Origin of the sequence: Providencia sp. PROV109, assembly GCF_033681625.1 — a bacterium.
GTDB lineage: Bacteria > Pseudomonadota > Gammaproteobacteria > Enterobacterales > Enterobacteriaceae > Providencia > Providencia hangzhouensis.
This window is the reverse complement of record NZ_CP096320.1, coordinates 1903160-2018502: the sequence shown is the minus strand read 5'-3', so window position 1 is coordinate 2018502 and position 115343 is coordinate 1903160. Positions and strand designations below refer to the sequence as shown.

Annotated in this window: 106 protein-coding genes, 4 tRNA genes, 1 pseudogene and 1 riboswitch (2 of these 112 running past the window's edge); of the genes and pseudogenes, 43 read left to right on the top strand and 68 right to left on the bottom strand. The window is 38.8% G+C overall.

Annotated elements, in window-relative coordinates; genetic code table 11:
• A protein-coding gene (locus M1F25_RS09235) for a tyrosine-type recombinase/integrase (RefSeq protein ID WP_140170641.1) crosses the window boundary here: on the bottom strand, positions 1-303 show its 5' end (the start). It extends 906 nt beyond the left edge of the window; only the first 303 of its 1209 coding nucleotides appear in the window; the start codon lies at positions 301-303; the stop codon falls past the left edge of the window.
• 182 nt (positions 304-485) lie between these two features.
• On the opposite strand from M1F25_RS09235, the gene M1F25_RS09230 reads away from it, so the two are divergent.
• Positions 486-674 carry a YegP family protein gene (locus M1F25_RS09230; protein WP_094961253.1) on the top strand — a complete coding sequence of 63 codons (189 nt, stop codon included), beginning with the start codon at positions 486-488 and terminating at the stop codon, positions 672-674.
• A gap of 144 nt (positions 675-818) precedes the next feature.
• Here M1F25_RS09230 and M1F25_RS09225 read toward each other — a convergent pair whose 3' ends face one another.
• Positions 819-1136, bottom strand: a complete 318-nt coding sequence (locus M1F25_RS09225) for an AzlD domain-containing protein (protein WP_004263608.1) — start codon at positions 1134-1136, stop codon at positions 819-821.
• Positions 1137-1138: 2 nt separating this feature from the next.
• Positions 1139-1804 carry an AzlC family ABC transporter permease gene (locus tag M1F25_RS09220; protein ID WP_094961251.1) on the bottom strand — a complete coding sequence of 222 codons (666 nt, stop codon included), beginning with the start codon at positions 1802-1804 and terminating at the stop codon, positions 1139-1141.
• 82 nt (positions 1805-1886) lie between these two features.
• Here M1F25_RS09220 and M1F25_RS09215 point away from each other — a divergent pair, with 82 nt between their 5' ends.
• Together M1F25_RS09215 and M1F25_RS09210 are read left to right on the top strand one after the other, a co-directional pair.
• Positions 1887-2447, top strand: a complete 561-nt coding sequence (locus tag M1F25_RS09215) for a helix-turn-helix domain-containing protein (protein ID WP_144140111.1) — start codon at positions 1887-1889, stop codon at positions 2445-2447.
• Positions 2448-2514: 67 nt separating this feature from the next.
• Positions 2515-2691, top strand: a complete 177-nt coding sequence (locus M1F25_RS09210) for a DUF2526 family protein (protein ID WP_180311999.1) — start codon at positions 2515-2517, stop codon at positions 2689-2691.
• A gap of 127 nt (positions 2692-2818) precedes the next feature.
• Here M1F25_RS09210 and M1F25_RS09205 read toward each other — a convergent pair whose 3' ends face one another.
• The 6 genes from M1F25_RS09205 to dalD all read right to left on the bottom strand — a co-directional run bounded on the left by M1F25_RS09205 (position 2819) and on the right by dalD (position 11415).
• Entirely contained in the window at positions 2819-4003 is a 1185-nt protein-coding gene (locus M1F25_RS09205; RefSeq protein WP_004263593.1) for an amidohydrolase, read from the bottom strand.
• Between the two features lie 56 nt (positions 4004-4059).
• A complete protein-coding gene (locus tag M1F25_RS09200) occupies positions 4060-5295 on the bottom strand; it encodes a Zn-dependent hydrolase (RefSeq protein WP_004263588.1) in 1236 nt (411 codons plus the stop codon).
• Positions 5296-5301: 6 nt separating this feature from the next.
• The gene (locus tag M1F25_RS09195; RefSeq protein ID WP_004263585.1) at positions 5302-6525 is read right to left on the bottom strand and encodes a hypothetical protein; all 1224 of its coding nucleotides are present in this window, start codon (positions 6523-6525) and stop codon (positions 5302-5304) included.
• 640 nt (positions 6526-7165) lie between these two features.
• Entirely contained in the window at positions 7166-8455 is a 1290-nt protein-coding gene (locus M1F25_RS09190; RefSeq protein ID WP_004263579.1) for an MFS transporter, read from the bottom strand.
• 90 nt (positions 8456-8545) lie between these two features.
• A complete protein-coding gene (xylB, locus tag M1F25_RS09185; RefSeq protein WP_004263576.1) occupies positions 8546-10015 on the bottom strand; it encodes a xylulokinase in 1470 nt (489 codons plus the stop codon).
• An 11-nt stretch (positions 10016-10026) separates the two neighbouring features.
• A complete protein-coding gene (dalD, locus tag M1F25_RS09180) occupies positions 10027-11415 on the bottom strand; it encodes a D-arabinitol 4-dehydrogenase (RefSeq protein WP_094961246.1) in 1389 nt (462 codons plus the stop codon).
• A gap of 177 nt (positions 11416-11592) precedes the next feature.
• On the opposite strand from dalD, the gene M1F25_RS09175 reads away from it, so the two are divergent.
• Complete coding sequence (locus M1F25_RS09175; RefSeq protein ID WP_036958650.1) at positions 11593-12543, top strand: sugar-binding transcriptional regulator; 951 nt, start codon at positions 11593-11595, stop codon at positions 12541-12543.
• 1 nt (position 12544) lies between these two features.
• Here the strand turns inward: M1F25_RS09175 and crcB are convergent, their stop codons facing one another.
• The 6 genes from crcB to M1F25_RS09145 form a co-directional block, all read right to left on the bottom strand.
• Positions 12545-12925 carry a fluoride efflux transporter CrcB gene (crcB, locus tag M1F25_RS09170; RefSeq protein ID WP_181489600.1) on the bottom strand — a complete coding sequence of 127 codons (381 nt, stop codon included), beginning with the start codon at positions 12923-12925 and terminating at the stop codon, positions 12545-12547.
• 236 nt (positions 12926-13161) lie between these two features.
• Positions 13162-13231: riboswitch (Fluoride riboswitch) on the bottom strand.
• Between the two features lie 389 nt (positions 13232-13620).
• Positions 13621-14583, bottom strand: a complete 963-nt coding sequence (locus M1F25_RS09165; RefSeq protein ID WP_004263559.1) for a sugar-binding transcriptional regulator — start codon at positions 14581-14583, stop codon at positions 13621-13623.
• A gap of 159 nt (positions 14584-14742) precedes the next feature.
• Positions 14743-15396: a dihydroxyacetone kinase subunit DhaL gene (gene dhaL, locus M1F25_RS09160; protein ID WP_181489599.1), complete on the bottom strand. Its 654-nt coding sequence runs from the start codon at positions 15394-15396 to the stop codon at positions 14743-14745.
• 10 nt (positions 15397-15406) lie between these two features.
• On the bottom strand, positions 15407-16408 hold the full coding sequence (locus tag M1F25_RS09155) for a dihydroxyacetone kinase subunit DhaK (protein WP_094961242.1): 1002 nt from the start codon (positions 16406-16408) through the stop codon (positions 15407-15409).
• A gap of 11 nt (positions 16409-16419) precedes the next feature.
• Entirely contained in the window at positions 16420-17691 is a 1272-nt protein-coding gene (locus tag M1F25_RS09150) for an MFS transporter (RefSeq protein WP_004263544.1), read from the bottom strand.
• Between the two features lie 129 nt (positions 17692-17820).
• Positions 17821-18933 carry an MDR/zinc-dependent alcohol dehydrogenase-like family protein gene (locus tag M1F25_RS09145; RefSeq protein ID WP_036958649.1) on the bottom strand — a complete coding sequence of 371 codons (1113 nt, stop codon included), beginning with the start codon at positions 18931-18933 and terminating at the stop codon, positions 17821-17823.
• Positions 18934-19256: 323 nt separating this feature from the next.
• On the opposite strand from M1F25_RS09145, the gene rpiB reads away from it, so the two are divergent.
• Together rpiB and tkt are read left to right on the top strand one after the other, a co-directional pair.
• The gene (gene rpiB / locus M1F25_RS09140) at positions 19257-19709 is read left to right on the top strand and encodes a ribose 5-phosphate isomerase B (RefSeq protein ID WP_004263541.1); all 453 of its coding nucleotides are present in this window, start codon (positions 19257-19259) and stop codon (positions 19707-19709) included.
• Between the two features lie 36 nt (positions 19710-19745).
• Positions 19746-21755 (top strand): transketolase, encoded by a 2010-nt coding sequence (gene tkt / locus M1F25_RS09135; protein WP_181489598.1) that lies wholly within the window; start codon positions 19746-19748, stop codon positions 21753-21755.
• A 165-nt stretch (positions 21756-21920) separates the two neighbouring features.
• Here the strand turns inward: tkt and M1F25_RS09130 are convergent, their stop codons facing one another.
• A complete protein-coding gene (locus M1F25_RS09130; protein ID WP_004263532.1) occupies positions 21921-22682 on the bottom strand; it encodes an SDR family oxidoreductase in 762 nt (253 codons plus the stop codon).
• Between the two features lie 466 nt (positions 22683-23148).
• On the opposite strand from M1F25_RS09130, the gene fetA reads away from it, so the two are divergent.
• Positions 23149-23799: an iron efflux ABC transporter ATP-binding subunit FetA gene (gene fetA, locus M1F25_RS09125; protein ID WP_004263526.1), complete on the top strand. Its 651-nt coding sequence runs from the start codon at positions 23149-23151 to the stop codon at positions 23797-23799.
• A 12-nt stretch (positions 23800-23811) separates the two neighbouring features.
• Positions 23812-24591 (top strand): iron efflux ABC transporter permease subunit FetB, encoded by a 780-nt coding sequence (gene fetB, locus M1F25_RS09120; protein WP_094961238.1) that lies wholly within the window; start codon positions 23812-23814, stop codon positions 24589-24591.
• A 48-nt stretch (positions 24592-24639) separates the two neighbouring features.
• Here fetB and M1F25_RS09115 read toward each other — a convergent pair whose 3' ends face one another.
• Positions 24640-25674 (bottom strand): substrate-binding domain-containing protein, encoded by a 1035-nt coding sequence (locus M1F25_RS09115; protein ID WP_094961237.1) that lies wholly within the window; start codon positions 25672-25674, stop codon positions 24640-24642.
• 234 nt (positions 25675-25908) lie between these two features.
• Here M1F25_RS09115 and M1F25_RS09110 point away from each other — a divergent pair, with 234 nt between their 5' ends.
• Positions 25909-26637: an SDR family oxidoreductase gene (locus tag M1F25_RS09110; protein WP_014657463.1), complete on the top strand. Its 729-nt coding sequence runs from the start codon at positions 25909-25911 to the stop codon at positions 26635-26637.
• Between the two features lie 44 nt (positions 26638-26681).
• Positions 26682-28310, top strand: a complete 1629-nt coding sequence (locus tag M1F25_RS09105) for an FGGY-family carbohydrate kinase (protein WP_094961236.1) — start codon at positions 26682-26684, stop codon at positions 28308-28310.
• Between the two features lie 124 nt (positions 28311-28434).
• Here the strand turns inward: M1F25_RS09105 and M1F25_RS09100 are convergent, their stop codons facing one another.
• Positions 28435-28824: a hypothetical protein gene (locus M1F25_RS09100; protein WP_004263505.1), complete on the bottom strand. Its 390-nt coding sequence runs from the start codon at positions 28822-28824 to the stop codon at positions 28435-28437.
• 1057 nt (positions 28825-29881) lie between these two features.
• Between M1F25_RS09100 and M1F25_RS09095 the strand changes: the two genes are divergently transcribed.
• The gene (locus M1F25_RS09095; RefSeq protein ID WP_094961235.1) at positions 29882-30169 is read left to right on the top strand and encodes a hypothetical protein; all 288 of its coding nucleotides are present in this window, start codon (positions 29882-29884) and stop codon (positions 30167-30169) included.
• A 69-nt stretch (positions 30170-30238) separates the two neighbouring features.
• Here the strand turns inward: M1F25_RS09095 and M1F25_RS09090 are convergent.
• Positions 30239-30844: pseudogene (locus M1F25_RS09090) on the bottom strand (endonuclease/exonuclease/phosphatase family protein); the annotation flags it as partial.
• 85 nt (positions 30845-30929) lie between these two features.
• Here M1F25_RS09090 and M1F25_RS09085 point away from each other — a divergent pair.
• Complete coding sequence (locus tag M1F25_RS09085; RefSeq protein ID WP_135536280.1) at positions 30930-32183, top strand: IS256 family transposase; 1254 nt, start codon at positions 30930-30932, stop codon at positions 32181-32183.
• Here the strand turns inward: M1F25_RS09085 and M1F25_RS09080 are convergent.
• A complete protein-coding gene (locus tag M1F25_RS09080; RefSeq protein ID WP_232368734.1) occupies positions 32163-32519 on the bottom strand; it encodes an endonuclease/exonuclease/phosphatase family protein in 357 nt (118 codons plus the stop codon). The genes M1F25_RS09085 and M1F25_RS09080 overlap by 21 nt on opposite strands.
• A gap of 260 nt (positions 32520-32779) precedes the next feature.
• Positions 32780-33814, bottom strand: a complete 1035-nt coding sequence (locus M1F25_RS09075) for a LacI family DNA-binding transcriptional regulator (protein ID WP_004263493.1) — start codon at positions 33812-33814, stop codon at positions 32780-32782.
• A 371-nt stretch (positions 33815-34185) separates the two neighbouring features.
• Between M1F25_RS09075 and M1F25_RS09070 the strand changes: the two genes are divergently transcribed.
• From M1F25_RS09070 to M1F25_RS09060, 3 genes are read left to right on the top strand one after another with little or no spacing between them, the layout of a single operon-like run.
• Complete coding sequence (locus M1F25_RS09070; RefSeq protein WP_004263485.1) at positions 34186-34632, top strand: PTS sugar transporter subunit IIA; 447 nt, start codon at positions 34186-34188, stop codon at positions 34630-34632.
• A 22-nt stretch (positions 34633-34654) separates the two neighbouring features.
• Positions 34655-34942: a PTS sugar transporter subunit IIB gene (locus M1F25_RS09065; RefSeq protein ID WP_004263481.1), complete on the top strand. Its 288-nt coding sequence runs from the start codon at positions 34655-34657 to the stop codon at positions 34940-34942.
• 11 nt (positions 34943-34953) lie between these two features.
• Positions 34954-36210 (top strand): PTS ascorbate transporter subunit IIC, encoded by a 1257-nt coding sequence (locus M1F25_RS09060; protein ID WP_036958647.1) that lies wholly within the window; start codon positions 34954-34956, stop codon positions 36208-36210.
• 52 nt (positions 36211-36262) lie between these two features.
• Here M1F25_RS09060 and M1F25_RS09055 read toward each other — a convergent pair whose 3' ends face one another.
• Together M1F25_RS09055 and M1F25_RS09050 are read right to left on the bottom strand one after the other, a co-directional pair.
• Positions 36263-37069 (bottom strand): DUF4239 domain-containing protein, encoded by an 807-nt coding sequence (locus M1F25_RS09055; RefSeq protein WP_004263474.1) that lies wholly within the window; start codon positions 37067-37069, stop codon positions 36263-36265.
• Between the two features lie 211 nt (positions 37070-37280).
• Positions 37281-37763 carry a DUF523 domain-containing protein gene (locus tag M1F25_RS09050; RefSeq protein WP_004263471.1) on the bottom strand — a complete coding sequence of 161 codons (483 nt, stop codon included), beginning with the start codon at positions 37761-37763 and terminating at the stop codon, positions 37281-37283.
• Positions 37764-38011: 248 nt separating this feature from the next.
• On the opposite strand from M1F25_RS09050, the gene M1F25_RS09045 reads away from it, so the two are divergent.
• From M1F25_RS09045 to M1F25_RS09035, 3 genes are all read left to right on the top strand, one after another.
• Entirely contained in the window at positions 38012-38554 is a 543-nt protein-coding gene (locus tag M1F25_RS09045; protein WP_004263467.1) for an RrF2 family transcriptional regulator, read from the top strand.
• Positions 38555-38682: 128 nt separating this feature from the next.
• Complete coding sequence (locus tag M1F25_RS09040) at positions 38683-39891, top strand: NAD(P)/FAD-dependent oxidoreductase (protein WP_094961231.1); 1209 nt, start codon at positions 38683-38685, stop codon at positions 39889-39891.
• A 133-nt stretch (positions 39892-40024) separates the two neighbouring features.
• Entirely contained in the window at positions 40025-40768 is a 744-nt protein-coding gene (locus tag M1F25_RS09035; RefSeq protein WP_172412226.1) for an ankyrin repeat domain-containing protein, read from the top strand.
• Positions 40769-41078: 310 nt separating this feature from the next.
• On the opposite strand, the gene M1F25_RS09030 is transcribed toward M1F25_RS09035, so the two are convergent.
• A complete protein-coding gene (locus M1F25_RS09030; RefSeq protein ID WP_094961230.1) occupies positions 41079-42023 on the bottom strand; it encodes an SPFH domain-containing protein in 945 nt (314 codons plus the stop codon).
• 429 nt (positions 42024-42452) lie between these two features.
• Here M1F25_RS09030 and M1F25_RS09025 point away from each other — a divergent pair, with 429 nt between their 5' ends.
• The 5 genes from M1F25_RS09025 to M1F25_RS09005 all read left to right on the top strand — a co-directional run bounded on the left by M1F25_RS09025 (position 42453) and on the right by M1F25_RS09005 (position 46981).
• Positions 42453-43406, top strand: a complete 954-nt coding sequence (locus tag M1F25_RS09025) for a 2-keto-3-deoxygluconate permease 1 (protein WP_094961229.1) — start codon at positions 42453-42455, stop codon at positions 43404-43406.
• 10 nt (positions 43407-43416) lie between these two features.
• Entirely contained in the window at positions 43417-44691 is a 1275-nt protein-coding gene (gene dtnK, locus M1F25_RS09020) for a D-threonate kinase (protein WP_094961228.1), read from the top strand.
• Between the two features lie 16 nt (positions 44692-44707).
• Positions 44708-45664: a D-threonate 4-phosphate dehydrogenase gene (locus M1F25_RS09015; protein ID WP_036958696.1), complete on the top strand. Its 957-nt coding sequence runs from the start codon at positions 44708-44710 to the stop codon at positions 45662-45664.
• Positions 45665-45667: 3 nt separating this feature from the next.
• Positions 45668-46444, top strand: coding sequence for a DeoR/GlpR family DNA-binding transcription regulator (locus M1F25_RS09010; RefSeq protein ID WP_036958646.1), 777 nt, complete (start codon positions 45668-45670; stop codon positions 46442-46444).
• Positions 46445-46549: 105 nt separating this feature from the next.
• Entirely contained in the window at positions 46550-46981 is a 432-nt protein-coding gene (locus tag M1F25_RS09005) for a carboxymuconolactone decarboxylase family protein (protein WP_094961227.1), read from the top strand.
• Positions 46982-47047: 66 nt separating this feature from the next.
• Here the strand turns inward: M1F25_RS09005 and map are convergent, their stop codons facing one another.
• Positions 47048-47818, bottom strand: a complete 771-nt coding sequence (gene map, locus M1F25_RS09000) for a type I methionyl aminopeptidase (protein ID WP_004263445.1) — start codon at positions 47816-47818, stop codon at positions 47048-47050.
• Positions 47811-48017 carry a ParD-like family protein gene (locus M1F25_RS08995; protein ID WP_036958645.1) on the bottom strand — a complete coding sequence of 69 codons (207 nt, stop codon included), beginning with the start codon at positions 48015-48017 and terminating at the stop codon, positions 47811-47813. The genes map and M1F25_RS08995 overlap by 8 nt, the downstream gene beginning before the upstream one ends.
• Before the next feature lie 325 nt (positions 48018-48342).
• Between M1F25_RS08995 and M1F25_RS08990 the strand changes: the two genes are divergently transcribed.
• Positions 48343-48768, top strand: coding sequence for a universal stress protein (locus tag M1F25_RS08990; RefSeq protein ID WP_004263436.1), 426 nt, complete (start codon positions 48343-48345; stop codon positions 48766-48768).
• A 132-nt stretch (positions 48769-48900) separates the two neighbouring features.
• Positions 48901-49332: a hypothetical protein gene (locus M1F25_RS08985; RefSeq protein WP_094961226.1), complete on the top strand. Its 432-nt coding sequence runs from the start codon at positions 48901-48903 to the stop codon at positions 49330-49332.
• A gap of 5 nt (positions 49333-49337) precedes the next feature.
• Here M1F25_RS08985 and M1F25_RS08980 read toward each other — a convergent pair whose 3' ends face one another.
• Together M1F25_RS08980 and M1F25_RS08975 are read right to left on the bottom strand one after the other, a co-directional pair.
• The gene (locus M1F25_RS08980; protein ID WP_181489597.1) at positions 49338-50111 is read right to left on the bottom strand and encodes a nucleotidyltransferase domain-containing protein; all 774 of its coding nucleotides are present in this window, start codon (positions 50109-50111) and stop codon (positions 49338-49340) included.
• Positions 50112-50117: 6 nt separating this feature from the next.
• Positions 50118-51323 (bottom strand): nicotinamide mononucleotide deamidase-related protein YfaY, encoded by a 1206-nt coding sequence (locus tag M1F25_RS08975; protein WP_136134999.1) that lies wholly within the window; start codon positions 51321-51323, stop codon positions 50118-50120.
• A 222-nt stretch (positions 51324-51545) separates the two neighbouring features.
• Here M1F25_RS08975 and M1F25_RS08970 point away from each other — a divergent pair, with 222 nt between their 5' ends.
• On the top strand, positions 51546-52103 hold the full coding sequence (locus M1F25_RS08970) for a toxin-antitoxin system YwqK family antitoxin (RefSeq protein ID WP_094961278.1): 558 nt from the start codon (positions 51546-51548) through the stop codon (positions 52101-52103).
• Positions 52104-52209: 106 nt separating this feature from the next.
• On the opposite strand, the gene fabV is transcribed toward M1F25_RS08970, so the two are convergent.
• The 17 genes from fabV to M1F25_RS08885 all read right to left on the bottom strand — a co-directional run bounded on the left by fabV (position 52210) and on the right by M1F25_RS08885 (position 67945).
• Positions 52210-53409, bottom strand: a complete 1200-nt coding sequence (gene fabV, locus M1F25_RS08965) for an enoyl-ACP reductase FabV (RefSeq protein ID WP_094961223.1) — start codon at positions 53407-53409, stop codon at positions 52210-52212.
• 476 nt (positions 53410-53885) lie between these two features.
• Positions 53886-54446, bottom strand: coding sequence for a hypothetical protein (locus M1F25_RS08960; RefSeq protein WP_094961222.1), 561 nt, complete (start codon positions 54444-54446; stop codon positions 53886-53888).
• A 124-nt stretch (positions 54447-54570) separates the two neighbouring features.
• A complete protein-coding gene (locus M1F25_RS08955) occupies positions 54571-54723 on the bottom strand; it encodes a hypothetical protein (protein ID WP_036958643.1) in 153 nt (50 codons plus the stop codon).
• A gap of 270 nt (positions 54724-54993) precedes the next feature.
• Positions 54994-55080 (bottom strand) — tRNA-Leu (locus M1F25_RS08950).
• Positions 55081-55206: 126 nt separating this feature from the next.
• Positions 55207-55293, bottom strand: a tRNA-Leu gene (locus M1F25_RS08945).
• 7 nt (positions 55294-55300) lie between these two features.
• A tRNA-Cys gene (locus tag M1F25_RS08940) sits at positions 55301-55374 on the bottom strand.
• A 23-nt stretch (positions 55375-55397) separates the two neighbouring features.
• A tRNA-Gly gene (locus M1F25_RS08935) sits at positions 55398-55473 on the bottom strand.
• Between the two features lie 166 nt (positions 55474-55639).
• Complete coding sequence (gene pgsA / locus M1F25_RS08930; protein WP_004263394.1) at positions 55640-56188, bottom strand: CDP-diacylglycerol--glycerol-3-phosphate 3-phosphatidyltransferase; 549 nt, start codon at positions 56186-56188, stop codon at positions 55640-55642.
• A 57-nt stretch (positions 56189-56245) separates the two neighbouring features.
• Positions 56246-58078: an excinuclease ABC subunit UvrC gene (gene uvrC, locus M1F25_RS08925; protein ID WP_004263390.1), complete on the bottom strand. Its 1833-nt coding sequence runs from the start codon at positions 58076-58078 to the stop codon at positions 56246-56248.
• Entirely contained in the window at positions 58045-58731 is a 687-nt protein-coding gene (locus tag M1F25_RS08920; protein WP_110591578.1) for a LuxR C-terminal-related transcriptional regulator, read from the bottom strand. Before M1F25_RS08920 ends, uvrC begins: the two co-directional genes overlap by 34 nt.
• A 195-nt stretch (positions 58732-58926) precedes the next feature.
• Complete coding sequence (gene pepT, locus M1F25_RS08915) at positions 58927-60159, bottom strand: peptidase T (RefSeq protein ID WP_112307465.1); 1233 nt, start codon at positions 60157-60159, stop codon at positions 58927-58929.
• 63 nt (positions 60160-60222) lie between these two features.
• Positions 60223-61776, bottom strand: a complete 1554-nt coding sequence (locus M1F25_RS08910; protein ID WP_004263378.1) for an AbgT family transporter — start codon at positions 61774-61776, stop codon at positions 60223-60225.
• A gap of 294 nt (positions 61777-62070) precedes the next feature.
• Positions 62071-62478 carry a phosphate-starvation-inducible protein PsiE gene (psiE, locus tag M1F25_RS08905; protein ID WP_172412229.1) on the bottom strand — a complete coding sequence of 136 codons (408 nt, stop codon included), beginning with the start codon at positions 62476-62478 and terminating at the stop codon, positions 62071-62073.
• Between the two features lie 184 nt (positions 62479-62662).
• Positions 62663-63076, bottom strand: a complete 414-nt coding sequence (locus M1F25_RS08900; protein ID WP_094961219.1) for a GFA family protein — start codon at positions 63074-63076, stop codon at positions 62663-62665.
• 74 nt (positions 63077-63150) lie between these two features.
• A complete protein-coding gene (locus M1F25_RS08895; RefSeq protein ID WP_148699127.1) occupies positions 63151-63423 on the bottom strand; it encodes a hypothetical protein in 273 nt (90 codons plus the stop codon).
• 164 nt (positions 63424-63587) lie between these two features.
• Positions 63588-65075, bottom strand: coding sequence for a DUF3999 family protein (locus tag M1F25_RS08890; RefSeq protein WP_164455750.1), 1488 nt, complete (start codon positions 65073-65075; stop codon positions 63588-63590).
• On the bottom strand, positions 65072-67945 hold the full coding sequence (locus M1F25_RS08885; RefSeq protein ID WP_094961217.1) for a DUF2339 domain-containing protein: 2874 nt from the start codon (positions 67943-67945) through the stop codon (positions 65072-65074). The genes M1F25_RS08890 and M1F25_RS08885 overlap by 4 nt, the downstream gene beginning before the upstream one ends.
• Before the next feature lie 585 nt (positions 67946-68530).
• Here M1F25_RS08885 and M1F25_RS08880 point away from each other — a divergent pair.
• A complete protein-coding gene (locus tag M1F25_RS08880) occupies positions 68531-69454 on the top strand; it encodes an AEC family transporter (protein WP_004263353.1) in 924 nt (307 codons plus the stop codon).
• A gap of 162 nt (positions 69455-69616) precedes the next feature.
• Complete coding sequence (gene glpX, locus M1F25_RS08875; RefSeq protein WP_377145956.1) at positions 69617-70594, top strand: class II fructose-bisphosphatase; 978 nt, start codon at positions 69617-69619, stop codon at positions 70592-70594.
• A 75-nt stretch (positions 70595-70669) separates the two neighbouring features.
• On the opposite strand, the gene dtpA is transcribed toward glpX, so the two are convergent.
• A complete protein-coding gene (dtpA, locus tag M1F25_RS08870; RefSeq protein WP_164455752.1) occupies positions 70670-72136 on the bottom strand; it encodes a dipeptide/tripeptide permease DtpA in 1467 nt (488 codons plus the stop codon).
• A gap of 947 nt (positions 72137-73083) precedes the next feature.
• Here dtpA and M1F25_RS08865 point away from each other — a divergent pair.
• Positions 73084-74112 carry a tetratricopeptide repeat protein gene (locus M1F25_RS08865; protein ID WP_181489596.1) on the top strand — a complete coding sequence of 343 codons (1029 nt, stop codon included), beginning with the start codon at positions 73084-73086 and terminating at the stop codon, positions 74110-74112.
• Between the two features lie 113 nt (positions 74113-74225).
• On the opposite strand, the gene dpiA is transcribed toward M1F25_RS08865, so the two are convergent.
• Together dpiA and dpiB are read right to left on the bottom strand one after the other, a co-directional pair.
• Positions 74226-74906 (bottom strand): two-component response regulator DpiA, encoded by a 681-nt coding sequence (dpiA, locus tag M1F25_RS08860; protein WP_004263346.1) that lies wholly within the window; start codon positions 74904-74906, stop codon positions 74226-74228.
• Between the two features lies 1 nt (position 74907).
• Positions 74908-76536, bottom strand: a complete 1629-nt coding sequence (gene dpiB, locus M1F25_RS08855) for a sensor histidine kinase DpiB (RefSeq protein ID WP_094961213.1) — start codon at positions 76534-76536, stop codon at positions 74908-74910.
• 368 nt (positions 76537-76904) lie between these two features.
• On the opposite strand from dpiB, the gene citC reads away from it, so the two are divergent.
• From citC to M1F25_RS08815, 8 genes are all read left to right on the top strand, one after another.
• Positions 76905-77981, top strand: a complete 1077-nt coding sequence (citC, locus tag M1F25_RS08850; RefSeq protein WP_164560979.1) for a [citrate (pro-3S)-lyase] ligase — start codon at positions 76905-76907, stop codon at positions 77979-77981.
• Positions 77978-78274 carry a citrate lyase acyl carrier protein gene (gene citD / locus M1F25_RS08845; RefSeq protein WP_004255457.1) on the top strand — a complete coding sequence of 99 codons (297 nt, stop codon included), beginning with the start codon at positions 77978-77980 and terminating at the stop codon, positions 78272-78274. Before citC ends, citD begins: the two co-directional genes overlap by 4 nt.
• Positions 78274-79170: a citrate (pro-3S)-lyase subunit beta gene (gene citE, locus M1F25_RS08840; RefSeq protein WP_004255459.1), complete on the top strand. Its 897-nt coding sequence runs from the start codon at positions 78274-78276 to the stop codon at positions 79168-79170. The genes citD and citE overlap by 1 nt, the downstream gene beginning before the upstream one ends.
• Before the next feature lie 10 nt (positions 79171-79180).
• A complete protein-coding gene (citF, locus tag M1F25_RS08835) occupies positions 79181-80707 on the top strand; it encodes a citrate lyase subunit alpha (protein ID WP_096865105.1) in 1527 nt (508 codons plus the stop codon).
• A gap of 2 nt (positions 80708-80709) precedes the next feature.
• Positions 80710-81249 carry a citrate lyase holo-[acyl-carrier protein] synthase gene (gene citX / locus M1F25_RS08830; RefSeq protein WP_004255463.1) on the top strand — a complete coding sequence of 180 codons (540 nt, stop codon included), beginning with the start codon at positions 80710-80712 and terminating at the stop codon, positions 81247-81249.
• Positions 81236-82117, top strand: coding sequence for a triphosphoribosyl-dephospho-CoA synthase CitG (gene citG / locus M1F25_RS08825; protein ID WP_110591570.1), 882 nt, complete (start codon positions 81236-81238; stop codon positions 82115-82117). Before citX ends, citG begins: the two co-directional genes overlap by 14 nt.
• Before the next feature lie 257 nt (positions 82118-82374).
• Positions 82375-83808 (top strand): anion permease, encoded by a 1434-nt coding sequence (locus tag M1F25_RS08820; protein WP_094961208.1) that lies wholly within the window; start codon positions 82375-82377, stop codon positions 83806-83808.
• Between the two features lie 374 nt (positions 83809-84182).
• Positions 84183-85235: a 4-oxalomesaconate tautomerase gene (locus M1F25_RS08815; RefSeq protein ID WP_036957831.1), complete on the top strand. Its 1053-nt coding sequence runs from the start codon at positions 84183-84185 to the stop codon at positions 85233-85235.
• 46 nt (positions 85236-85281) lie between these two features.
• Here the strand turns inward: M1F25_RS08815 and M1F25_RS08810 are convergent, their stop codons facing one another.
• The 4 genes from M1F25_RS08810 to M1F25_RS08795 all read right to left on the bottom strand — a co-directional run bounded on the left by M1F25_RS08810 (position 85282) and on the right by M1F25_RS08795 (position 89743).
• The gene (locus M1F25_RS08810) at positions 85282-86421 is read right to left on the bottom strand and encodes an AAA family ATPase (RefSeq protein WP_004255475.1); all 1140 of its coding nucleotides are present in this window, start codon (positions 86419-86421) and stop codon (positions 85282-85284) included.
• Positions 86418-87128 carry an RNA ligase family protein gene (locus M1F25_RS08805; RefSeq protein ID WP_036958146.1) on the bottom strand — a complete coding sequence of 237 codons (711 nt, stop codon included), beginning with the start codon at positions 87126-87128 and terminating at the stop codon, positions 86418-86420. The genes M1F25_RS08810 and M1F25_RS08805 overlap by 4 nt, the downstream gene beginning before the upstream one ends.
• Before the next feature lie 226 nt (positions 87129-87354).
• Complete coding sequence (locus M1F25_RS08800; RefSeq protein ID WP_004255480.1) at positions 87355-88209, bottom strand: VanW family protein; 855 nt, start codon at positions 88207-88209, stop codon at positions 87355-87357.
• Positions 88210-88426: 217 nt separating this feature from the next.
• The gene (locus M1F25_RS08795) at positions 88427-89743 is read right to left on the bottom strand and encodes a CitMHS family transporter (protein WP_036957833.1); all 1317 of its coding nucleotides are present in this window, start codon (positions 89741-89743) and stop codon (positions 88427-88429) included.
• A 542-nt stretch (positions 89744-90285) separates the two neighbouring features.
• Between M1F25_RS08795 and M1F25_RS08790 the strand changes: the two genes are divergently transcribed.
• Entirely contained in the window at positions 90286-91377 is a 1092-nt protein-coding gene (locus M1F25_RS08790) for an NADH:flavin oxidoreductase/NADH oxidase (protein WP_112308154.1), read from the top strand.
• A gap of 58 nt (positions 91378-91435) precedes the next feature.
• Here M1F25_RS08790 and M1F25_RS08785 read toward each other — a convergent pair whose 3' ends face one another.
• Positions 91436-91756, bottom strand: coding sequence for a hypothetical protein (locus M1F25_RS08785; RefSeq protein WP_004255491.1), 321 nt, complete (start codon positions 91754-91756; stop codon positions 91436-91438).
• Positions 91757-91986: 230 nt separating this feature from the next.
• Positions 91987-92859 (bottom strand): DMT family transporter, encoded by an 873-nt coding sequence (locus M1F25_RS08780; protein ID WP_036957835.1) that lies wholly within the window; start codon positions 92857-92859, stop codon positions 91987-91989.
• A gap of 331 nt (positions 92860-93190) precedes the next feature.
• Here M1F25_RS08780 and M1F25_RS08775 point away from each other — a divergent pair, with 331 nt between their 5' ends.
• The gene (locus tag M1F25_RS08775) at positions 93191-93397 is read left to right on the top strand and encodes a 3-oxoacyl-ACP synthase (protein ID WP_226617192.1); all 207 of its coding nucleotides are present in this window, start codon (positions 93191-93193) and stop codon (positions 93395-93397) included.
• 90 nt (positions 93398-93487) lie between these two features.
• Here the strand turns inward: M1F25_RS08775 and M1F25_RS08770 are convergent, their stop codons facing one another.
• A complete protein-coding gene (locus tag M1F25_RS08770) occupies positions 93488-94960 on the bottom strand; it encodes an anion permease (protein WP_036957836.1) in 1473 nt (490 codons plus the stop codon).
• Between the two features lie 636 nt (positions 94961-95596).
• Between M1F25_RS08770 and cutA the strand changes: the two genes are divergently transcribed.
• Positions 95597-95944: a divalent-cation tolerance protein CutA gene (gene cutA / locus M1F25_RS08765; protein WP_094961204.1), complete on the top strand. Its 348-nt coding sequence runs from the start codon at positions 95597-95599 to the stop codon at positions 95942-95944.
• Between the two features lie 337 nt (positions 95945-96281).
• Here cutA and betA read toward each other — a convergent pair whose 3' ends face one another.
• Genes betA through betI form a run of 3 tightly spaced genes read right to left on the bottom strand, consistent with a single transcriptional unit; the run spans position 96282 to position 100104 of the window.
• Positions 96282-97961, bottom strand: coding sequence for a choline dehydrogenase (betA, locus tag M1F25_RS08760; RefSeq protein WP_096865099.1), 1680 nt, complete (start codon positions 97959-97961; stop codon positions 96282-96284).
• Between the two features lie 39 nt (positions 97962-98000).
• Positions 98001-99479, bottom strand: coding sequence for a betaine-aldehyde dehydrogenase (gene betB / locus M1F25_RS08755; RefSeq protein WP_164565350.1), 1479 nt, complete (start codon positions 99477-99479; stop codon positions 98001-98003).
• Between the two features lie 22 nt (positions 99480-99501).
• Positions 99502-100104 (bottom strand): transcriptional regulator BetI, encoded by a 603-nt coding sequence (gene betI, locus M1F25_RS08750; protein WP_112308222.1) that lies wholly within the window; start codon positions 100102-100104, stop codon positions 99502-99504.
• Between the two features lie 209 nt (positions 100105-100313).
• Between betI and M1F25_RS08745 the strand changes: the two genes are divergently transcribed.
• Positions 100314-102356 (top strand): choline transporter, encoded by a 2043-nt coding sequence (locus M1F25_RS08745; RefSeq protein WP_004255510.1) that lies wholly within the window; start codon positions 100314-100316, stop codon positions 102354-102356.
• A gap of 52 nt (positions 102357-102408) precedes the next feature.
• On the opposite strand, the gene M1F25_RS08740 is transcribed toward M1F25_RS08745, so the two are convergent.
• Both M1F25_RS08740 and kdgR read right to left on the bottom strand, forming a co-directional pair.
• Positions 102409-102768, bottom strand: a complete 360-nt coding sequence (locus M1F25_RS08740; protein WP_164455762.1) for a hypothetical protein — start codon at positions 102766-102768, stop codon at positions 102409-102411.
• A gap of 176 nt (positions 102769-102944) precedes the next feature.
• A complete protein-coding gene (gene kdgR, locus M1F25_RS08735) occupies positions 102945-103727 on the bottom strand; it encodes a DNA-binding transcriptional regulator KdgR (protein WP_004255519.1) in 783 nt (260 codons plus the stop codon).
• A gap of 202 nt (positions 103728-103929) precedes the next feature.
• Here kdgR and M1F25_RS08730 point away from each other — a divergent pair, with 202 nt between their 5' ends.
• Positions 103930-104889 (top strand): sugar kinase, encoded by a 960-nt coding sequence (locus M1F25_RS08730; protein ID WP_112308156.1) that lies wholly within the window; start codon positions 103930-103932, stop codon positions 104887-104889.
• Positions 104890-104901: 12 nt separating this feature from the next.
• Positions 104902-105519, top strand: coding sequence for a bifunctional 4-hydroxy-2-oxoglutarate aldolase/2-dehydro-3-deoxy-phosphogluconate aldolase (locus M1F25_RS08725; RefSeq protein WP_181489595.1), 618 nt, complete (start codon positions 104902-104904; stop codon positions 105517-105519).
• A gap of 298 nt (positions 105520-105817) precedes the next feature.
• On the opposite strand, the gene M1F25_RS08720 is transcribed toward M1F25_RS08725, so the two are convergent.
• The 8 genes from M1F25_RS08720 to cbpA form a co-directional block, all read right to left on the bottom strand.
• Positions 105818-106324 carry a contact-dependent growth inhibition system immunity protein gene (locus M1F25_RS08720; RefSeq protein WP_125890846.1) on the bottom strand — a complete coding sequence of 169 codons (507 nt, stop codon included), beginning with the start codon at positions 106322-106324 and terminating at the stop codon, positions 105818-105820.
• Positions 106325-106765: a hypothetical protein gene (locus tag M1F25_RS08715; protein WP_250690670.1), complete on the bottom strand. Its 441-nt coding sequence runs from the start codon at positions 106763-106765 to the stop codon at positions 106325-106327.
• Positions 106744-107250, bottom strand: a complete 507-nt coding sequence (locus M1F25_RS08710) for a contact-dependent growth inhibition system immunity protein (RefSeq protein ID WP_181489593.1) — start codon at positions 107248-107250, stop codon at positions 106744-106746. Before M1F25_RS08710 ends, M1F25_RS08715 begins: the two co-directional genes overlap by 22 nt.
• Positions 107251-107332: 82 nt before the next feature.
• Positions 107333-107695: a hypothetical protein gene (locus tag M1F25_RS08705; protein WP_181489592.1), complete on the bottom strand. Its 363-nt coding sequence runs from the start codon at positions 107693-107695 to the stop codon at positions 107333-107335.
• Positions 107674-108180 carry a contact-dependent growth inhibition system immunity protein gene (locus M1F25_RS08700; protein ID WP_181489591.1) on the bottom strand — a complete coding sequence of 169 codons (507 nt, stop codon included), beginning with the start codon at positions 108178-108180 and terminating at the stop codon, positions 107674-107676. The genes M1F25_RS08705 and M1F25_RS08700 overlap by 22 nt, the downstream gene beginning before the upstream one ends.
• Positions 108181-108189: 9 nt before the next feature.
• Positions 108190-113841 (bottom strand): DUF637 domain-containing protein, encoded by a 5652-nt coding sequence (locus tag M1F25_RS08695; RefSeq protein ID WP_181489590.1) that lies wholly within the window; start codon positions 113839-113841, stop codon positions 108190-108192.
• Between the two features lie 554 nt (positions 113842-114395).
• Complete coding sequence (locus M1F25_RS08690; RefSeq protein WP_004255543.1) at positions 114396-114689, bottom strand: chaperone modulator CbpM; 294 nt, start codon at positions 114687-114689, stop codon at positions 114396-114398.
• A protein-coding gene (gene cbpA, locus M1F25_RS08685) for a curved DNA-binding protein (protein ID WP_181489693.1) crosses the window boundary here: on the bottom strand, positions 114689-115343 show its 3' portion. Its footprint extends 284 nt past the window's final position; 655 of the gene's 939 nt are visible here — the last part of the coding sequence; its start codon lies off the right edge, out of view; it ends in the stop codon at positions 114689-114691. The genes M1F25_RS08690 and cbpA overlap by 1 nt, the downstream gene beginning before the upstream one ends.

Sequence of the window (115343 nt, the reverse complement as noted above, 5' to 3'; positions counted from 1 at the left end):
TCTCACTGTGTGAGCGGTTATTGCATCGCTTTTTTTTATTGCTTTGACTACTCTTGGGTTTCTATTTTGTTCAAGCTCCCCTTTATAAATTAACGCAGACTCTCTTGCGTCTTTTAGCGATGTGGCCGGATAACTTCCTATATCAATTCTCTGCCCTTTCCCGTCCCATCGATAGCGAAACTGGAAGATAATTTTACCTTTTGGCGTTACTCTTACTGATAGCCCGTCACGATCAGATTTTGTCATCATTTTTTCTTGTGGCTTCCCGTTTGTCGATCTGAGCCATGAATCTGTTAGCGCCATTATATTTCCTTAAATGTAATACCCCACAAATTATGTACACGATTATGTACATAATTTTTATGATTGCAAGTGACTACTTATGACAGTCGCTGATATGAAAACACAAGAAACCAGAAATAACATAATGATTATTAAAGATAAAAATATCAACCAGTGACTAAGAGTGATACTTAGTGACTACTATGTATTATTATGAATTAAAAAAATCCACTAAAGACGTTGCTCAGCCTTACTATTTCGTTTTAAAAGCAGCAAATCACGAAGTGATTGCAAAAAGTGAAATGTATGCATCTAAGCAATCTGCGCTTAAAGGGATTGCCTCTGTCCAAAAAAATGGCTCTTCTGAAACAATTAAAGATCTAACTGAGTAAGTTTCTGTGGCCCCAGTCTTCTGCGAATCGGGGCCACTTTTTTATCTGTTGGCTTATATAACTTACATAAATACACGCTATTGCAAGTAACACAATTTAAATTAATTGCTATTCAATTTAAGCACTAAGTAAATTAGCCACTAATCAAATGAACCTAAGTAACGCAGTAACAAGCGCTGCTGACAACACAATGATAATAAATGGTTTTTTAAACCAAGTCAGTACACCTGCCACGAATACCCCTACAATTTTAGGCCAATCCGAAACTTCATCACCTGAAAATAACGTAGACGTTGCCGCAACTGAAAATAAAATAACAATGGCTGCTGCTGAAAATAATACTTTGCTATTCTCCGAAAGGACTACTCGACCGCGTAGCAAAGCCCCTGATGCTCGCATTAAATAAGTACCAACCGCCAACAACAGTATTCCGCTAATAATTAACCACGGGTTATTTGTCACTATTATTTCCTTATATAAACAACCAAGCTCAATAATGCCAGTAATACAGGGATCCCCGCTGGTAGTATCGGTGTCGTTGCAACAGCGATAACTGCACCGATAACGGCGGTTAACCGCAGGCGTTTATCCGATAACGCGGGCAATGAAAGCGCTAAAATAATCGCAGGGAACATCGCATCCATACCATATATATGAGTATCATTAATAAAGCTGCCCAATACCTCACCTATCACAACACCAATTGGCCAACACAATAGAATACCTATCCCACACAACCAAAAAGCCGCACGTTTTTCTGATTCAGTTTCTTGAGCTAAGCCAAACACAACACTCTCATCGTTCATAATATGATAGCCCAGTAGCGACTTTGCTCCCTTCCCCGTTAAATCACTAGTCGCAAAACTAAAGGGGATATGTCGTGAATTGACTAATAGCCCCGCGAGTGCAGCAGAAAACGGGCTTCCACCAGCAAAAATCACGCCGATAAACAAAAACTCGGACGCCCCTGCGAGCACTAAAATAGATAAAGTCACTGGTATCCACCAGTCAAATCCCTGAGAAAGCGCCAATGCACCATAAGAAATGCCAACAATTAAGTCAGCAAAACAGACAAGAGCTATATTTTTCACTGTGCTATGATTTAGCTTTGAGCTTATTGAAGTTAGCATCCCTAGACCGTTCGATATATAATACGTTTGTTCATTATGTCGATAGATAGTATAAAGTGCAATCTAAATAGGAAAATTAAAATTGAATCTACCTTCACCTCCCATTGAGTTGATTTCAAAAGCCCTTGTTCGTGAAAGACAAAAAAGCGGGCTATCCCTATCAGAGCTATCTCGCAAAGCGGGTATCGCTAAATCTACACTTTCTCAATTGGAATCGGGTAGTGGTAACCCAAGTATTGAAACCTTATGGGCACTTTGTGTAGCGTTAGATATTCCTTTCGCACGATTAATTGAAGAAAAGCAAGAAGCTGTCACTGTGATCCGCCATGGGGAGGCGATACCGGTCAGTGCCGAACACGCGAATTATTTGGCCTTTTTACTCTCATCAGCCCCCGCAGATTCGCGACGTGATATTTATACTGTGGTTGCCCAGCCCGGTCGTGATCGTATTTCAGAACCTCATATGCATGGCGTCAGCGAGCACATCATTATTATGTCTGGCAGAGCGTTAGTCGGCCCATTGGATAACCCTGTTGAGCTACAAGTTGGGGACTATATCCACTACCCCGGAGATGAGCCACATATAATGCGAGCCTTAGAACCGAATACAATGGCAGTTATGGTGATCGATAAACAAAATTAATCGCCTATCCAGCCCAATAGATTTTGCGTTATTATAGTTTTAGTGAATATTAATTGGAGCCTGTGTTATGCCCTACTATGATGAAATTGTTGAAAAAGTAAGCCAATTGATTGATGAAAATTCAGTTCATAAGATGAATGAAATGCTGATGCAGCTATCCCATGACCCGCAAATCAACCAAGAACAACGTTTTGAACAACAACAGCGCTTAAGAGAAGCTATTTTTATTCATCACAACGAATAGCAGCCAAATATGTGGCCGCTACTCGCACTCTTAACTTATCTTAATAACCAAAATAAATAGGCAGTAGGGTTAGTGGTAATCCCGGTATTGGTAAAATAACTAGCCCTAATAGCATTAACATGCTCAATTAAAACTCCTGTTGCTGTAAATAACTCCACGCATATTGGGCATGAAGTTCAGCACCTGTTGCCATCGTGTCTTCATCAATATTAAAGCAACCATGATGATGCGCCCATTGAGTGTCCTTTTCGGCATTTCCTGTGCCTAACAGAGCAAAACACCCCGGGATGTTTTCAATGTAGAAGCTGAAATCTTCACCACCCGGTGTTGGTCTTTCGTTAATCAGAGCTTGCTCACCAAAAGCTTGTGAAATGACTGATTGAGCCAGCAGCGCACTGCGCTCCTCATTGATAACCGGTAATGTCCCATAGATATAATCAACCTGCGCAGTCGCCCCATAAATAGCCGCAGTGTGCTCGGCATAACGGCGGATCGCAGCTTCGATGCGGTTACGAGTTTCGATATCAAAACAACGTACCGTACCATCCAATACTGCATTTTCTGCAATAACATTGAAGCGTGTCCCGACATCCATTTTACCTATCGTGACCACGGCTGAGTCTAAAGATGAGGTTTCTCGGGACACAATCGCTTGTAAATTCATGACAAATGCAGAAGCAACAACTGCTGCATCAATAGTTGCTTCTGGCATAGAACCATGACCACCACGGCCTTTAAAAGTGACTTTCAGTAAATCAGCAGAAGCAAAAGACCCACCCACATTACAAGATACTTTTCCTGATGGTGTGGTTGTCCAAATATGCATACCAAAAACGTTATCCACATTTTCGATTGCGCCTTGTTTGATCATGGCTAATGCGCCTTGAGCAATCTCTTCTGCAGGTTGGAAAATTAAACGCACATTGCCGGCTAATTCTTCTCGCACCTCATACAATGCTTTGGCTGCCGTTAATAACATTGCCGTATGTGCATCATGACCACAAGCGTGCATTTTGCCTTCAATAGTCGATTTATATTCTAATGAATCATTCAACTCCAAAACGGGTAATGCGTCTATATCTGCACGCAGAGCAACTGTTTTACCTGGCTTACCGCCGTTAATTTCCGCAATAACACCGGTAGGCTCGGTTAGCCGATACTCGATTCCGATTTTGTCTAATTCTTCAGCAATACGTTGCGTGGTGCGTACTTCTTCAAACGGTAGTTCAGGGTGAGCGTGTAGATCACGACGAAAAGCAATCATTTCAGGTGTATATTTTTTGATTGCGGCTGTAATTGTTTTATTAATCATTTTTCTACCTTTTACCCTATTGCTCAACCAGATACTGTATCTGGCTCACTTATTAATTAACATTCTATTAATGACTTAACGGTAGCAAACATCACATCTGCTCCTCGCGCGATTTGTGCATAATCCGTCCATTCATCTGGATGATGGCTTAACCCATTACGACTTGGCACAAATATCAGTCCCGTTTGAGTTATACCTGCAAAAATCATAGTGTCATGCCCCGCGCCACTGACCATTGAACGAAAACGTAAGTTTTGGTCGCTGGCATGTTGTTGCATTAGTTGATGAATATCACTATTGAGCTCCGTTGGCTGAACATATAACGGCTGAACAATATCGCTTGAAATCGCTAACGAATTGCTAACCTGTTCTGTTAATTCGATTATTTGTTCAATCACTTTACGTAACGCAACGTCATTTTTAGAGCGAATATCGACGCTAAAAGTGACTTCGCTTGGGATGACATTCGCCCCATTAGGTAATACTGATAACCGGCCTACGGTCGCAACCGTATTATCCCCTGCCGCCTTTGCTAGTTCAGGAATATGACTAATAATTTGGCTTGCACACACTAATGCATCGGCTCGCATATTCATCGGCGTAGTACCTGCATGGCCTGCTTTACCTGTCAGTTTAATCTCTAACTGACTGATACCTACGATAGTTTCTACGATCCCTATATCTTCATTTGCCTGTTCTAACACCGGGCCTTGTTCGATGTGTAATTCTAAAAATGCTTTGACCTTTTTAGGGTCGAGCACAGCTTGTGATGCATGATCAGCATTGAACCCTGCCTCTACCATACGCTGCGCCGCACTTACACCCTGCCTATCTTTGAGTTGGTATAATTCTTTTGTACCAATCAAACCCGTTATCACACTTGAAGCCATCAATCCCCGGCCAAAACTGGTCCCTTCCTCTTCAACCAAGGCAATGACTTCTAAGGGATATTTCGGAGTTAAGTTTTGTTCGCGAATACGCGCTACGACATCCAAACCTGTAACAATCCCTGCCGGGCCATCAAATGCCCCGCCATGAGGAACAGAGTCAAAATGAGAACCCACAATCACCACAGGCAAATCAGGTTGCTGGCCTTCTAAGCGCCCATAAATATTACCAATAGCATCTTCTCGAACTTGTAATCCTAAAGCGCGCATTTCTTGTTTTAAGTAATCACGCGCTTGTTTATCTTGTTCGCTATAGCTCATCCGAGTAGTGCCCTGCCCCGGTGTTGCGGTGTATTCTGCTAACTGTTCTAAATGACGCTGAATTCTTGAAGTACTTGTTTCCATTATTTTTTACCCTGCAATTGGAACAATATAAGCCACCATAATACCTGCTAATACAACAGAAACCATGGTCACAGAAATAAAGCCACCAACTAGCATCGGCCCTAACATATGGCTAGTTAATACTTGGCGTTCTTTTTCATCTTTCGTTAATGCGTTGATCGCTTCGTTAGTAATGATGTAGTCAGCAGGGAAACCATATAAAGCCGTTAGAGCAACAGCAAACGCCATTTCTTTGGTAACGCCTAATATTTTACCAACCACCCATGATGCAAGGTACATTCCAATAACCGCTGCACTAATTAACACCACCATCGGATAAACTAGACGCAATAACATATCAGGAGTCGCATGGTTTAATGTATCGAAGATAAATAACATTAAGGCCATAATGGCGAACCCAAAACCATTGGCTTTTTGTAATGGTTGTCTTTCTAAGAAACCTAACGAAGAGGCAATAACACCAAATAATAAACACAACACAAATGGGCTAATACTCACATAAGGGGCTGCAAAAGATGAGGCTAAATAAGCCAAATACCCTACCGCAGCTAAGCGTAAGAATTTAAAATAGCTGGTGTTATAGTGATTAGGGATTTTCTTGAACATACGTGGCATTTCATCTTCAGATACCACTGCTTTAACTTCAACATCTTTTGCGCCATCAACAGATAATGTTTCTTGCCATTGGCCATTGCGATATTTTTCTAGAACTCGACGCCCTTCTTTTTTTAACATCACGGCAGTGAGTGGATAACCTGCAAACCCCTGCATAACGTAAATTAAAATAGCGAAAACCGAAAGGTCAACTAAACCTGCCTCAGCAGCACCTTTTGACATAATTAGCGAAGAAACGATTCCACCAACTAACGGAGGAACTGCAACTAATACAGTATTTAAATCAAATAAGGCAATACCGACAATAAAGGTCAAGAAAATAATGCCTAAAATCCCAGCTAAGGAGATAAGAATAGTTTTCCATTGGCGCAACAATTCTTTTAACGATAATAAGGTTCCCATATTTGTAATTAACAAATACATTAAGGTAACCGCAACTACTTGAGGAATACCGGCAATACTCACAATATCTTTCGGGAAAATAGTCCAATAACCTAAAAGAAAGAGCACTGCGCATACAAATACGGAGGGGATCCAAGCCTTAGTTCTAACGGCTATAGCATCCCCAATATATAATATCCCCACTATCAGAAACAGAGCTAACATCTGTGACATAACTTTTTCCCCGCACTTATCTTTTTTTATTAGATTATTTTTTGGTATTGAAAACTATTAATTTCAATTAAGGTTAGATTATAAATTTTATTTGGCGCAACAAAACACCAATATAGAGAGTATTTCGCTACAAACACACGAAATTGCAACAAAATTCATCATAACACCGAAAATTCAGATGTATAGAGAGCTAAACAGGATTTAAACAGCTTGGAATAAAGGTATGCAGTGAACTAAATAGTCAGATATAACATTGAAAGGGGTCAAGCACCTTAATATTCTCTAAATGCAGGTTTATAAGCTAATATTTTATGTCATTTAACTTATTATTTACAAACAAATCAACTATAGTTTATTTTTTAATCTATGAAATTATATTCTATTGTCCATGGCTGTATTTTCAATAAATATCGTAATAAGATGAAAAATCACCTTATAAATATGACCAATATTTCTATTTATAGGAAATATTCTACTTTATTTTATTTTTAAACCGTTTCTCTTTATATTGCTGTTGAAAAGGATGATATCCCTTCATCTCCAATTTAGTTTGTTTTGACAATAAAGTTTATTTAAACAAAGAAAAACCCCATAGATAATTCACTACCTACAGGGTTTAATGAGTAATAGATAAAGTAATTTAATGACTAGTTTGTTGTTCAGCCGCTACCTTAGCTGGTTTTATTTTGCGATTATTTTCAAAGCCGGGTTGTGGAACTTTAATAAAGAATGTCAGTATTCCTGCAAAGATATACAAACCTGTATATGCCCAAACAACACCCACAATATCAAAGAAAGGTAATACTAAACTGGCTATTGCCGGTGCAGCAAAATTACTCAGCCCCGCTGAAAGGTTATAAATTGAGACCGCAGCACCTTTATGGTGTGGCTCAATACTTGGGAATACAGCCGTCATTGGAACAAATGCAGCCACAAAAATACCTAATAAAATGGCGGGTATTAATGCGATGGCAAAATTATGACCAAAATAAACCGGTAAGTAATAAAACATTAAGCTGGATATTGCCATACCTAGGCACCCAAACCACCTGACTTGGCGGATCCAACCAATATGTTCACCAACAATTCCCCAAAAAATATTCGTAAAAATAGTGACAAAGAAGAAAACCGCCCAAATCTGTAACCATTCAGAGATGGTGAACCCTAAGCGGTCAACAAAGAGTAATGGCATGATGATTGCAAAACCAAACAACGAAATAGTGTTGATAATGCGGATTAAACTTGCCATAAAGATGTCTTTGTTGGTAAATAAAATGGTGGCAGCCCGCGACAATTCAGCCATTTTATCTTTCATGGGTAAATTAACTTTGGAGCGATCAACTGGAATGTTACGTAGGCTAAAATAAGCAATTGCGCCACCAATAGCGACCCAACCGATGGCCATCCATAATGTTCCTGTTTCACCCATCATTGGGATTGAAAAACTAGGCAGATAACTGCCGATAACACCAATGCCTACCGAGTACATCGCCCAGAACCAACCCGTAGCCGCAGCAAGATGCGCTCGAGGGATGACTTGCACCAGCATCATCATAAATGAATAAATAAACAATGGATAAGCCAGCCCACGAATACCATAGAATAACAGCATCAAGGTATAGCTTTTCATACCGAGACCAAATGCCATAAATAAGGCATGCATGACAATCCAGAGAATAAACCCGATCATCATGGCTTTTAGGGGGGTGATAATTTCAGCCACAACACCAGATGCCCACGCCGCAACGGCTGCCATTAAACCATAGACAGTAAATACCATCGCGGATTGCGCCGGTGTAAACCCTAAATCAGTAATATGTTTTGATAAAAAAGCCATTTCAAAGCCATCACCACTCATAAAGATAGCGATGGCAATAAAACCCCAGAACAAATGCTTAGGTAGACCAAGCCAATACTGCTTCTGTTCCATTGCAGTTTCCTCATTTTAATTTTGTTATTTTAATCAATCGCGAAGAGATAACCGTGGCGGTGATATGTAGGGAAACACCGCCACACTCGCCTACTGCGGCAATAATTCCCTTGCTTGTTTTTGCTGTTGGTATAATAAACGGAAAACATCAAGCCGTTGATTTAACCAAGTTTGGCACTGTTTTTGTGGTAAATAGGTACTCAGCACTTCTGGTTTTTGGCACACGGTTTCTGTATTACCGCCGTCCGCCAGCCATGCCAAACGAGCCGCACCTAAAGCCCCCGACGAACTCGCCGGGTGAGTCACAATCGGTATATCGATAACATCAGCAATAAGCTGCGCCCAAACAGGACTTCGTGCTCCTCCCCCTGTTAAGCTACACTGGCTAATTTGCGTTCCCGTTTGCGTTAAAACCTGCATGCCATCCGCCAGAGCGAAGGTCACTCCTTCAATCACCGCATAACCAAGCTGAGCACGCGTTGTTTCATTTTTTAACGCAAAGAATGAGCCCATTGCGTAAGGGTCATTATGGGGTGTTCTTTCCCCTGATAGGTAAGGCAAAAATACTGGCGCTTGCTTCTTCTCGTCATCGGTCAATTGCCCCACTTCATCCATTAGCTGGTTTTCCGTTGTGGAAAGAAGCTGGCAAAGCCAACGCAAACAGTTGGCAGCACTTAACATCACACTCATTTGGTGCCAACGATTTGGCAATGCATGAGCAAATGCATGGACGCCTTGGTGTGGTGCTGCTTGTAGCTGATTATTAACCACAAAAATGACGCCAGAGGTGCCCAAAGAAATTAGAGCATCACCGTCATTAACCGCACCAACACCAACAGCAGAAGCCGCATTATCACCGCCTCCACCAGCGATAATTACATCGGCGCTAAGCCCCCATTGGGAAGCTAAATCCGCCCGTAACACACCGCTTTTTTCAGCGCCTTCAACTAAAGAAGGCATTTGTTCACGAGTTAAATTAGTTGCAGCCAATAGTTCATCAGACCAATCACGCTTAGCCACATCTAGCCATAATGTGCCCGACGCATCAGACATATCACTGGTAAATTGACCAGTCATTTTCCAACGTAAATAATCTTTAGGAAGCAATACCTTAGCAACTTGTTTGAATATTTCTGGTTCATGGCGTGCGACCCACAATAACTTGGGCGCCGTGAAACCTGGCATCACTAAATTAGCACCAATCGTTAGAAACTCAGGGTGATTTGCCATTAACCATTCACATTCCTTCGCACTGCGGGTGTCATTCCATAAGATACAGTCACGAAGTACTTGGTGCTCGCTGTTTAATAATACTGCGCCGTGCATTTGGCCCGATAAACCAATCGCTTTCACCGCTGCCCATGCTTCTGGGGCTTTTTGGCGCAAGGTAGCCGCAACCGCGTTAGTGGCTTCCCACCAACTATCTGGTGATTGTTCTGCCCACTGAGAATGTGGCCTTTGTACTGTTAATGCCATGTGACTTGAGGCAACAATTTCGCCCTGAGCATTAATTAATACGGCCTTAAGTTCTGAAGTGCCTAGGTCAATTCCGAGGTACATCGCCTTTCTCCTTACAGAGGTTGTTGAGGTGACTTGAGCCAATTTTCAACTTTTTCAACCGTGTTGCTCATCAATTCGTGGAATTCCGTAGAATGAGCGAGTGAGCCGAACAACATTTCACTTGAGACAAATTGCGACAATGCGTCACTGCTATTCATCATTTTTTGATATAGTGCCACATCCAACACACCATCCTGATATTCATAAGGTAATTCACCACGAGCCCAGCGCTGTAAAAATACGAAAAATAAAGCGGGCAGCACAGCCGTCGCAGCCGGAGTCTGCTGACGCTGATAGCATTCTTGGAGTGTTGGCGTAATAAAACCAGGTATTTTTGATAAGCCATCTGCGGCTACACGTTGGTTAGTATCCTGAATATAAGGATTACTAAAGCGTGCGAGTACCACATCACGGTATTGTTCTAAATCGAGAGGACTCGGCGATAATGACGGGATCACATCTTGTGTCACATAATTCCATGCCATTTGTTTGATAGCAGATTGGCGGGTGCTTTCATCAATAAAGCTCAAACCGATTAAGGTGCCTGCCCAAGCAATGCAACTGTGGCTTGCATTCAGAATACGAATCTTCGCTTCTTCCCAAGGTAAAACGGACTCAACCATTTCTACATCGACATTTTCTAATGCAGGACGTCCATTAATAAAGTCATCTTCAATCACCCACTGAATGAATGCCTCTCCCATAACAGGTGCTTTATCATCCCAACCAGTATGCTGTTTTACACGTTCAGCCACATCTGGGGTTGGGCGAGGCGTGATCCTATCAACCATGGTATTCGGCGAACGCGTATTTTCTTTCACCCATTGGTACAGCTCAGTTTCACCTTTTAATTGTAAAAACGATAAAAAGCCGTGTCTAAAGCGTTCGCCATTGTGGCGCAAATTATCACAATTTAACAAGGTCACAGGTTCACCATGAGCTGCTAAACGTGCACGTAAAATTTGTGTTAATGCACCATATATCGTGCTCATTTTGCCCGTTAAATCTGCTTTAATGTCTGGCTGTTCTGCATCTAACTCATGCTGTGGGGTTAAATAATAGCCCGCTTCTGTGACTGTAAAAGCAATAACACGTGTTGCTTTATCACAACCTTGTTCCACTAACTGGCTTAAATTCTCATCCCAATGCAATACTTTGCGCACTGAAGTAATTTTTTCATAATGACGCTCACCTTCAGGTGAAACTGTTTCAAGGGTATATTCCCCATTTTGCTTGGTTAAGTTATCAAGCAATGCATTCGCATCATTGCGAATATTCCCTAAGGCAATTGACCAACTATCATCCCCTTGTTGACACAAGCGGTGCAAATACCACGCTTGGTGAGCACGATGAAATGACCCAGCACCGATGTGCATCCACACTGATTTCTGCTTTAGCATTGTGACTCCTTACCCTAAAATTAAATAATTGCTATTTTTTTGGGCATATGCCCGTTTGTTATATTTTAGTTTCAATCTGATCACAATTACTGCGATAATGCTCACAGTATTGACTTTTGCCCTTTTAATAAACAATTGCCCAGAATTACAATAAGCGAAACCAGCAGGAGAATGTTCATGCAGAAAGAATTAAAAAAAATGGAACAAGCTGCACGTGCGGCATGGCTATATTTTGTGGCAGGCAAAACACAACAGGAAATTGCGCATGAACTTGGGCTATCAAGACAAGTCGCCCAACGCCTTATTTCATTAGCAAAAGAACAAGGTATGGTTCAGGTGCAAATCACGCACCCGATTACGGAGTGTTTAAGACTCGCTAATGAAATCCAGCAAAAGTATCACCTAACACATTGCTTTGTCATCCCGTCAGGGCAACTAGATACAGAAGCGACACTCGACATGATTTCAGTGGCAGGTGCTGAGCTCATGGAGCAATTAATCGAACCCGATAAACCTCAAGTTATTGGTATCGGTTCAGGCAGAACATTACGCAGTATTATTGACGCTCTTCCTTACCTAGAAACCTCTCAGCACCAATGTGTTTCATTAATAGGCGCTATTGCCCGTGATAGCTCAGCAACACGCTATGATATTCCATTACGCTTTGCAGAAAAATTACAATGCCGACACTATATTCTACCTGCACCTCTTTATGCTGATAGCCCAGAAGATAAAGCAATGTGGTGCCAACATCGCGTGTATAAGGAAGTCACGGAAAAAGCCCTGAATGCAGATATTACCTTTATTGGTATTGGCGAAGTCGGCAAAGGATGCCCACTCAATTCTGAAGGTTTCGTCACGGATGAACAATTGGAAATGTTGTTAGAAAAAGGTGTCGCCGCAGAGCTATTGGGGCATTTTATTCAAGCTAACGGTGAGCGACTTTCTACGGCTTTGGATGACACACACACCAGTGTTCCGCTGTTTCCCTCCCCAAATAAGCCTGTGATCGCATTTGCGGGTGGCGCACACAAAACAAAAGCCATTCAAGCCGTTATGAATGGCGGTTGGGTAACAGGTTTAGTGACCGATGAAGCCACTGCGCATCATTTATTAGCGAATAAATAAATTATCCCTGTGTCAGCCAATGATGGCATAACATACCAAGCAAGGTAAATATTAAGGCACCAATTACGTGGATAGCAATGGTGCTAATAGCGAAACCCAATTTACCTTCTTGGATTAGCACCAACACTTCGAGTGAAAAGGTCGAAAAGGTGGTAAATGCGCCGCAGAAGCCAGTCACAATGAATAATTTATAGGCAGGGCTAATATTTGCATTGGCAAAGTACGAAATGGCAAAACCAATGACAAAGCCGCCAACCAAATTGACCACAACGGTACCTAGAGGAATATTTGGGTAAAGGTGATTGAGTCTTAGGCTAACAAACCATCTTAGCCATCCGCCAAGCACTGAACCAATCGCAATTGCAAATAATGAGGCATACATAGAAACTTCCTTTAATGTCTGGCGGGATAAATGAAAGGAAAGTCTCCCAGTTATACTCTAAATAATTCGAGTTACATGAAGGCGACAAACGAAGATAGTCCGATGAGCATACACAAGTATGTAATTCGGCTAGCGCAATGCAGTCAACACCCATGTAACTTGAAGTATGACGAGTATAGATCATTTATGCCCTAAATTAGGGCACATAATACCTACGTACCCCATCAAATGAAAAGGTTAACGTAGGCATCATCAGCCCTCTACGGGCGGTTTTATATAAGGAGGAATGCCATCTCCCAAAGGTTTACATAAAAATAATAAGGCAACTAATTAGGTGATGCAAACCTATTTTATAATAGATACCCTAAATAGTTAGGGGTCATAACTAAGCAGAAAACGAATAAGTGAGTGTCGTCAACAACGCTACAGCTTGAAGTATGACAAATAATAGCTCTAAATAATTCAAGTTGTAGCTAGGCGACAAGTAAATGAGTCATTAGGAGCATACACAAGTATGTGACTAATGCGAATGAACGTAGTCAACAACGCTACAGCTTGAAGTATGACAAATAATAGCTCTAAATAATTCAAGTTGTAGCTAGGCGACAAGTGAACGAGTCGTTAGGAGCATACACAAGTATGTGACTAATGCGAATGAACGTAGTCAACAACGCTACAGCTTGGAGTATGACGAGCTATTGGGACATCTTCAAAATCGTCCGCACATTACTCGCACTCGTTGCAATAATATCAATCGCCCCCGTACGCAGCGCCCCCATGATAGCCATGGCCTTGGAGGATTCGGAAGCAATCGCTATTACGCAAGGAATTTTCTTGAGTTCTTCTATGCTTAGGCCAATTACTCGGTCATTCATCACCGTATCAACATGTTGCCCTTGCGCATTAAAAAAATCATAACCCGCGATATCGCCAATCACCCCTTGATTCAAACTCGCATCAACAATTTCACGCGGTGTAAACCAGCCTAGTTTGACCATATAGCTATCTTCATTCATATCGCCAATACCAATTAAGGCAATATCCGCTTTACGGGCGCGATCTAAGGTTTCCTTAATGGTCCCATTTTTCATAAAAGATTGCTTTAATTCGTTATTTTCAACATAAGCAGGGGCGTATAGGGTTTCACTGGTTCCGCCAAATTTCTTCGCTAAGCGACGGCTGATATGGTCCGCATTGATAGAGTCGCCAGGCCGGTGTGTTCCGCCGATTCCGCAAATAAAACGGCAATCTTTTTCAGGAACGGCCCCGCCGCTATCGGCTACCACCGCGACATTTCGCCCCTGACCGACGGTGACTATCATATTGTCACGTAATGTTGTCGATAAATAATTAGCGACAAGTGTGCCAACTTGATAGCGTTGTTCTTCTTCATCGGGATGATCGAGGGCAATCAACGCACGGGAAATCGGAAAACGAGAAAGTAGCTGTTGCTCTAGCTGAGTGCTAAAAATAGGATGATAGCGAACATTGATCTCAACAATACCTTCTTCTTTTGCTCGCTTAAGTAAGCGCCCCACCTTAATTCGCGATATACCAAACTTATTGGCGATCTCTTCCTGAGTAATTTCATCGCGATAATAAGCTATCGCAATTTCAGTCAGTAGCTCGATTTCGGAAGATGTTTGTGATCTATCCATAAGATAGTGGTTTCCTCTTTATTGGTGTTAATCGCAACAAGGATGATAAGGTTTTAGTATAGCGTTTCTAGTGGCAATTAATAAGTGAGTTATAAAAGAGAATGGATATATAGCAATGGTTTTTGACTATATATCCACGAAAAGAGTTATATAAAACAATTATGCATTGGTTAATGCGCTCTGTTTTTCAACACTTTGCGCTAATTGGCATAATAATAAACAACAAGAAGTCGCGCCTGCATCTAATACGCCTCTTGAACGCTCACCAAGGCGGCTTGCACGGCCAATTTTAGCCACTAAATCTACCGTGGAATCACGGCCTGCAACTGCAGCGGCCTGCATCGCATCAAGCGCTTGTTTAAAGTGTTTTCCTGCTTTTGTTGCCTCTTCAAAGGCATTAACCGCAGGGATCAATGTATCCATTAGGCACTTGTCACCCACTGTTGCACTGCTGATGTCTTGCAGTTCGGATAGCCCATTTTTCAACATAGCAAGAAAATCTTGTTGCGATAACTCATTTTTCCCTGAAATGCTGTCTGACATTCCCATAAAGAAACTGCCATAAAGTGGCCCCATTGAACCGCCAATACCTTCCATCAAGGCATCAGAAATCTCTTCAAAGCCTTCACTGAGTGATAATTCACGGTCTACGATTGCTTTAGCGCATAGATTAAAACCTTTTGCCATATTGATGCCATGGTCTCCATCCCCTATTGCTCCATCAATTTCGCTGAGGTATTCACGGTTAGAAACAATAATGTTCACTAAATCAAGGGTAATTTCCTTGCCGTTGCCCGTTGAAATAACTTGCATAGTTGTCTCCTTATTTGACCTGTGTTAGACCCAATGAATATGCAGGGACATCCATCAATGCTTTCAATTCATCATCCACTTTCATTAATGTCAGCGTTACCCCCATCATTTCTAATGACGTAAAATAGTTACCAACATAGTTACGAACAATACGCACGCCTTTTTCGCTGAGTTGTTTTTCAACCTCTGCATAATAGATATACAATTCCATTACGGGTGTGGCACCTAACCCTGAAACCAATACGACGACTTCATCACCTTGTTTTGCCTGCATATCATCTAAGATTGGCGTTAACATAGTTTGTGCCATTTGCGCTGCAGACTGGATTGGCATGATTTCAATGCCTGGCTCACCATGGTGGCCAATACCGAGCTCCATCATCCCATCTTCAATATGAAAATTTGGATGACCCACCGCTGGAATGGTACAAGACGTTAGCCCAACACCAATAGAATGGCAGTTATTAATCGCTTTTTGTGCCGCATTAATCACGCCGTCTAAATCATAGCCTTTACTTGCTGCGGCAGAACCCACTTTCCACATGAGTATTTCACCCGCGACACCACGGCGCTTTTCTTTCTCGCTCGCAGGGGCTGAAGCGACGTCATCGGTAGCAACCACGGTTTTAACTTTCATACCCGCTTTTTCAGCTTTTTTCATCGCCATTTTGACGTTCATGTTATCGCCTGCATAATTACCATATAAACAAGCAACGCCCGCCCCACTGTCTGCGGCTTTGAACGCATCTAAAAATGCCCCAGCGGTTGGCGAGGAGAAAATTTCACCAATTGCCACCGCATCTAACATGTTTTCGCCCACATAGCCTAAAAATGCAGGTTCATGGCCGGAGCCACCACCAGTAACAATGCCCACTTTCCCTTGTATTGGTGCTTTTGGGTATTTTAATACGCGCGCATTATCAGTCTGCGCAAAATATTCAGGGTGCGCTTTCAAATAGCCTTGAATGGCATCTTCAACAACAAGATCAGGTTCATTAATGATTCTGTTCATAATTCCCTCATTTACTTATTTTCTGGTGTTAGCTGCATCTCTGCCGACTTTTCAAGTAATTCCGCCGGCACAGTAATAAATTTCATCAATATCGCACTAAATAAATAGAGCCCCGAGAAAATCCAAATCACGCCAAAAGCACCTACACTACTAATAAAGAGCCCAACTAATGCAGGACCGACAAAAGTGCTTAACCCTGCCCCTAAATTAAGGACTGACATTGCTGCACCTTTATTTTCAGGCGCTAAACTCGGCATGATGGCTGAAAGTGGTACGTATCCAGCGAGGCATGCACCAAATAAGCCAGCGGCTATCATCATCAGGGTATAATTGTGCCCAAAATAATAAGGCACGTAATAAAACATTAAGGTACAAACCATACAGCCGACACAACCAAACCAAATCACAATATTGCGCCAACCGATACGGTCACTGACAACGCCAAAGATCAGATTAAAAGCGATGTTTACTGTCCAAAGTGCTGCGTAGATATGTAACCATTCTGTGCGGGAAAAACCAAAGTCGGCAAGAAACATTGGCATGAAGATCACAAAACCATACGCTGCAGAGGTATTAATAGTACGAACAATGCCACCTAAACCAATTTTTGGGTTTTCAAACGCAATCGTGATCCCTTTAAACACATAGCTAAGTGAAACTTTTTCTTTCGGTGAGTCCGGTGTATCTCCCGCTTTGTTGCGGTTAAGCGCGATAGCAATAAATGCCCCGATAGTGACAAAAATTAGTCCACTCCATAACGTTGCCATTTCACCTAAAATTGGCAGCGCATAACTCGAATACATCACCCCTAAAACACCGAGTCCGCCACTATAAACAAACCAGAAGATCCCAACAGCAGAGCCCAATTTTTTAATTGGCGCCTCATAGGCCACCCAAACTAAGAAGCCGTAGGCAAACATTGGATAACCAAAACCACGCAACGCATAGGTTGGGATCATGATAGACAGGCTGTTACTCGGTAAACCAACAGATAAGAAAATAACCGAGCCAATCACAAACATCACAAAACCAAAAATCATCACACGACGAGCAGTATAAATTTCAGCCAATACACCGGATAACCACGCGGCGACAGCAGCAAAAAAACCATACACACTAAACAGTAATGAAGACTCTTCAATACTCATTCCACGGCTAATAATAAAAGGCGACAACCAGCCTTGTTCAAGCCCTTCCCCCATCATAAAGATCAGGACGCCAAAATAGCCAAGTAGTAACTTTGGTGAAAACCCCGTTACTTTAGACAGTTTATTGATTATCATATTGTTGACCTCAGTGCTTGTTCGCTGGGTTAGGACCTGAATAACAAGCCTTGGTAGGGTGACATTTATTCAGGTCCAATTTTTATCGTTATATTTTTAATTTCGTATTTTTTTCAACCCACTACAGCACTACAGGTTTGGGTCGAGAACCACTTTAATGTGCGGGTCACCTTTCGCCATCATCGAAAAACCTTCCGCAAATTTATCTAAAGGTAAGATATCCGTCACCACCCCTTTAGTTGGGAAATCACCATTACCAATGCCTTCAATCACTAACGGGTAGCAATATGGGCCAAGGTGAGAACCTAATAAATCCAGTTCTTTGCGGTCACTGATAATGCTCCAATCCACGGTCACAGGGTCTTTAAATACAGAAAACTCAACAAAAGTACCTAATTTACGGATCATCTTAAGACCTTGCTCTACCGATTTAGGGGCCCCAGTCGCTTCAATGTAAATGTCACAGCCATAACCTTCAGTCATCTCTTTGACAATTTTGTCTACATCATCACGTTTAGGGTTTAATACGATATCAGCACCAAATTCTTTTGCTAATTCAAGACGTTTATCAAATAAATCTAGAACGACTAACTTGCCTGCACCGGATTTTTTAATTGCTCCAATCATGCCTAGGCCTAATGTTCCCGCCCCCGAAAGCACGACGACATCACCCAATTTGACATTGGCACGCTGCACCGCATGTAAAGAACAGGCGTAAGGTTCAATTAAAATAGCGTCTTCAATTGGCATCTCAACAGGTACATGGTAGTTAATGGCCTCTTTGGTGAACTTCATATATTGCGCCATACCGCCGTTCACGTTGTTTTGGAAACCATATAAGTCATGCTTCTCACACATCCAGTATTCACCGCGTTTACAGAAACGGCATTCCCAGCAAGGTACGATTTGCTCAGAAATAACACGGTCACCTAATGCAAAACCTTCAACTTTTGAACCAAAGCCTACGACATGGCCAATAAATTCATGCCCTGGGATCATCGGTGCCTTGATATAAGCGGGCTGCTCTGCATCCCCCCAAAAGCTTGGCGCACCTTCAAAAGCCTTCACATCACCCGCGCAGATACCACAAGCTTCTACGCGAACCAAAATTTCTTCTTCACTAATTTTAGGGACATCGACAGTTTCTAAACGGTAGTCTTTTGGTGCATAAGCAACCACGGCTTTCATTTTTTCTGGAATGCTTTCGCTCATCGTTGCTTTTGAATCACAGTGTTCACACATAGTTCTATCCTCGGCGGTTTGTAAAATGAACATAAGTTCAATGAAGATACAAATTAACCATACCTTCTTTTCTTCATCCTTGCCCATAGTCAGATTGTCAAAGTGTGATTCAGTGCAAAAATTCTTATAAAATCGCCTTGAAACGCCTATTTTTTACATTTTTGGCAAAAAAAATTAAATTTGAAGCTGTAGATCACAGAATTCATCATCACAAAAATAAAAACATATGTTCACCTATTGATTATTTGTTCATAAGATCCTATTTTCTAAATAGTACATTTGATTGATTAATGAACTTTTGTTCAACAATAAGGATCTCTATCATGCTATCTATTGCTATTGGTGCAGATGACGCTGCATTTGAAATGAAAGATTTGATTAAGGCTCACTTAGCAGAATTAAACATTGAAGTGACTGATTACTGCTTAAATACTGGGGTTGCAGATGAAATGTATCCTGATGTTGCCCACGCTGTTGCAACTGCAATCGTACAAGGTAAACACCAGCGCGGTATTTTAATTTGTGGTACCGGAATTGGTATGTCCATTGTTGCCAATAAAGTCACAGGCATTCGAGCAGCACTGTGCCATGACACATACTCCGCTGAACGAGCACAAAAAAGTAATGATGCACAAATTATTACCTTTGGTGCCCGTGTGATTGGCCCTGAACTGGCTAAAACCATTGTCGACACATGGCTGGCTTCCCATTATGAAGGGGGACGGTCAGCGCCGAAAGTGGCTCGAATCAGTGAGTATGAAAATGGGGAACGTTAGTTTTACTTTAGGCGCTTTTACTTTGGGAGCTTTGTAATGTCCACTCAACCACAAAATAAATTAGCCAATGCCATTCGATTTCTTTCAATAGATGCCGTACAACAAGCCAACTCAGGCCACCCCGGCGCCCCAATGGGAATGGCTGATATTGCCGAAGTCCTATGGCGAGATTACTTACAGCACAACCCTGCTGACCCGAGTTGGCCTAATCGTGACCGCTTCGTCTTATCAAACGGCCATGCATCGATGCTGCTCTATAGCTTGCTCCATTTAACGGGCTATGATTTATCTATCGATGATTTAAAACAGTTCCGCCAGCTCCATTCCAAAACACCGGGTCATCCTGAATTAGGCTATACTCCTGGCATTGAAACCACGACAGGCCCGCTGGGACAAGGCATCGCCAATGCGGTTGGTATGGCAATAGCAGAAAAAACCCTAGCAGCTACGTTTAATCGCTCTGGTTTCCCCGTTGTCGACCACTATACCTACACATTTTTAGGTGATGGCTGCTTAATGGAGGGGATCTCTCATGAGGTGTGTTCATTAGCAGGGACGCTAAAACTCAATAAACTTATTGCCTTTTATGATGATAACCGTATTTCTATTGATGGTAATACTCAAGGTTGGTTTACTGATAATACCGCAAAGCGTTTTGAAGCTTATGGCTGGCATGTTATTCGCCAAGTCGATGGACATTCTCGGCCTGCAATCAAAGCGGCCATTGAACAAGCTCGCCAACAAACCTCGAAACCAACCCTCATTATTTGCAGAACCACTATTGGTTATGGGTCTCCCAATAAAGCCGGGACAGCCGATTCTCATGGTGCTCCATTAGGGCAAGACGAAATAGCGCTGACTCGTCAACAACTCGGCTGGGAATACCCTCCTTTTGTTATTCCTGATGAAATATACCAGCCTTGGAATGCCCTAGAACATGGTGCTGAACAGCAATTACGTTGGGAGCAAGCACTACGAGAATATGCCAAACAATACCCAGAACTTGCCGAGCAGCTAACGCAGCGATTATCCAATCAACTTCCTGAAAAATTTACAGATATCATTGATAACTTCATTCAACAATTAAATGAAAACCCTGCAACGATAGCTACACGTAAAGCGTCACAAAATACACTCAATATTATTGGCCCTGTTTTATCTGAATTAATCGGTGGTTCCGCAGACTTAGCCCCAAGCAACCTCACCTATTGGTCTGGGTCACTGCCAATTAATGAACAGCCTTCAGGCAACTATATTCACTATGGCGTCAGAGAGTTTGGTATGACCGCCATTGCTAATGGAATTGCATTACACGGCGGTTTTCGCCCTTACACAGCAACTTTTTTGATGTTCTCTGAATATGCGCAAAATGCCGTGAGAATGGCCGCATTAATGAAATTGCCCCAAATACTCATTTATACTCACGATTCCATTGGATTAGGTGAAGATGGCCCAACGCACCAACCTGTTGAGCAACTTGTTTCACTACGTGCAACACCTAATTTGTCAGTCTGGCGCCCTTGTTGCCAAGTAGAAACAGCGGTGGCTTGGCAACAAGCTATCTTAGCGAAACATACGCCAACCGCCTTGATATTATCGCGGCAAAACCTAATACAATATTCGCGAACAACTGAACAACTCGCCAATATTGCATATGGTGGATATATTTTGCGCAGTAATAGTGAAAACCCTGAATTACTATTAATTGCCACAGGCTCTGAAGTCACATTAGCGGTTGAAGCTTGGAAACAACTGACTGAACAAGGGTTTAATGTGAATGTTATTTCGATGCCTTCAACAGATACCTTTGACCAACAACCCTTAGAGTACCAACAGCGCGTTTTACCCAATCACGTTCGGCACCGTATTGCTATCGAAGCCAGTATCAGTGATTACTGGCGTAAATATGTAGGAATTGATGGATTGGTCATGGGAATGAATAGCTTTGGGGGGTCAGCTCCTGCAAACCAATTATTTGAATATTTTGGTTTCACCGTAGAAAAGCTTATTACTATGTCGCTTTCATTATTAAAACCTAATGATTAATTGATATAGCAATAATTAATATCTGTTATCCTACTTTGTAATTTTCTATTACAAGCCAAATAATACCTATGTTATTTGGCTTATTTTTTATTTAAATAAAATCATCAATAATAAATAAAGCGAGTAGCTACTCATACTCACTTTATTCATTATTATTAAATATCACTATTGGATACTGTAGCCACCATCAATAACCAAATTATGTCCGGTGATCATATCGGATGCATCACTGGCCAAAAATAATGCACATGCGGCAATTTCGGACGGTTCCGCAAAACGCCTTGCAGGAATTTTTTCTTTCATTTCATCACCTTTTTCACCTTCCCACGCTTTTTTGCCCAGTTCTGTCATCACAATAGTTGGTGAAATGGCGTTGGTTTGTATCCCTTTAGGGCTCCATTCAAGTGCTAATACTTGGGTTAAACCAATAATCGCTGCTTTACTCGCACAATAGGCGGCATGTTGGTCTAAGGCAATCACGCCTGCTTGTGACGCCATATTAATAATTTTCCCTTTTCCATTATTAATCATGACATTACCTGCAGATTGGCAAACCAAAAAAGTCCCTTTTAAATTCACGTTCATGGTTAAATCCCAGTCTGACTCACTTAAATTTTCAGCGGGAGCAAGCGCTACAATTCCAGCACTATTGACGACAATATCTAATGTACCATAATGCTCAACAACCTGTTTTACCATCTGAGAAACCGCCTCAGAATTTGTTATATCACATTGAATACCAATTGAATTTTTTAATTTCTCCGCAATTTTCACTACTTTATCTGACTTATCAATTAAGGCAATTTTAGCCCCTTTTTCAACAAACAGTTGAGCAATCGCCAACCCAATGCCTGCAGCTCCCCCTGTAATTAAAGCGACCTTGCCATCAAGTGAAAAGTTGGTGTTATAGCCACTAAATTTTTTCATTTTAATTCCTTAATGTCATGATGTGATATTTAATATATAGATGAAATAAATATAGTGTTGCCTTAGAGAGACAACAAAATATTAAGTGCAGATTAGATTACTTGGTATTATTAATATAATATTATCACTAGTTAAACTCTATATTATTTATGTAAAAAAAAGAGATATCTCTCAAATTAAATACCATCCTAAATTCTGAATGCACATATGTTCAAAATAATAATTTGAATGAATATTTGTGCTTTATTTTCAACTGTACAAATCTTTCCTAGAACTCATCTACGTTGTCCTACTTCATTAGAAGTGTATTTTTTCTTCCCCTATAATTTTTCAATTAATTGGCGCATAATATTAGTTATATCTAAATTGATATTGAACAATATCAGCACTGTATTATTGAGTAAGATATTGAATGAATATCATTTACACTAAATGCTGCGCACTTAATTTATAGGTCATTGATAATATGGAACAAAGCAACTTGCTATTACAACTTAGTAACATTGGCTATAGCATTGAGCAAAAAACAATTCTTGATAATGTGCAGATTAACTTACAGGCAGGCGACTTTAAACTGATTACGGGTCCTTCCGGCTGCGGTAAAAGTACCTTATTAAAAATAGTGGCCTCGTTAATTTCACCCACTCAAGGAACGATTAAGTTTCAAGGGAAAGATATCAATACCATCCTCCCAGAAACTTATCGTCAGCAGGTTTCTTACTGTACTCAAACGCCCACTTTATTTGGGCAAGCTGTGTATGACAACCTCGTTTTTCCCTATCAAATTCGAAAGTTGCCATTTAATAAAGACAAAGTCATCAGTGATTTGCACCAATTTTCTCTACATGAATCTATTTTGGATAAAGGGATCAATGAACTCTCTGGAGGAGAAAAACAGCGTATTTCTCTTATTAGAAACTTACAATTTCTTCCGCAAGTCTTGCTATTAGATGAAATCACCAGTGCCCTTGATGAAGAAAACAAAATTATAGTGAATGAATTTATCCATCATTTAACGAGTGACAAAAAAATAGGCGTGCTATGGGTAACTCATGACCAAGATGAAATCGCTCATACTAATGAAGTTATCACCCTTCCTGTTCATCACAACGAATAATAGGATATCACTGTGCATCAACCAACTATTTCCAATGAATCCTTAACCTTTTCAATCCTGTTAGTCTTAGTGGCTATTTTTATTAGCCATAAAGAAAAACTATCCCTTGAAAAAGATATTATCTGGAGTACTTGCCGAGCGATTATTCAACTATTGATCGCTGGCTACATTCTAAAATATATTTTTAATGTTGATCACGAATTGCTCACGATTGCATTGGTGATGTTTATTTGTGTCAATGCTGCGTGGAACGCTAAGAAAAGAAGCAAATATATTGATAAAATTTATGTTACTGCATTAATTGCCATTACCTCTGGCACATTTCTTACATTGTTAATTCTGATATTAACCAATGCCATCGCATTTACGCCTATGCAGGTAATTCCTATTACTGGAATGATTGCGGGTAACGCCATGATTGCGGTAGGGTTATGCTTTAATAACCTTGGTCAACGGTTTTCAAGCCAGCAACAACAAATTCAAGAAATGCTTAGTTTAGGGGCAACGCCCAAAGTTGCTTCCGCTGCTATTATTCGTGACAGTATCCGAGCATCATTGATCCCAACGGTAGATTCTGCCAAAACAGTGGGAATTGTCAGCTTACCGGGCATGATGTCTGGGTTGATTTTCGCTGGAGTTGACCCATTACAAGCTGTTAAGTACCAGATTATGGTGACTTTTATGTTGTTAGGTACAGCAAGCCTTTCAACCATACTGGCTGGGTATATGACCTATACAAAATTCTATAACCAACGCCACCAATTATTGGTTACAACTCTGAATAAACAATAACCTTCCGCCGCTTATTGGTCACCAACGATAAGCGGCACTTTCTTAATATCACTCTTTAACCACCCCCACAGGTAACACTTCAATTAATTGTGCTTTGCTATTTTCATTATCTATCAACTTAAAAATATGATTTAACATCGTTGGCACATCCTGTTTGACCATTTCGATGTCATTACCTAAAAGAGCAACAAAAGGATCCCAGTCAAAACAGCCTAAGTGGGGTTGCTGTGAACCGATATAGCCCTTTTTACCTAACCAATCAATAACCCCTTCTAATGAAATAGTTGAATTAATAAACAAACCGCATTTCACTATTTTCTGTGGATCATCATTATTCTGTTCAAAAAACTGTGAGAGTGATTTTTCAGCTTTTTCGGGGGCATAACCACAAGCCAAAATATTTTCTTGTGGAACCGTGATACCTTTTTCATTATGCGCATCAATAAACCCACGAATACGTTCACGTGTATTGTGGTCATGTTCACGACCACCAATAAAAATTAAAGCTTCATTTATTGATGTTTGAGACTTATTTTTGCTTAAAATACGTTGGGTTAAATTTTTTGCACCAAGATAGTTATTTGAAATAACCGAAGGCGCCAACGAGCCCGGTAAGTCTAAATTTAAGGTCGAAACCCCCGAGGCTTGGCAAATTTCAGTAATTTTATCCGGGTTCGTTGCCCCTGTTGAAATCAACCAATCAACCTGATAAGAAATCATTGCGCGTGCAGCTTCTATTTCTAACTTTGGGTCACGCCGCGTACAAGTAATAATAGGAAACAGCCCCCTTTCACGCGCCATTTCTTCAAAATGCTCGACAATAGAGCCAAAATAGCGGTTGTCATACTTCGGAACCAACATACCAATTATTTTGGATTTATTACTGCGCAATAAGCTGGCTTGCTTGTTAACTGCATAATTTTGTTCTTCGGCGATGCGGATCACTTTTTCCGCAAGTTGTGCGCTAATTCGCCTTTTTTGCCAATTACCGTTGAGTATTGCACTCACTGCACTCGCTGAAACCCCGGCTAATTCGGCAAGGTCATAGATCGTTGTTTTCTTATTTTGTCTGATCTTTGTCACAGATTCTTATCTCCATTTTTTACTAGCTTGACACCAAAGTCGAAAAGTCGCAATACTGCTACATCGATTGAGCAAAATTGAAATTGATGATGCATGAGTTGATAAACTGCAAAATAAATACTATCAATCCATCGCATGTAGCCACCTATCCATTGTTGTGACTCATTGCTGTTTCATTAATTTCAGACGCTTTTCATTCTTACATTTCGCTAAAATATCCGATTGGAGTAAATTATGGCTATTTCTATTGAGAACAAAGTCGCAGCAATTACCGGAGCTGCCTCAGGTATCGGGCTTGAATGCGCACGTACACTGATCAAGGCGGGTGCAAAAGTCGTTCTAATTGACCGTGCTGAAGAGCGATTAAACCAACTTGTTGAGGAACTAGGTGAAAATGCGATTCCATTAGTAGTCGATTTAATGAAGCCAGAACAAGTTGATGGAATGCTAGATGCCATCTTACAAAAAGCAGGCGGCTTAGATATTTTCCATGCTAATGCCGGTGCTTATATTGGCGGCCCTGTTGCTGAGGGTGACCCAGATGTATGGGATAAAGTTTTAAACTTAAACATTAATGCGGCCTTCCGTTGTGTTCGCGCAGTGCTACCTCATTTTATTGCCCAAAAATCAGGTGATGTATTATTCACCAGCTCAATTGCAGGTGTGGTTCCAGTAATCTGGGAGCCGATTTACACTGCATCAAAATTTGCTGTCCAAGCCTTCGTCCATTCAACTCGCCGCCAAGTTTCTGAACATGGTGTCCGTGTTGGTGCGGTATTACCTGGCCCTGTAGTGACAGCCTTACTCGATGATTGGCCGAAAGAAAAAATGGAAGAAGCTCTGGCAAATGGTAGCTTAATGCAACCGATTGAAGTCGCTGAAGCCGTATTATTTATGCTAACTCGCCCACGCAATGTCACTATTCGTGACCTTGTTATTGTGCCAAACAGTGTTGATCTCTAACTTGTCACCTCGCAATTCATTGCAGTTAGCACCTTGGAGGGAAAATGAATAATTCACATGCACGATTAAAAGATAACGATAAAGTCGTTATTGGTATCGATGTTGGCACAGGCAGTGCACGCGCCGGGGTCTTTGATATGTCCGGCAATATGTTAGCATCTGCCAAACGCGATATTACGCTCTTCCGTGATAACGCCAATTTCGCTGAGCAATCAAGTAACGAAATTTGGGAAGCGGTTTGTTATTGTGTCAAGCAAGCGATAGCATCATCAACAGTAAAACCACAACAAGTTGCAGGTATTGGCTTTGATGCAACCTGCTCACTGGTTGTCATTGGTTCAGATAAACATCCTATTACGGTTAGCCCATCGAATGACCCTGAGCGCAATATTATTGTTTGGATGGATCACCGTGCAACAGAACAAGCTGAGCGCATTAATCAATTAAAGCACCCTGTTCTAAACTATGTTGGCGGTAAGATTTCGCCCGAAATGGAAACGCCTAAGATTTTATGGCTAAAAGAAAATTTACGTCAATCCTATGATAACGCATGGCAATTTTTTGATTTAGCCGATTTTTTAACTTGGAAATCAACTAGCTCCTTAGCTCGCTCAACCTGTACTGTCACCTGTAAGTGGACATATCTTGCCCATGAAAAACGTTGGGATGCAGGCTACTTTCAACAGATTGGTCTATCTGAACTTGCCGATGAAAATTTCGCACGTATTGGTCAGCTTATTGTAGAACCAGGAACGCCTTGTGGTGAAGGCTTAACGGAAACCGCAGCCCAACAAATGGGATTACTAGCAGGGACACCTGTCGCTGCAGGCATGATAGATGCTCATGCAGGCGGTATTGGTACCGTTGGCGTAAATGGTGATGCAACCGCTAATATGGCATACGTATTTGGCACATCTTCATGCACGATGACAACGACTAAAGAACCCGTATTTATACCGGGTGTATGGGGTCCGTATTTCAGTGCAATGGTACCGGGCATGTGGCTAAATGAAGGAGGCCAAAGTGCGGCTGGTGCTGCAATTGACCAGTTACTATCCTTACATCCCGCTTCAGTACAAGCAAAACTTACGGCAAAAGAGCAAGGTAAACCCTTGCCTGTGATGTTAGCGGATTTAGTATTAGAAAAATCATCGTCACCATCACAGTCTGTTGAACTAGCTGAAAAAATACATGTGGTTCCTGAATTTTTAGGGAATCGAGCACCTTTTGCTGACCCTCATGCCAGAGCTGTCATTGCTGGATTAACCATGGATAACAGCATGGAAAATTTACTTTCTTTCTATGTTGCTGGTCTGTGTGGAATTGGCTATGGATTACGACAAATCATTGAAGCACAAGCAAAATCTGGTGCTGCTATTGAAAATATTGTTGTTAGTGGCGGTGCAGGACAGCACCCGTTGATCCGCCAGCTACTTGCTGATGCTTGTGGCGTTCCTGTGATTTCAACACAAGCCAGTGAACCAGTATTGCTAGGTTCTGCTATCCTTGGTGCCGTTGCAGGGAAAGTCTGTGAAGATGTCTCGCAAGCTATGGACCAATTTAGTGCTATCGACTTAACCTACCAAACCAATGAAGCATATAAAAACCGCCATGATACAAGATTCGCCTCTTTCTTGCATTTGCAACAATGTGCTAGAGAATTAAAAGGTTAATCACGTTGATATGACACTCAAGTAATATTTGGACTAAAGAAAGCCGTAAACCGGCTTTCTTTAATAGAATTCGTTTTGCTTATCGAGCTTAATTTAATAGAAAAACCTGCGCTATAGCTCACTTTTAGAAGCAATATCTTGTCCATAACGAATCGACCATTTCCTTTGGTACCAAATCGTAATCTCCCTCGACCATTGGAATAGACAAGGAGACCTTCCCTTGTTTATCACTGTAAGCTTTCACAATGAATTTTTTATAGCCTTCTAGCCTTGCATTCTTAACTCGAAACACTTCGCCACATACATAACCTAAATCCCCTTTATCCGCAGTTTGGCGAATAAAATTATATTTCACATTTTTAAATGAAGCAGATTCTGGATAAGATAAATAGTCTTCAACGCTACTCTTAGCCATTTTCACAAGATCAGGTGTAGGGGTATAGTTCAATGTCACACCTAAGATAAAAGAGCCCCCAGTTAACAATAAAATTGTGAGCAACTTTATGATATTCATATTACTAAGCTCTCATTTATTCAATAACAAGCCAATTGACCAAAATGACCTAATAATTTCGCCCCAAAATATACTTAAGCAGTTATCTTCAGCCAATTGTAAATAAATAATAATTATTTTAATAACAACCAACCTTATCTATATAAGAATACCTTATTAGATAACTTGTTTTTCTAATTATTACCCCAGATAACTGCTACCAACAAAGCGAATAAGTACAATTAGATTGATATGGGCTATTCGTATTTATACTTTATTTTACACACCTAATGAGTAAGTATACCAGTATTAAACTAAGAATATAAATAGTACTCGAAACATTAACTGTTTCAATTTGTATTTTTTTAACTAAAATAGTTTCAATTACCCAAAAACAGAAACAATAATAAGCCTTAACTGTTTATCATAACTTAACAAAAATAAACAAAAATATGTAATAAAACAATTCAATTCAATAATAGTCATGTCTAAATGTTAATTAACCCACTTAATGAGTATTTTCACTCAATATAAGCGTAAAATAGAATTAATTAATAATAAATCCGTTATTTTCAATTAAAATTCATCTAGCTTATTTAGATATTATAAAAACAAAAAATACCTAAAATTCAATTCACTACGAAATAACATATTAATTTGCATCATCTCTTAGCTTAATTTTTAGCATATCGTTAACGAGTATCTTTATTTCAGGCTAAATTAGCAATTTTATAGTACCCGTTAAAATGCAACGCAACCTAATCAATTGATTAATAAAACAAAAATAACAAATAAATTGATTAAAACGACGTTAACCATATGATAAAAAATAGTTAAAATCATCAACCCACCTTAAGAAACATAAGAATATTTAACTATATGCATATTGTAATTTACCATTGAATGCCTCTATATCTCTTCTTTTGCACAATTTTTGATATATCTGACCAATCAAAATTACAGAATATTCCTAGGATAATTGATGCATTTAACCAATACATAAAATTATCCGGCTAAATTTGACAAAATATTTTTTTTATCTCATGTAGCATTGCTTTCCAAAGAAAAAGGGTTAACCATGACAAATACTCAATTACTATTACTTGCAACTAATAACATCAGAAATAACGTAGATCTAAGCCACTCTCAGGAATCTTATGTATACCAGTTTTACTATGCTAACGTCGTAGGTCACTTCGACAGCATTCAAAATTTTCTTACTGTATTTAAACAGCAGACGAGCGCAATATTAGATGCATCACAACAATTAGCAGAACAGCGGCAGCAGATATACTCAACAGTTGAGTATTATTTAGAAATAGCTGAAAAACGCTATATTGAAAGGAAAAAAATACTAGGCAATTAACTTAGCATTACAGTTGGAAAGGCCTACAAACCAAATGAGGCCTTTTATCGAAAATTTCTCTGTAAGTGTTTATTGCTCTTGTAGCTCTAATTCAGCAATTATAGGTAGGTGGTCGCTAACACTTGACCATTGAAACTCTTTACTATCCGTTGGAATTTCCATTTTTTTCACATCCCAAACTTGCCCTTTAAATGTAAAAATATGGTCGATGTCTATGGCTGGGTTTACCGCTGGCCAACTACGATAATCAACACCTTTAAACTCAACTGGGTTCCACATATAACGAATTTCTTGGATAGGCTGTTCATTAGCTGTTGAATTGAAATCTCCCGCTAATATTTTTATTGAGGCCGCAATATTATCAAACCCCGTATCTGTATCCCCAATACTCGCATCTAAAATATGGCGCACTTGCCCAATGCGAATGGTTGGATCTTTCTGCCAATCCAGATGTGTTCCCATCACAATAATTGGTGCATCAAAACCTGGCTTTGATATTTGAGATATTAATACAACCCGTTGTTCTGCATCACCAGAAGGTAAATTAATTACTTTAGATTTATCAATTTTATATTTTGATAAAATTCCTACACCGTACTCTCCACCATCAAAATCTAATGCCTTACCAAAAGCAAAATCCATCTTATTGGCTTTAGCTATTTCTGAGCTATAGTCATTTGTGGTGTATGAGGGGAAAAGAGGGTGGCGTATCCTGTTGATTGTTTCCTCCAAGAAATAATTAACAGTAGAGCGATACGCCATGACAAATATTACCCTGAATGTTCTTTCACAACCAGATGAAACTGGCACTGATGTGCTAACTGCTTTATTGCGTAATGGTGCTCGTCAGCTCATTGCGCAAGCAGTTGAAGTAGAGCTGCAGCAACTGCTGCAAGCTCATGAAGAACTGCGTTTACCCGATGGCCGCAAAGCTGTGGTGCGTAACGGCTATTTGCCTGAGCGCAGCATCCAAACGGGCATTGGCGATGTTGATATCAAGGTGCCAAAAGTGCGTGATCGTAGCGGCTCTGGTATTCGTTTTACCAGCGCACTGCTACCGCCATACCTCAAGCGTGCCCGCAGCGTTGAAGAGTTATTACCGTGGCTGTATCTCAAAGGTATTTCCACTGGAGACTACCAAGAAGCCCTTGCAGCCTTGCTGGGTGAGAATGCCAAAGGTCTGTCAGCTAACACCATTTCCAGGCTCAAGGAACGCTGGATTGATGAGCACCGAGAGTGGCGACAGCGCGATTTGAGTGACAAGCGCTACGCGTACCTTTGGGTTGACGGTATTTACAGCAACGTCCGCCTCGATGACCGTTTGTGCTTGCTGGTGGTGATGGGCGTGACAGAGCATGGCCGCAAGGAACTGATTGCTGTTGAAGAAGGCTATCGCGAGTCCGAAGCCAGCTGGCTTGAGCTGCTGAATGGCCTGGTTGCGCGTGGGCTTACGACCTGCCCAAAGCTGGCAACAGCTGACGGCGCTCTGGGCTTCTGGAAGGCTCTGAGCAAAGTATACCCGCAGACCAAACAGCAACGTTGCTGGGTGCATAAGACGGCCAATGTGCTCAACAAACTGCCCAAGGCAGTGCAACCCAAAGTAAAAGAAGCACTGCATGATATCTGGATGGCAGAGACGCGTGAGAAGGCTCATAAAGCCTTTGATATAGCGCTGGAAAGGTTTACTGCTAAGTACCCACGCGCAATGGAATGCTTAGCTAAAGACCGTGAGAGCATGTTGGCTTTCTACGATTTTCCAGCAGAACATTGGGTGAGTATACGCACCACCAACCCAATTGAATCTGCCTTCGCTACAGTACGTTTAAGAACCAGCAAAACCCGCAACTGCGGTTCAAGAAACACAACCCTAGCAATGGTTTATAAATTGCTGCAATCAGCGCAGAAGCGCTGGAACCGCCTGAAAGGATTTCAACTGCTAACCCTCGTGGTCAATAACGTTAAATTCCAAGACGGCGAACAAGTAATGGAGCAGTCAGACAGGAAAACCGCCTGATGCTCGTACACCAGATTTGACCATAACTCCTATTTCTTCTAGCTGGTGAACTTTTTTACTGCGAGCGGTTTTATTATCAATTTCAGTTAAAACAATCACGTCAGCATCTATTTTCGCAATCGCCTTATTTAGCTCATCAAGATTACTGACATCTGGTGACAACTCATTTTTACCAATGTTATACGTTGCGACTTTAATGGTCGGCTTGTTCGAAGTGTAAACTTTATTCGGAGTTCCTCCATCCTGTACTTTCAGAATTTCGGAACCCGACATTGTTGCCATCGCACCACAAGAAACTAGAATTGTGGTGGAAATAACTGTTTTTAGTAATTTCATTGTTTTCCCCTGTTAATGACTAATACAACAGAATAGTGCAAGTATTTAATAAAATTCTCGCGGAGCTAACCCCCGTTAACTTGCAGTTTTCATACATTAACAGAGAATAAAAAAGATATAGTGACCCAGTCTACAATCTTATTTCGAGAGAAAAAAAAACATCTTTTTGACCGTCAAAATAGAGAGCTATCGCACTCCTATTCACTTAAGGATAAGCAAGAAATTCAAGAAAACGTGATCAACATACGATAAATTATATTTCACGCACTTTGTCTTGCTTCAAATTTATATGGGAAAACAACCCCTTCTTTACGTTCAACAAAGTCACAATCGACATCTGCAAGCCATTTTTGTAGCCTTTTCGCTGTTTCTCGTGCCATTTTACTGTAATCAATTCGCACAGATGTCAGTGACGGATGGATATGATCACAATTTGAAGTACCTTCAACACAAGCAATTGCTAACATTTTTGGTATCTGAATTAAACGTCTTTGGCACTCAAAAATGACACCAAGTGCAATCATTTCATGACTGCAAATCACAGCTTCAAGCTCAGGTTGGCGGGTCAACATCTCACTAATTGCCTGACGACCAAAATCCATCGTTGCGACATACGGAGTTGTAATACTTTGATCTGCACTTTGGTTATACGCCAGCATCGCTCGGTTCCAGCCACTTAATTGCTGACTTTGCATTTTACTGTCCATTTGAGCACCAATATAACCTATCTTCTTATACCCTTTTTGTAACATATAGTTGGTTAAAAAATTAACCGCATCTCCAACGTTACTTTTTATGTTCAACGTGACTGGATGATTAGATTCCCCCGCAACACTGACTACAGGGATATCTAAATTCTTCAAATAATTTGAAACGCTTTCTGAGTTTATCGCCCCAAAAACAATCAAAGCTGCGGGGTTACTCTGCAATAATGTCGATAAAACCTCAGACTCTTTTTTTTGCTGGTAATCATGGCTACCAATAACAACTTGATAACTATTTTTGTTCAGTGCTTCTTGTAAAGATTGCAGAAAAACTGAACTGGCATTATCACGCAAAGACGGAATTAAAACAGCAACGGTACGGCTTTGGCCTGACGCTAAAATACCTGCCGCGGAATTAGGTATATAACCAAGTTCTTCAACAGCAGCATTAATTTTTTCACGTAACTTATCAGACACTAATTCGGGTGTACGCAAAGCCCTAGATACCGTCATGGACCCAACGCCTGCGAATTTTGCGACGTCCTGCAACGTGACTCGCCCTGTATTTTTTCTTTTTCGTATTTTTTGCATGTAATACTTTTACTTAGCCTAAACTGATTATTAACCCTAAGGTTATTGATCTTTGATGGTCAATTTTCATTCGAATCAAGCATGTTTTTTGCTTTTTCTCATGTTCTAGATTAAATGCGCTAAAAATAGCCAATATGGTTCTATTAAATCTAAAGAAACAGTCAATATCACCAGTCCTAGTTAACTTACCACAGGTTGAATTTGTTAATCAGCTGAGAAGTGTGTTCATTTCATATTTGCTCGCTATATTTTTTTAAAATGATAGCGCTATCACGAAAATGAAAGATTCAACTAGATAGCGCTACCATAGAACACTACTATTCATTCAACCATTACAAAGATAATAATTTCACTCTACCAGGAGCAACCCGATGCTAACGACATTACTGACCCCTAACGTCATTCAAGTCGTCGACAGTGCCAATAATTGGCAAGAAGCGATAAAAATCGCCTGTAATCCATTAATTAATAATAAGTTCATCGAGCCAAGATATATTGATGCAATAATTCAATCACACGAAAAAATCGGCCCTTACTATGTATTAGGCCCAGGTATTGCCATGCCGCATGCACGTCCAGAAGACGGAGTAAACCAATTATCTCTTGGGTTAACCGTTATCAAACAAGGTGTTGAATTTGGCTCCGATGGCAATGACCCAATCAAATTATTAATTGTACTAGCAGCCACTGATAGCAATAGCCATATTGGTGCTATCGCGAAACTCGCAGAACTATTTGATAATCAAGACGATGTAGATAACATCATGCAATCAGAAAACGTAGATGACATTCTAAAAATCATCGCTAAATACGAATAAGCTAAATATTAAGGTAAACATTATGAAAATTACTGTTGTTTGTGGAAATGGTTTAGGTACTAGTTTGATGATGGAAATGAGCATCAAAAATATCTTAAAAGATTTGCAAGTTAATGCAGATGTTGACCATGTTGATCTAGGCTCAGCAAAAGGCACTGTGAGTGATATCTTTGTTGGTACAAGCGATATTGCTGAACAATTAGTCGCTCAACAAGTTGGTGGCGAAATCGTTGCTCTCGAAAATATGATTGATAAAGTTGCAATGAAAGAACGTCTCACCATTGCTTTACAAAAACTCGGCGCGATGTAAGCGGAGGCACTATGTCATTTTTTCGTTTTCTGATGCAGGATGTTTTATCTGAACCAGCCATTCTTGTTGGTCTAATCGCACTTATTGGTTTGATCGCACAGAAAAAACCCGTCACTGAATGCATTAAAGGCACCATTAAAACCATAATGGGTTTTGTGATCTTAGGCGCTGGTGCTGGCTTAGTTGTCAGCTCTTTAGGTGATTTTTCCGCTATTTTCCAACATGCTTTTGGTATTAATGGTGTGGTACCAAATAACGAAGCTATTGTTTCTATTGCACAAAAAAGCTTCGGTCGTGAAATGGCAATGATTATGTTCTTTGCGATGCTAATCAATATCTTGATTGCTCGCTTAACACCATGGAAATTTATATTCCTCACTGGGCATCATACGTTATTCATGTCCATGATGATAGCAGTTATCTTAGCTACCGCTGGAATGGAAGGAACTCTATTAGTCACTGTTGGCTCACTGATTGTTGGCTTTTGTATGGTATTTTTCCCAGCAATTGCCCACCCTTACATGAAAAAAGTGACAGGTTCAGATGATGTTGCGATTGGGCATTTTTCAACGATTTCTTATGTCCTAGCAGGGTTCATTGGAAGCAAATTCGGTAATAAAGAACATTCAACAGAAGACATGAATGTCCCGAAAAGCTTACTATTTTTAAGAGATACACCTGTCGCTATCTCTTTCACCATGTTCATTATTTTTATCATTACATGCTTATTCGCAGGCGGTGATTTCGTTCGCGAAGTCAGTGGTGGTAAGAATTGGTTCATGTTCTCATTAATGCAATCCATTACATTTGCTGCAGGCGTATACATTATTCTGCAAGGTGTACGTATGGTTATTGCAGAAATCGTCCCTGCGTTTAAAGGTATCTCAGACAAATTAGTCCCTAATGCGAAGCCTGCTTTAGACTGCCCAGTGGTATTCCCATATGCACCAAACGCCGTATTAGTCGGATTTTTAAGTAGTTTCGCTGCCGGTGTTTTGGGAATGTTCGTTCTGTATGCATTAAATATGACGGTTATTATTCCAGGCGTTGTACCGCATTTCTTCGTAGGTGCTGCTGCCGGTGTTTTTGGTAATGCAACAGGCGGTCGTCGTGGAGCTATCTTGGGTGCATTTGCTCAAGGGCTGCTTATTACCTTCCTACCAGTATTCCTATTACCTGTTCTTGGGGATATTGGTATTGCTAATACTACATTCAGTGACGCTGACTTTGGCGCAATCGGAATTTTATTAGGCATTATCGTCCGCTAAAACAGAACTCCCCATGGCAAATTTGCTAGTGGGGAGTTTTTTTACAACGCCCCTACTTTCCCAACCAAGCACCATCCCTAAATAAGAATTCCTGTAATAAAATTAAATCATCAGGTGTTACGTGGATCATACCTTCACCAGGAACATCAATTTCTGCAATCATAAATAGAGCCAACGTGGTTAATGACGGCAATATGAGTATCAACCAATTTTTCCCTTTTGTCCCGCGTATATTGTAACCAATAAGAATATTTGAACAGATAGCAAAAAAGATCAGTAAAAACCAAGTTGCATTTGGAATTTGGTGTCGCCAACTTGCCATCGTTTTTTGTTGAGAAAGATAAAGGTCGCTAAATGCACTGAGTACAGAAGCCACAATAGGGTTTGGTGTTTGACTTGCTTCTTTTACCGCGATTTCCCATAATTGACTCTGCTTTTCCAAAGAAGTCATCCGCCATTGGTTATTTTCGTCACTGATACCTGACTTAAAAAACTCAATCCGAGCTTCCAAGTATTGTTGAATAAGCTGAGAGGCTTTTCCTCTATCATCAGTGCTCAATAACTGTGCTCTCTGATATGCCGTACCAATAGCAATAGCTTCATTTTCTTCTGTTTGCTGACGGTTGTTATAGCCATTAATCGAAATTGATAAAACAAACCCTATCAATAAACCCAATAAAGATAAAATCGCCCCTAAAATAATTTTAGCTTCATCATCCGTCGCTTCTTCGTGGGCTGATTTACGCTTAAAAATATATTTACCAACGTAGGCAGAAATAACTAACAAGATAAATGTGATAACAAATAAAAGAATGGAATCGATTGGAGAATCATTGATCAACTCAGAAATATTAAACATCGTATAAACTCATGAAATTTATTTCCTGATGATATAACACAACTGCAATACAATTATCTAGACAGTACTATTTTTTTGCTAAATTTCAGATAATAACAACAATCAGGCATCATAATACGACATCCAATTAGCTAACAATAAAGCACAACCCCCCTAATACAGAATTCACTCACTATATTTACCTTAAGTTGATTATCAAAATATATTTTCATTACATTTTTTCGAAATAACCCCTAATTTTCATGATTAAATCAGGTGAGTTCTCATCCAATATATCAATATGGTGCCGTTTAAATAGTGCAGCACAGACACCCATACCGACTTTTAAAGTGCCATCAAACTGACCATTATAGATATGCTGACTACCGCACGAGGGGCTATTACTTTTGAGTACAACTAATCTCACATTCATTAATTGAATTTTTTCTAAAGCAATATACGCACCACGAATAAATTCTTGAGTGACATCGATATTATCGCTTCCGACCACACTAGCTCGCCCAGCGAGTACATCATCACCATTTCCCCCCATTATTTCTGCAGATGCTCTCGGTGTTGGTAACCCGCCAAAAACTTCAGGACAAATACTGATGACCAGACCATCCTCATAGAGTTTTTTCAAAGGAGTATATAGTTGATGCTTCCCATCATACCTTACACAATACCCTAACAAACAAGCGCTTACTGCAATCATAACTAATCCTATTAATAGACCTGACTTTTTAAGGTATTTTTCATGGTTATATTAGACAATAAGTTTACAAAATACTTCGCGCTAATAGTGCTCGTAGAACAAATAAAAACGCTTACAGCTTCATAGATCTGTAACTTGTGGCTGTTTACACCCATAACGCGGACTAAACTTATCTTAGTTTATTGACAATTAAAACGGAGACCTGTATTGTCCTTGTTTATAAATAGATGCTTAGGAAATTTAAATAAATGGCACACATTACTGTCAGTGTTGAATATGGTATCCATTGTCTACTTTGGTTTGTTGATAATCCCGAACGCTCTCTTAGCAGTAGAGAACTTGCAGAGCTACAAGGCATCTCTCCAAGTTTTCTAGCAAAAATTTTACCTCGGTTAGAAAAAGCAGGGATCGTGAGTTCGAATGAGGGAATTAGAGGTGGATATCGATTAGCATTACCCCCTGAAAAAATCACATTTCTATCTATAATTGATGCTATAGAAGGTTATAAACCGCTTTTCGAGTGCCAGGAAATACGACGCCGCTGTGCTGTTTTCGAAGAAAATGGTCTACCACAATGGGCCATTTCAGGTACCTGCTCCGTACATAAAGTCATTCTTCAAGCCGAAAATGCCATGAGAGATGTATTAGCTAACCAAACCCTCGCTGATGTGGCGCAGCGTCTATGTCAAATCGCCCCTAATAGTTTTTATAGAGATGTAAACTCATGGATGGATCAAAAAATTGAAGCTAGAACAGTGCGTTCGAGCAAAGGAGGTCGTGGTAAAACATAACATATAATCCGATAACCATAAATTATATCGTTTGTACCTAATTTTAATAACATCTTCACTGGTGCGGTTTTTTATTATTTAAAATTTGCAACTGAGCATTTAAAGTTAAACTCCAAAGGAATTCAATAATGACAGCTAAAATTGTTATTGCAGGATCTGGTTTTGCTGGCTTCTGGGCAGCTATTTCAGCAATGCGGGTAATTTCACAAGAAAATAAAGAAAATAGCATCAAAGTTATTTTAATTTCACCAAGACCGAATCTCACTATACGGCCGCGTTTATATGAAGCAAAGCTGGATAATATATCCCCTGATATTTCAAAGCAGCTAGCTGCCGTCGGTGTTGAATATATTGCAGGTGAAATCCAGAATATCGATACAGATGCAAAGTTATTAACCGTTAATCTAGCTAATGGCAACCAAACTACGTTAGTCTATGAGCGCTTTATTCTGGCAACTGGTAGCCAATTAAATGTACCTCCCGTTCCTGGATTTGATAGGTATGGCTTTGATGTTGATTCATTAGAAACTGCACATCGTCTTGAAACACATTTACAAGCACTAAAGAACAAACCGGAAACTTTAGCTAGAAATACCGTTGTTGTCGTCGGTGGAGGATTAACAGGCTTAGAAAGTGCTGCTGAAATGCCAGCCCGACTAAAAGCAATTCTTGGTGAAACAACAGAGGGCCGAGTATTTATAATTGACTCAGAATCCACTGTGGGAGCAGGAATGGGAGCCGAAATTTCACCTGTAATTCAACAAGCTCTAACTGAATGCGGCGTTGAATTGCGTGCAGGATTACGCGTCAAAGCAATAAGTCATGATGGAGTTACTCTGTCAAATGGTGAATACATAGAGTCAAATACTGTCGTATTGGCGACAGGAGTAAAAGCGAGTTTTCTAACAGAACAGATTCGTGGTGAACGTGACGCTAGTAATAGGATTATCTCGGATAATTATTTACACGCACAAGCTGTCTCAAATGTTTTTGTAGCAGGAGATACTGTCAAAGCTCCCACAGATAATCAAGGAAATCATAATTTAATGACTTGCCAACATGCTCTAAGTTTAGGTCGTGTTGCAGGGTATAATGCAGCAGCTGAGCTATTAGGTCTTCCATTACACCCTTATAGTCAACCTAAATATGTAACTTGCCTTGATTTAGGGGCTTGGGGTGCTCTTTATACCGAAGGTTGGCATAGGAAAATACATCATATTAAACAGGAAGGAAAAAAGATAAAGCAAGAAATTAATACCAAGTGGATATATCCACCTGAGTTAGAAAAAAATGAGTTATTTGCTATCGCTGCTCCGGATTATGTCATCGTTCCTTGAGATAAAGATAAAAATTAATATATTCAAATAAATCAGAGTAACCACATAAAAATACAATGAGTATGATTTGTATTGCTTTGTATCGTTTATTTTTTAATACTAATACATAACTAAATATTAATAAGGTTTCAATATGCATATTAAAAAAGTTATATTTGCTTTTTCATTAATTACTTTTGGGGCTGTATCTCAGGCCCAAGTTATTAATAATAATAATCCTTTAAAATATAGGCATTTTAAAACAGATTATACTACTATGCTCGAACTAGCGAATAAAGAACGCTTACCTTGGAGAGTCTTCTATGAAAGTCCTAGCGAGGGCGCCAATGCCGAATGGTTTGATGCCGTAAAGCAGGGAGATTTAGATAAAGTAAAACAGATGGTTACTGAGGGGCAAGATATAGAAGCCAAAGACACTGGTAGCTTAGACCAAACGGCTCTTGGATGGGCGGCCTTTATTGGCGATGAAGCAATGGTTGATTATCTTATCTCGCAGAATGCTAATCTTTGGGCAACCGATACAGGTGACGTATATAATGTACTAAAATCAGCGGTGCTTGGTAATAATGTCAATGTTGTAAAAAAAATTCATCATCTAATGAAAAATGAAGTAGATTTGAATAATCAACAAATTGAAAGTGATGGTGAAACATTAGTCATGATAGCCGCGAGTAATAATAGAATGGAAACGGTTAAATATTTATTATCGCAAGGAGCAGATATTAACCGGAGCACAACGACTGATGATGTAACCATGTTTTCTTATGACCAAAGTGCATTAACTTATGCATGTAAGAATAATCTTCCAGAAATGCAAAAATTCCTTATTGATAATGGAGCTCTAAATCATCGTACTGGTAAACCATCTTGTGATTGATTTATAGAAATATAGGGTAATAACAGAAAATTTTGCGTCAATCATGTAAAAATTATTTTCAGTAGCTCAAGAAAAGTATGTATTGTTAACATTCCTATGCATTTAAGTGAATATTCTAAAAAAGATATTGTATCACTTAGCATAATAAAAAGAGAGTATTGAGCGTACCCTTCCATAAATTGAATGGCCTGATTCCGGTTCAATATCGAAATCAGGCCTTATAACCCGTTGACTAAAAGTGCATAACCTTATGTGGTCACCTCAAGCTTAATAGAACGAGCTTTAACTGCGGTAATTCTTTTAATTAATATTACTGGCTATTACGCATATCCATAATCATTTTACCATCGTAATCTGCACCAACAACAATATTAGGTACCTCACCTTTATATTTATGAGCTTTAATCTGCTCAATCTCTAACTGTTTCCAATTGATCATTTCATGGGTAATAGTACGTTGCAATATCGCATTCGCTTCAGCTTCTTTCTGAGCAGCATACAATTTTGCATCTGCTTCTTGGCGCATCGCAAATGAACTTGCTTGTGCGTTACGTTCTCTGGCGATGGCTTGTTGTTCAGCAGACTCTCTTTCCGCTTCAGCAATAACAACCTTTTTCTGAGCTAATTCACGCTCTTTTTCTGCCTCTGCTTTTGCTTGGTTGATTTGCTCTTGGCGCATTTTGGTATTAACCACTTGCTCTTGTACAACCTCAGGCAAAGTAATATCTTGGATCATGATTTCTTTTATTGTATAGCCATAAGGAGAAGCATACCCTTGAATAGCATCACGAATAGATTCTTGTAATTTTCTTTGTGTATCTGCAGTATAAAGATCTTGTGCATTAGCAACATCTTTACCAAATTCTAAAATCGTTGAGATCAGCTTTTGGCGTACATATTTATCTAAAGCTTCGCTTTCTGTACCACCATTAATACGTAATACAGGAGCTTTCGCACCATCAAATTGAAGCATTACCGTAATATCAACAATAGATTTTAATTTATCTTGCGAAGGTACTCTTAGCTCTTTTAGTGATACTCGAATATCTTTTGTTGAGTACGTATCAAATGTTGTAAACGGATTAATTGGAAAATGTAAACCTGCATCATAAGCAACTGGGTCGACTTTTCCTAAAAATGTCCCCACCTTAACCGAGCCATCTTGTACAATAGTATATGAATTGATCCCTACGAGACCAATAACTAGAAGTAATGCAGCACCGACAACCAATTTAATCATTGATTTAAATTGCATGAGTTAATCCCTATCAAATTAATAATTATAATAAAGCGCCTTATTGTCACCACTTATTTTCTAACTACAAGTCTAATAATCCTAAATTTAAAAGCACTAAATCTGCTGTTTCTATTTTGGTAAAAATGAATCGCTGAGCCATTACAGATAATTTTGTTATAAACCTAGTTTTATCCTTTTAAATTATTAGTGCTTATTTTCAATCATAAAACACAGGTATGATTATTTATAATCACTCTCTCGATCAGTTTAAATAACATTCACTCCATCAAAAAGCCAAATTTGTATTATTTTAAGCCAATATAATGATAAAAATTAGAACATAGTTTCAATTAATGGTAAATGGAATTATTGCGATCTTGATCACTGTTGTTTTTAATTGATTAAATATAATCATAATGACTAAAATAAATCATGGCGGAGAAAACCATGCAAATAAAAAAATCGATTGAACGTATACCTGGTGGCATGATGGTTGTGCCATTAGTACTCGGTGCCCTAATCAACACCTTTGCTCCTCAAGCCCTCGAAATCGGTGGCTTTACAACATCACTGTTTAAAAATGGTGCCCCTGCTCTTATTGGTGCATTCTTGCTTTGTATGGGTGCAGGAATTAGTTTTAAAGCGGCGCCACAAGCTTTATTACAAGGAGGTACAATTACCTTAACAAAACTAGTCGTTGCGATTGCTCTTGGTCTAGGCGTCGATTATCTCTTTGGAATGGAAGGGATTTTTGGTTTAACTGGTGTTGCAATTATTGCAGCAATGAGCAATTCAAATGGTGGCTTATATGCCGCTTTAGTTGGGGAGTTTGGTAATAAACGAGACGTTGGTGCTATCTCAATTTTATCTCTTAATGATGGGCCTTTCTTTACCATGATTGCGCTAGGCGCAGCTGGTATGGCAAATATCCCTTTAATGGCATTAGTTGCAGTTCTTGTTCCGTTAATTGTTGGCATGATCTTAGGAAATCTAGACCCACATATGCGCGATTTTCTAACAAAAGGTGGGCCAATATTAATTCCTTTCTTCGCTTTTGCACTAGGCGCAGGGATCAACTTAGAAATGCTATTACAAGGTGGACTCGCAGGTATCTTGCTCGGTGTGCTGACTACGTTTGTTGGCGGCTGGTTTAATATTCGAGCAGACCGTCTAGTAGGAGGCTCAGGTATCGCAGGCGCTGCTGCCTCAAGTACCGCAGGAAATGCTGTAGCAACACCACTCGCTATCGCACAAGCCGACCCATCCTTAGAGGCTATCGCGCTTTCTGCTGCTCCTTTGATTGCTGCATCCGTGATCACCACCGCTATTCTAACCCCTATCCTGACCTCTTGGGTTGCTAAACGCCAACAAGCAAGACAACCCCAACAAACTGAAGAGTAAGGAGTTATTTATGAAACTATTAGTTATTGCGGATGACTTTACAGGGGCAAATGATACCGGTGTTCAATTTGCTAAAAAGCATGCGCGCACAGAGATACTTCTTGATAATACACAAAAACATTCTTGGTTTGCTGATGTCGTTGTGCTTAATACAGAAAGTCGTGCATTAAATGCACAAGTTGCTTCAGAAAACCTACGAAATAGCCTGAAACCTTTTTTATCTCAGAAGGATAAACCTGTCATTTATAAAAAAATTGACTCAACATTTCGCGGTAATATCGGGGCAGAAATAGAGACAATTATGTCAGAAACAGGCTTAAAACTTGCTATTGTTGCCGCAGCTATTCCTGCGGCAGGACGTGTAACGTTAAATGGTGAATGTCTCGTTCATGGAAAAGCACTTATTGAAACTGAATTTGCTTCTGACCCTAAAACACCAATAGTTTCATCACGTATCCAAACTATTCTCCATCAGCAGACTACCCTGCCCGTTATTGAAGTGAATCTAGACCAAATACGTTCAGGGCGATTCGCAACATGGTTACAAGCACAAGCGCCAACGCAAGGCAGTATCATCGTCACGGACGCTGAAAATGATGAAGATTTAGCACTAATTGCTGAAGCCGTATTTTCAATAGATCGACCTTGCCTACTCGTTGGAGCTGCGGGCTTTGCAAATGCATTGCCTGAGAATATTTTCATGGATAAAAAGCAAGGGCTACCGTTATTTATTGTCGCTGGCTCAATGAGCAGCGCAACAATTGAACAGGTAAACTATGCACAAACACATTGTGATGCCAGTGTCATTGATGTTGATGTCACACAAGTACTTGCAGCCACTACACAAGATAACTACATGGCTGCGCTCATCAAAGAAATTAGTCAAACATTAAACCAACAAAAACACACCATCATACGAACCAGCCGAGATGTGCAAGATAGGCATCATATTGATGACCTATGCAATACCTACGGTATGACTCGTAATGAATTGGGGAAAAATATCAGCGACTTTATTAGTTTGCTGACCTTAAATACGCTGTCTGTTGCCAGCATCGGGGGACTTTTTTTAACAGGTGGAGATATTGCGATTGCGGTTGCCAATACTTTGGGAGCAAAAGGTTATCGAATTCAATCTGAGGTACTGCCATGTATACCTTGTGGCACTTTTATTGACAGTGAAATTGATGACTTACCCGTGATCACCAAAGCGGGAGGGTTTGGTCAAATAACCACTTTATGCGAAGCCATCAAATATATTGAGGAAATTTATTGTGAAAAATAATGTTGTTGCTATTACCATGGGAGATCCTGCAGGTATTGGCCCAGAAATTATCGTCAAATCCCTTGCAGAAGGTGAACTGGCAGGAGCCTCTGCCGTTGTTATCGGTTGTGCATCAACAATGCAGCGATTAATTAAATCAGGGGTAGTTCCTCAGATAAAAATCAATGTGATACAAAATATCAAAGAAGCTCAATTTTCAGCGGATACCATCAATATTATTGATGAACCCCTAGCCGACCCTAGCGCACTTATTGCGGGGAAGGTCCAAGCTCAAGCTGGTGACTTAGCATTTCGTTGTATTAAACGTGCGACTGAACTAGCTCTCGCAGGTGAAGTGAAAGCGATTGCCACTGCACCTTTAAATAAAGAAGCATTGCACCTTGCTGGGCACAACTACCCAGGTCACACTGAACTACTTGCCCAGCTAACCAATACCAAAGATTATGCCATGGTGCTTTATACCGAAAAATTAAAAGTCATCCATGTCACAACACATATTGCATTGCGTAAATTTTTAGATACATTAAATAGCGAGCGTATCATAACCGTGTCTCGTATCGCATCAGACTTTTTAAAACGCGTTGGCTATGAAAAACCACGTATTGCGATCGCAGGCGTTAATCCTCATGCTGGGGAAAATGGTTTATTTGGTGATGAAGAAATCGTATATTTACAACCAGCTATAGAACAGGTAAGGTCTGAAGGTATTAATGTTTATGGCCCTTGTCCTCCAGATACTGTATTTTTACAAGCCTATCAAGGGCAATATGATATGGTCGTTGCCATGTATCACGACCAGGGTCATATTCCTTTGAAATTATTAGGTTTTTATGATGGTGTTAATATCACTGCGGGCCTTCCGTTCTTGCGCACTTCAGCCGATCACGGAACCGCATTTGATATTGCTTGGACGGGTAAAGCAAATCCTGAAAGTATGGCCATCTCACTTAAACTTGCGATGAATGTAGTATAACTAATGAGCACAATGGATAGATTAGATTTAATACTTGAGTATCTTAAACAGCATAACCTCGTCACTGTTGAAGAACTAGTACAAGCATTATCCGTGTCAGCGGCCACTATCCGGCGTGATCTCATTAAACTTGATGAAACTGGGGTTATCTCTCGCACGCATGGCGGTGTAACCCTAAACCGTTTCATTCCTGTTCAGCCCACTACGTCCGAAAAAAACCAGCGTAATCTAAGAGAGAAACGGGCTATTGCGAAAGCGGCAGCCCGTTTAATTGAACCAGGTAGCACGGTTCTACTTGATGCAGGAACAACCATGCTTGAGCTAGCGCGAGAGCTCACTCATATGCCCCTGCGTGTTATCACCTCTGACCTCCATATTGCCCTTTTTCTTTCTGAATTTAAACAAATTGAAGTCACAATTGTTGGTGGAAGAATTGACGATAGTAGCCAATCTTGTATTGGTGAGCATGGGCGTGTTTTATTACGTAGCATTTATCCTGATATCGCATTCATTAGTTGTAACTCTTGGAGTTTAGAAAAAGGAATTACAACACCAACAGAAGAAAAAGCAGGTCTAAAACGTGACCTAATAACAAATGCTACACGCTCTGTTATGCTTGCTGATAGTAGTAAATACGGTAAATGGTCATTATTTCGTGTCGCTCAAATAGACGAATTGACAGATATTATTACAGATAACCAACTTCCACTCGATATTCAGCAAAAATTTATAGATTCTTGTCGTACTAATCTAATATTGGTTTCCACAAATGCCACTTAATGCTATTGAACTTGATTTCTTTATAAAATAAAGTAGCTCAACCTTCCAACCAAACCGCACCAAACATTGCATTTCATCTGACAACAAAATATGTAAGGAACCCCCATGAGCGAACTGAGATTAGCTTATAACAATTTATCACCTGAAGCTTATAAAGGGCTTATTGAATGCAAAAATGCATTGGATAAAAGCGGGTTAGGTAAAGAACTAATAGAGCTTGTTTATTTAAGAGTTTCACAAATCAATGGCTGTGCATTTTGCCTAGATATGCATGCAAGCTCATTACGTTCAAATGGTGTCAGTAACAAAAAAATAGACACACTCGCTGGCTGGCAGGTTAGTCATCATTTTAATTCATTAGAGCGCGCTGCATTAGCTTGGACCGAAGCTGTCGTTAATATAGCTACCAGTGGTACATCAGATGCTCTCTTTAATGAATTAAAATACCATTTTTCTGATGAACAAATTTCTGATTTAACTATCGCTATTGGTTTAATGAGTGCCTTTAACCGTATAGCAATAGCACTGAGACAATAGTAAAAATTTGTATAAAAAAAGCTTGCTACCTTTATGGCAGCAAGCTTGTAAATTCTACTTTTAACACTATTTTTCTTCATCACGTAATGTTAAAACTTCATACCCATCTTTAGTGACTAATACCGTATGTTCAGATTGAGCAGATAATTTTTTATCTCTTGTTACGACCGTCCAACCATCTTTCTTTGTTTTAATTTTCATCCCACCCTGGTTAATCATTGGCTCTATCGTAAATGTCATTCCTTCTTTTAATTCAACCCCTTTCCCTCGTACGCCGTAATGAAGAACTTGCGGATCTTCATGCATTTCACGGCCAATACCATGCCCACAATATTCGCGTACGACACTGTAACCTTTAGATTCCGCATAATGTTGAATAGCGGAACCAATATCACCCAATGTCGCACCCGGTTTAACTTGTTTTATTCCTTCCCACATAGCAGCATAAGTATCTTTAACTAATTTACGTGCTAGTGGTGAAGCTTCTGGCATTACATACATTTTACTTGAATCAGCGATAAAGCCATTTTTCTCTAGCGTAATATCAACGTTAATGATGTCTTTTGCTTTTAAAATTTCATCTGTTTTTGGAACACCATGACAAACGACTTCATTCAACGATGTATTCAAAACATATTGGTAGCCATATTGCCCTTTACTAGCAGGCCTTGCTTGTAATTCATTAACGATATAGCTTTCAACTTTATCATTAATCTCCATTGTGGAAATACCCGGTACAATAAATGAATCCAACATCTTAAAAACGCTAGCCAAAAGTCGTCCAGACTCACGCATCAGTTCAATTTCTTCTGCTGTTTTAATTGTAATATTATTCATGAACTTTTCCTTTTAATTCAATTGACTCTTTTTCTAACATTTCATTGACTAACATAGTAAATGTCTTATTCGGGTTTAGTTCAGCTTGCATACCAATTTTAATCCAAAACTCTGCCTGTGAATTAATCGAACGGGACATAACCTGGCTCGCATGACGCAGATAATCATGCAATTCATCTGAAATTTTTACGATACCCAAAGCAACCTCAACAATATGATGTGTATACAAATCATGTATAGATCATATAACAGGAAGATGATGATTCAAAGCATTCACGTTTTGTATAGCACAAAGCGCATGAAAAACAGCCCATAAATACTACTTTAAGTTGCTTAAGTTGATTCCGCCGTCAAAGTATTTGAATCGTTGATCCGCTATCATAAATTCCGAAAAATGTAATGATTATACGTAAATTAGCATTATTTTGATTAACTCGGCCATGTGCTGGTTTAACTGCCGTACTATTAATAAACTAATGATCCGATTACAACATGAGCTCAATAAATAAAAGCTGGAGAAAAACATGTATAATAAAATTTTAGTTCCTATTGATATAACAGAAAAAAGCTTAGCACATTTAGTTATGGCCCATATTCAATACCTTGCTGAATATGAAAAAGCACATATTCATTTTTTGGCAATTATTCCTACTGTTCCTTTCTATACCACAATGGGATTTGGTTTTGCTGAAAAAGCGGATAGTGAACAAGAAAACGTCACGAAGCAGCTCGCTGAAATAATTAAAGAATTTAATATTCCAAATGATAAATACAGTGCTCAAGTTTTAATGGGGACACCAAGAGATGAAATCTTACGTGTTGCAGAGGAAATTTCTGCTGATTTAATCGTTATTGGGTCAAGGCGCCCAGGTATGTCCACATACTTTTTAGGTTCAACAGCATCAATGGTTATTCAAAATTCAAAAATTTCTGTTTTGACTGTCCGATAGCCGCTATTAATTATAGTAATCTAGGTAGCCTATTATTGGGTTACCTTGTTTTTTCGTGTTAATCTTACATACATGGATTATTCACTCCACTAAGCTATGTATTGCAGATTTATTTTTCACTCAAGGAATGTAATGAAAAAACACTTACTCTGGATCAGTATTAGTATCAATATAATTTTAGCTATCGCTTTAATTACAGTTATCTACTCGTTTTTAAATATGAAAAATCAGGTGATGACTATAGTTGAGCAAGCAAAGTCAGGAAAGTATATCGAGCAAGTACAACAGCATACGAAACAACTTATTCCAAATACTCTTAATGAACTAAAAATCTTAGAAACGGGTGGCAACTCGTGTGACCAGTTTTATCAAAAAGTCGATGTAGTTATTGAATACTTACATAATAATCCAGAGATTATTGGAGCACAAACCTACACCGAACAATTATCTTCAGTAAAAATGGCCATTGATAAAACCCCGATTGTTTTAAAAAATAAAGCTTGTAAGAGTGGAGTTTCAAGTATTAATTATATCATTGAGGCACTACAACCGGATGAGCCATAATTGGCTCATTTATTAACAACATTAGAATGCTCAACATCCAACCAGCTGATAAACTGGGCTAAATATTTCAAAAATTCCTCATCAGCAAAAGGCTCTATACTTTGACGTAAAAAATAATTTATTTCATTTTGTCGTTCTGGATAATATTGAACGAATTTTTGTATATATTCAAATAATGTTTCTGGCCAGTCACTATCATTTTTCCAACGTAATATATTGGTGGAACGAATAAGCTTTCTCGATGCCGCCCGATATAATAACTTTAGCTCAGAGTCATCATGACAATGATTAATTTGGTCGATATAACCATTCAATACATTAACAAAATCGCCATTAACTGCTTCTGCTATTTCTCGCGAAGGAACAAATTGGCTAAAATGTGTTGCTAAGTCATCTCCATAAATGCAACGGCAATGATGCTTAATCCAATATCCCCAACTATATAGATTAACCTCACTCATCACATCCGTAAGAATACCAATATCAAAATCAATTTTGCTTACCTCAATGTGATTAACTGTTAATTGAACTTGTATTTCATTCAATCTGGTTGTTTCTAATTGAGTAAGGGCACCACATAATACAATGCATAGATCCAAATCTGATTGCTGTGGCTTCGCACAGCCTTTTGCAACACTACCATACACATAAATGCTATGGAGCTTGTCTTTTAATATGCAACTCAGCCAATAAATAGATTCTGTTATTATTGACTGAAATTCTGGTTGAAACGGCCTCTCTTCAGGAACAGAAATATACTTATAATCTTTTAACTTCATAACCACCTAACTCTCAAAAATAAGTGTTTCTGTTTGTACTAACCATTCATAGTAGCCAATAACCTCGCGACCATTTAACCAACGAGACAACATATCTAATATTAACATTACACTGACTTCTTGTTTTTCTTTCTGTGAATGATTATTTGGTAAATAATGAATTCTCTGCGCATAACACATATCTGGTGTTGATAGAGCAACGTTTAAATATTGCTCATTATATTCGCCAACCACTAAACCAATAGATAGAGGATGATTAATTGCTATATTTTGAGCTCTTTGCGCTAAAATTTTCAATGTTTGTTCCACGTCAGATGGCAAAATTTGACTGGAAGAAATAGCGATCCCCGCTGAATCTAATGTCCAACTTAACAGCCCTGCGCTAAATTGTTCACTGACTATTATTTGTAATTTCCTTTCTCTTAGGGATTTGCCAATTTTTTGCGCTAAACCTTCTGTCCCTTCAAATATCAAGTTGTCCCCTACTCCTTGCTTCACTAATTGCCAATCTCTTTCCATCAATTCTTTTTGTGACGCAGGTCCCGTTAGCTTTAATTCAATAATAGGCATTGAAGAACGATAGCCTAAAACACAGTTTTCAGGTAAAGGTAAGCTATCAAATTGCTTCGCAAGACTACTTTCACTACGGCCAAAACTGGTTAGGCGTAAACAAACTGGTGGCTCTGGCAATGTAAAATGTGCTCGTAACCTTGGCAAAATTTGCTCATTCACCATAACCTTAAATTCAGAAGGAACACCAGGAGTAAAAAAAATCAGACAATCATTCAAGACTAAAGAAAAGCCACAAGCCGTTCCTACAGGGTTATCAATTAATTCAGCATTTTCAGGGAGTAGTGCTTGTTTACGATTCGTTTCAGGCATAACCCGCCCTCTGGCAATAAAATAACGCTCCATGGCTTCAACCCACTGAGAATGTTCAACTAATGGAACTCCCGCAGCTTTAGCCGCCGCCAAGGCGCTTAAATCATCACTTGTTGGCCCAAGCCCGCCGTTAACAATGAGAATATCTGCAGATAAACTACGCTCAAGGAAAGTAGCGACTAAACAATCTAAATTATCACCAACCGTTGTTCTGCTACTCAAAGGGAGACCTTGTTGAAAAAAACAGTCTGCCAACCAAGCGGCATTTGTATCAATTATTTGTCCGTGTAAAACCTCATCGCCGGTACTCAACATTTCAACAACTAACATCTATGACTCCCTGATTATATAAATCACATTAACTGACTAAATTACCTTATTATCAAGATGACTAACATCAATTTTTATTCACCTAAGTTCCCCTTTTAAAATATCCAGAACTCATTAAAAATAAATGGTTTAGGATAATTCTCACCCTATGTGGTCATAAAAAGGCTATAGTTTTATATGCAATTGAATCCATTATTTTTTCACAGCAATAATAGAGGCTACATGTTCAAACTAAAACCAATTAAATCTGTTGCATTATTTTCTTTAGTTTTATTAGTTTCTGGGTGCCAACTTGGAGGATCTCCAAATTCTAATTCAAACTCAGATTCAAAATTTGGAGATTTAAGTGAATTAAAAAAAATAGACTTTCCTTCCACAGAGGCACCTAAAGGTATTTCTGAAGGAGCATTTGAAGTTGAGTACGATAATGGTCAGCCAAAATTTAAAACATGGGTATCTAAAGGATGTTTTGATAAATATATCAAAACCTACTATGAAAATGGCAAGCCTGAATCCCATATTGAACTCAAAGACTGCAAGGTACATGGAACTGTCCGCACTTACCATGAGAGTGGCCGTAACGATATCGAAGTCAACACACTGCAAGGTAAATTATCAGGGCCATTTATAATTTATCACGACACACCTAGTAATAAACCCAATATTACGGGCACATTTAAAAATGAAAAACTCGTTGGAATAGTGACCGAATTTGATGAAAATGGAACGGTTATTTCTAAAGCTCTCATCCGCGATGGTGAAATTACCGTATTGCAATAATTCAACTAACAAGATAAAACAGATGCGTATGATTTACAAAGATAGCTAAAAATAGAAACCCGCAAGTAGCGGGTTTCTATTAAGTTGAAAATGAAGACGAATATAACTACATTAACTCTTTCACTTCAAAATTCACTTCACCGCTGAGATCAGCATCATAATCAACACCATTTAGGCCAAAGCCAAACAGACGGAGAAACTCAGCTTTATAGCCTTGGTAATCCGTTAATTCATTGATGTTGTTATCATTAAGCTGCTGCCAAATTTCACGGCATGTGTTTTGTACGTCATCACGCAATTCCCAATCATCTAAACGTAGACGATGTTTTTCATCGGTCTCTGGCACTGCGTCATTGAATAACTTAGTGGCAAATAAGCGTTGAATTTGTTCAATACAGCCTTCATGGATCCCTTTTTCTTTCATAATCTTAAAGACAATAGAGATATATAACGGCATGACAGGAATTGCAGAGGAAGCCTGTGTTACAACAGATTTTAATACAGCAACATACGCTGCCCCACCCTTAGCTTGCAATTTTTGATTGATTGCATGAGCCGCACGGTCCAAATCTTCTTTTGCTTTACCCAATGTACCATGCCAATAAATTGGCCATGTTAAATCCGTACCAATATAAGAATAAGCCACAGATTGTGCGTTATCGGCTAAAACACCCGCTTCATCTAACGCATTCATCCACAGTTCCCAGTCTTGGCCACCCATGACTTTCACTGTATCTGCGATTTCCTGTTCATTGGCGGGTTCAACAACAGCTTCAATCAACACATCTTTGTTGGTATCCAGCGCAACAGATTTGTACGGTTCACCAATAGGTTTCAAGGCTGAACGTACAATTTCACCTGTTTCAGGCATTTTACGCACTGGTGATGCCAGTGAATAAACCACTAAATCAATTTGGCCTAAGTCTTGTTTAATCAAGTCAATAACGGTTTGACGGCATTCATCAGAAAAGGCATCACCATTAATGCTTTTTGCATACAGGCCTTCTTCTTTCGCTGCTTTGTCAAAGCCGGCGGAATTGTACCAGCCCGCAGAACCTGTTTTACTTTCACTGCCTGGTTTTTCAAAAAATACACCAATGGTAGCGGCTCCGCTGCCAAATGCGGCGTTGATACGAGAAGCCAGACCGTAACCGGTGGATGCACCAATAACTAAAACTTTCTTAGGGCCATTTTTCAGCTCGCCACGTGATTTCACGTAGGCAATTTGCTCACGAACATTGGCTTCACAGCCTGCTGGATGAGCTGTAGTGCAGATAAAACCACGAATTTTAGGTTTGATAATCATAGTAATTTTTTCTTGGTAGCTAACAATCAAGGTCTAATATACCTGATATTATCCATTTACTTAAGACAGAGTGAAAATAAATAGGGTGAACAGACCAGTTTATTGGTTACTTTCCCACTAATTACCTATTTTAAATCATTGAGAGTTTCAATAACACGGCGTAATAAATCTAACTCTCGCTCAAGGTTAGTTGCTTTCTCTCTAGGATAATGACCATATATTTTTGTGACGCCAAGGCGACTATCATTATAGCACTCATCACCCCAGCAAATATAAGACATTGAAATATAATTTTTTAAATATCTGCTGTTGAGATTAAGGAACGTATCATCATGTTCCCAGAGCAACCCTATGACGCATTTGGGAAATACTGCCAGATATTAAAGAACTCATCCAGAGGTAAAGGATATGCCTAAAACCATTACCAAGAGAAACAATAAACAACCATAACCTGTACTAAATAATTTGCTAGCCGCTTATTGCGGCTTAGGGGGGATTAAATTATGTATAACCATCACTGAGTAAACAATATCTTTTTTATTGTGAATTTTGCGAAAATGGGCATTACTAACAATACCGACCATAATCTGCATGCCATCTTTCTCATAAACCCGCTTAAATGGTGTTGTTTCGTCATCAGATATTTTATCTAAGAAATAAACATTTCGTTTATAGCGTTCAATTGTTTGCTTTGGCAAACCATATACTTCAAACATTTTCTGGTTAATCGCATCATACTCAGCCAAAATGACTGATTGGTCACGGCTATCTTTTCCTTGGGAGGAAACGAGCATTAGAGTATTTTTTTCCCGAGAAAACATCAATAAAAACAGTTTATTTGCTATTTGAGGAGAGTTTGCTGATGAACATAACGCACCTCCTTCTTGAAACTCAGTACATTGCAATCCTTTTAACTGTAATTTTTTTATATCATTAGGGGTTTGCCCCCACTTAAACCCATAAGGGGCATCTAGCTTTTTCGTTGTGCAGCCAGAAGCGAGTACGAGTATTAACGTAAACAAAATTCCTTTTATCATCACTTCTCAAATTCCAATTAAGTCATCTAATTTGATACTATCAAAAATGAATAATTAATCAAAAATTAACTTTTCTATCATCATATTAAATGACTCGATTGATTTCTGTACCGTTAAAGCTGCCTTACTCTTCTTTGTTCTCCTGTTGTTTAGCCTCTGCCATAGCAATTTCTTTCAACCAATCTGCTAATAACGGTTTTGTTTTTACTGTATCTAATAACGCTCGTTCATGTTTAGTTAATCGTACAACTACAACTTCAGTTTTCATGTTAGACATAGCCTGATCCTCTTTAAGAATCAGAATAGTGACACAAAACACTAACAGAACGGTCTGACTTACGGTTTTTTACACGAATTTCGCGTTAGTTGACACAATCAAAAATACTTATGCTATTTCAAAAGAAACACATTGAATATAAAGAATAAATACACCTAATTAAACGACATCAGTTCAGCAGATACTAAATATTTGAAGGGAGTTAGATACAAAAAAACCACCTAAAGGTGGTTAATTGCTAATTTTAATAATTTCTGATTAAAATTGAGATGGTGCCCAGGGCGGGACTTGAACCCGCACAGCCTAAAGGCCGAGGGATTTTAAATCCCTTGTGTCTACCGATTTCACCACCTGGGCTAAATTGTCTTTCTCAAAAACTTGGATAAATTATTAATCTACCCGACTAACCCATGCATTTAATAAAACACATTGTGATTAGCTAACTTAAAATAAAACACTTAATAGCGTTTAATTACTTTAAGATGGTGCCCAGGGCGGGACTTGAACCCGCACAGCCTAAAGGCCGAGGGATTTTAAATCCCTTGTGTCTACCGATTTCACCACCTGGGCTAAATTTTGGAGGCGCGTCCCGGAGTCGAACCGAGCTACACGGATTTGCAATCCGGTGCATAACCGCTTTGCTAACGCGCCTTATCCGAATTTCTTTCGAAATTTGGAGCGGGAAACGAGACTCGAACTCGCGACCCCGACCTTGGCAAGGTCGTGCTCTACCAACTGAGCTATTCCCGCGTAAAGCTTCACTTTTCAGCTTATGCTTTTCAAACTGGCTGATTTACTTATTTATTTTCGTAAACCATGTTGCCGTTCGATGCGTTGCATTCTACTGATTTCACCTATCGAGTCAATACAATTATTGAAATAATTGGATCGTTCGCTGTTTTTTCAATCATTTCGATCACGCTTCGCTCAAATCACCCCATGCAGCCTTTAAATATTGGAACATTGACCAAAATGTTAAGATAGCTGCAACATACATTAATGCGATTGAAAGGTTTTCAATCAATGGCGTTGGACGCCACAATAAACCGACCAGTGACATCATCTGAGCAGTGGTTTTAAATTTACCAATCCAAGAAACAGCCACACTACTACGTTTTCCTATCTCTGCCATCCATTCACGTAAAGAAGAAATGATAATTTCACGTGCAATCATGGTTGCTGCTGGCAAAGTCACATACCAAACATCGTAACTTTCAGTGACTAACACTAACGCTGTAGCAACCATAACTTTATCAGCAACAGGATCTAAAAAAGCACCAAACTTTGTAGTCTGCTTCCACAGTCTTGCTAAAAAACCATCAAACCAATCAGTTACCGCTGCGATAACAAAAATAAGCGCGCATGCAAACGGCCCCCAAGTAACAGGGAGATAAAAGGCTAATACAAAAAACGGTATTAGGATGACGCGAAATAATGTCAACCACGTTGGTATGTTTAATTTCATCACGCTCACTAACTTTTTGACCAAGTTGGATATTATGAATATGTTGCCCTAAGACACTCACTGTTTCAATGCATTATAAATCTTTTCTGCAAGGGCGTATGAGATCGAGGGCACTTTTGCGATTTCTTCTATACTTGCATTACGTAAAGGTTGTAACCCGCCCATATATTTTAGCAACATCTGCCGACGTTTCGGGCCAACCCCCTCAATTGACTCTAATGCACTCGTACTTTTGACTTTTGCTCGTCGTTGTCGATGCCCCGTAATCGCATGATTATGTGATTCATCTCGAATGTGTTGGATTACATGCAAAGCTGGGGAATCAGGTGGTAATGAAAAACCTTCGCCTTCTGGTTTTAAAAATAAGGTTTCAAGCCCCGCTTTACGGTCGCTACCCTTTGCAACGCCAATCAGCAATGGGTGTTTTTTATCCCAATCAACCTCTAGTGAATTAAACACATCCCTTGCCTGCCCTAATTGGCCTTTACCCCCATCAATAAAGATAATGTCAGGAACTTTGCTTTCATCAATGTGTTTACCATAACGCCGTGTTAAAACTTGATGCATAGCCGCGTAATCGTCTCCAGGGGTGATCCCTGTAATATTATAGCGCCGATACTCTGATTTCACCGGGCCCGATTTATCAAACACAACACAAGAGGCGACTGTTTGCTCCCCCATCGTATGTGAAATATCAAAACACTCCATACGATTAATGTTTTCTAAATTAACCACTTTTGCTAGTGCTTCCATACGTTGTTGCACCGTCGAGTGTTGCGCTAATTTTGTTGAAAGCGCAATTGATGCATTCGTTCTCGCTAATTTTAAGTAACGAGCCCTCACACCACGTGGCTGACTTTGAATATGAATTTTACGTCCCGCGATCTCAGAAAGAGACTCAGCTAATAATTCTTTTTCTGTTAATGCAAAATCTAATAATATTTCGCCAGGTAGAGTTCTATTTTCACTTCCTTGCAAATAAAACTGACCTAAGAAGGTTTGAACCACTTCCTCAAGCTGTGTATCTGCTGGAATTTTAGGGAAATAACTGCGACTACCAAGGACTTTGCCTTGACGAATAAAAAGTACATGCACGCAAGCAAGACCAGATTCAAAAGAAACACCAATAACATCTAGGTCATCGCTATCACCAGATACATATTGCTCTTCCGTGACAGCTCTTACCGCTTGGATTTGATCTCTAAAACGCGCTGCATCTTCAAAGCGTAGTTCTAAACTTGCCTTTTCCATACGGTCAACTAAACCAGCCAAAACTTGTTTATCTTTACCCGTTAAAAATAAACGTACATATTCCACTTGTTGATTATAGTCTTCATCGGAAACCAATCCTTTAACACAGGGACCTAAGCAACGACCAATTTGATATTGTAAACAAGGCCTTGAGCGATTTCGATACATGCTATCTTCACATTGACGTATCGGAAATAACTTCTGCATTAACGCTAATGTTTCCCTTACCGCATAAGAACTCGGGAAAGGGCCGAAGTACTCGCCTTTGGCATGTTTCGCCCCCCGGTGCATCGAAATTCGAGGATGAGTTTCACTGCTTAAAAATAGGTAAGGATAAGATTTATCGTCACGTAACAATACGTTATAACGTGGCTGGTACAACTTAATATAGTTGTGCTCAAGTAATAGCGCTTCTGTTTCAGTATGAGTCACCGTCACATCAATAGAGGCGATTTGCTTTACCAACTGCTCTGTTTTGCGGCTACCCACATTTTCACGAAAATAACTTGCTAAGCGTTTCTTAAGATCCTTTGCCTTTCCTACATATATAACCGTTTCCCCAGCGTCATACATACGGTATACACCAGGTTGATTAGTAACTGTTTTTAAGAAAGCTTTCGGTTCGAACTGTTCTGACACTCGAGTAAACCCTGTTTTGCTGTGATTAAACCATAACTGATAGCTATATGAGTTAATTCTACATCACTACAGATATTAAGTTTACTAAACATTCGATATCGATAGGTATTTACTGTTTTAGGGCTTAAGGAAAGTGACTCCGCTACCCGTTTTATAGGCATTCCCTGAGTGATCATTAACATGATTTCTAACTCACGCCCCGATAATAAATCATATAAATCTTGTTGATTACTATAAACTAACCGCTGTAGAGCAAGGTCTTGGGCAATATCCGGCGATATAATTTTCCGTTTAACACTTACAATTTGGATAGCTTCAATAATGTCTTCTTCTGTCACATTGATACTCAATAAACCGAAAATGCCAATATCTAATGCTTTTAAAAAAAATGCAGGGTTATTTCTTACATTGTAAATAATGATCCCAACATCTGGTTGAGTTCGACGTAATGTCTGGATTGTTTTTAGTGAGTCATAACGAAAACTATCACTACTGATTAAAATCATATTTGCTTTTTGGCATCTATTCCATGTAATCACGTGTTCTAGTGATGAAAAAGAAGCAACAATTTTATAACGTATTTGACGTGAAAAAATAGCCTCAAAACCACGAATTACAATATTACTGTCGTCAATTATTATAATATTAATCAATTAATACTCCTATTGGATTTTAAACCTAATAGTGAAAAATAATAAATGAATAAATAAAAAAGTCATATACACTTTTTTATTTATTTTTGTTTTATTAAAAATAAATAAATTATAATTTACATGAATGAATTATGGGTATTAATAATTAAAGGCCACTTTATTGAGTGGCCTTTATATTAAGAATAAAATGATATGTTATTTTTTTCCAACTAAACGACAAATGGTTTCTGATACTAAGTAGCTTTTCTCAAAAGAGCTGATTGGTAAAAACTCAAAACATGAGTGGAAATTAAGTGCACCAGTAAAATAATTTGGGGTTAAGATACCTCTTGCTGATAAAGCAGAGCCATCCGTACCACCGCGCATTGGGATCACCTTAGGTTCAACCTCTTGAATTTTCAATGCATCAAAAATTAAATCAATCGCTGTACAGTCATCTCCTAATGAGTCGCTAATATTGCTATACACATCTACAATGTTGCACTCAATTTTTGCACGCGGATGACGCGCTTTTATTAACTCAATCGCTTGTTTTATAAAGTGTTTTCGAGCTGAAAAACTATGACGGTCAAAATCACGGATCGCCATTTTAATTTTAGCATTATCAGGATTTGCTATTAAATCTGTCACATAAAAGTAGCCTTCGCGATGCTCTGTATGTTCTGGGGTATCAAAACGATCAAAGCAACCAATAAAATCATGAGCTACACGAATAGGATTCAACAATACATTCTTAGCTGACATAGGATGTGCGGTAATACCTTTAATTGAAACTTCAATAGAAGCAGCATTAAACGTTTCGTACACAACCTCACCAAGAGCACAACAGTCAATGGTATAAGCAAAATCAACGTTAAAACGAGATAAATCCATAATTTTAGAACCGCGTAGGCCAATTTCTTCGTCGGGTACAAACGCAACGTAGATATCCCCACAATCAAAATCGGCATATTGCAGCTTATTCATTAATTCCATGACAACCGTTACAGCAGCTTTATTATCTGCGCCAAGTACGCTAGTTCCATCACTAAAAATAATCTCTTCACCGATATAAGGTGCAGCTTCAGGGTGCTCATCTGATTTAAACCAAATATTTTCTTTTTCATTTAAACATAAATCTTTGCCTTCATATCTTAAGGTTTGAGGCTTAACGATGGGAGATAACCCAACATCAACAGTATCTAAATGAGTCACAAAACCTATTTTTGGCGCTGAAGGCTTATTGCCTGGGCGCATTGCATATAAGATGGCATGGTCATCGATATAAACATCTTTCAAACCATAACTTTCAAGCTCTTGCGCTAATAATTTTGCCAGCTCACGTTGCCCTTCTGTGCTTGGAACAACCGTGCTTGCTGCGTCACTTTGGCTTTCAATAGCGAGATAGCGGTAAAAACGCTGCTCTAATTGCTTACCTAATTCGTTCATTTTATATTCCTTGCATTAACTATATTTACCCTACCTATTTAATAGGTAGGGTATTGGCCCTACTTATGGTGCAGGATGCCATGTGTAACCACTGTCGAAACCAATTGGGATATCAAAAGCCCAGAATAAATATAATGTTGAAGTTAAAATAATTAATAGCCCAACGGTGAATGGGATCATCATTGAGCACAATGTTCCTATTCCTGCATTTTTATAGTATTTCTGGCAATACATCAGGATTAACGGATAAAACGGAAACATCGGTGTGCTCACATTCATTGCAGAGTCGCTGACACGAAATGCCGCTTGTGTTAATTCAGGTGAAATTCCGACTGCCATTAGCATAGGCACTAATACTGGCGCCATAATTGCCCATTTTGATGTCGCAGAAGTAATCATAATATTTAAGATAGCCGTTAATAGAATAACGCCAAAAACGGTCATTCCAGATGGCATATCAAGTGTACGTAATAACTCTGCCCCTGAAAGCGCTAATAATGTGCCTAAATTAGAATGTTGGAATGAATATAAAAATTGGGCAGCAAAAAAAGCAAAAACAATAAATGGGATAAGTGACTTAGTAATATTTTCCATTGCCTTGACAACATCTTTTGTTGATGTAAAAGATTTCGTCATATAACCATAAACAATGCCTGGCAAAGCAAAGAAAATAAATAATAAAGGCACAACAATTTGCATGATAGGTGCTTTAGGGCTAGTTAAGCTACCATCAGGCCCACGTAATGGAGAGTTCTCTGGCCATAATAGTGCAAATAATCCGATACCTAAAGCAATTAGTACTAAACCAGAAATACGAAAAGCACGATTCTCAGCAGCAGTAATTTTACCTAAATTTTTTTCAGAATCAGTATCAACTTCGTTTGAACTGATTGGGCAGTTTTTATTTAGCCATGGTTCAACAATCTTCTCAGTGATAAACCAACAGGTAAAAATAACCCCGAATGTACCACCCAAACTAAAGAAATAGTTACATAAAACATTTACGCTATAACCCGGCGCTAGCATTTGTGCAGCATCTTGCGTAAAACTTTGCATTATTGGGTCAATAATTGATGGCGTATAGCTTGCAGTAAATCCCCCCGCTAAGCCTGCAAATGCAGCAGCAATCCCAGCTAATGGATGACGACCACTCGCATAAAACATCATTGCTGCAACTGGCATTAAAATGACATAGGCAGAATCTGAAGCAATATGAGAAACAATCCCCACAAACACCACTGTAGGCGTTAACATTCTTGGTGAAATAAACGACAACATTTTTTTCAATGCGGTATTAATGAAACCACTGCTTTCAGCAATACCAATACCTAATGTTGCCACTATCGTGATACCAAGAGGAGGGAAATTAATGAAGTTTTTAACTGCCGCAGTGATAAATAATATGATTTCCTCATACTGAAACATATTAACTATAGCAATTTTTTCTTTTGAAATAGGATGGTAATAACTAAAATCTACGAAAGAAAGCAGATAAGATAAAAACCAACATATAATCAGGGCGTACACAAACAGCATAGTCACATCAGGCATAACATTACCGATGCGCTCGACACGGTTTAAGAACCCTTTTTTCTTGGGAAGTGTTTTTGTTGTCATATTTACAAGCTACTTATGTTATTAGAATAGAAACTTTATAACAGTAAATAACCTATATATAAAAGTAAAATATTTTTGTGATTAGTTTTTACAGGATAAACCAGTTACAAAATAAAATATTAGAATTATTTATATTAATTTTAATTACCAAAAATTACATATCTTAAATTTTATTAACTTATAGATTTAAATGCAGGGTATATCACTTAAGTATTTGACTTCGAGTCTGCGCATACAAAAAAAGGAATAATAATTACACTTTTTTTGTATGCAAGTAAATTACACTAATGTATGTTATTCACGCTTTAATTTTTCAGTATTTGCAATATAAAGTGCAACGACTAGTACCAAAATCGCCCCTGCATGCAACAAAGTTGTCATAGGGTCACTATGATCAACGATAATTAAACGAATAATCGCAGTAATACCAATATAGATAAAATACCTTAACGGGAAATGATAGCCCGACATAAAATATTTTATTATCAAGGCAATAAACTCAAAGTATAAAAAATAAATGACAATGCCTTCTAACAACTCATAGGCCGTCGCCCCTTTTGAGCTACCAAACATTAATGAAGCCATTGTCACCGTTTCTTTAGCTAAAAAGAATACAAGTACGGCAGCGAGTGAGATCAAGCCAATATTTAATATCCATTGTAGTACCCACGCGATATTACTCGCATGACGCATTCCTTTCATACTATTCATTTGTTATTCCTCTGAACAACTTCTAAACCTAGTCATTACCTTAATTGTAAAACAAATTTAAGTCGACCGCATGACAAATAAGAGGTCAATTTAACGAATAGAATCAAAAAAATATAGTCTGATCGACTGCCACTGCATTCCTTATTACTTACTATTAAATCTATAGCCACAGAGTTTAATCCGATGATGGGGACATCATTTCCATAATATCTTTCTCTGTCAACATGGGTGTTCTTTCAACAAAGTTATAATATTTGGGCTTACTATCTATGTAAATTTGCATACTCATTTGCGCATCTTTACTCTCTTTAAATAAAGCTGCTGATGCATAATATGTTGAAGGTGTGAGTAAATGATAAAAAAGGTGTGAACCACAATTTTTACAAAATGCACGTTCTCCCCATTGAGATGATGCAAAAATTGACACAGACTCTTGCCCCTCTACCATTAAATCGTTACCACAATCAACACTAAAGCCTGGGCCGCCATTCCATTTTTGACACATTCCACAATGGCATACACTGACATGACTAATATCTTTTGCTGTTGTGATTTTTACAGAACCACACAAACATTGGCCTTGATGCATAGAATTTCCTTTATGTAGGTCGTAGATTTATTACTCAATATACGCATATTTACAGCAAAAAATTCAGATATGACTTACTTTTCATGTATTCTGAATTGTCGGCCAGTAAAACGTTTATCGTTAACAATATTACGCAACTGAGAACTATCAAGTTCTTTCGCTTCCCTTTCAAACTCTATATCTGCTTCATTTTGGTCTGTATTTTGTAACACATACTCATACGCTACTTTATTGTGCGCTATAATTTCTGTTAATACTGTATTATTCGCAGCTTGGGCCGCTATTGAAAAGCCAGTCAAAATAACGATCATAATAAATATACGAGCTAGTAATGTTTTTTTCATCATTATCTCCTATTCCGTTATGACTGTTTTAGCGCAAATCCCTGTCAGAAAAAACAGGCTATAAGTAAGTGTTCTCATGATTAAGTAAAGAGACGTCAGAACTGTCAATGACGTAAATCGAAACCAAATAGGGTACTATTCCCTATTTGGTTAATACCAATATCTAGTTATAATTCTTCATGATTCGCCTTATCTGTAGAATTGACTTCTCTTAACAAATACCAGCAGAAATAAATTAGTACTAATATTCCAACAAATAACAATACCCATAAGGTAATCGTCAGCCAGTTAAAACTACCGTCAACCACTTCCGTTATAGTTAGCCTATCTACACCACCCAACTCAATGATTGTATTATCAAGAAATAGCTGAGGATAATTTGTCATTAACTCATCAACGCTATCTGGTTTCCCTACAAGCTGGCTTGTGGTCAATTCATCAAAACTAGCTTGTTTATTCCCCCAAACAAGTAAATACGGAGCGGGACCTTGCAAATTAAAAATAAGGTTATAAGCATCTCGTTTTCCCGTTAGCCTTGGTGGCTGATCCTCCCAACTCCCTTTGAGAGCTGAGATTCTTACTTTCCCTACCATTTCACCATAGAGCGCTGTGCTCGGATTGCTAATTAAATCACCATCTATTGTTTGATTATATGCAACAATGTTAGTGAGTAATTTCCAGCTTTCACCTCTATCAGATGAATACTCTATTTTTAGTGGGATCACACGGTTTGATTGTTGCAATTGTATTTGTAATTCACTCAGTGGCTGTGCTCTTGGTAATTGATATATTATATGATCTTTTGAAACACCATCATTCGTCATCTCAAAATGAAATAGTTCTTGACGATAAGTTGAATTAAGCACGCTAGAGGTCGCATTGACCTTTAATAAGTCAGGTATAACAATATCTGGACCACTTACTATTACAGCCATAAGATAAGGTGCATTCAATGCCTTTGAGTTGCCATTTAATAACTCAATATTATTGCTTGCAATAGTTTCTGAATTTAACTTCAAATTCATAATCGGCTGATTTGTTGCTATATTTAGCCAATTTTCTTTGTCGTCACTGGCAAAAACAAATACCTTTGCCTGCCATTCTTTCTCGCTTTTAGCCCAGTCTAATACTAGATTTTTAATTGGCGTATCTTTAGTTTGACTTTGATTTTTCGTTAATAAATAAGCCTGATAAGCCACGTTGTCTTTAACTTGCATACTAGGCAACTCAATTCTATTCACTTTGCCAGGGATAGATTCTACTAATAGATGTTGCTTTTCTCTACGCACATCATCATGGGAGTTAACGTTATCAACCTGAGTGACCAAACGCTGTGGTGTAAAAATGATCTTTTCATTTGAAACGGATTTTTCCGTATCAGAAAATAATACTGAAGGTATTTCATTACCAGTACCATTAAAGACTCGAACATCTTGCAACGTTTTGGGGTACGCTGAGTTCATATACGCATTTACGGGAAGCTCTAACCAGTAAAAAGGAGCCGATGAATCAAGCACATTTATTTCTGAGCCTTGATAAAAACTATAAGGAGTAACCTCTTCTACTGCCTCTGCATTCAAATGACTTGAGAACAATAATGACAATGAGAAGACTGCAATGAGCCTTACTAGTCCTGTATTTTTAATTAAACTCATGGTTGTATCTCCTTTTCAACTTTCCCTTTTGTATCTTTTGGTGGTAATGGCGAAAAATACCCAACAATTAAAATTAATAATGCAACACCAATAAAAGAAATTGCACGAGAAATACCACCTTGCCCGTATATATCAATTAAGAATAACTTGGCAATAACACAAGCAAAAATACCAGCCCCCATAAACCACCAAATTCGATTTTTCTTAATAGAGGCAATAATAATGCAGGCTAAGGCAGCCAGTGCCCAACTGATAGAAAGTACAGTTTGCACTAAGCGTGAATCATAAAGTGTGTCATAGCTCCAATTTAGCTCAGCAAAATCTGCTATTGCACGAATTAAAATACCGTTAAACCAATAAGCAGAAAGTGCAATTGTGACTACTAACAAACTACGTAAAACCCAAAAGTTAACCGCTGTTACTTTACGTATTTTTTGAGAAAGCCCTTTACGTATTAAAACTAACGTAGCGATACTAAATAACCCAGCTTCATCTAATGGATTGATTAGCGGTATATAATTCCAAAATGTCAATTTACCATCTTCTAAATTAGCATAGCCGGACAATATAATTAGCCCGATAGCAACAGGAGTCATAGAATACCAATAAATCAGTCCATTACGTTTCATCGGCGGCATTCTATTTTGTTGTAGCCAATAGAGAACAATAACAGTTAGCGTTATGGCCATGACATAAATAAAATATCCCATTTCGTGCATGCCCCAAGGTAAAATGGAGACGAACCAATTCACTTGAGTGGCAATAAACGCAAAAATTAGCCATAAATTGGCGCTATGGAGTATTCTTTGCATCCAACGGTCACGAAGCTTATATCCATGAATAACAAATAAAATAGAACTACCTAAAACAACTGGCCATATGAGAGAACCTTCACCACGCCCCATTGGGTTTTGGTCGTTTAAGAAATCTAAACCAAGATAATAATAACCTGCAATCCATAGAATAGACTGGCAAAGTAGCAAAGGTACCCAATTAATATAGATAGCATATAAACGCCAGAACCAAACTGAAATAACAACCAAGACTAGAATAATAAAGCCTTCAGACTCACGGCTCCATGATAAAATATCAGTAAATAACGGTAACCAGCACAACCAAGTCACCAAACCAATAATTAAGAAACCATAACTAAATAAAGTAAAGTTACTGTCTTCTTTACGACGAATATGGAAAAGCCCACCAGCCATAAAGCAGGCTATTAATAGCACAGGAACCATATAAGTACTACTACGACTCCAATATAAATAAGGATAATCACTTAACAAAGTGATTGCGCTAATAACAATTAATAACGAGCCGATAGCCGCCATTTTTTTCTGGTTTTGCTGTAAACCGAACCAGAGGATTAACAAACCTTCTAATGACCAAATAATCGAGGTCCACTCAAATGTTAGCGCTAATGGAATAGCTAAAGTGATAAACCCAGCACCGATAATAATATTTGCTAACGCCATATTCTTGCCAGCGGATTTATAGCGTTTATGCACTTGTAAACCAGTAATCAGATATAACAAACCTACTATCAGTGAAATAAAGGCTGGCAGTAAACCTTCCCCTTCTGAAATAAAGAATTGAAGTGCAATACTGATAAAAGGAGGGACAAATAGAAGTGTATTATCAACAACCAATTGCTTACTATGTTCAAAGCGTAGTGAGAATAGCTGTGTTAAGGCATTAAATACCACTAAATTAGCGATAATAAAAAGTTGGCAAGATAAATAATAGTCTGACTGGTAATTATCTAGCCCCCATAAAATGGCAACACCATAAGTCATCACCATACCAACTAAATTTAAAGGTCGCCAAGCTTGCCACACACTAATAACTAAGATACCAATTGATAACATCAAATAATAAGAAAATAAAACAACATGGCTTCCACCGCCAGTCGAAAGCAATATAGGTGCTAAATACCCACCTATCGATGCAAGAACAGCTAAACTAATTGTGCGTTGCAATAATGCCAAAGCAATACTTGCCGCGCAAATAAGTAACATAAAGGCAAATGCCATCCCATAAGGCATCATCGTATACAGTTTAAATGCAGCAAAAATAGTGATATACAAGCAACCAATTGCCCCCCCTTGTAAAATCAACCCAAATAATGCCTTTTTATTCCGTAGCCACCAGCCAGTACCTAATAAAGCTAAGCACCCTACTGCGCTGAAGATTAAACGCATTTGAGGTGAAATAATTTCATTTTGCACACTGTAATTCAGCAAATATGCGACACCTAGGAATAACAGTAGGATACCAATTTTAGCAACCGGGTTTCCTTTCACTAACCAACTAAAGAAATGATTGAATATTGATTTATCGTCACTGGCAGTATTTTGCTTTGTCTCAGGTTGATTTTGATTAAACCGATTTGCGTCTACTCGCTGTGCTTGCGTGTTATCAAACCTATTCGGATTGATACTTTCATTACTTAAAGGATGATTAAGGGAATTTTCATGGGTAGTTTGTTCCCTCATGAGAGGCGAGTTTTCTGTATCCGATAAATCATGCTCTTTTTCAACTGGCAGACAAGTCACATGGCTCATTGAGGAAATTTCTTGCTGTTTGTCTTGTTTAGCATCAACACCCGAAAGAGATTCGCTCCCCTCTTGCTCTATGTGCGTATTTTGTATTTCATCTAAACCTGATTGGGAAGACGTCACACTATCGACAGATATACTTGGCGTGTATTTAGCGTTTAAAAGCTGGGCTTCTAATGAAGAAACCTTCTGATTTAACAGCGAAATTTGGTACTGCATCCGACCTGTTCGATTGATGGCAATGATAGCAAGTATCGGAGCTAGCACTAGCAGGAAAACGAATACAAGTCCTATTAGTATCCAAGTGTCCACAAATAGGTTTCCTCATAAAAAAATTCACAATTTAGAATCTGGAAAATAAAGGCTGTGATTACTGCTAGTGTAGATAGCATTGATCCCCTTGCCAACCAAATGTAATAAACTGTTACAAAATAATTCATTACATCCTGCTTTAGGTATACTCCTGGTAAAAGAAACAATACCTTTCTTTGATGATTTATTAATACTCTCATTAGTCATTTTAGTAACTAAGAAAACCCTTAATCATCGTTTAATGACTATTTCGCTCATAAAAAAACAAACAATTGATTAAGCGCCTATATTTTTTTGATATTCTGTTTTTGATACTCATAATAGTACTAATAAAATTTTATTAGTACTATTATTTTTATTATGTTATGTATACAACACCTTTAACATCAATATATTAATTGAATAATTACTATCCTTAAATGATTATAGTTATTTAAAATTACATTAATTAGTTTCTTTATTAAACATTGCTAAAAACATATGTTCTTTAATTTAAATAAAAGTAACCACAAGGGAAAATATTAACTGTCATTTTACTGACTTTTATAAAGCAAAACCTACCGAAAAATATCAGGAGAGTTTTTAATGCTAATTCACATTATACTTGCCGCTTTAGGGCCCATAGTTCTTGGATTAGCCGTTGGTTGGCTATCGGGTAAATATGGGTTTATCAAACGAGAGTATTCCCAAGCCTTTGCTGACTTTGTGGTTAAAATAGCATTACCGTTTGCATTATTTCTTGCAGCCGCACAAGCACCGCCTTCAGTATTACTCAATATTGACTATTTATTAGCGCTAGCCGTAGGACTAATTGCAACGTATGTGATTGGTTTTATTTTTGGTAAATTTATTTTTCGCCACACTAAAAAAGATGCGGCTATGCAAGCATTATCGGTGTCTTTTCCTGATATGGCCTACTGTGGGCCACCTGTATTACTTGCAACTGTCGGGTCATCAGGCTTGATAGCTATGGTATTAGGTAACCTGATTTATACCGTTATTATTATCCCATTTACTCTATTAATGATCAGCGGATCACAGCAAGGTAACAGTATCTTAAAATCAGTTGGTAAAGCCATTGCTCAACCCTTAGTTTTTCTCCCTATTCTAGGCGCAATACTAGCTATTTTAGGTGTTAAATTACCTGAAATATTACAAAACTCGGTAAACGAATTGGGCAAAACCGCGGGCGGAGTCGCTCTATTCTTCCTTGGTCTGCTCCTTTCAGGGATCAAACTTACAATTAGTAAGGAAATTATATTTAACGTCTTTATTAAAAATTTTGTTCAAGCCGCACTCATTTTAGGCACTGGACTCGCCTTAGGTTTACAAGATGATTTACTTAAAGCCGCGTTTATCATAGGTGTACTACCCACAGCGACCGCAGTTCCCGCATTGGCTATTAGCAACCAAGCCTATACTGAAACCTCAGCAGGAACCGTGTTATTAAGTACATTAGCTGCCTTAATTTCGATTATCGGTGGTATCACTATCGTCGAAATGCTTTAATTATCAAATAAATAGTCGCCTATATTTAGGCGACTATTTCATTATGGCGCCAAATTCTCTGATGATTTAATCACCCATTATTTGCCAGACAGATCACAAAAAACGTATCATAGTGATAGGTACTTTTCTTTTATACATCTGGGATATGAACAAAAAATGAAAATTAGTGATGAGTTAGCTTCTGCTATCGCTTCCGTTACCGAGGTTGCAGCAGTGGCTGCCTTCGATTGGGTGGGAAAACAAGATAAAAATGCCGCAGATAAAGCCGCTGTAGAAGCGATGAGAAATCGCCTAAATGAAATTGATTTTCACGGTAAAATTGTCATTGGTGAAGGTGAAATCGACGACGCTCCCATGTTATATATTGGCGAACAAGTTGGCAAAAAGTCAGGTTCTATTGGCTTAGATATTGCAGTAGATCCTATCGATGGAACACGTATGGTAGCGTGTAATGAAAAAAATGCCATTGCCGTACTTGCCGCGGCTCCAACAGGAACACTACTTCAAGCACCTGATATGTATATGGAAAAACTTGTTGTTGGGGCTGCCGCTAAAGGGGCCGTTCATCTGGCAAATCCCCTAGAAAAAAATTTAGAATTCCTTTCTTCTGCACTTAATAAACCCATTTCAAATCTTTCAATCGCAGTACTTGATAAACCTCGCCATCAACATATTATTAAAACTATCCGTAGTTTTGGTGCTAATGTGATTACCATCCCTGATGGTGATGTCCTCGCCTCATTACTTACTATCCTTCCTGAACATCCCATTGATATGATGTATGGAACTGGCGGCGCTCCTGAAGGCATTATCAGTGCAGCTATCGCTCGTGCTTTAGGCGGTGATATGCAAGCAAGACTAATTTCGCGAGATAAAGCCAAAGGAGATAGCGAAGAAAATAAACAACTCGCGGCACAAGAAATATTGCGCTGTCAACAAATGGGGTTAGAAATTGGTGAAGTGCTATCTTTAGACCAGATGGTGAGTACTTCTGATGTCATATTTGCCGCCACAGCTATCACACCAACCATCTTGATGGATGGTGTATCAATAGATGCGTACAGCCGTATTTCAAATACCATTTTGGTCAATGGTAGTGACCGCTCGCTAAAACTGATTAATAATCGCTATTTTAATTAATACGTCTATTACCGCATGTCACATATATCAAAAGGGCTTTTTAGCCCTTTTGATTACTGCGATTTAAGATGAAAATTAACGCTCAAGAGTCATACGATTTAACATCGGAGCGGTTAAAACCATCAAAATTGCAATCACACCAGTCACTAAACCAATTTTCAAGAATACGTCACTGTACACAGCCAAAGATTCGACTTTGCTGGTAAGTTCACCCTCTGGTGCTGCTGCCATTGAAGCAACGTACCCTGCAATAAATGCGGCCGCTGAGTTTGTTAAGAACCATGCGCCCATAATAAAGCCCATTAAACGCTGTGGAACTAACTGAGCTACCATCGCAAGACCAAGGCCTGAGATCATCAGCTCACCAATACTTTGGAAACCGTAACAAATAACCAGCCATTCAACAGAAACAATCCCCGCTTCATTTGCAAATTTTGCACCTAATGGCAAAACTAAGAATGCAGCAGAACATAACAACATACCAATCGCGAATTTATGTGGCATTGGTAAGTTATCGCCCATTTTATTATAAATCGCGGCTAAAATTGGGCTTCCAATCATGATCCATAATGGATTCAGAGCTTGGTATTGTGCGGGTTCAATAGAAAAACCAAAAACTTCATGTTCTACGTTATGTAATGCAAAAAAGTTTAATGATGTCGGCATTTGACTATAAAGAACGAAGAATACTATCGCTTCAAGCATTAAAATTAATGCAACAATCATTCGACGGCGAGCCGTACCTTTCAGTGCTAATGTTTCTTTGATAAAGATAACTAGAATACCCAAAGAAATAATCGCTAATGCTGTACGAGCGATACCGAGGTTATGCAATAGCCATGTAGAAATCGCGATTAATGCAATAACCCCTGCTACTGTAGCAACTAATCTTGAAAGAACAACAGGAGCAAAGTCAGGTTTTGAGCCATGTTGAGAAACCCATTTTTTACACATATAGAAGTTAATCAATGTGATAATCAGGCCCACAACACTAAGAGAGAACGCGACATCCCAACCATAATGTTTTGCTAACCACGGCGTTGCAATCATTGAGAAGAATGAACCAATATTAACGGCCATATAGTACATAGTAAATGCGCCGTCTAACCGAGGGTCATCTTTTTCATAGCAGGTCGATAAGAGTGATGATGGATTCGCTTTAAATAAACCATTACCAACTGCAATGGTTGCTAAACCAACATAGACCATCGATACATCATGCCCTGAGAAAGCAACAAATGCATACCCTGCAATCAAAGTGATTGTTCCAAGGACAATGACACGTTTTGTTCCAAGGACTTTATCCCCTAACCAACCGCCAACTGCAACAAAGCCATAAACTAATGCTGCAAACGCTGAGAAAAGTGTAATTGATTCTGTTTCTGACATACCCAGCACTTGGCTTAGGTATATTGGAAGGATCCCTTGAAGACCGTAGTAACCAAAACGTTCCCAGAGCTCGATAGAAAAAATAAGATAGAATGAGCGAGGTTGCTTAAACGCGTTAAGACTAACTTCCTCTTTGTTATTTGTTGTGGACACAAGTTACCTCTAGTACAACCTGTACATATGCAAAAAAACCACGGAACGCTCTATGCGCTCTCGCATTGTTATGATCTCAAGAATTCAAAGTTGAAAAGATTCACTTTTGGTAGGAGGAGTATCATTCCCTGACCTCAAAACAAACAAAACTGTGTGTAGACTTGTTTATGGATCTCAAACATAAATTCAATGAGTTAAAGCATATTTGATTATTTATTCAACATTAACTGGCAGATAACCCGCCAAGAACCCAATAATCAATTAAGCCATATACGTTATTTATGCACCAAAATTAAAGAATTAGCTAGTATTAATTGCTACATCAATTGAATTTAATCGTGATTTACTTCAATTTTTTACAAAATTGCCAAATTATTATCGATTACTAATTAGTCATTTGTTTATTAAATGTTAAGAATATTATTCTATAGTGAAACTATAACGCCCTATTTATAACCCTATGATTTATTGCTGTAAGCATTATGGGAAACTAAAAATATCCATAACAAATGAGCACTTTTTTCTTTTATGATAAGAAAGGATTTAGAGAATAGCAGCTGAATAGACATTCAAACTGGAATTTTGGATAAAAAAAAGCCCAGTAACAAACTGGGCATAATGCATTCTACTCAAGGATCTTTTGCTAAATTCAAACTATCACTACGTAGGTGCATTATTACATTACTTCGTGTAAAGAAATGAATGATGAGGGTAAATATATGAATGTTTACGCAAGCAAACAGTATATAGATACTAATAAGACTGGCTAAGAAGGAAAAAAGTTCATCTTTTTTTTAAAATTTTTATCTATTCTTTGCCTAATGTGCTAATAGCAACAATTAACCATTTGATTTATTAGAATTAATATAAAATGTTTTTCATATCATTGCAGGAACTTATCTAACAAGATAACGTAGCCATTAAGAGCTTAGTCCAAAGGATGTCATGTGAAAAAAATATTTTTATTGTGTTTTATCTTTATTAACGTATTTTGCCCCCCTGCTTTTGCAGAAGAAACAACGCCACTAATAAATGAAAAAACACTAATTGCACTTGCGGAACAAGGCCAAGCCGAAGCTCAATTTAACTTAGGAATGTTTTATCAGTCTCATCAACAGTTTGACCAAGCTTTACACTGGTACCTTCTTTCTGCCAATCAAGGCTTTACAAAAGCACAAATTAACCTTGGCCTGATGTACCAGCAAGAAACTGGGGTAGAGCTAGATGAAAAACAAATGCTGCATTGGATGAAAATAGCAGCCGAAAGTGGTGACCCTATTGGCCAGATGAATATGGCCGAATATACCTTATATGGCATCAATGATTTATTAGAGAAAAACCCAGAAGAAGCTGAACGGTGGCTAAAAAAAGCGGCTGAACAACATTTTCAACCTGCGATGCTCACCCTCGCCTATTGGTATGAAGAGGGAAAAGCTATCACAAAAGACCCGCAAAAAGCCCAAAAAATATATCTTGCTCTTGCGGAAGAAAACCATCCACAAGCGCTGTATTTATTAGGCTACCAAGCAGCAGTAGGTATGTATGACAAGGTAAACTACCCTCTCGCGTTTCAATATTTTACCCGTGCCGCAGAATTGGGCTTTTCCCCCGCTCAAAACAGCTTAGGTATGTTGTACTTAACTGGACAAGGTACCAAAAAAGATATCCAATCAGCTATAAAGTGGCTAACCCTAGCTGCTGAACAAGGTGAAGCTTCAGCTCAATTTAATGTCGCGCTTATCTATGCGCGCGGCGATGGTATCAAAGCCGACCAAGCAAAAGCCTGTCACTGGTTTATCAAAGCCGCTCAGCAAAATAGTGCCGATGCGCAATATGCAGCAGGAGCTTGCTACCAATATGGTATGGGTGTTGAGGCCGATGATAAAAAAGCCCTACGCTGGTATCAACTCGCAGCCGCTAAAGGCCATGAGCGGGCTGAAAAGAAAGTGTTAATTTTAAAAAACCAGCAGCAATAAACTCTATTTTTCCAACTTACTGTTGTACCACTGATATAAGTAAGATACAGAAAATCTGCATTGTTTATAACCAATGCAGAGCTTCTATCGATATATACTATTAATTCAAACACTCACAACTTGGCGCGGTAAATCCGTTGCGGTCGGCCAACTTTGCCATACTCAATTTCGGCTTCAATTTTATCTTTTGCTAAACAATACTCCAAATAACGTCTCGCGGTAGTACGACTGAGTTTGATGGTTTCAGCAATACTTTCCGCCGTATATTGCACATCAGGTTCAGTAAATAACGCGAGTATTTTTTCAAGTGTAATGATATCAATACCTGTTGGAAGTTCTTCCTTTGATTCCCCTCTAGCATAGGTATTAAACATATCGTCAATTTTACTTTGATTGGTTTTGCTATTTTCCTGTACAACAGATTTACGTTGAATATATCTATCCAATGTTTGGCCTAAACGCTCATAAGCAATTGGCTTCACTAAATAGTCAAAAACACCTAAACGAATAGCTTCAGAGACTGTGTCCATATCACTTGCGGCCGTCGTAAATACAATGTCTGCATTATTTCTTTCTTGTATTAACTCATGAACTAGGTCAATGCCTTTTCCATCAGGTAAATAGTTGTCTAACAAGATAAGATCTGGCTTCATGTATTCAATCATTTTTCTCGCTTCCGCAAGATTACCTGCAAGCCAAACTTTGTCACATGCAGGATAGGCTTTTATATATTCGCTGTGCATTTCGGCAAGCAGCAACTCATCTTCCACTATGAGGATTTTTATCTTGATCATTTTATATCTTCACTTTCGGAATAAAAATTGAAAATACTGTACCATGCGGTTGATTTTCTTCAATAATCACTGCACCATTACAGCGTTTAACATAAGATGCAACGAGATATAACCCGATACCATGGCTATCTGCTATATCTGTTTTCGTTGTGACACCACGCTCAAACCATTTGTCTTGAATTTCTGACGGGAAACCACATCCCTGATCAGCGACTTCAATGACAATCTCCTTTCCTTCATCTGAAAGGTATAACTCAACTTGCTTATTACCCTGATTATTTTTCAAACTTGCTTCAAACGCATTATCGAGTAGATTACCCAAAATGGCACAAAATTCAGTACTATTTAATGAATCAGGTAATTCATGTAACTGACTACCCGCAGTAAATTTTAATTGTAAGCCTAGTTCTTTGGCTCGGTGGTGTTTACCAAATAATAAACCAGCAACTTGCTTATCAAAAAACTGCCCACGAAGTGTATCAATTAATTGTTGCTGAGATTCTGACTCCCCTTTAATTAGTGCCAACGCTTGGTCATATTCTTTCATTTGCAATAAACCGCTTAATGTTGACATCCAATTAAGGTGCTCGTGCCGTAACGTACGTAAACTTTCTATATATTGGCGAACTTGAGTCAACTGAGAGTTTAGCGATTCAATATCATTTTGGCTACGAAAGCTAATGACCGCCCCCACAAGATGTTCCCCATCACGAATTGCCACCCGGTTTGCAATCACGTTTAGGCCATTAAATTCGCAAATCACATCATGCTTAGTCGTTTCAATATCGGTAATAAAAAAGTCGGCTGGCGAGATATGCTCCGACACAAAAGTCCCTGTTAACTGCCCTAGCGGCTTGCTTAGAGATAACATTTTCCGGGCATTAGAGTTAATATTAATAATCTGCCCTTGTATATTCACTGCGATAACACCTTCAAAAACAGCTTCAAATATCCCTTTTTGTACTAAGACTAATTGGGTTATTTCCTCAGGTTCCATACCCAACATTTGTTTTTGAATTAAACGTGAAAATGCCCATGATAAGAAGAGCAATATAATCAGTATCCCTAAAAAAGTGGCTCCTGTTTGTACGAATAACTCACTGAGTGATGTTTCTATTTTGTTGGATAGATAGCCAATAGAAACAACACCGATCACTTTACCTTGCTCATCAAAAATGGGGGTTTTTGCTCTAACAGCATTCCCCATTGAACCTTCGCCATTGATAAAATAGCTTTCTCCTTTCTCTAAAGCTCCTGGTTTGTTCCACTGCATTTGAAAACCAATTTTTTGACTATTTGGGTGATACAAACGAATCGAATTTTCATCACCAATAACAACATAATCGTAGTTAGAATCTTGGTTTAGTTTGTCAGCGATAACCTTCAACCCAGGAATATCTCTATACTTTACGGATTGAACAACACCATCAATAGAAGCAATCAGCTTTGCTTGGCTCATTGCTAACGATTGAATGTTCGCAATCAATCGATTTTCAGCTGTGTCCGTAAAATATTTACCCAGCCCGAGAGTTAAAAAAACAGAAACTATTAATAACAGAAAAAATACTCGTACTGAAAATGAAACTGAATTTACTTTTTTCAATGAGGAGAACGTATATTCTTTTTTCATGTTATATCTCGTTACTGGCTGAAAAGTAAAAATTTTGTTAACTCAAAAATGGTAGGATAACCGATAAATCGGATTCAAGCCAAAGATATAATACACATATTAATAATTAAACACATTAAAACCAAGCAATAAAAAACATATTCAATAATTAAAAACTTTAAAACCATTAAACAAATACAATCTCATTTGAGAAACATGAAATAGGTCAAATATATTAAATACAGTATCTTTAATATAAATATCAGAGAGGGTAATTAAATAAAAATTTATATTTGTTTTTATAAAAACAACCTAAGAGAATTTATTTAATTAACTTTAACATTAGCAACATTTTAAAAACATCTCTAAATGAGATGCAGGATACTATTATGTTCGAAAACATAACGTTTAACCAAGTAAAACGTCATGAGAACAGGAAACTTGCTGAAATAACTCAGTTTTTAAAGGAAAACGATTTAGAACTTGATTCAAGTATTGACGTTTTCATTACGATTTCTCGCAATGAAAAATTAATTGCGTGTGGAGGATTAGCAAAAAATGTTATTAAATGCGTTGCTATTAGCGATGATGCTCGAGGTGAAGGCCTTGCATTAAAATTAGCAACAGAACTGGTTAATCTTGCTTACGAAAATAATACAACTCATTTATTTATTTATACCAAATTTCAAAATGAAAGCTTATTCCAACAATGTGGTTTTCATACCATTGCCACAGTTCCTGATATTATGGTATTGATGGAAAATAGTTGCTGTTATCTAAAACGTTATATCGAAAGTTTAAAAGCACAACGTAAGGAAGGAAAAAAAATTGGCTCAATCGTTATGAATGCCAACCCCTTCACTCTTGGGCATCGTTATTTAATAGAGCAAGCTGCGAAGGCCTGTGATTGGCTACATCTATTTGTTGTCAAAGAAGATACCTCACGTTTTCCTTATAAAGTTAGATTAAATTTAATTGAAGCAGGAACCAAAGGAATAGAAAATCTTACTATTCATAAAGGTTCGGAATATATTATTTCTCGAGCGACTTTTCCTTGTTACTTTATTAAAGATAAAACAGTTGCTAATAACTGTTATACCGAAATCGATATTAAGATTTTTCGTCAATATATTGCCCCTGCTTTAGGGATAACCCATCGATTCGTAGGCTCGGAACCTTTTTGCCAAGTCACCAACCAATATAACCAAGACATGCGCTTTTGGTTAAAAACCGATGCTATGAATTTTCCACCTATAGAACTCATTGAATTTCCGCGAACAATCATCAATGGAACGGCTGTTTCTGCCTCACAAGTTAGACGATTGCTCGCTAAAAAAGATCTTGCGGCGATTAAGCCGATTGTGCCTGAGGCAACCTATCAATATTTACAAGAGATGGTCGCCAATCAAGTCGCATCTGCTCAAAGCCACACCGAAAGTTCTGAATTAGCCATAGGTGAAATATGAAGATAAAGCACGCAGCAGTAGCTGGCACACTTGAATCAAGTGATGTCATGGTTCGCATAGAGCCACTAGAAGACACTCAAGAGGTCTCAATACAAATTACCAGTAGTGTTGAAAAACAGTTTGGGGATGCTATCGCAAAAATCGTACAAGAAGTTATCCAGCAACATGATATTCAAGGGGCACAAATCATTGTAGATGATAAAGGTGCACTAGAATGCGTACTCAAAGCCCGCTTAGAAGCCTTATTGGCTCGCGCTTGTGATATCGACTATCTGCCTTGGGAGGATAAGTAATGACTCCAGAACAAAAATCACGCACACGCAGAAGTATGCTGTTTGTTCCCGGCTCCAATGCAGCTATGTTGAGCAATTCCTTTATTTATAAAGCGGATGCTTTAATGTTCGACCTTGAGGACTCCGTCACTTTGCGCGAAAAAGATACGGCTCGTCGCTTGGTTTACCATGCATTGCAGCACCCACTTTATCAAGATATTGAAACCATTGTACGGGTCAATGCATTAGATTCCGCTTTTGGTGTTGCTGACCTTGAAGCCGTTGTTCGCGGTGGTGCGGATATCGTCCGCCTTCCTAAAACGGATACGGCACAAGATGTTATTGATATTGAAAGTGAAATCTTGCGTATAGAAAAAAGCTGTGGCCGCGAAGAAGGCAGCACAGGTTTGCTAGCCGCTATTGAATCACCAATGGGCATCACTCAAGCTGTGAATATTGCTCATTCATCACCAAGACTTATAGGCATCGCATTAGGTGCCGAGGACTATGTCCGCAATTTGCGCACCGAGCGGTCTCCAGACGGCGTAGAACTCCTCTATGCTCGGTGCGCCATTTTACAAGCCGCTCGATCAGCAGGTATTCAAGCGTTTGATACCGTTTATTCTGATGCTAATAATGAAGAAGGTTTCCTACGCGAAGCCGCTCACATTAAACAGCTCGGCTTTGATGGCAAATCATTAATTAACCCAAGACAAATTGAGTTACTTCATAATTTATATGCACCAACTCAAAAAGAAGTCGACCATGCGCAGCGTGTTGTTGAAGCCGCTGATGCCGCAGCCCTTGAAGGTAAAGGCGTAGTTTCATTGAACGGAAAAATGGTCGATGGCCCAGTTATTGACAGAGCTCGCCTCGTATTATCACGAGCAGCATTATCAGGAATTCGGGAAGAGTGAGGCAATAAAAATGACAAATAATACTCAGCGCCAGGCTCGCGTATCAGCCTACTTACAACCAAATACTGACGATGTACTACGTGAATTTAAAGATATTGGTAAAGTACAACAGCAGGTACAAAAGCCGAGAAATCGCAAATTGTGTGATGACTTGCAAGTCGCTATTCGCCGTTCTGGTCTTAAAGACGGTATGACCATTTCTTTCCATCACGCCTTTCGTGGTGGAGACCTTACGGTCAATATGGTGATGCAAGTCATTGCAGAGATGGGCTTTCGCAACTTAACACTTGCATCCAGTTCATTAAGTGCTTGCCATTCGCCACTTGTTGAACATATTCGTCATGGGGTTATTCGTAAAATTTATACCTCTGGTATCCGAGGCCCGCTCGCTGAAGCCATTTCACGTGGTGAGTTAGAAGAACCCGTACAAATCCATTCACATGGTGGAAGAGCAAATCTAATTCATAGCGGTGAACTAGTTATTGATGTGGCATTTATTGGCGTGCCATCATGTGATGAATACGGTAATGCAAACGGATATACCGGAACGGCCTGCTGTGGCTCTTTAGGTTATGCCAAAATTGACGCTGAAACTGCGAAAAAAGTGGTGATGTTAACGGAAGAGATACTCGATTACCCCCATAACCCATCCAGTATTAAACAAGATGAAGTCGATTATATCGTTAAAGTTAAACGCGTGGGTGATGCGGATAAAATCGGGGCAGATGCAACTCGTATGACATCGAACCCTCGTGAACTTCTGATTGCGCGTACCGCAGCGGATGTTATCGAAAAATCCGGTTATTTCAAAGATGGTTTCTCATTACAAACCGGTACTGGTGGCGCCTCTTTGGCCGTTACTCGCTTCCTTGAAGATAAAATGAGACGCCATAACATTCAAGCTGGTTTCGCACTTGGCGGTATTACCTCAACTATCGTTGATTTACATGAAAAAGGGTTAATTCGCAAATTATTAGATGTTCAAAGCTTTGATAAAGCGGCAGCTGAATCACTTGCTCGCAACCCGAATCATATTGAAATCAGTGCTAACCAATATGCCTGTTTTGATTCGAAAGGTGCTTCCGTTGATATGCTTGATGTCGTCGTACTCAGTGCGTTAGAAATCGATACACGCTTTAATGTCAATGTGTTAACAGGGTCTGACGGTGTTATTCGTGGTGCATCTGGAGGTCATAGTGATACGGCTGTAGCCTCAAAACTGTCAATTATTGTTGCTCCGCTTGTCCGAGGACGTATTCCAACGTTAGTGGATGAAGTTCTCACTTGTGTTACACCAGGTTCCAGTGTCGATATTCTTGTCACTGACCATGGTATTACGGTTAACCCTGCACGCCCTGAATTAAAACAGCAACTTGAAAGCCAAGGTATTAAAACCGTTTCAATGAGCTGGTTAAGAGAGCGAGCACAATTATTAACCGGTACTCCTAACCCAATTGAATTTACAGATAAAGCTGTTGCGGTTGTCCGTTATCGTGATGGTTCAATCATTGATGTTGTTCATCAAGTGAAGGAGTAAATATGTTTTACCCACTGCCTGATACTCAAGAGCAATTTGAAATTTCTTTACCTGAACTGTTGGATAGCCGTGATGCCCGTCAGGCTCGACAACAAGCGTGGATTGGTCTCCATCAGGTAACCTTGATTTCATTTACTGTCGTTTTTCCTGGAGCTGTCAAAGACAATTCTCTTGTTAGACATGTGTTTAATCAGGGCTTAAATGCGCTTGAACAAATTGCTTCATGCGGGCAGTGGGTGTTTTTATCACAACAATCTTGGGCATTCAAAACGGGGCCGGAATGCTTGGTCGCCGTTGATGGTGATGCTATCGAGATAAAAAAAGCGTTAATTCACCTAGAAGGATCGTCTGCTGTTGGTCGGTTATGGGACTTTGATGTGTTTGATGCGAATGGACAGCAATATTCGCGATCTCAATTAAATTTGCCACCAAGACGATGCTTAATTTGTGAAAATGAAGCAAAAATTTGTGCTCGTCAACGGACACATTCATTGGTTGAGATACTTGATCGTATCGAGGAGTTAGCAAATGCAACCTATTAAACAACTCAGCCATATCAATGAAAAATTAACTCGCTATTACAGCCAATTAGCATGGCAAGCGATGTTGGCCGAAGTGAATTTAACCCCTAAGCCCGGGTTAGTTGATAAACACAATACCGGTGCCCATAAAGATATGGCACTGACTGACTTTCATTTAAGTGCCAATGCCATCGCGACACATTTTCCACGATTTTTACAGGCAGGCGCTCAATATAAAAATTGCCCTATAGCGCAGCTATTACCTTACATTCGCCCTATTGGTATGGATTGCGAAAGGTCGATGTTCCGTGCAACAAAAGGCGTTAATACCCATAAAGGCAGTATTTTTTCCTTAGGTTTAGTCTTAACCGCAATAGGCCGTTTGATTGCACAACAACAATGTGTCTCACCGGAAAATGTCAGCTTATTGGTTGCTAGTATGTGTAAGGGAATTACCAATGAACTTAAACAAAAAACCGAAAAACCCACCGCAGGCCAGCGTTTATATCAGAGCCATGGGCTAACCGGTGCAAGAGGTGAAGCCGAAGGCGGTTACTCGTTAGTAATCAAACATTCACTTCCTTATTATTTACAGCAACTCGCTAAAGGCAAACTAGCCGATATTGCCCTACTTGATACCTTGATTCTATTAATGAGCCTGAATGACGATACGAATATTGTCAACCGTGGGGGTGTCAACGGCTTAGCATGGGTAAAACAACGGGCGGAACAGTTATTAATTGCTGGTATCAATACCTGTGATGACTTAGTTAAAGTTAAACATTTTGATAATGAATGTATTCAGCTAAATGTGAGCCCAGGGGGAAGTGCAGACTTATTAATTCTAACTTGGTTCTTTGCGCGATTACCCAATCATTCTTTTATTTAACATTAAGTGATTTTTTAATACTAATAAAATAGGAATAATTTAAAAAATAAAACAATTTAACCAAATAAAAACCAATTAACTATTTAACTAAATTATATACCTTAGGGTGAATTACTAATGAAGAATTAAAATCATTTTATTCACTCAAGATACAGCCATATTTAAAATATCGTCATTTTAACAAATTCCTAATATTAAAGTTCATTCAATTTAATATTAAATAAATTTAATATTGATTTAATCAAGGAAATTGGCTTATGCAAAAAGAAAAAATATGGAAGCTATTCGTGTTAATAGCCATTCCAATTATTATTGCTTTAATACCAACACCAGCGGGTCTACCACATATTGCGTGGTTGCTATTCGGTCTTTATCTTGCCGCCATTGTTGGGCTGGTACTTAAACCATATTCAGAGCCTGTTATTTTATTAGCCACGATTGCTGCAAGTGCGGTAATTATTGGGGTAACGGGTACTAAAGATGTCAAAGCAAGCGAAGTTTTAAGCGGATATGCATCCGGTACGACATGGCTTGTATTTGCTGCATTTACTCTGAGTGCTGCCTTTGTTATTACTGGTTTAGGTAAACGTCTTTCTTATATTTTGATTGGTAAATTAGGCGGTACAACATTAGGGCTCGGTTATGTAACCGCAATCCTTGATTTAATTATCGCTCCTGCGACGCCATCGAATACAGCACGTGCTGGGGGAATTGTTTTCCCAATTATCAATAGTGTGGCCGTTGCTTTAGGGTCTGATCCAGAAAAAAGCCCACGTAAAGCAGGTCACTACCTCCTCGTCAACGTGTATATGGTGACCAAAACCACCAGCTATATGTTCTTGACAGCAATGGCGCCGAATGCACTCGCCCTTGCCATGATGAGTGACATTATGGGCATCCATTTAAGTTGGGGCGGATGGGCACTTGCCGCCTCTGTACCGGGTTTAATCATGCTGATTTTGACGCCGTTAATGATCTACAAACTGTATCCGCCTGAGTTGAAAAAGGTGAATAACAAAGAGATCGCAGCTAAAGGTCTTGAAGATTTAGGCCCAATGACTATGCGTGAAAAATTGCTGGGGATTGTCTTTGTTATCGCGCTGTGTGGCTGGATTTTCTCTGACCTTATCGGTGTTAGCGCGTCTAGCGTCGCGATTGCGGTCATGGCATTAACCCTGATCCTCGGTGTTGTAACTTGGGATGACGTACTGAAGAATAAAGGCGGCTGGAATACCCTGATTTGGTACGGTGGTATTATCAGTATGTCAGGCGTACTCACAAAAGCAGGCTTCTTCAAGTGGCTCGCAGATACCATGAGCCAATACCTTTCTTTCGGTGACCAAGCGATGCTGGCGTTCTTTGTCATCATGTTCATCAGTGTTGCCATTCGCTACTTATTCGCCTCTGGTGGTGCCTACGTTGCAGCCATGGTGCCGGTATTTGCCACTGTAGGTATGGTTGCAGGGGCTCCTCCGATGTTGCTCGCTCTGGGCTTACTGTTCTCGAATGCTTATGGCGGAAGCGTAACGCACTATGGCGGTGCAGCAGCACCTATCGTATTCGGTGCAGGTTATAACGATATCCGTTCTTGGTGGATCATCGGCGGGTTAGTTGCCTTCATTAGTTTATTCGTTCACATGACTATCGGTTTAGGTTGGTGGGAAATTTTAATTAGTACTGGATTAATTTAATTCTTCGTTAATAAACCGACACGACGGGCACAATCATGATTGTGCCCTATTTAACAACAAAATTATTAATTTCTCGCTGTTCCAGAGTTATTTGCAGTCTTGGCGCTATAACGTGAACTTTATTGGAGCAACCTTAATTCAGACTTAAGTTTACCCTAATAATATGAGTTAAGTTTACCGTAATAATACTTGACGGGTTTAACCTAATCGAATTCATAGGGTTACCTAATAATATTAAGTCAGTTTACCCTAAATAGTTCGCGTTGTAGCAAGGCGGCAAAACGAAGGCATCCCGAGGAGCATACATCAGTATGTGACTTGGGGGGCTGAGTGCAGCCAACACAGCTACAGCGTGAAATATGACGGGTAAACAGATGAAAAAAATTCCTTGTACACTAATGCGTGGCGGCACCTCGAAAGGCGTATTCCTTTTAGCGGACTCTCTCCCTAAAGACACTCAACAACGGGATGAACTGATCCTTGCTATTATGGGTTCTGGTCATGCTTTGCAAATTGATGGTATTGGTGGGGGTAGCCCACAAACCAGCAAAGTCGCTATTATTAGCTCTTCAACTCATCCTGATGCTGATATTGATTATTTATTCGCTCAGGTTTCTATTACTGAACGTATTGTTGATACCGCACCAAATTGCGGAAATATTCTTTGTGCCGTGGGTTCTTTTGCGATTGAAAAGGGGTTAGTTCCTATTACTGGTAAAACAACCACTGTCAGGATCCGTAATGTCAATACGAACACTTTCGTCAACTCTACGGTGCAAACACCTGATGGTCATGTGGATTATGATGGTGATACCGAAATTGCTAGTGTACCCGGCCATGCCGCGCCTGTTGCCCTGACATTTTTAAATGCGTGTGGAACAAAAACAGGAAAATTGCTTCCTACTGGTCATGCTATTGATACCATTGAAGGCATTGATGTCAGTTGTATTGATATGGCAATGCCTGTGGTATTAATTGATGCTCCTCAGCTCAATAAAACTGGTTATGAAACTGCGGAGCAACTTGAATCCGATACCGAATTTATGCAAAAGCTGGAAACTATTCGTATAAAAGCCGGGGCAGCGATGGGGCTTGGTGATGTGAGCAAAAAAGTTATTCCTAAACCCATATTGATTTCACCCGCCATTCACGGTGGAACCATTAATGTCCGCTATTTTATGCCACATAAATGCCATGGCGCTCTTGCCGTGACTGGTGCTATTGCCATTGCCACAAGTACTATTGTTCCTAATAGTATTACCCAGCAATATGTTCACTCTGTTGATATGAAAAACATTGCTATTGAGCATTTAAGTGGCAAATTTGACGTGTCGTTAAACCAACAAGGCAACTCACCGGAAGAGCTTCAAGCTTCAATTATTCGAACTGCAAGAAAACTCTTTGAAGGCGATGTCTACGTTCCTTAAAACTAATATCTTGGCCTGCCTCTTATCTAGAGGCAGGTGATTAATTTTATTTTTCTGCAAATAACGGTTCAAAATTGCCATCAATATAATAGGAAACTTGATGTGCCTCATCTGGCGTTGGCAACTCCAACTTCCCTGCCATTTTTTCCATAACTTGCTCCGGCACTGCATACTTACGTTGTTGATTTTGTTGCCGCCACTGTTTAAATGGCACTTCCAAGTAAACTAAATGGATTTTGGCTTGATAACGTTCAAATAAGCTGATCATGGTTCCCCGTAAAGAGGCACTTAATGATGTTGCATTCCAAATAAAATGTGTTTTAGTGCGTAACAATCGTTTTGCTTGCTCTTTAGCTTGCTGAGCTACCCACCCTTGTGCATTTTTATCTGCTGGGTTGATTTTATGTTCTCGGCGAATATCATCTAAACACACGACTGCCGTTTGTGGGTAAAACTGTTTGCTAAAATGGTCTTTTCCCATCCCCGGCAAACCACATAGCATAATCACTTCGCTCCCTATCTCTTCAAAAGGTTGGTAATCCGTAGTGCCTTTTTGATGATGAAAATAATGGAAGCGCCCAGCTGGTGAAGCGAATGATTTAGGTTTGTCCCAACAGCCCTGCTCACGACAAAATAATTCAAATAGCTCGATTCTAACTAATAATTCCGCTTTATCTTCACATGTACGCCCTATCGCATCAGCTTTCGCTAACATGCACAATAAAGGCATTTCAACGCGCAATGATGCCGCAAATAATGTACGTTCAGGATCTGGCTTTTCCATTAACCAAAGCGGTAGACCATGAAATCGAACTAAAGCCGCAATCTGTTCACGAATAGCAAAAGGTGTTTCTATTTGTCGAAATAATATATTTCGTACAGATAATTCACCTTTTTTAGCATGTCCAGGCGAATGAATCCGCCCCTCTTCATCTTCTTTTGTCGTACTGCGTTTTTCAACATCATGTAGCAACGCTGCCGCCCAAACGATTTGTTGTTTAAGTTCTGGAAGCTGTTGATATTCAGGTAAATCTTCCAAAGCCGCTAACACCATTTGAGTGTGAATGGCCACATTACCTTCCGCATGGTGCAAACGGTCTTGCGGCACATATTGCATATCACGCACAAAATCGAACTGTTTTTCAAGCTGCGCCCAATCACGACATTGGGTTAATTGCCAACTCATGGTTGTTCTCCTTGTAATTCAAAGGCCAACTTGGCTCTCTGCCAATGCCGTTTCCAGTGGATATCTGTTTTGACATGGTTTTTACGCACATATTTAAAAACATGCGCCATAAAATCATCCACATGAAACCCTTGGCTATCACGGCTCACAATCCCTTCCATGCTGCAGGCTTTCCCTGTATGTGTATCACGCGCAATAAATTGACTATCTAATGATGCCGCAGTAATTAATGAACTTGCATACTCTTGCTTATCCATCTGTTTACTGAGTGATAAATCTAATTGTGGGACAGTTGGAAAATCAAATAAAGCCGCATAAAATTGCACCTCTTCCCAACTAAGCCAATACTCCCCTTGCCTAACAGCAAACACATAGAAATAATCTTCAATATGTTGATATTCAATGGAATGTATTGCATAAAGGTTTTCGCCGAAGAGTTCGATATCCCCTAAATCATCTTTAATCAGCTGCCAACGTTGGCGAATTTGCTGGCTCCATGCCGATTGGGTTGGGGCACCATGAGAGCGTGCAAAAACTCCATGGCGGTTTAAGCAATTATTTTCACCATCCAGTTTTTCTGTGTGAATCAGTTTGTTTATATTTTGGATATGCGACCACCAATCGCTATTGATGCGATCATCACTAGTCGTACCAGGGGAGAACGGATAGTGATACGTTCTACCATACTTTCTTGATTGCATATTCATCATGCTTTCTCTAAAGAAATAGAAATAACCACAAATCTTTTGTTAGATTTGCGTCTTTAATTGTTGAGAAATCAAGAGTAGGTATTACATATCTATTCCGAGTAACGGCCTCATTTTTGCTTGGCTAATAGTTAAAATTAGCGAAATTGAAGGAAAACAGTTGAATTTTAGTCTAATTGTCAAGAAAAAGGCTATCAATTTATTCCTAATCTCATTACTAACGCAACTATTCAACTGTTATACAATTTTCATCTAGGGAATATTTCACTACCACTTTATTACGATACAAACAATTATCCTGCAGAGTGATAGGTTCTTGTCCTTTGGTTGTTACTTTTTGCCAAATTTCATTATGACGGTATATAACTTCATTCTCTCGGGTAAATTTATGGTTTTTCTCATAAATATGGTATTTGTGTTCACGAGGAGTGCAGCTCAATAACTCCCCTTCGAGTTGATGTTCTGCAATATTAAATACCAACTGAAAAGCACTTTGTGTCGGATTATAAAAAACCAAATCGATATAATTATAAAAAATTGCCGCCCCAGAACCAAAAGGCAATACCCGCCCTTCATCTGGAAATGGGTCAAAACTATGATTAGCACGCTCAACCACTTGTAATGGAGAATGCAATACCATCCAATGAATTAAATTACTCAGTTGACAAATTCCCCCGCCAATCCCTGAACGAGCCTCACCAAACGAAAGTTCCATACCTTCAAGAAAACCTCTGCGCGCAGTTGGTTTTCCAACGAGCCGACAAAATGAGAAGTATTCCCCTGGGTAGATGATGACTCCATTCATCGCTTCTGCAGCAATACGTAAGTTTGTCACTTTGTTGTATTGTAAACGTAGGTCTGACTCACCTAATTTACGGATCAGCTTAGATGTGTGCTTGTTGTAGCGATACTCAAGACGTTCATTGGATTTTAATTTCGCATAATATTTGGCGGAAAATGCCCAATGCAATCGTCGAGCTAAACGTTTTTGGGTGACACGCAGCCAATAGAGAATAGGATGATAAGAAGAAAGCGGCCTACGCATAACAAACCTTATTGATATCATTAACCAATAAATCATGTCATAGCCCTTTGCTTTACGACATAGTAACTATCTGATAAACCCAATAATTGATAAAAGAAAATAATCCAGCACGCAAAATAAAAACCATTTGTTCTAAATATTTCATGTCACAGCTAGGCGGCAAAAAAGTAAATCCCTAGGCGCATACACAAGTATGTGACTAGGGTTTACTTTTGAAGCCAACAACGCTGTGGCATTAAAGCCAACGAGCAAATTAATACAAGCCGATTAGCGCCCCAGTCGCTAATAAAAAGAAACTAAACAACCAAATCCAACCAAACGAATAACGTAGGTGGCGGCCCATATCAATTCCAGCCAACCCCATAGCTAGCCATGCCGCTGGAGAAAAAGGACTCACGAAGGTCCCTGCGTTGTTACCTATCGCCATGGCGTAAACAACAGAAGATGGGTCAACACCAACTGTAGCGGCAATTTGTTGAATTATTGGTAGTAAGGCAAAATAGTAAGCATCGGTACTGGTAAAAATATCCATCGGCACACCTAGAATACCAACAAAAATATGGACTTTAGAAACCCATTCGGTTGGTAAGATAGCCGTTAAGTCTGTTGCGATTGACTCAAGCATGCCACCTTCCGATAAAATACCCAAAAATGCTCCCGCCGCTAATATAATAGCAACCATTCCCAACGCTTGTGGTGCATGGGCGGCCAAAATTTTCATTTGGTCTCTAGGATTAGGGAAATTCACCATCAAGGCAATGGAAAGTGCAATCATAAAAACATAAGGTGCAGATAATAAACCAAATGCTAAACACACAACGGAGGCAACAATTAACCCACCATTGATGAGTGGTTTCTTAGGTTTTTGAACCGTTTCTGTTATATCTGCAGTGTCGTCACTGACAGGTAACAAAGAATCCATTTCATATGGCGTAGTTCCTTTCAAACTTGCCGCTGCAATACGTCGTTTCTCACGTAACCCCATCAGAATAGCAAATACCACTGCGCCACCCATACCAATTAGTTGTACTGGGATCAAATGTTGCCAAAGGGTCGAAGCATCAATTCCGGTTACAGCTGAAGCTCGGCCTAATGGCCCGCCCCAAGGTACCATATTCATGACACCCATACTGGCGCACATCAGTAGCAACATTAAATAGGGGCTCATACCAAGTTGACGGTATAAAGGTAACAATGCAGGAATAATAATTAAGAATGTCGCAGCGCCTGACCCATCGAGATGGACAATACCCGCAATTAACGTTGTCATAATACAAACAACAATAATATTTCCACGAGTCATTTTAACCATTAAACGGATCAACGGGTCAAAAATATGCAGGTCTTTCATTAAGCTAAAGAATAAAATCGCAAATAAAAACATAGCTGCGACTTTTGAGACTTTATTAATGCCGCTTTCAAAGAATACTGAAATTTCAGCAACAGAATAACCGGCAAATAAAGCACCAATAAAGGGGATACAAGACATTGCGATAATTGGGCTAACTTTTCCCATCATCAATAATGTTACTATCGATATAATGATTAAAATACCAATAATTGTCAGCACATCAATTTCCTTCTTAGAATTATATTTTTCAGGTGAACACAAAGCTTAGGATTAGCTAGTATCAGCTTAATAAGCTTGTTTCTTATATAAACCATTTAATATAACCGCAAGGAATATTTTATATTTTTGCCTCACAAACAATGCATTAACGCTTATTTAAATTATCATTTAAAATAAAAAAATAGTTTTATTCACTATTAGAACCATTAAAACCATAAGCAGGCATTAACGCCATTTTATATTGGTGATTATTAATTTTATTTATAAGTTACAGAATTATAACAATCAAAAAATAATAGTTATTATTATATTTTATTTTTTATCTCATTTTTTTATATTTTTTCCCTCTTTTTGCATCATATTGCTAGGGAAATATACTTTTTATGGTATTGATCAAATCTGTAAAAATTTACTTGATTTTCCTTCAATAATTCGCTGTAAAACAAATTTTCCCCCTTAATACCACACCATCTCACAAAAAAATTTTGGCTAACTGGGTATAATATTAAAATAATTTAAGTTTGCTAATAAGGAAAGTTCCAATGAGCCACCTTTTTTCACCCGCATCAATAGGCCAAGTTTCGCTGAAAAATCGTATTATTGTTCCCCCAATGTGCCAATATTCTGCAGAAAATGGTATGCCAACAGCATGGCATAAAGCCCACTACATGAACCTTGCTTTATCAGGTGCCTCTTTAGTTATTGTAGAAGCCAGTGCTGTTGTTCCTGAAGGTCGTATTACCTACAAAGACCTAGGCTTATGGAATGAAGAGCAAATGGCAGCAATGCAACAAATGCTCAGCGATATCCGGCAATATTCAGATGCACGCTTAGGAGTACAAATCGCTCACGCTGGTAGGAAAGCATCAACAGATTTACCTTGGTTAGGAGGTAATAGTATTCAGTCCACACAACCTAATGGCTGGCAGACTGTAGCACCATCAGCACTGGCTTTTGGTAATAATGCAATTCCACATGCATTAACTATTGAAGAAATTTCGCAGCTCAAACAGCAATTTATTGAGGCAGCAATTCGGGCAGAAAAAGCAGGTTTTGACGTTATTGAGATCCATGCTGCTCATGGATATATACTGCATGAATTCCTATCGCCAGTTTCAAACTTACGACAAGATGAATATGGTGGATGCTTTAAGAATCGTACTCGCTTACTGATTAATATTTTCCATGAGATGAGAGAAGCCATTAGCCCTAATGTTGCAATTGGTGTACGGATCTCCGCAACAGATTGGCTTGAATCGGGTTGGAGCGTACCTGAATCAATTGAGCTAACAGAATTATTAGAAGATTTAGGTTGTGACTATATCCACGTCTCATCTGGCGGGTTATCAACTGAACAACAGATACCATTGAGCCCAAATTACCAAGTCCCTTTAGCACAAGCTATTCATGAGAATACTATGATGCCTGTCATTGCTGTCGGTCTTATCACTGAACCTTTGCAAGCAGAAGCCATTGTGGCAACTCACCAAGCAGATTTTGTGGCAATCGGTAGAGGTATATTATTTGAACCACGCTGGCCTTGGCGAGCAGCAAGTGAATTGAATGAACAAATAGACGTTGCACCGCAATATCTACGCAGCGCCCCACACCAATTCAAACACTTATTTAAGTAAAAATAATAAATTCGCAGCTATTGTTGCTTGATAATCAATAGCTGCGAGTAATAAATAATTAACGTGCGTTAGTCGAGCACTGTTGAACGAATTCAATCATGGTTTTTTGGAATTCAGGCTCTGCGGTACCTGATTTTTCTAATTCCGCATCCATACGTTTAAACTCAGCTAAACCATATTTTTCAATTGTTTTATCGTAGGCACAACCACAAATTGCGGTAACTGCTTTTGCTGTTTCACCTTGAGGATTACCAGATGCAACGACACAAGTATTAACAAAGTTGTCTTTGTATTCAGCAATTTCTGATTTTTCATCAGAACATGCAGACAACACAACCATTGCTCCTGCCATACCTAATATTAATGCTAATTTTTTCATTTTATGCCCGTTTCCTATTCAGCTTTAACTAAGGTGATAATATTAAACCGCTATTATTCCTAGTTCACGCTATTTTGGATATATCGTTTATGTTTTCAATACCATTAATCTTAATATGCTAAATAAGAGGTTCTTATTAAGATTAACATCCCTATCACTGACTATGCATATTAATCATAGCTGTTTTCTTATAAAAAATCTGTATTGACCCATTGTTTATTATGTGTATTTTACCTTGGTAATGAATTAGAACAACGCCATCGGTAATAGAATAATGCCGATAAAATTAGCACACAACCAACAATTTGGACAAAAGGCATTCTTTCATTGTACCAAATAGCCGCTACAAATACGGTCATAACAGGTTCAAGGATCATAATAATTGCAGCATTGCCGGCAGTGGTATTTTTTTGACCAATAAGTTGCAATACAAAGCGTAAACTCGTTGCTATTACAACACTAGCAATAAACCACATCATGGTAGGTACGGTGATGCTACTTGGCCACTCTTCTAAAAAAAATGACAAAACTAACCCAGTCATTCCTGTACAAGCAAGCTGAATGGTCGTTAATGGCAAAAGAGGGATTGTTCGAGTATATAAACTGGTATAACAAAAATAGATAGCTTGAACAATTGCCGCACCAAGAAACCACAGTTGGCTTGCTTTAAACTCAAGCTGTGCCTTAAATAGTGTTAAACATGCCAACCCTAATACAGCGACCGGAAGTGCCTCCCAGAAATAACGAACTGGTTTATTTTTTAAAATAACCCATGCGACTAGCGGGACAAACAACATAGCAAGGCTCATGATAAAAGCCCCTTCACCAATTGAATCTGTTATCGCAACTGCGTGGATCCAGAGCACCATATTTAATGACATCCAACCGCCTGTCATTAATATTTTTGGTAATTGCTTCGCCGTTATTCTATTTTTTTTCCCTCGACAAAAAGGGGCTAAAATGATGGCTGCAAATAAAAAACGGCTACCAAGAAAGGCAAAAATAGGCATTCCCTGCACTGATTCTCGGGAAAATACCCACCCCCAAGCCGCGATTATCGTGGTAAGCACCAAGAAAAATTCTGCCTTTCTTTGTGAATACATGTGTTCCTCTGGATAAATTAACTGACTCGCAGATACATCATACTGGCTTTTGTATGTAAACCAATCACATTTATGGCCTTTCTCTCCGACTTCCCTAAATAAAAAATATCTCGCCAAAGAACGATAAATATGACCTTAAATTAAGAGCCATTTCCTCTTAATAAAGATAATTTTACTTCTTGGCTGCTTTTTTCTTATTAACTAGACTAAGTCTGATTTTAAACGCGATAAATGGGGAAGTTTGCATAGAATCTCATCAATTTATCTTCTTACATAGCCTGAGATAATCAAGGGTAGACAAACAATGCACAACTTGATGAAAGGTTATATCATGGTTATTCAAAAAACATTACTGATAGATAATGATAAAATCAAAAAAATTAAGACTGCGATCAATAAGAGAAAATATGCACATGCCGATGAAATAAGTTTGTTATGGCAGCACGCTTTAAAATCATCGTCAGTCTTCAGTTGGGGAAAAGTGATGCTAATTTCTATCATTAGTGGTCTTGTTATCACAATAGCCACTTATTTGTAGGATGAGCTTTTAAAAAAAAGAAGAAATCGAGCCTATCGCCCGATTTCTATTAACTTTCTTTGATATAGCTAAAATAGCTAATTCAACTAATTACCAGTAACCTAAGAATTTCCACCAAACGCTACCAATAAAGAACCAAATGGCTAAGTTAACTACGCTCATCACGAAACCTGTTTTCCACCATTCCGCAAGGGTTGCATAACCCGAACCAAAAATAATAGGTGCAGTACCCGTACCATAGTGTGTCAATGACATCATTAGTGATGATGAGAATGCTAATGTTAAAGCTAATAACATTGGTGGAGCGCCAAGGGCTAAACCTGCCGAGAAAAATGCTGCATACATCGCCGTAATATGCGCGGTTGTACTCGCAAAGAAATAGTGAGAATACACATAAATTAAAACAAGAATTAGCATTCCCCATACCCAGCTAATGCCTAATCCATCAATAGTTGCACCGACGGTTAATGACATCCACTTTATGAGACCGAGCTTACCTAAAAAACTCGCCATCATGACTAAGGCAGAGAACCAAACGACAGTATCCCATGCCCCTTTGTTTTTCAGAACATCATCCCAATTAATAACCCCTGTCGCTAATAGAACACTCAACCCAATAAACGCCGCGGTGGTTGCATTAACACTATATGCAGGCCCAAAAATCATGGCAGGAACACCAGCCCACAACAAAAGTAACAACCCAAAAACACCGAGAGTTATTTTTTCAGGTAATGAAACTGGGCCTAATTGTTGTAAACGTTCTTTGGCAAAATTTGGCGCATCCGGTGTTGAAGTAATTTCCGGCTTATACATCAAATAGATCACCAAAGGCATTAATATTAATGACACGATGGCAGGAACAAACGCCGCAATCGCCCACATACCCCAAGTTAATTCATTTTCTTGGCTTGTTTCACTAATAATCAAACTGACAATTAATGGGTTTGGCGCTGTCGCCGTAATAAACATTGCAGAAGTGATTGGGTTAATATTGTAGTTAACGAGCGATAAATAACGCCCTATCTTACCTGCGGTTCCATCTTCAGCCTTTGACCCAAAACTATCCGAGATCGAACGCATAATTGGGTGAATAATTCCCCCACCTCGAGCAGTGTTACTTGGTGTCACAGGTGCCAATATTGTTTCTGCTATTGCCAATGAATAAGCAATACCCAATGTTTTTTTACCGAATAAAGAAATGACATAATAACCTATCCTTGCCCCCAGGCCTGTTTTATTCAAGCTCATGGAAACCATGATAGAAATACCAATTAGCCAAATTAGATCATTAGAAAAGCCACTTAAAGCATCCGCAATTGCCCCTTTAGTTGATTCAGGGTTAGTGACCCCGGTTACTGCAACTAATGAAATAGCGACAATAGATACACCTCCTATTGGTAAAGCTTTACCAATAATAGCAGCGATAGTACCTACAAATAATGCTAAAAGATGCCACGCATTTGGATTAACACCTTCGGGAACAGGAATTAAGAACCAAATAATTAATGTTATTGCAACTGCGATTAGAGTTGGTACAGGTTTTAAAGGTGTTAGTTTATTCATAAGGTTATCCATACACGTATAAAGATGGAAATACAGAGTAATTTCAGTTATATATTCTAATTTTATCTTTAGATTAACAATATATAGCTCAAAAACCTTGATATTTATCAGTACGTGAATTCTTTTATGATAAATTTTAAGCCAGTTTGTAACGATGTGTAATATATTATTTCAGATATCAATCGTTCCATATTTCTTGCACAAAAAGATAAGCCTACACTTACATTAATAAGAGTAAGAATAAAACTGGGATTATTATTTGCTCTGTTACTAGGTTAACAGCACACAATCACATTTGTCACATAATCAAATTTGGTTAGTAATATACTAAAATTTCAATTTTTTTTATAGTTCATCCTCAATTTATGATTACTGAATCGAATTAATAAAATAAAACCAAGAAATATTCAAAATTATATTGAATATATAAAAAATTATAACAATGACAACATTGATTAAAAAACACGCATATTACTATTAAATTAATACCTCTGCTTAATTAACATTAGTTATTATCTTATCTGATAATTTAAAAAAACACTTATAGTGATTATGCTCTGTTCTCAATACCATTTTTATCTCTAATCTAAATGTGAGTAATCAAACTTATCAAAATATGACTAATAAGGAAACGAAATGCCCACTGATAACATTTACATCACAAATTCTCAACAACCATGTATTGTATTATGTACAACCAATAGCCATGAAAGTGCAATTAAAATTACCCAACACTTACTCGCTAATCGCTTAGCAGCATGTGTTTCCCTACTGCCTGAAATAACATCTGTTTATCTATGGCATGGTAATATCACGCAAGATAAGGAGGTTTTACTCTTGATCAAAACGACCCAAGGAAACCAACTTAATCTATTTAATGCAATAAAAGAAATACACCCATATGAAACCCCAGAACTCATTCGCTTAGACCCAAGCCAAGTTGAAGACAATTATCTGCAATGGCTGATTAACTCTGTCAAATAATAGATATTAATCTGAATTTAATAACTATAGCGTTATAAATTGTGAGCTAATATCATTTTTGTATAAATTAATTCAACTGGTCGGCTATGGTTTACCGTAAATTAGTGCTATATAAATAAGCTCGCTTTATATTTATTTTCCCTCCTTAATATTTGGAGGTTTTTTTTGTCTAAAATTGACTAGCGTATATTCCTTCAACCTGCTAAAAGTCCGATTTATTCGCCCCTTTGGCATTACATGGTTAGACAGCTATTATTATTATCGGCATTCTCCTTAAAGAAAAAAGCGACTGATATTAATATCAATCGCTTTGTGTATAAAAAATAGCCTGAATAAGCTAGTCTCGTAATGGCGGGTTTCTCACTTGCCTATCACCTGCTACATAATAATCTGCATTGCTTGTGGGTAACGAAGGACGGTTTCGAATTTTATCGGCAATTTTCTCTGCAATCATGATGGTCGTTGCATTTAAATTCCCTGTAATGATCAACGGCATAATCGATGCATCGATAACCCGTAGATTTTCAATACCGTGAACTCGCCCTGCACCATCCACGACTGCCATATCATCGTAACCCATTTTACAGGTTCCACACGGATGAAAAGCGGTTTCTGCTCTCTCGCGCACAAATGCATCTAGCTCTTCATCAGTGCTAATCTGTTTGCCAGGGCTTATTTCATCCCCACGATATGGGTCAAGTGCTGGCTGAGCCATAATTTCACGAGTAATACGAATGGCGGCACGAAACTCTTCCCAATCTTGCTCCGATGACATGTAATTAAACAAAATACTTGGATGTTGCTTTGGGTCTAGGGATTTCAAGCGAACACGCCCTCGACTAGGCGATCGCATTGAGCCTACATGGGCTTGAAAACCATGCTGATTGACTGCATTACTACCATTATAGTTAATCGCCACAGGCAAAAAGTGGAATTGAATATTTGGCCATGCGAATTTTTCGCTAGTGCGGATAAACCCACCTGCTTCAAATTGATTACTTGCGCCAACTCCAGTCCCTTTAAATAGCCACTCAGCGCCTATTTTAGGTTGGTTTATCCATTTTAAGGCTGGATATAATGAAACTGGTTGTTTGCATTCATATTGCAAATACATTTCAAGGTGATCTTGCAAGTTTTGCCCAACACCAGGTAAAACGTGCACAGCTGGAATATTGAACTCAGCCAAAACATCCTCAGGCCCAACTCCAGAACGCTGCAAAATTTGCGGTGAGGCGATCGCACCTGCACATAAAAGCACCTCTTTACTCGCCTTCACTACCGTAGGTGTAGTGCTATTACCTTGATAATATTTAACACCAACCGCTTTTTTCCCTTCAAACTCAATGGTATCTGTCGTGGCATGGGTAAGAATAGTCAGGTTATTACGCTTTTTCGCTTGGTCTAAATACCCTCTTGCTGTACTTGCTCGTCGCCCTTGCGGTGTAACTGTACGGTCCATTGGGCCAAAACCCTCTTGTTGAACCCCATTTAAATCATCTGTTTGCGGGTACCCTGCTTGTACGCCTGCTTCCACCATCGCATGAAATAGCACATTATTGCCATTTTTCGGTGTTGTCACACTGACGGGGCCATCTCCGCCGTGATAATCATTTGGGCCAATATCACGTGTTTCCGCTTTTCTAAAATAAGGTAAACAATCAAGGTAACGCCAGTCTTCTAACCCAGGCGCTTCCGCCCAACCATCAAAGTCTAGAGCATTCCCTCGGATGTAACACATCCCATTAATTAATGATGAGCCACCAAGCCCCTTTCCACGACCACACTCCATACGGCGGTGGTTCATATGCGGTTCAGGGTCAGTTTCATAAGCCCAATTATAACGTCGCCCTTGTAATGGGTACGCTAATGCCGCTGGCATTTGTGTGCGAAAGTCGAACCGGTAATCCGGTCCTCCTGCTTCAAGGAGCAGCACAGTAACATCAGGATCTTCTGTCAGGCGGGTAGCAAGAACGTTACCGGCTGAACCAGCACCGATAATAATATAGTCATAGACCATTGTTATCTCCTCTGTTTCAGTCAAATTAAAATGATGTGATTAAAAAACGGATGCAAATTCCCCCAGTTCCACTTGAATGGATTTCACTTGTGTATAATTTTGCAGTGTCATAACGCCATTTTCGCGGCCAACGCCGGAATGCTTATATCCGCCCACAGGCATTTGTGCTGGTGATTCACCCCATGTATTAATCCAACAAATCCCAGCCTCTAATTGATGAATAACACGGTGTGCACGTGTTAAATCTTGTGTCACCAATCCTGCTGCTAACCCGTACACACTATTGTTCGCACGAGCAATCACTTCGTCTTCCGATTGATAACTCAAAATACTCATAACAGGGCCAAAAATTTCTTCCTGTGTGATTTGCATTTCATCGTGGCAATCGGTGAATACGGTTGGTGCAACATAAGCTCCCTGTGCAAAATCGCCATCCATTAAGCGTTCACCACCGCACAATAACCTCGCGCCTTGTTGTTTGCCTAACTCAATATAACGCAACACGTTTTCCATATGAGCAAAACTGACTAATGGCCCAAAGTTGGTGTTTTCGTCAACGGGTGAACCTATTTTAATGCGAGCCACACGTTCAGTGATCTTGTCCTCAAACTGTGATTTAAGCGATTCAGGCACAAAAACCCGTGTTCCATTGGTACACACTTGGCCTGAACTATAAAAATTCGCCATCATGGCAATATCCGCGGCTTTATCTAAGTCTGCATCATCAAAAATAATTAGAGGCGATTTACCGCCTAGTTCCATCGTCACCTCTTTTAAAGAAGAAGCTGATGCATTCGCCATCACTTTTTTACCGGTTGCGATCCCCCCTGTGAATGAAACTTTGGCAATATCAGGGTGCTCTGTTAACCATTGCCCCACTTCACCGCCTTGGCCTGTCACTACGTTAAATACCCCTGCTGGCACGCCCGCTTCAGTGTATATTTCAGCCAACTTTAACGCTGTTAACGAAGTAACTTCACTGGGTTTGAACACCATAGCATTACCTGCTGCTAGTGCAGGAGCTGATTTCCATAACGCAATTTGGATAGGATAATTCCATGCACCAATACCTGCCACAACCCCAAGAGGTTCACGACGAGTATAAGCAAACGAGCTATCACGCAAAGGGATTTGCTGCCCCTCCAGCATCGGAATTAAACCTGCATAGTATTCAAGAACATCCGCTCCTGTAACGATATCCACATAACGAGTTTCAGAAAGCGGTTTGCCCGTATCAAGGGTTTCGAGGTAAGCCAATTCGTCGTTACGTTCTCGTAAAATATCCACCGCACGGCGTAAAATACGTGAGCGTTCCATCGCAGTCATTGCCGCCCAGACTTTCTGGCCTTGTTTAGCGCTTTCTACCGCCCATTGGATATCTTCAAGGGTCGCAGATTGCAGATCCGCGATAGTTTCCCCATTGGCAGGGTTGATTGCAGGAAATCGCCCGCATTCAGGTTGTGAACTGTCGACATAACCACCATGAATATAAAGCTTATGTATCGGTGGATGTTGCATATTATCTCCTCTGAATTGGTTATTAGGTTCCTAAAACCTCAGCACGTTGTAGTTGCATATCGATGTATTCGTTAGTGATTTTGAGTGCATCCTTAACAGGAAATTGTTCATTACTCAAAGCACTACGTAGCCATAGGCCATCAATTAAAGCAGCCAGCCCCTTTGCTGCCATCCGCGCATCTGCCTTGTTTAATACCCGCCCAAACTCATAGCTTAAGTTTGAATACAAACGCCGGTCATTAACCTGTTGTAAGCGGTTTAAATTCGGTTGATGCATACTGCTAGCCCAAAAGGCTAGCCACGTTTTCATCGCGGCCTCACTGGTTTGCGTTGGATCGAAGTTGCCTTCAACAATCGCCTGAATTCGTAGTTTTGCCTCCGCCCCTGTTAACATGCGTAAACGTATTGCCACCGCAAAACCCAACTGGTATTGAATATGGCGCATAGTGGCTTCAAGCAAGCCATTTTTATCACGAAAATAATGGCTGATGATCCCTGTAGAAACCCCGGCTTTACGGGCAATTAACACAAAACTGGCTTCCTGCATTCCAACTTCATTAATCACAGCCAATGTGGCTTGAATTAACTGTTGTTTACGTATCGACTGCATTCCTATCTTCGGCATGGTATTTGAACCTAAAAAATACATTGATCCCTTTTATTAAACGTTTTTTTGATTGAATGTTCAATCAATATTAACTATTGTTTACAACAATTCATTCACAATTAACATAAGAGAGAAGATAACAAAAACCAAATCTTGGCTGATAAATCAATATATTAGCTTAGAAAGTAATTTTAACCTGTTAAATAAATAAAAATGTGGAATGTCCAATGACAACTCAAAATAGCCCAAAAAATAAGCAGAAGGATAAATTGAATTCTGTGGTTTTTTTTACTTCCGCCGGTCTTATTCTGGCGTTTTCTTTTTTCACCATCTTGATGACTGAAACAGCAAATCAGTGGATCGTTGCCGCGCTTGGGTGGGTATCTAAAACCTTTGGTTGGTATTACCTGCTAGCAGCAACGCTTTATATTGTTTTTGTCATTTTCGTTGCTACCTCACGCTTTGGTAATATCAAACTCGGCCCTGAACAATCTAAACCTGAATTTAGCGTGCTCAGCTGGTCTGCGATGCTATTCGCGGCAGGAATTGGTATCGATTTAATGTTTTTCTCCGTCGCTGAGCCGGTCACCCAATATATGCTGCCGCCAACGGGCGAAGGCGAAACCTTAGAAGCAGCTCGTCAGGCGATGGTGTGGACACTGTTCCACTATGGCCTAACGGGCTGGTCTATGTATGCCTTAATGGGGATTGCACTGGGTTACTTCAGTTATCGTTATAACTTACCGCTAACCATTCGCTCCGCACTCTATCCTATTTTTGGTAAACGGATTGACGGCCCAATTGGCCATACAGTAGATATTGCGGCAGTACTAGGGACGATTTTCGGTATTGCAACAACTCTTGGGATCGGGGTTGTCCAGCTGAATTATGGCCTCAAAGTATTATTCGACTTACCTCAAGGGCTCCCCGTGCAAAGTGGGTTAATTCTACTATCAGTGATTATGGCCGTGATTTCTGCCACATCTGGGGTAAATAAAGGTATTCGGGTGTTATCCGAGCTCAATGTGCTTTTGGCATTTGGCTTGATTTTATTTATCTTATTTGTCGGCGATACCGAGTTCTTACTCAATGCCTTAGTACTGAATGTGGGGGATTATATCAACCGCTTTATGGGTATGACCCTCAATAGCTTTGCCTTTGACCGCCCAACGGATTGGATGAATAGCTGGACGCTGTTTTTCTGGGCGTGGTGGGTAGCATGGTCGCCATTTGTTGGGTTATTCCTCGCTCGTATTTCTCGTGGTCGGACCATTAGACAGTTTGTGATCGGTACTTTAATTATTCCGTTTGTTTTCACACTATTGTGGTTATCTATTTTTGGTAATAGTGCATTGTATGAAATCATTCACGGCAATAGCGAACTTGCCAAAACCGTCCTCGACGCCCCCGAAAAAGGCTTCTATTCACTACTTGAGCTTTACCCCGGCTTTGGCCTAACCGCTTCTGTTGCAACCATTACTGGGCTGTTGTTCTATGTCACCTCTGCTGACTCCGGCTCATTAGTATTAGGTAATTTCACCTCAAAACTCAGTGATATTAACAATGATGCTCCTAATTGGTTGCGAATTTTTTGGTCTGTCGCAATTGGTTTACTCACCTTAGGGATGTTAATGACAGATGGCGTCGCTGCTTTACAAAATACAACGGTGATCATGGGCTTACCATTTAGTTTTGTGATCTTCTTTATTATGGCTGGGCTATATAAATCATTAAAAGTTGAGGACTTTAGACGCGTTAGTTCGCTAAATACCAATGCGCCAGCACCGCTGTATGGCAATGGAACACTCAATTGGAAACAGCGTTTGGGACGAGTGATGAATTTCCCGGGAACGACTTATACCCAGCGGATGCTTGATTTGGTGTGCATTCCTGCTATGCAAGAAGTGGCAAAAGAGCTCAGTTTAAGGGGAGCGAAAGTGGAATTTAACACCTTGCCACCCATTGCTGATGAGCGCTTAGACCATTTAGAGCTAACTGTTGACCTTGGTGAAGAACAAAGCTTTATTTACCAAGTGTGGCCACAGCGCTATTCCGTTCCCGGTTTTACCTATCGCGCACGTTCAGGGAAATCCCATTATTACCGCTTAGAAACCTTCTTATGGGAAGGCTCACAAGGGAATGATTTAATGGATTACACCAAAGAACAAGTGATTAGCGATATTCTAGACCAATATGAAAAACATATGAATTTCATTCATTTAAGCCGTGAAGCTCCCGGTGCAACCTTAACATTCCCTGAATCTGTATAATTTGACCTCTAAGGGGGCGATGCTCCCTTAGAGTCAACAAATGAACAACTTATCAATAAGGGCGGCCCGCTTGCTCTAACATTTTTTTCATTTGCTGGCGATCATTCATCCAAGCCATTGAATTAGGGCACCCTGCTCCCGTCGGGTTAACATCACACACATTAAAATGTTTTGAAAACGCATTTTCATCTGCATTTCGCTGCTCTAACAAAGCTTGATAACTTTGTTCTTCTTGTGGAAGTTTCTTTTTGGGATCAAAGACAAACTTTTGTTGTGTCTGTAATTTTTTAATTCCTTGGTAGTCTTGATTAAACTCGCGATCAGCGGGTGACTTTTCTTTAAATGTAAAGTCGCTGGCAAAGCCATAAGAAGTAAAACAAAGAAAAATAGCAATAATAACCTTTTTAAACATATCAATTTCCTGCTGTATCCATAAGTAAATATTATATGTCAGCAGAAACACATGGTGTTGAATAATAATAAGTGAAATTTATAAAATCCTTAATATTCAAATAAATAATTTACATAGGTTATTAAATCAATTGATTGATACATCATTGAAATTGGCTTAGTCTTGTTATATCAACCCTATGATGGATATTGGTGATAGCCCATTTTCTCTGAAATATTACGCCCCGCCGTTTTCAGTAATTGGACATAGTCATCAATACGCTGCTCATCAAAACGAATCGTTGGGAACGAAATCGATAGCCCTGCAACCACATGACCTAAGCGGTCATACACTGGCACAGCAATACAGCGCAGTCCTAACTCTTGCTCTTCTCTGTCTTGTGCATAATGGCATTCACGAACGGTGGCTAATTCCGCCAGCAGGTCTTCTATCGTTAAAATTGTTGTTGCCGTTTTTTGACTAAAAGTTTCATCTTTCAATGCCAAACGAATGGATTCTTCATCTTGCCAAGCGAGTAAAATCTTACCGATTGCGGTGCAATACAATGGGTTACGACGCCCAACCCGTGAATACATGCGTAAATTATAACTCGAGTCGATTTTATGGATATAAATAATGGCATCTTCATCTAATGCACCCAAATGCACCGCTTCATGGGTTAATTGGCCAATACGGCGCATTTCTTTATCTGCAATTTCTATCAGGTCAACATACTCGAGGGATTTTGCCCCTAATTCGAAGAGTTTTAAGGTCAGTGAATACTTATCTGCTTCACCTTCTTGATCCACATATCCTAACTGTTTCATCGTTTGCAGAAAACGAAATGTCGTGGCTTTTGACATCAATAAACGCTGTGAAAGCTCAGACACACCAATCTCTTTTTGCTCACCAAGGGCGCTAAGAATGCTAAATACCTTAACCACTGCTGAAACAGCATCCGTTTGAGTCGTTTTATCCATTATTTTTCCATCATCCTATAAATTGATATCGACATTACACCCTAACTAATAGCATAAGTGGCTATCATGATAAAAACAAGAACGTCGATTTGATATTTTTAAAACGGCGTTTCATTTTTATTGAAGTTCTATTTAAAATGGGTTTTAATAGCATCATTAAGTAGCAATAGTTTACTAAGTCGTAATCGCGCAGGTGGTGAAAATGAATACACATCCGCAAGTTGCCGTTATTGGTGAATGCATGGTTGAGTTGCAAAAATCGGGTGAACTTTATAGACAAACATTTGGTGGGGATACACTCAATACCGCGCTATACCTGTCTCGTTTAACTAAAGATCACGGTGTGACAACCCGTTACATCACCGGTTTAGGTCAGGATCCATTCAGCCAGCAAATGCTAAGCAGTTGGCAACAAGAAGGCATCAATACTGAAGAGGTCTTTATTTCGGACAAACATTTGCCTGGGATGTATTTAATCGAAACTTCTGCTGATGGCGAACGCCGCTTTTTCTATTGGCGAGATAATGCCGCGGCAAAATTTTGGCTTGATGCCGTTTGTCTTGACCACAACAGCAAAGCCCACACACAGCAAATCCTAAATTCGCAACAATTTATCTATTTAAGTGGCATCAGCCTAGCCATTTTACCTAGCGCTTCACGCCAGTTGTTATTTGAAATGTTACAGCAAGCTAAACAGCATGGTGCCCAAATTGTGTTTGATAATAACTATCGCCCCGCACTTTGGTCTTCCAAACAAGCGGCACAACAGGCTTATCAGCAAATTTTAAGCTTAACCGATATCGCTTTTCTGACCTTTGATGACGAACAACTGCTTTACGGTGATATTGATGAAACTGATGCAATTGCACGTACCCAACAATATGGTGTGAACGAAATAGTGATCAAGCGCGGTGCTGATGCCTGCTTTGTGATTATCGATAACGAACGTATTGAAGTCCCTGCGAATAAAATCAACCACGTGGTTGATACCACTGCAGCAGGGGATTCTTTCAGTGCCGGCTACCTTGCTTGCCGTATTTTAGGTGGCAACCCATGCGAAGCGGCAAAAACAGGTCATTTACTGGCTGGAACCGTCATCCAACACCGGGGAGCGATTATTCCATCCGAAGCCATGCCAACCACTGCTTTAGAAACATGTTAAGAGGCTTTAACCATGAATCAATTACTTGAAAGAATTAAGAAACTCAATGTTGTTCCTGTTATCACCATTAATAATGCAGAGCATGGTGCGCCATTAGCAAAAGCTTTAGTGGAAAATGGCCTGCCATGTGCAGAGGTCACCTTCCGCACCCCTGCCGCGGTACAAGCGATTAAAAATATGCGTGCTGCTTACCCTGAATTACTGATTGCCGCAGGTACGGTATTAACCACAGAGCAAGTTGACCAAGCCATTGAAGCGGGTGTAGATTTTATCGTCAGCCCGGGTTTTAACCCAAAAATTGTGGCTTATTGCCAACAAAAGAACGTGATTATTATTCCTGGGGTGAATAACCCAAGCTTAGTGGAGCAAGCCCTTGAATTTAATCTCACCACGTTGAAATTCTTCCCAGCCGAAGCCTCTGGCGGGGTTGCCATGCTCAAAGCACTCAGCGCCGTTTACCCGGTTAAATTTATGCCAACTGGCGGTATCGGTGTGAAAAATATAAAAGAATACACCGCATTACCGTCTGTATTAGTGTGCGGCGGTTCATGGATGGTACCGAATGAATTAATTGACAATGAAAACTGGCAAGAGCTCGGCAAACTCATTGCCGAAGCCGCAACTATTTAATTAACAATAAAAATCTCGTTGTTGTTATTGCGCCCTTACTGGATGGTAAGGGCTTTTTTGTTGTTCGTGTTTATTAAAATATTGTTTCATTATTAGCTTTATCAAATTAATCAAAGAATATAATACAATTTACTAATAACTTAGCTTTTAGATTTATTTAAATAACTGACAAATAAATAAGAATTGAATGAAACTGCATATATTTTATTTTCGCAGAAGAAAACCAATAAAGTTTATTTTATTAATACTACTTATATACCCCATTAAAAATCTTATTAACTATCTAATAATATAAATTTCAAATAACACTTCGGCAACGAGATATAGCTTCCTTTATGGCTTCACCGAGTTCTTCATCAGAAACACTATCCGGCAAAACAATATAGTCATCCTCAGTAAACCCATCCCCCGTCCATGTTTCTAATTTTTTATGGAGTGTTGGCGTAATTATTATATGATCACCCTCTCGACAAATGTGGCATAACATCATTTTTAATAAAAAACTTTTACGGTTTTTCGACTTGCATATTTTTTTCCCATCATCAATCCATTTTTGATAGGCCAAAGATACACCATCACGACTAAAAATATCCTCGGGCGTATTTATATCAATTATTCTACTATTATCCAGCGCTAAAAATATTGTTTTGCCTAACTCCCGCGTATCAACCTCTTTCGAAAGATGATAAATAGGCATTTTATAGTCCAAAACACGGAGATTATAACGCGAAATGGTATGTATAAAATAATACTCCTCATTAAAGTAAATGCTTACCCAAGACTCTTTAGTAGAAGAATTACTCATCTATCCTCCTTGCTTTACAATTATTACACTAAGACTTATATTCTTTTCTGCTGCATATATTATTGACTGATTGATTTCCAGCCATTGTGATGCTGTTGTTTTATCTAGAACTCCTAGCTCTATTGTTTTAGTTTTTATATCTGAGCTTTTCAATTCAACGCCGGACTTACTAGCACCTTTAAAATCATTTACTTTATTAATGTAACTGTTAAGTACTCGATTTATTTCATTCTGCTTTTGGTGTGTCTTTGCACTGGTATTTAAGGTTTTCACACTTACAGCTTCTCCCTTTGAAAAATAATCGAAAGTTTCAAACCCATATGACATTCTTTCTGCTTTCTTAAAATTTCTATGTACACTAATATAATCTTCAAATGGATAGCCTTGCTTGTAAACGCCTTCACTACAGCCTAGACATTTTACTTGACCACACTTCGGCAACGAGAAAGCACTTCCTTTATGGCTTTACCTAATTCTGCGTTTGTTACTGTATCCGGTAAAATAATATCATCATCATCACTATATCCATCTCTCGTCCAATCTTTTAGTTTTTTATGCAAACTAGGTTGCAATATAATGTTACCATTAATTCGTTTAATGCTGCATGACATCATATTTAAAAAAAGTGATTTTATACTTTTAAACTTACATTTAATTAACACATCACCAACCCACTCTTTATAGTCTTCATCAATCCTCTTCCTATCAAAAAAATAAGAATTTTCATACGGATCTATAATTCGACACTGACTTAATGCTAACTTTAACATTTCACCTAACTTTTCTTCAGCAGTATCTTTTTCCAAACAATAAACGGGCGTCTCATTATCTCTAACAAAAAAATGATATCCCGAAAGAACAAATATAAAATAAAATCGTTCGTTAACTCGGATTGATACATTATCCCCAGAATCATAATCAAGCATATATTGTTCCTTACTTAACAACCGTTATATTAAGTTTTATGTTTTTATCATTAGCGTAAATTATTGATTTATTAATTTCAATCTATTGTGCTGGAGTAGTTTTACACGGTATAGCTAACTCTATCGTTTTATTTTTTACACTTGACTTTTCAAGCTTAAATTTAATGCTGTTTATTCCTTTGAAATTAACCACATCATTTATATATCCGTTTATTTTTGAACTGATCTTAACTGGGTTTTGATATGTTTTAGCTCCCGTATCTAATGTTTTTACACTTATCGCTTCTTTATTTTTTGTAAAATAGTCAAATGTTTCCGTCCCCGCAGGTAACCTTTCACTATCCGCTAGTTTTCTAGATTTACCAATATAATCTTCAAATGGATAGCCTTGCTTGTCAACACCTTCACTACAGCCTAGACATTTTACTTGACCACACTTCGGCAACGAGAAAGTACTTCCTTTATGGCTTCACCGAGTTCTTCATCAGAAACACTATCCGGCAAAACAATATAGTCATCCTCAGTAAACCCATCCCCCGTCCATGTTTCTAATTTTTTATGGAGTGTTGGCCTTAATGTTAAAAAACCATTTTTCTCTCTAATATTGCATAACATCATTGATTGATAAAAATTTTTTTTATTTTTGAAACCAAGAGAAGATAAGTTTTCACTGAGCCATTTTTTTTCACACTCTGCAAGGCGATCTCTATTAAAAAAAAAGCTATCTACATGAGGAGCTATAACTCTACATTTTTTTAGAGCAACTTTAGATAATTTACCTAGCTCACTATTTGTGACTTTTTTATTAACTGATACTATAGGAACCGTATCATCTACTACAAATAAATGATACCCTGACAAAACCATAATAAAATAAAAAAAATCATTTACTCGAATGGATATATTATTTCCAGAGTCATAGTTTTCCATCTCTCCCCCCTATTTTACTACTGTAATTTTCATATTAATATTATTCTCTATAGAATAAGCTATGGATTTATTAATTTCCACCCATTGAACTGAAGTTGTTTTACTTGGGATTGCTATTTCTATAGTCCTTAGTTTGATATCTGAATTTAATAGTGTGAGCCTTGATTGATCTATCCCTTTAAAATTAACCACATCATTTATATATCCGTTTATTTTTGAACTGATCTTAACTGGGTTTTGATATGTTTTAGCTCCCGTATCTAATGTTTTTACACTTATCGCTTCTTTATTTTTTGTAAAATAGTCAAATGTTTCCGTCCCCGCAGGTAACCTTTCACTATCCGCTAGTTTTCTAGATTTACCAATATAATCTTCAAATGGATAGCCTTGCTTGTAAACGCCTTCTCCAAAAGCCATATAGGTTTTTCTACCGTCCGGCTCAATTCTATATATTTCTTTGATATCTATAATAGGCCAAGATTTTTTACCATTCAATAGCGCATCAACATATCGGCCTGAATTCGCTGATATGCTAGCAGCACTTTTAACAGTAACAATATATCCTGCTACCTTAGTAAATAGTTGACCAGTTTCTAAACCCGCATTAAACGCACCATCAGCTCCAGCTTTCTGATATTCGATTTCAATTTTATTAATTCGATTTAGAATATCTTGTTTTTCACCCTCAGCTATATCACTGAACATTGTTTCACTTGTTAATAAAGCACGTATCCCATCCCATGTTTCTTCATAATTTATTGTTCCATTTACAACATCTTTTAATGTATCCCATAACTCTGCAGGAACTCCCGCAACGAAACCGGCAGCAAAAATACCATCCTGATGACTACTGGCTAATCCCCATTTGATATGGATCCCAGCACGCTTAAAAAGATTAGGCTCAGCAGCTAGCTCTTTTTCCATTAACTCACGTTGCTTGTGAGATAAATAGTTATAACGAAAAGTATTCTCAGCACTATTTGCTGCGCTATAAACCCCTCCGGGTTCGCCAGTAAATATCGCACCTGCAAATCCGCCAAAAGCTTTCGCCATTTGAGCTTTTTGTTCTGCTTTCTTTTTCCATTCATGCGCCTGAATTAAATTATCATCTAGAGCAATCGCTGCAAATTCCGCAGCGAGAGCACCAACAACAGCACCTTTTGTATTGTTACCTGAAAGCTCAGCAGCAAGCCCGCTCACAGCAGCGTGACTGAGCATTTTCCCTGATTGACCTAAAATTTGCCCATTATCGCCAATTAGCCTAGCACCCTCTGCATTCAGTTGATTAGCGACATTACCTAAAAATGCATTTTTTAAATTTTGAGTAAAACTGCCACCTTGAATTGATGTATTAATGCTTGAACTAACAACAGATTGTGCCGCAACACGTTGTGCCACATTACTCCAATCACCATCACTCAATAAAGGTAGCTTCGCTTCAGCCCCAGTTCCTGCTCCCCACTCCATATGAACATCTAAACCACTGAGTGCGCCGGAAACAGCCATCTGGGTAATAATCGATTTAACCGTTTCGCTCCGGCCTAATGCATTAAATGTTTTTGTTAAATCTCCTTTATTTTCAACCAATGCATTAGCTGTTTGAGCTGATAAAGCCATCACGCCACTATAAGCCGCTCCGGATATTGCACCTCCTGTCACACCACTAGATCCGGATGATGCCCAAGCTGCAAACTCGGTTGCCGTTCCGTGAGTCATTGCTGCAATTGAAATCATAATCAATGCTGACACTACAGGGTTTAAATGCTGACTTTCATAATCCCATTGCTCATAAGCATCTTTAACAATATCCCATTGGATATCTTTACGATCTTTTAAACTGGCTAGCCATTTAGTTTCATCCCTTTTCCCTAATTCATTAAGGACACTTTCTAAATTTTGAGCATTTTTAGCTTTAACATCTGCACTCACACCATTCGCGGCACCAACAGTCAATGCACCACCAATATGTAATGAGGGTAATACCCATGAGTCCTCTTTATATCCCTTATCCCGGTGAGTAATATAAAAGCCAGTTGAATTAGAAATGACTTGCTCAAACTTACTATTTTTAACTGCTTTAAAATTCACTTTACCAGTCTGGCTAGTTATCTTTGCATTTTGTCTGGTGTTGAGTTTTGTCGCTTCTAATGTGATATCGTCTTTGGCAAATAAGTTGATATCTTTATTTGCGACAAATTCAGAGACTTTATTCGTAGCAGATTGAAAGTTTTTTATTTCATGGGTCGAACCCCAGAAGCATGATTTTATACCTAAAAAACGATTGCAATATTTGCGCTCTTCCTCCCACTTAGTCGTTTCAATCATAGATTGTGCGTAAAGGATCCCCCCCTTAGCTGCAATATCAATAAAGCCTTTCGCTGCAAGTTTTGTTGCTTGAAATAATGTACTACCATTTGACAATAAAGTGATATTTTTCCCGCTATGAATTTCTGATCTACGTTGTTCCCTTTTATCTGTATTATTTTTTCGACTTTCCTCTGTTAATGCTTCAAACTTGATATTGTTATCACTTGTAATTGTGATATTTTTACCTGCTTCTAACTTAGCGCCTCGACTAACAAAATCTCCAGCGGAACTTAAAACAATATCTTTACCACTCTCAATTGAAGTGACTAAATTTTTCCTTTCATAAAAATTCCTAGTTGGAAAGTCAGTCAAGGAATATGATGTAGAATCAAGAGTAAGTTGTTTGCCCGCTGATAGTGTGATGTTTCCCCCACTCGAAAGGTTAGCTGAAATAATCCCCATATCTTCACCACTCATCATAGTGAGATCTTTTTTAGCGGAAATGGGAGCAATTAGTTTCTGTATTTGTGAATGAGATAATACTCGCGTTAATTCATTCGCTTTTTCTGGTAAAAAATATGCATCTAGTGTGTCCGTAAGAACAGCATCATATTCACCAGACGAGAATCGAGGTCTAATTGAAAGCTCAGAGCCATTTATAAAATTAATGTTATTATTAGAATAAAAACCATAACCTGATGAAAATAAATTACCACCCGCTTGAAGCAATAAGTCTTTATTTGTTTGTATTTTCCCTCTATTGTTAAGAAAGTTATTAAAGTTAGTTTTATATTTTTCACTATCCCATAATTCTTTAACTCGTATCTTAGGGGTATTTATATCGTTTTCCAAAAACAATATATTTTCACCTGCATTTACAGAGAAATTATTTAGAGATTTTATCACTGAATCGAGAAAAATTATATTTCCTTTTGCTTGCACTAAGATATCATTTTTAACTGAAATATTTCCTTCATATGCTTTCCCATTTTTATTGTAATATCTTTCAGGCGTGTCATTTGAAATCAACACACTGCCTTGTAAAGATTTTATAAACGCATTATTTGCATTTACTTGACTATTTTTCCTTACTTCTATATTTTTATCAGCTGAAAGAATAAAATCATGCTTTGTATCTATTTCTGCATTTTCTAAATCAATATTTGTATTAGAAAATATGTATACATCCTGTTCGGATTTTAACCCATGATTAATTTTAACATTTCCCCCCTTGATAAAAACATTTTTAGCAGTAACAATATTAGGTACATCCTGAATGATTTCTTTATCTTTTGGTAGAACGATGAAAGGTTTATCATCATAATAATCAAGGTGAGAATAGCGATTAGATGGATATAGCTTACTTGCTTTTGAGTTGCCATAATCAGGTTTATTAATAATGCCTTTAACAAAGCCATTACCTAGTGATATTCTATCATTGGATGTATATCTAAAATCCACATCCTCTAAGAAATCACTCATAAAATTATTACCTGCGAAAATACTGGCAGGAGCATAAATAGGGTAGTCTATTTGGCGTAATGCAAAAGTCTCATCAGGTAGTCTATACCCAGTAATACTATAATCTATAAATTGATTGCTAATGGCAGGGCTATCTGTGAATGTTAATTCATTCCGCATGGCATTTGGTGTAAACCTATAATAACGCTCATGTTCGTTTTGAACTAATAAACTACTATTTATGAAGCTCCTCCCTGTCAATATCATATTTTCTTTTGATTTTATATTACTACCATAGTTTAATAATTCATTAGCGGATATATATAAGTTCTTACCAGCCAAGATATCACCTGTTTTACCAATGGTTTTATAGGCATATTTATAATTTCCTAGATTAATAACAGGTAGGGAAGAAATGGGAACTGTACCACCAAGCAATCTATTTAAAAACTCCAAGTTTCTTTTTGGGTCACTAATCCCAGAATTGACAAAATAACTATTTTGCCAGTCTCTAAAATCATAGGCGGGCACATCATAATTATGTGTCAGAAAATAAAGAACTCCATCATCTGTTATTCCTTCTTTTATCGGGTTTAAAATAATGGGATTTTTAAATTCCTTACCCACTGCATCATTGGAAAAAACAGATTTTTTATCATCACTACCTTGAGCGGTAAAATATAGTCCCTCTAAGCTTCGGTTATTTGCAACCTCTTTCGCTCTAACAACCAAGTCTCCCTTTTCTGTTTTAATCGTTGCGGACTTGTTTACGATAGATTGACTTAAATCTCCAATTGCATTTTTCTGTATCCACAAATTTTCTTTCGCTTGAACAAGTGCTTTTTCACCCGTATTTTTAATTGTATTAGAAAAAATACGCATGTCCTTACCTGCTATAATCTCGCCTTCATTGATTAAAGAATTTGTCGCAAGGGTAATATCATTTTCCGCATTTAATTTTGCATTTTTCTTAATATAGAGTTCTTTACCACTAACATTAATTTCATTTTTTGATTGAATATTACCATTTGTTGTAATTTTCCCATCAGCAGTTAGTATTAAGCTCCCTTGAGTGGTGTAAATGTTATTTAAATTGACTCCTATACCTGATGCTGTACTCGTTAATTTTATTTGGCCAGCATACATGCCTCCAAGTGCTTTTGTATCAATAGCAATAATAGGGCTTTGTATTTCGCCATTAATTGATGTTACAGTTCCTTTTTGGAAATCAATACGATTATTCCCATGCATCAATGAGACATTTTTCCCTTTAATTTGTCCATTAAGAACCATTGCTTGGCTAATAATATCCGTATAATTTGGGGTTTCGGCATTCATTCCTTTATTGCCAATGGTGATCGTCCCTTTTTTTACTTCAATAGCAGATAATTGACCGTCGCTACCAAGAAATGGTTTTCCTGTTGTTAGGGTGAGCGCGGGAACATTGATAAAGCTACATCCATTGCACGTTATTCCATTTGGGTTTGCTATAATCACATTCGCAGATTTTCCCGCCACTTCCAATTTTCCAAGTAACTGGGACTGACTATCACCTACAACTTCATTAATAATCAGTTCTGCATTAATTCCTCTTAACCTATTGTTTCCATTTATGTCCCCTGCGAGTTGAGTTTTTACGGTATTCTTTGAATTATTTAATATAATACCTTTTTCAAGGATATTAAATTGTTGGTATTTATTATGCGAAATACCATTTTCATTTGGAGTAGCTATATTAACAATAGTGGTGCTGTTTTTTTGATAAACTGAAGAGTCATTCCCTGAAATTAAAACATTACTACCCCAAGATGGATTAATCGGAAATAATATAAATAAACACATCAGATAGTAGATAATAAAACGCTTCAAACGTGGTATTTTATGTTCAACCATAAACTTCTCCTACATAGATTATGAGTTAACTTGAATATTCCAATGTAATGACCAATTATTTACCTTTAATTTCGATGGATAATACAAGGGAGTGCTAGAATTCTTTGTGTTCTAACTTCATTAACTAAAACATATGATGAGTTTAATTCCATTTTTTTAATACTATTTTCATTTCCTCCTTCTTTTTTAACGGCTGGTTTTATAATTCTTTTCTTTGATTTAATTTTGATATCAATCTTGGATTTTTATCTTGAGCATGGATATCCCTGAAAATTGATAGTGACGTCAAAAAAGAATAAGCATATTTATTAAAAGTGAATATCAAGCTTATTATTTTCATAAAAATGATAATAGTATTTTTCATGTATATGTCCCTATATGACCTAGCATAAAAAATAACGATGATAAATATATCAAGCAAGCATCAAATTTATTATATGTCTTATAAAAATTAAAAACATGATTAGTTTAAAAAACAAATAGCAACTATAACCACCACAAACCTAATTTACTTATTAAGGCTTGTGGTGGTGAATAATTAAATTATTGGCTAACTAACCAATAAAACGTTTTAACTGTAAACGCAACATCTCATTTTCGCGTCGGAGTATTTCATTTTGATCCATTAGGCTCATAGCCATTGCAATGCCCGGCCAGTCAATTTCTAATTCATGGTAAAGACGCACGGCTCTTCTCACAATGACTACCGCTTGGTCGTCAAACAACCATTCATTAGTAGTTTCAATAGGTTGAATTATCCCAAGGCCGACAATTTCCTGTAATTCATCTTCAGCAATACCGGTATGAACGCAAAAATCAATAACGGTTAATGTGGTTAACTGTTCCATTATTTTCCTCCCCAATTTTTACGCGGGTCAAAGTGCGTATGGCTCTCAGCCAACTTCTTCCATAGCGCATCCGACTCTGCATTACTGCTATTTGGCATCACGATTTTTATAATCGCATACAGATCCCCAGCTGTGCCTTTATGTTTCAGCCCTTTACCTTTAAGGCGTAATTTTTGGCCAGCTTGGCTATTAGCAGGAACGGTGATCACAATCGGGTCTTTTAATGTTGGAATGGTGACTTTAGTTCCGAGGGCTGCCTCCCATGGCGCAAGCGGCACGACCACTTCTAAATCATGGCCTTTGATATCAAATAATGGATGTGGTGCAATGCGGATGGTTATCCATAGATCGCCATTTTCACCGCCATTTTCCCCCGCTGTGCCTTGCCCTTTTAAGCGAATACGTTGCCCATCAATCACCCCTGCCGGGATAGTCACATTAAGTGTTTTGGGAACTTCATTTTCGATAAAACCAAAAGCGTTATAGACGGGTAAGTTATAGCTAATGGTACGTTTATGTGGTTCTTGGGTTTCTTCAAGGAAAACAGCCAGTTCAACTTCTAAGTCCTGCCCGCGGTGACTGCGTGCTTGCCTTGTGCCACCACGTGTACGTTGGGAAAACATCGATGAAAAAATGTCATCAAAACCACCCGCA

Bases quoted from the DNA above. Each gene is read 5' to 3' on its own strand.
- M1F25_RS09230 (WP_094961253.1), top strand. From the start codon at position 486: ATGTATTATTATGAATTAAAAAAATCCACTAAAGACGTTGCTCAGCCT.
- M1F25_RS09220 (WP_094961251.1), bottom strand. From the start codon at position 1,804: ATGCTAACTTCAATAAGCTCAAAGCTAAATCATAGCACAGTGAAAAAT.
- M1F25_RS09210 (WP_180311999.1), top strand. From the start codon at position 2,515: ATGCCCTACTATGATGAAATTGTTGAAAAAGTAAGCCAATTGATTGAT.
- M1F25_RS09205 (WP_004263593.1), bottom strand. From the start codon at position 4,003: ATGATTAATAAAACAATTACAGCCGCAATCAAAAAATATACACCTGAA.
- M1F25_RS09200 (WP_004263588.1), bottom strand. From the start codon at position 5,295: ATGGAAACAAGTACTTCAAGAATTCAGCGTCATTTAGAACAGTTAGCA.
- M1F25_RS09195 (WP_004263585.1), bottom strand. From the start codon at position 6,525: ATGTCACAGATGTTAGCTCTGTTTCTGATAGTGGGGATATTATATATT.
- M1F25_RS09190 (WP_004263579.1), bottom strand. From the start codon at position 8,455: ATGGAACAGAAGCAGTATTGGCTTGGTCTACCTAAGCATTTGTTCTGG.
- xylB (WP_004263576.1), bottom strand. From the start codon at position 10,015: ATGTACCTCGGAATTGACCTAGGCACTTCAGAACTTAAGGCCGTATTA.
- dalD (WP_094961246.1), bottom strand. From the start codon at position 11,415: ATGCTAAAGCAGAAATCAGTGTGGATGCACATCGGTGCTGGGTCATTT.
- M1F25_RS09175 (WP_036958650.1), top strand. From the start codon at position 11,593: ATGCAGAAAGAATTAAAAAAAATGGAACAAGCTGCACGTGCGGCATGG.
- crcB (WP_181489600.1), bottom strand. From the start codon at position 12,925: ATGTATGCCTCATTATTTGCAATTGCGATTGGTTCAGTGCTTGGCGGA.
- M1F25_RS09165 (WP_004263559.1), bottom strand. From the start codon at position 14,583: ATGGATAGATCACAAACATCTTCCGAAATCGAGCTACTGACTGAAATT.
- dhaL (WP_181489599.1), bottom strand. From the start codon at position 15,396: ATGCAAGTTATTTCAACGGGCAACGGCAAGGAAATTACCCTTGATTTA.
- M1F25_RS09155 (WP_094961242.1), bottom strand. From the start codon at position 16,408: ATGAACAGAATCATTAATGAACCTGATCTTGTTGTTGAAGATGCCATT.
- M1F25_RS09150 (WP_004263544.1), bottom strand. From the start codon at position 17,691: ATGATAATCAATAAACTGTCTAAAGTAACGGGGTTTTCACCAAAGTTA.
- M1F25_RS09145 (WP_036958649.1), bottom strand. From the start codon at position 18,933: ATGTGTGAACACTGTGATTCAAAAGCAACGATGAGCGAAAGCATTCCA.
- rpiB (WP_004263541.1), top strand. From the start codon at position 19,257: ATGCTATCTATTGCTATTGGTGCAGATGACGCTGCATTTGAAATGAAA.
- tkt (WP_181489598.1), top strand. From the start codon at position 19,746: ATGTCCACTCAACCACAAAATAAATTAGCCAATGCCATTCGATTTCTT.
- M1F25_RS09130 (WP_004263532.1), bottom strand. From the start codon at position 22,682: ATGAAAAAATTTAGTGGCTATAACACCAACTTTTCACTTGATGGCAAG.
- fetA (WP_004263526.1), top strand. From the start codon at position 23,149: ATGGAACAAAGCAACTTGCTATTACAACTTAGTAACATTGGCTATAGC.
- M1F25_RS09110 (WP_014657463.1), top strand. From the start codon at position 25,909: ATGGCTATTTCTATTGAGAACAAAGTCGCAGCAATTACCGGAGCTGCC.
- M1F25_RS09105 (WP_094961236.1), top strand. From the start codon at position 26,682: ATGAATAATTCACATGCACGATTAAAAGATAACGATAAAGTCGTTATT.
- M1F25_RS09100 (WP_004263505.1), bottom strand. From the start codon at position 28,824: ATGAATATCATAAAGTTGCTCACAATTTTATTGTTAACTGGGGGCTCT.
- M1F25_RS09095 (WP_094961235.1), top strand. From the start codon at position 29,882: ATGACAAATACTCAATTACTATTACTTGCAACTAATAACATCAGAAAT.
- M1F25_RS09085 (WP_135536280.1), top strand. From the start codon at position 30,930: ATGACAAATATTACCCTGAATGTTCTTTCACAACCAGATGAAACTGGC.
- M1F25_RS09080 (WP_232368734.1), bottom strand. From the start codon at position 32,519: ATGAAATTACTAAAAACAGTTATTTCCACCACAATTCTAGTTTCTTGT.
- M1F25_RS09075 (WP_004263493.1), bottom strand. From the start codon at position 33,814: ATGCAAAAAATACGAAAAAGAAAAAATACAGGGCGAGTCACGTTGCAG.
- M1F25_RS09070 (WP_004263485.1), top strand. From the start codon at position 34,186: ATGCTAACGACATTACTGACCCCTAACGTCATTCAAGTCGTCGACAGT.
- M1F25_RS09065 (WP_004263481.1), top strand. From the start codon at position 34,655: ATGAAAATTACTGTTGTTTGTGGAAATGGTTTAGGTACTAGTTTGATG.
- M1F25_RS09060 (WP_036958647.1), top strand. From the start codon at position 34,954: ATGTCATTTTTTCGTTTTCTGATGCAGGATGTTTTATCTGAACCAGCC.
- M1F25_RS09055 (WP_004263474.1), bottom strand. From the start codon at position 37,069: ATGTTTAATATTTCTGAGTTGATCAATGATTCTCCAATCGATTCCATT.
- M1F25_RS09050 (WP_004263471.1), bottom strand. From the start codon at position 37,763: ATGATTGCAGTAAGCGCTTGTTTGTTAGGGTATTGTGTAAGGTATGAT.
- M1F25_RS09045 (WP_004263467.1), top strand. From the start codon at position 38,012: ATGGCACACATTACTGTCAGTGTTGAATATGGTATCCATTGTCTACTT.
- M1F25_RS09040 (WP_094961231.1), top strand. From the start codon at position 38,683: ATGACAGCTAAAATTGTTATTGCAGGATCTGGTTTTGCTGGCTTCTGG.
- M1F25_RS09035 (WP_172412226.1), top strand. From the start codon at position 40,025: ATGCATATTAAAAAAGTTATATTTGCTTTTTCATTAATTACTTTTGGG.
- M1F25_RS09030 (WP_094961230.1), bottom strand. From the start codon at position 42,023: ATGCAATTTAAATCAATGATTAAATTGGTTGTCGGTGCTGCATTACTT.
- M1F25_RS09025 (WP_094961229.1), top strand. From the start codon at position 42,453: ATGCAAATAAAAAAATCGATTGAACGTATACCTGGTGGCATGATGGTT.
- dtnK (WP_094961228.1), top strand. From the start codon at position 43,417: ATGAAACTATTAGTTATTGCGGATGACTTTACAGGGGCAAATGATACC.
- M1F25_RS09015 (WP_036958696.1), top strand. From the start codon at position 44,708: ATGGGAGATCCTGCAGGTATTGGCCCAGAAATTATCGTCAAATCCCTT.
- M1F25_RS09010 (WP_036958646.1), top strand. From the start codon at position 45,668: ATGAGCACAATGGATAGATTAGATTTAATACTTGAGTATCTTAAACAG.
- M1F25_RS09005 (WP_094961227.1), top strand. From the start codon at position 46,550: ATGAGCGAACTGAGATTAGCTTATAACAATTTATCACCTGAAGCTTAT.
- map (WP_004263445.1), bottom strand. From the start codon at position 47,818: ATGAATAATATTACAATTAAAACAGCAGAAGAAATTGAACTGATGCGT.
- M1F25_RS08990 (WP_004263436.1), top strand. From the start codon at position 48,343: ATGTATAATAAAATTTTAGTTCCTATTGATATAACAGAAAAAAGCTTA.
- M1F25_RS08985 (WP_094961226.1), top strand. From the start codon at position 48,901: ATGAAAAAACACTTACTCTGGATCAGTATTAGTATCAATATAATTTTA.
- M1F25_RS08980 (WP_181489597.1), bottom strand. From the start codon at position 50,111: ATGAAGTTAAAAGATTATAAGTATATTTCTGTTCCTGAAGAGAGGCCG.
- M1F25_RS08975 (WP_136134999.1), bottom strand. From the start codon at position 51,323: ATGTTAGTTGTTGAAATGTTGAGTACCGGCGATGAGGTTTTACACGGA.
- M1F25_RS08970 (WP_094961278.1), top strand. From the start codon at position 51,546: ATGTTCAAACTAAAACCAATTAAATCTGTTGCATTATTTTCTTTAGTT.
- fabV (WP_094961223.1), bottom strand. From the start codon at position 53,409: ATGATTATCAAACCTAAAATTCGTGGTTTTATCTGCACTACAGCTCAT.
- M1F25_RS08960 (WP_094961222.1), bottom strand. From the start codon at position 54,446: ATGATAAAAGGAATTTTGTTTACGTTAATACTCGTACTCGCTTCTGGC.
- M1F25_RS08955 (WP_036958643.1), bottom strand. From the start codon at position 54,723: ATGTCTAACATGAAAACTGAAGTTGTAGTTGTACGATTAACTAAACAT.
- pgsA (WP_004263394.1), bottom strand. From the start codon at position 56,188: ATGAAATTAAACATACCAACGTGGTTGACATTATTTCGCGTCATCCTA.
- pepT (WP_112307465.1), bottom strand. From the start codon at position 60,159: ATGAACGAATTAGGTAAGCAATTAGAGCAGCGTTTTTACCGCTATCTC.
- M1F25_RS08910 (WP_004263378.1), bottom strand. From the start codon at position 61,776: ATGACAACAAAAACACTTCCCAAGAAAAAAGGGTTCTTAAACCGTGTC.
- psiE (WP_172412229.1), bottom strand. From the start codon at position 62,478: ATGAAAGGAATGCGTCATGCGAGTAATATCGCGTGGGTACTACAATGG.
- M1F25_RS08900 (WP_094961219.1), bottom strand. From the start codon at position 63,076: ATGCATCAAGGCCAATGTTTGTGTGGTTCTGTAAAAATCACAACAGCA.
- M1F25_RS08895 (WP_148699127.1), bottom strand. From the start codon at position 63,423: ATGATGAAAAAAACATTACTAGCTCGTATATTTATTATGATCGTTATT.
- M1F25_RS08890 (WP_164455750.1), bottom strand. From the start codon at position 65,075: ATGAGTTTAATTAAAAATACAGGACTAGTAAGGCTCATTGCAGTCTTC.
- M1F25_RS08880 (WP_004263353.1), top strand. From the start codon at position 68,531: ATGCTAATTCACATTATACTTGCCGCTTTAGGGCCCATAGTTCTTGGA.
- dpiA (WP_004263346.1), bottom strand. From the start codon at position 74,906: ATGATCAAGATAAAAATCCTCATAGTGGAAGATGAGTTGCTGCTTGCC.
- dpiB (WP_094961213.1), bottom strand. From the start codon at position 76,536: ATGAAAAAAGAATATACGTTCTCCTCATTGAAAAAAGTAAATTCAGTT.
- citC (WP_164560979.1), top strand. From the start codon at position 76,905: ATGTTCGAAAACATAACGTTTAACCAAGTAAAACGTCATGAGAACAGG.
- citD (WP_004255457.1), top strand. From the start codon at position 77,978: ATGAAGATAAAGCACGCAGCAGTAGCTGGCACACTTGAATCAAGTGAT.
- citE (WP_004255459.1), top strand. From the start codon at position 78,274: ATGACTCCAGAACAAAAATCACGCACACGCAGAAGTATGCTGTTTGTT.
- citF (WP_096865105.1), top strand. From the start codon at position 79,181: ATGACAAATAATACTCAGCGCCAGGCTCGCGTATCAGCCTACTTACAA.
- citX (WP_004255463.1), top strand. From the start codon at position 80,710: ATGTTTTACCCACTGCCTGATACTCAAGAGCAATTTGAAATTTCTTTA.
- citG (WP_110591570.1), top strand. From the start codon at position 81,236: ATGCAACCTATTAAACAACTCAGCCATATCAATGAAAAATTAACTCGC.
- M1F25_RS08820 (WP_094961208.1), top strand. From the start codon at position 82,375: ATGCAAAAAGAAAAAATATGGAAGCTATTCGTGTTAATAGCCATTCCA.
- M1F25_RS08815 (WP_036957831.1), top strand. From the start codon at position 84,183: ATGAAAAAAATTCCTTGTACACTAATGCGTGGCGGCACCTCGAAAGGC.
- M1F25_RS08810 (WP_004255475.1), bottom strand. From the start codon at position 86,421: ATGAGTTGGCAATTAACCCAATGTCGTGATTGGGCGCAGCTTGAAAAA.
- M1F25_RS08805 (WP_036958146.1), bottom strand. From the start codon at position 87,128: ATGAATATGCAATCAAGAAAGTATGGTAGAACGTATCACTATCCGTTC.
- M1F25_RS08800 (WP_004255480.1), bottom strand. From the start codon at position 88,209: ATGATTTATTGGTTAATGATATCAATAAGGTTTGTTATGCGTAGGCCG.
- M1F25_RS08790 (WP_112308154.1), top strand. From the start codon at position 90,286: ATGAGCCACCTTTTTTCACCCGCATCAATAGGCCAAGTTTCGCTGAAA.
- M1F25_RS08785 (WP_004255491.1), bottom strand. From the start codon at position 91,756: ATGAAAAAATTAGCATTAATATTAGGTATGGCAGGAGCAATGGTTGTG.
- M1F25_RS08780 (WP_036957835.1), bottom strand. From the start codon at position 92,859: ATGTATTCACAAAGAAAGGCAGAATTTTTCTTGGTGCTTACCACGATA.
- M1F25_RS08775 (WP_226617192.1), top strand. From the start codon at position 93,191: ATGGTTATTCAAAAAACATTACTGATAGATAATGATAAAATCAAAAAA.
- M1F25_RS08770 (WP_036957836.1), bottom strand. From the start codon at position 94,960: ATGAATAAACTAACACCTTTAAAACCTGTACCAACTCTAATCGCAGTT.
- cutA (WP_094961204.1), top strand. From the start codon at position 95,597: ATGCCCACTGATAACATTTACATCACAAATTCTCAACAACCATGTATT.
- betA (WP_096865099.1), bottom strand. From the start codon at position 97,961: ATGGTCTATGACTATATTATTATCGGTGCTGGTTCAGCCGGTAACGTT.
- betB (WP_164565350.1), bottom strand. From the start codon at position 99,479: ATGCAACATCCACCGATACATAAGCTTTATATTCATGGTGGTTATGTC.
- betI (WP_112308222.1), bottom strand. From the start codon at position 100,104: ATGCCGAAGATAGGAATGCAGTCGATACGTAAACAACAGTTAATTCAA.
- M1F25_RS08745 (WP_004255510.1), top strand. From the start codon at position 100,314: ATGACAACTCAAAATAGCCCAAAAAATAAGCAGAAGGATAAATTGAAT.
- M1F25_RS08740 (WP_164455762.1), bottom strand. From the start codon at position 102,768: ATGTTTAAAAAGGTTATTATTGCTATTTTTCTTTGTTTTACTTCTTAT.
- kdgR (WP_004255519.1), bottom strand. From the start codon at position 103,727: ATGGATAAAACGACTCAAACGGATGCTGTTTCAGCAGTGGTTAAGGTA.
- M1F25_RS08730 (WP_112308156.1), top strand. From the start codon at position 103,930: ATGAATACACATCCGCAAGTTGCCGTTATTGGTGAATGCATGGTTGAG.
- M1F25_RS08725 (WP_181489595.1), top strand. From the start codon at position 104,902: ATGAATCAATTACTTGAAAGAATTAAGAAACTCAATGTTGTTCCTGTT.
- M1F25_RS08720 (WP_125890846.1), bottom strand. From the start codon at position 106,324: ATGAGTAATTCTTCTACTAAAGAGTCTTGGGTAAGCATTTACTTTAAT.
- M1F25_RS08710 (WP_181489593.1), bottom strand. From the start codon at position 107,250: ATGCTTGATTATGATTCTGGGGATAATGTATCAATCCGAGTTAACGAA.
- M1F25_RS08700 (WP_181489591.1), bottom strand. From the start codon at position 108,180: ATGGAAAACTATGACTCTGGAAATAATATATCCATTCGAGTAAATGAT.
- M1F25_RS08695 (WP_181489590.1), bottom strand. From the start codon at position 113,841: ATGGTTGAACATAAAATACCACGTTTGAAGCGTTTTATTATCTACTAT.
- M1F25_RS08690 (WP_004255543.1), bottom strand. From the start codon at position 114,689: ATGGAACAGTTAACCACATTAACCGTTATTGATTTTTGCGTTCATACC.